The 114,717-nt window shown below is 58.5% G+C and carries 102 protein-coding genes and 9 tRNA genes (2 of these 111 running past the window's edge); 55 read left to right on the forward strand and 56 right to left on the reverse strand.

Going from position 1 to position 114,717, the window contains the following annotated elements; genetic code table 11:
• Both GYM47_RS05810 and GYM47_RS05815 read left to right on the forward strand, forming a co-directional pair.
• On the forward strand, positions 1-298 hold the 3' portion of the coding sequence (locus GYM47_RS05810) for an alpha/beta fold hydrolase (protein ID WP_168444439.1). The gene continues 575 nt to the left of window position 1, outside the view; 298 of the gene's 873 nt are visible here — the last part of the coding sequence; its start codon lies off the left edge, out of view; it ends in the stop codon at positions 296-298.
• Positions 299-358: 60 nt separating this feature from the next.
• A complete protein-coding gene (locus tag GYM47_RS05815) occupies positions 359-1,375 on the forward strand; it encodes a patatin-like phospholipase family protein (RefSeq protein WP_176558202.1) in 1,017 nt (338 codons plus the stop codon).
• Between the two features lie 17 nt (positions 1,376-1,392).
• Here GYM47_RS05815 and GYM47_RS05820 read toward each other — a convergent pair whose 3' ends face one another.
• The gene (locus tag GYM47_RS05820) at positions 1,393-1,956 is read right to left on the reverse strand and encodes a Smr/MutS family protein (RefSeq protein WP_153842392.1); all 564 of its coding nucleotides are present in this window, start codon (positions 1,954-1,956) and stop codon (positions 1,393-1,395) included.
• A gap of 150 nt (positions 1,957-2,106) precedes the next feature.
• Between GYM47_RS05820 and prmB the strand changes: the two genes are divergently transcribed.
• From prmB to phaC, 5 genes are all read left to right on the forward strand, one after another.
• Entirely contained in the window at positions 2,107-3,066 is a 960-nt protein-coding gene (prmB, locus tag GYM47_RS05825; RefSeq protein WP_153842393.1) for a 50S ribosomal protein L3 N(5)-glutamine methyltransferase, read from the forward strand.
• Positions 3,067-3,079: 13 nt separating this feature from the next.
• On the forward strand, positions 3,080-4,171 hold the full coding sequence (aroC, locus tag GYM47_RS05830; RefSeq protein WP_153842394.1) for a chorismate synthase: 1,092 nt from the start codon (positions 3,080-3,082) through the stop codon (positions 4,169-4,171).
• 60 nt (positions 4,172-4,231) lie between these two features.
• A complete protein-coding gene (locus GYM47_RS05835) occupies positions 4,232-4,603 on the forward strand; it encodes a hypothetical protein (RefSeq protein WP_139525534.1) in 372 nt (123 codons plus the stop codon).
• Positions 4,604-4,753: 150 nt separating this feature from the next.
• Positions 4,754-5,164 (forward strand): phasin family protein, encoded by a 411-nt coding sequence (locus GYM47_RS05840; protein ID WP_139525535.1) that lies wholly within the window; start codon positions 4,754-4,756, stop codon positions 5,162-5,164.
• 104 nt (positions 5,165-5,268) lie between these two features.
• Entirely contained in the window at positions 5,269-7,122 is a 1,854-nt protein-coding gene (gene phaC / locus GYM47_RS05845; RefSeq protein WP_153842395.1) for a class I poly(R)-hydroxyalkanoic acid synthase, read from the forward strand.
• Between the two features lie 90 nt (positions 7,123-7,212).
• Here the strand turns inward: phaC and lnt are convergent, their stop codons facing one another.
• The 5 genes from lnt to miaB all read right to left on the reverse strand — a co-directional run bounded on the left by lnt (position 7,213) and on the right by miaB (position 12,693).
• Entirely contained in the window at positions 7,213-8,670 is a 1,458-nt protein-coding gene (lnt, locus tag GYM47_RS05850) for an apolipoprotein N-acyltransferase (RefSeq protein WP_153842396.1), read from the reverse strand.
• Between the two features lie 48 nt (positions 8,671-8,718).
• Positions 8,719-9,603, reverse strand: a complete 885-nt coding sequence (locus GYM47_RS05855) for an HlyC/CorC family transporter (RefSeq protein ID WP_139525538.1) — start codon at positions 9,601-9,603, stop codon at positions 8,719-8,721.
• 110 nt (positions 9,604-9,713) lie between these two features.
• Complete coding sequence (gene ybeY / locus GYM47_RS05860; RefSeq protein WP_139525539.1) at positions 9,714-10,178, reverse strand: rRNA maturation RNase YbeY; 465 nt, start codon at positions 10,176-10,178, stop codon at positions 9,714-9,716.
• The gene (locus GYM47_RS05865; protein WP_139525540.1) at positions 10,175-11,263 is read right to left on the reverse strand and encodes a PhoH family protein; all 1,089 of its coding nucleotides are present in this window, start codon (positions 11,261-11,263) and stop codon (positions 10,175-10,177) included. The genes ybeY and GYM47_RS05865 overlap by 4 nt, the downstream gene beginning before the upstream one ends.
• An 86-nt stretch (positions 11,264-11,349) precedes the next feature.
• Complete coding sequence (gene miaB / locus GYM47_RS05870) at positions 11,350-12,693, reverse strand: tRNA (N6-isopentenyl adenosine(37)-C2)-methylthiotransferase MiaB (protein ID WP_139525541.1); 1,344 nt, start codon at positions 12,691-12,693, stop codon at positions 11,350-11,352.
• 188 nt (positions 12,694-12,881) lie between these two features.
• Here miaB and GYM47_RS05875 point away from each other — a divergent pair.
• From GYM47_RS05875 to GYM47_RS05890, 4 genes are all read left to right on the forward strand, one after another.
• A tRNA-Asn gene (locus GYM47_RS05875) sits at positions 12,882-12,957 on the forward strand.
• A gap of 88 nt (positions 12,958-13,045) precedes the next feature.
• Positions 13,046-13,121: transfer RNA gene (locus GYM47_RS05880), tRNA-Asn, on the forward strand.
• A 38-nt stretch (positions 13,122-13,159) separates the two neighbouring features.
• Positions 13,160-13,235 (forward strand) — tRNA-Asn (locus GYM47_RS05885).
• Positions 13,236-13,378: 143 nt separating this feature from the next.
• Positions 13,379-13,759 carry a metalloregulator ArsR/SmtB family transcription factor gene (locus GYM47_RS05890; protein WP_176558203.1) on the forward strand — a complete coding sequence of 127 codons (381 nt, stop codon included), beginning with the start codon at positions 13,379-13,381 and terminating at the stop codon, positions 13,757-13,759.
• A 74-nt stretch (positions 13,760-13,833) separates the two neighbouring features.
• On the opposite strand, the gene GYM47_RS05895 is transcribed toward GYM47_RS05890, so the two are convergent.
• Complete coding sequence (locus GYM47_RS05895; RefSeq protein ID WP_153842397.1) at positions 13,834-15,927, reverse strand: carboxy terminal-processing peptidase; 2,094 nt, start codon at positions 15,925-15,927, stop codon at positions 13,834-13,836.
• Positions 15,928-16,065: 138 nt separating this feature from the next.
• Between GYM47_RS05895 and GYM47_RS05900 the strand changes: the two genes are divergently transcribed.
• Positions 16,066-17,370: a M18 family aminopeptidase gene (locus GYM47_RS05900; protein WP_153842398.1), complete on the forward strand. Its 1,305-nt coding sequence runs from the start codon at positions 16,066-16,068 to the stop codon at positions 17,368-17,370.
• A gap of 79 nt (positions 17,371-17,449) precedes the next feature.
• On the opposite strand, the gene GYM47_RS05905 is transcribed toward GYM47_RS05900, so the two are convergent.
• The 9 genes from GYM47_RS05905 to GYM47_RS05945 form a co-directional block, all read right to left on the reverse strand.
• Positions 17,450-17,526: transfer RNA gene (locus GYM47_RS05905), tRNA-Met, on the reverse strand.
• Positions 17,527-17,590: 64 nt separating this feature from the next.
• Positions 17,591-18,682: a redox-regulated ATPase YchF gene (gene ychF, locus GYM47_RS05910; protein ID WP_139525544.1), complete on the reverse strand. Its 1,092-nt coding sequence runs from the start codon at positions 18,680-18,682 to the stop codon at positions 17,591-17,593.
• Between the two features lie 104 nt (positions 18,683-18,786).
• On the reverse strand, positions 18,787-19,368 hold the full coding sequence (pth, locus tag GYM47_RS05915) for an aminoacyl-tRNA hydrolase (protein WP_153842399.1): 582 nt from the start codon (positions 19,366-19,368) through the stop codon (positions 18,787-18,789).
• Positions 19,369-19,557: 189 nt separating this feature from the next.
• Entirely contained in the window at positions 19,558-20,199 is a 642-nt protein-coding gene (locus tag GYM47_RS05920; protein ID WP_139525546.1) for a 50S ribosomal protein L25/general stress protein Ctc, read from the reverse strand.
• A 96-nt stretch (positions 20,200-20,295) separates the two neighbouring features.
• A complete protein-coding gene (locus tag GYM47_RS05925) occupies positions 20,296-21,237 on the reverse strand; it encodes a ribose-phosphate pyrophosphokinase (RefSeq protein WP_026001771.1) in 942 nt (313 codons plus the stop codon).
• Between the two features lie 59 nt (positions 21,238-21,296).
• A tRNA-Gln gene (locus GYM47_RS05930) sits at positions 21,297-21,371 on the reverse strand.
• Positions 21,372-21,401: 30 nt separating this feature from the next.
• Entirely contained in the window at positions 21,402-22,262 is an 861-nt protein-coding gene (gene ispE, locus GYM47_RS05935) for a 4-(cytidine 5'-diphospho)-2-C-methyl-D-erythritol kinase (RefSeq protein WP_153842400.1), read from the reverse strand.
• 58 nt (positions 22,263-22,320) lie between these two features.
• Positions 22,321-22,971 carry a lipoprotein insertase outer membrane protein LolB gene (gene lolB / locus GYM47_RS05940; protein WP_153842401.1) on the reverse strand — a complete coding sequence of 217 codons (651 nt, stop codon included), beginning with the start codon at positions 22,969-22,971 and terminating at the stop codon, positions 22,321-22,323.
• An 86-nt stretch (positions 22,972-23,057) separates the two neighbouring features.
• A complete protein-coding gene (locus GYM47_RS05945; protein ID WP_153842402.1) occupies positions 23,058-24,851 on the reverse strand; it encodes a tetratricopeptide repeat protein in 1,794 nt (597 codons plus the stop codon).
• A 228-nt stretch (positions 24,852-25,079) separates the two neighbouring features.
• On the opposite strand from GYM47_RS05945, the gene hemA reads away from it, so the two are divergent.
• Genes hemA through GYM47_RS05970 form a run of 5 tightly spaced genes read left to right on the forward strand, consistent with a single transcriptional unit; the run spans position 25,080 to position 29,614 of the window.
• Positions 25,080-26,390: a glutamyl-tRNA reductase gene (gene hemA / locus GYM47_RS05950; protein ID WP_153842403.1), complete on the forward strand. Its 1,311-nt coding sequence runs from the start codon at positions 25,080-25,082 to the stop codon at positions 26,388-26,390.
• Positions 26,387-27,475: a peptide chain release factor 1 gene (prfA, locus tag GYM47_RS05955; RefSeq protein ID WP_153842404.1), complete on the forward strand. Its 1,089-nt coding sequence runs from the start codon at positions 26,387-26,389 to the stop codon at positions 27,473-27,475. Before hemA ends, prfA begins: the two co-directional genes overlap by 4 nt.
• A complete protein-coding gene (prmC, locus tag GYM47_RS05960; RefSeq protein ID WP_153842405.1) occupies positions 27,475-28,323 on the forward strand; it encodes a peptide chain release factor N(5)-glutamine methyltransferase in 849 nt (282 codons plus the stop codon). Before prfA ends, prmC begins: the two co-directional genes overlap by 1 nt.
• A 30-nt stretch (positions 28,324-28,353) precedes the next feature.
• Positions 28,354-28,854, forward strand: coding sequence for an Lrp/AsnC ligand binding domain-containing protein (locus GYM47_RS05965; protein ID WP_139525553.1), 501 nt, complete (start codon positions 28,354-28,356; stop codon positions 28,852-28,854).
• 4 nt (positions 28,855-28,858) lie between these two features.
• The gene (locus GYM47_RS05970) at positions 28,859-29,614 is read left to right on the forward strand and encodes a HesA/MoeB/ThiF family protein (RefSeq protein WP_153842406.1); all 756 of its coding nucleotides are present in this window, start codon (positions 28,859-28,861) and stop codon (positions 29,612-29,614) included.
• 99 nt (positions 29,615-29,713) lie between these two features.
• On the opposite strand, the gene ahpF is transcribed toward GYM47_RS05970, so the two are convergent.
• Together ahpF and ahpC are read right to left on the reverse strand one after the other, a co-directional pair.
• Positions 29,714-31,270 carry an alkyl hydroperoxide reductase subunit F gene (gene ahpF / locus GYM47_RS05975; RefSeq protein ID WP_139525555.1) on the reverse strand — a complete coding sequence of 519 codons (1,557 nt, stop codon included), beginning with the start codon at positions 31,268-31,270 and terminating at the stop codon, positions 29,714-29,716.
• Between the two features lie 179 nt (positions 31,271-31,449).
• Entirely contained in the window at positions 31,450-32,013 is a 564-nt protein-coding gene (gene ahpC / locus GYM47_RS05980; RefSeq protein WP_139525556.1) for an alkyl hydroperoxide reductase subunit C, read from the reverse strand.
• 353 nt (positions 32,014-32,366) lie between these two features.
• Between ahpC and GYM47_RS05985 the strand changes: the two genes are divergently transcribed.
• The 4 genes from GYM47_RS05985 (at position 32,367) to GYM47_RS06000 (ending at position 36,529) form a co-directional block, all read left to right on the forward strand.
• On the forward strand, positions 32,367-33,470 hold the full coding sequence (locus GYM47_RS05985) for a polyamine ABC transporter substrate-binding protein (protein ID WP_153842407.1): 1,104 nt from the start codon (positions 32,367-32,369) through the stop codon (positions 33,468-33,470).
• Positions 33,471-33,565: 95 nt separating this feature from the next.
• Entirely contained in the window at positions 33,566-34,747 is a 1,182-nt protein-coding gene (locus GYM47_RS05990) for an ABC transporter ATP-binding protein (RefSeq protein WP_139525558.1), read from the forward strand.
• Positions 34,748-34,778: 31 nt separating this feature from the next.
• Positions 34,779-35,690, forward strand: a complete 912-nt coding sequence (locus tag GYM47_RS05995; protein ID WP_139525559.1) for an ABC transporter permease subunit — start codon at positions 34,779-34,781, stop codon at positions 35,688-35,690.
• Positions 35,687-36,529 carry an ABC transporter permease subunit gene (locus GYM47_RS06000; RefSeq protein ID WP_139525560.1) on the forward strand — a complete coding sequence of 281 codons (843 nt, stop codon included), beginning with the start codon at positions 35,687-35,689 and terminating at the stop codon, positions 36,527-36,529. Before GYM47_RS05995 ends, GYM47_RS06000 begins: the two co-directional genes overlap by 4 nt.
• 17 nt (positions 36,530-36,546) lie before the next feature.
• On the opposite strand, the gene GYM47_RS06005 is transcribed toward GYM47_RS06000, so the two are convergent.
• Positions 36,547-36,756: a zinc ribbon domain-containing protein gene (locus GYM47_RS06005; RefSeq protein WP_153842408.1), complete on the reverse strand. Its 210-nt coding sequence runs from the start codon at positions 36,754-36,756 to the stop codon at positions 36,547-36,549.
• Between the two features lie 160 nt (positions 36,757-36,916).
• Between GYM47_RS06005 and GYM47_RS06010 the strand changes: the two genes are divergently transcribed.
• Positions 36,917-37,330: a DUF3617 domain-containing protein gene (locus GYM47_RS06010; protein ID WP_139525562.1), complete on the forward strand. Its 414-nt coding sequence runs from the start codon at positions 36,917-36,919 to the stop codon at positions 37,328-37,330.
• Between the two features lie 74 nt (positions 37,331-37,404).
• Here the strand turns inward: GYM47_RS06010 and GYM47_RS06015 are convergent, their stop codons facing one another.
• Together GYM47_RS06015 and GYM47_RS06020 are read right to left on the reverse strand one after the other, a co-directional pair.
• The gene (locus GYM47_RS06015) at positions 37,405-40,545 is read right to left on the reverse strand and encodes an efflux RND transporter permease subunit (protein WP_153842409.1); all 3,141 of its coding nucleotides are present in this window, start codon (positions 40,543-40,545) and stop codon (positions 37,405-37,407) included.
• On the reverse strand, positions 40,545-41,609 hold the full coding sequence (locus GYM47_RS06020; RefSeq protein ID WP_153842410.1) for an efflux RND transporter periplasmic adaptor subunit: 1,065 nt from the start codon (positions 41,607-41,609) through the stop codon (positions 40,545-40,547). Before GYM47_RS06020 ends, GYM47_RS06015 begins: the two co-directional genes overlap by 1 nt.
• A gap of 196 nt (positions 41,610-41,805) precedes the next feature.
• Between GYM47_RS06020 and GYM47_RS06025 the strand changes: the two genes are divergently transcribed.
• A complete protein-coding gene (locus tag GYM47_RS06025; RefSeq protein ID WP_153842411.1) occupies positions 41,806-42,990 on the forward strand; it encodes a BaiN/RdsA family NAD(P)/FAD-dependent oxidoreductase in 1,185 nt (394 codons plus the stop codon).
• A gap of 95 nt (positions 42,991-43,085) precedes the next feature.
• On the opposite strand, the gene GYM47_RS06030 is transcribed toward GYM47_RS06025, so the two are convergent.
• The 4 genes from GYM47_RS06030 to GYM47_RS06045 form a co-directional block, all read right to left on the reverse strand.
• The gene (locus tag GYM47_RS06030) at positions 43,086-43,385 is read right to left on the reverse strand and encodes a YqjK family protein (RefSeq protein ID WP_137093870.1); all 300 of its coding nucleotides are present in this window, start codon (positions 43,383-43,385) and stop codon (positions 43,086-43,088) included.
• Positions 43,369-43,764, reverse strand: a complete 396-nt coding sequence (locus GYM47_RS06035; protein WP_153842412.1) for a phage holin family protein — start codon at positions 43,762-43,764, stop codon at positions 43,369-43,371. Before GYM47_RS06035 ends, GYM47_RS06030 begins: the two co-directional genes overlap by 17 nt.
• A complete protein-coding gene (locus GYM47_RS06040) occupies positions 43,764-44,096 on the reverse strand; it encodes an ElaB/YgaM/YqjD family protein (RefSeq protein WP_139525567.1) in 333 nt (110 codons plus the stop codon). Before GYM47_RS06040 ends, GYM47_RS06035 begins: the two co-directional genes overlap by 1 nt.
• Positions 44,097-44,184: 88 nt before the next feature.
• Positions 44,185-45,216 (reverse strand): phospholipase A, encoded by a 1,032-nt coding sequence (locus GYM47_RS06045; protein ID WP_139525568.1) that lies wholly within the window; start codon positions 45,214-45,216, stop codon positions 44,185-44,187.
• Between the two features lie 177 nt (positions 45,217-45,393).
• On the opposite strand from GYM47_RS06045, the gene mscK reads away from it, so the two are divergent.
• Entirely contained in the window at positions 45,394-48,729 is a 3,336-nt protein-coding gene (mscK, locus tag GYM47_RS06050; protein ID WP_153842413.1) for a mechanosensitive channel MscK, read from the forward strand.
• Between the two features lie 3 nt (positions 48,730-48,732).
• On the opposite strand, the gene GYM47_RS06055 is transcribed toward mscK, so the two are convergent.
• Genes GYM47_RS06055 through GYM47_RS06065 form a run of 3 tightly spaced genes read right to left on the reverse strand, consistent with a single transcriptional unit; the run spans position 48,733 to position 52,797 of the window.
• Complete coding sequence (locus GYM47_RS06055) at positions 48,733-49,485, reverse strand: TlyA family RNA methyltransferase (protein WP_139525570.1); 753 nt, start codon at positions 49,483-49,485, stop codon at positions 48,733-48,735.
• Positions 49,486-49,518: 33 nt separating this feature from the next.
• Complete coding sequence (locus GYM47_RS06060) at positions 49,519-51,543, reverse strand: hypothetical protein (protein ID WP_139525571.1); 2,025 nt, start codon at positions 51,541-51,543, stop codon at positions 49,519-49,521.
• A gap of 30 nt (positions 51,544-51,573) precedes the next feature.
• Positions 51,574-52,797, reverse strand: a complete 1,224-nt coding sequence (locus GYM47_RS06065; protein ID WP_139525572.1) for an ATP-grasp domain-containing protein — start codon at positions 52,795-52,797, stop codon at positions 51,574-51,576.
• Between the two features lie 208 nt (positions 52,798-53,005).
• Here GYM47_RS06065 and GYM47_RS06070 point away from each other — a divergent pair, with 208 nt between their 5' ends.
• The 3 genes from GYM47_RS06070 to GYM47_RS06080 all read left to right on the forward strand — a co-directional run bounded on the left by GYM47_RS06070 (position 53,006) and on the right by GYM47_RS06080 (position 54,720).
• A complete protein-coding gene (locus tag GYM47_RS06070) occupies positions 53,006-53,335 on the forward strand; it encodes a DUF1820 family protein (RefSeq protein ID WP_009100748.1) in 330 nt (109 codons plus the stop codon).
• A gap of 85 nt (positions 53,336-53,420) precedes the next feature.
• On the forward strand, positions 53,421-54,056 hold the full coding sequence (locus GYM47_RS06075) for a TIGR04211 family SH3 domain-containing protein (RefSeq protein ID WP_139525573.1): 636 nt from the start codon (positions 53,421-53,423) through the stop codon (positions 54,054-54,056).
• 31 nt (positions 54,057-54,087) lie between these two features.
• Positions 54,088-54,720 (forward strand): thiopurine S-methyltransferase, encoded by a 633-nt coding sequence (locus GYM47_RS06080; RefSeq protein ID WP_153842414.1) that lies wholly within the window; start codon positions 54,088-54,090, stop codon positions 54,718-54,720.
• 8 nt (positions 54,721-54,728) lie between these two features.
• On the opposite strand, the gene GYM47_RS06085 is transcribed toward GYM47_RS06080, so the two are convergent.
• From GYM47_RS06085 to cysP, 5 genes are all read right to left on the reverse strand, one after another.
• Entirely contained in the window at positions 54,729-55,322 is a 594-nt protein-coding gene (locus tag GYM47_RS06085) for a YajG family lipoprotein (protein WP_139525575.1), read from the reverse strand.
• An 80-nt stretch (positions 55,323-55,402) separates the two neighbouring features.
• Positions 55,403-56,497, reverse strand: a complete 1,095-nt coding sequence (locus GYM47_RS06090) for a sulfate/molybdate ABC transporter ATP-binding protein (RefSeq protein ID WP_153842415.1) — start codon at positions 56,495-56,497, stop codon at positions 55,403-55,405.
• On the reverse strand, positions 56,494-57,321 hold the full coding sequence (gene cysW, locus GYM47_RS06095) for a sulfate ABC transporter permease subunit CysW (RefSeq protein WP_139525577.1): 828 nt from the start codon (positions 57,319-57,321) through the stop codon (positions 56,494-56,496). The genes GYM47_RS06090 and cysW overlap by 4 nt, the downstream gene beginning before the upstream one ends.
• The gene (cysT, locus tag GYM47_RS06100) at positions 57,321-58,175 is read right to left on the reverse strand and encodes a sulfate ABC transporter permease subunit CysT (RefSeq protein ID WP_139525578.1); all 855 of its coding nucleotides are present in this window, start codon (positions 58,173-58,175) and stop codon (positions 57,321-57,323) included. Before cysT ends, cysW begins: the two co-directional genes overlap by 1 nt.
• A gap of 9 nt (positions 58,176-58,184) precedes the next feature.
• Positions 58,185-59,222, reverse strand: coding sequence for a thiosulfate ABC transporter substrate-binding protein CysP (gene cysP, locus GYM47_RS06105; protein WP_153842416.1), 1,038 nt, complete (start codon positions 59,220-59,222; stop codon positions 58,185-58,187).
• A gap of 253 nt (positions 59,223-59,475) precedes the next feature.
• Between cysP and rpe the strand changes: the two genes are divergently transcribed.
• On the forward strand, positions 59,476-60,174 hold the full coding sequence (gene rpe, locus GYM47_RS06110; RefSeq protein ID WP_139525580.1) for a ribulose-phosphate 3-epimerase: 699 nt from the start codon (positions 59,476-59,478) through the stop codon (positions 60,172-60,174).
• A gap of 57 nt (positions 60,175-60,231) precedes the next feature.
• On the opposite strand, the gene GYM47_RS06115 is transcribed toward rpe, so the two are convergent.
• Positions 60,232-61,530 carry an NAD(P)/FAD-dependent oxidoreductase gene (locus GYM47_RS06115; RefSeq protein ID WP_139525581.1) on the reverse strand — a complete coding sequence of 433 codons (1,299 nt, stop codon included), beginning with the start codon at positions 61,528-61,530 and terminating at the stop codon, positions 60,232-60,234.
• A 135-nt stretch (positions 61,531-61,665) separates the two neighbouring features.
• On the opposite strand from GYM47_RS06115, the gene GYM47_RS06120 reads away from it, so the two are divergent.
• On the forward strand, positions 61,666-62,334 hold the full coding sequence (locus GYM47_RS06120) for a phosphoglycolate phosphatase (protein WP_139525582.1): 669 nt from the start codon (positions 61,666-61,668) through the stop codon (positions 62,332-62,334).
• Between the two features lie 12 nt (positions 62,335-62,346).
• On the opposite strand, the gene GYM47_RS06125 is transcribed toward GYM47_RS06120, so the two are convergent.
• Positions 62,347-63,264: a metal ABC transporter solute-binding protein, Zn/Mn family gene (locus GYM47_RS06125; RefSeq protein WP_153842417.1), complete on the reverse strand. Its 918-nt coding sequence runs from the start codon at positions 63,262-63,264 to the stop codon at positions 62,347-62,349.
• Positions 63,265-63,552: 288 nt separating this feature from the next.
• Here GYM47_RS06125 and GYM47_RS06130 point away from each other — a divergent pair, with 288 nt between their 5' ends.
• From GYM47_RS06130 to trpC, 5 genes are all read left to right on the forward strand, one after another.
• Positions 63,553-65,292, forward strand: a complete 1,740-nt coding sequence (locus GYM47_RS06130) for an NADH-ubiquinone oxidoreductase-F iron-sulfur binding region domain-containing protein (RefSeq protein ID WP_153842418.1) — start codon at positions 63,553-63,555, stop codon at positions 65,290-65,292.
• Positions 65,289-68,105 carry a formate dehydrogenase subunit alpha gene (gene fdhF / locus GYM47_RS06135; protein WP_153842419.1) on the forward strand — a complete coding sequence of 939 codons (2,817 nt, stop codon included), beginning with the start codon at positions 65,289-65,291 and terminating at the stop codon, positions 68,103-68,105. Before GYM47_RS06130 ends, fdhF begins: the two co-directional genes overlap by 4 nt.
• Before the next feature lie 85 nt (positions 68,106-68,190).
• Positions 68,191-68,796 carry an anthranilate synthase component II gene (locus GYM47_RS06140; RefSeq protein ID WP_153842420.1) on the forward strand — a complete coding sequence of 202 codons (606 nt, stop codon included), beginning with the start codon at positions 68,191-68,193 and terminating at the stop codon, positions 68,794-68,796.
• A gap of 36 nt (positions 68,797-68,832) precedes the next feature.
• Positions 68,833-69,852, forward strand: coding sequence for an anthranilate phosphoribosyltransferase (gene trpD, locus GYM47_RS06145; RefSeq protein WP_153842421.1), 1,020 nt, complete (start codon positions 68,833-68,835; stop codon positions 69,850-69,852).
• Positions 69,853-69,860: 8 nt separating this feature from the next.
• Positions 69,861-70,664 carry an indole-3-glycerol phosphate synthase TrpC gene (trpC, locus tag GYM47_RS06150; RefSeq protein ID WP_153842422.1) on the forward strand — a complete coding sequence of 268 codons (804 nt, stop codon included), beginning with the start codon at positions 69,861-69,863 and terminating at the stop codon, positions 70,662-70,664.
• 43 nt (positions 70,665-70,707) lie between these two features.
• On the opposite strand, the gene ydiJ is transcribed toward trpC, so the two are convergent.
• The 3 genes from ydiJ to GYM47_RS06165 all read right to left on the reverse strand — a co-directional run bounded on the left by ydiJ (position 70,708) and on the right by GYM47_RS06165 (position 75,854).
• A complete protein-coding gene (gene ydiJ / locus GYM47_RS06155) occupies positions 70,708-73,809 on the reverse strand; it encodes a D-2-hydroxyglutarate dehydrogenase YdiJ (RefSeq protein WP_153842423.1) in 3,102 nt (1,033 codons plus the stop codon).
• 89 nt (positions 73,810-73,898) lie between these two features.
• Positions 73,899-74,489, reverse strand: a complete 591-nt coding sequence (locus GYM47_RS06160) for a DUF4202 domain-containing protein (protein WP_153842424.1) — start codon at positions 74,487-74,489, stop codon at positions 73,899-73,901.
• A gap of 111 nt (positions 74,490-74,600) precedes the next feature.
• Complete coding sequence (locus tag GYM47_RS06165) at positions 74,601-75,854, reverse strand: dicarboxylate/amino acid:cation symporter (protein ID WP_153842425.1); 1,254 nt, start codon at positions 75,852-75,854, stop codon at positions 74,601-74,603.
• 243 nt (positions 75,855-76,097) lie between these two features.
• Here GYM47_RS06165 and serS point away from each other — a divergent pair, with 243 nt between their 5' ends.
• Entirely contained in the window at positions 76,098-77,375 is a 1,278-nt protein-coding gene (gene serS / locus GYM47_RS06170) for a serine--tRNA ligase (protein WP_153842426.1), read from the forward strand.
• Here serS and GYM47_RS06175 read toward each other — a convergent pair.
• Positions 77,317-78,147 (reverse strand): SIMPL domain-containing protein, encoded by an 831-nt coding sequence (locus GYM47_RS06175; protein ID WP_139525593.1) that lies wholly within the window; start codon positions 78,145-78,147, stop codon positions 77,317-77,319. The genes serS and GYM47_RS06175 overlap by 59 nt on opposite strands.
• A 194-nt stretch (positions 78,148-78,341) precedes the next feature.
• Between GYM47_RS06175 and GYM47_RS06180 the strand changes: the two genes are divergently transcribed.
• On the forward strand, positions 78,342-79,463 hold the full coding sequence (locus GYM47_RS06180) for an AI-2E family transporter (RefSeq protein ID WP_139525594.1): 1,122 nt from the start codon (positions 78,342-78,344) through the stop codon (positions 79,461-79,463).
• Positions 79,464-79,525: 62 nt separating this feature from the next.
• Here GYM47_RS06180 and trxA read toward each other — a convergent pair whose 3' ends face one another.
• Entirely contained in the window at positions 79,526-79,909 is a 384-nt protein-coding gene (gene trxA / locus GYM47_RS06185) for a thioredoxin (RefSeq protein WP_009722702.1), read from the reverse strand.
• Positions 79,910-80,185: 276 nt separating this feature from the next.
• Here trxA and cysB point away from each other — a divergent pair, with 276 nt between their 5' ends.
• Complete coding sequence (cysB, locus tag GYM47_RS06190; RefSeq protein ID WP_139525595.1) at positions 80,186-81,160, forward strand: HTH-type transcriptional regulator CysB; 975 nt, start codon at positions 80,186-80,188, stop codon at positions 81,158-81,160.
• Between the two features lie 93 nt (positions 81,161-81,253).
• Here cysB and GYM47_RS06195 read toward each other — a convergent pair whose 3' ends face one another.
• Positions 81,254-81,874, reverse strand: a complete 621-nt coding sequence (locus GYM47_RS06195; protein WP_139525596.1) for a phosphoadenosine phosphosulfate reductase domain-containing protein — start codon at positions 81,872-81,874, stop codon at positions 81,254-81,256.
• A 118-nt stretch (positions 81,875-81,992) separates the two neighbouring features.
• Positions 81,993-83,351, reverse strand: a complete 1,359-nt coding sequence (gene pabB, locus GYM47_RS06200; RefSeq protein WP_139525597.1) for an aminodeoxychorismate synthase component I — start codon at positions 83,349-83,351, stop codon at positions 81,993-81,995.
• Positions 83,352-83,603: 252 nt separating this feature from the next.
• On the opposite strand from pabB, the gene GYM47_RS06205 reads away from it, so the two are divergent.
• The 5 genes from GYM47_RS06205 to prpF all read left to right on the forward strand — a co-directional run bounded on the left by GYM47_RS06205 (position 83,604) and on the right by prpF (position 90,413).
• A complete protein-coding gene (locus tag GYM47_RS06205; protein ID WP_153842427.1) occupies positions 83,604-84,389 on the forward strand; it encodes a GntR family transcriptional regulator in 786 nt (261 codons plus the stop codon).
• A gap of 12 nt (positions 84,390-84,401) precedes the next feature.
• Positions 84,402-85,301: a methylisocitrate lyase gene (gene prpB, locus GYM47_RS06210; RefSeq protein ID WP_153842428.1), complete on the forward strand. Its 900-nt coding sequence runs from the start codon at positions 84,402-84,404 to the stop codon at positions 85,299-85,301.
• Between the two features lie 55 nt (positions 85,302-85,356).
• Positions 85,357-86,484 carry a bifunctional 2-methylcitrate synthase/citrate synthase gene (prpC, locus tag GYM47_RS06215; protein ID WP_153842429.1) on the forward strand — a complete coding sequence of 376 codons (1,128 nt, stop codon included), beginning with the start codon at positions 85,357-85,359 and terminating at the stop codon, positions 86,482-86,484.
• 31 nt (positions 86,485-86,515) lie between these two features.
• Complete coding sequence (gene acnD / locus GYM47_RS06220; protein WP_153842430.1) at positions 86,516-89,155, forward strand: Fe/S-dependent 2-methylisocitrate dehydratase AcnD; 2,640 nt, start codon at positions 86,516-86,518, stop codon at positions 89,153-89,155.
• A gap of 79 nt (positions 89,156-89,234) precedes the next feature.
• A complete protein-coding gene (prpF, locus tag GYM47_RS06225) occupies positions 89,235-90,413 on the forward strand; it encodes a 2-methylaconitate cis-trans isomerase PrpF (RefSeq protein ID WP_139525602.1) in 1,179 nt (392 codons plus the stop codon).
• Positions 90,414-90,479: 66 nt separating this feature from the next.
• On the opposite strand, the gene GYM47_RS06230 is transcribed toward prpF, so the two are convergent.
• Entirely contained in the window at positions 90,480-90,764 is a 285-nt protein-coding gene (locus tag GYM47_RS06230; RefSeq protein WP_139525603.1) for a ComEA family DNA-binding protein, read from the reverse strand.
• 274 nt (positions 90,765-91,038) lie between these two features.
• Between GYM47_RS06230 and pyrF the strand changes: the two genes are divergently transcribed.
• Entirely contained in the window at positions 91,039-91,740 is a 702-nt protein-coding gene (pyrF, locus tag GYM47_RS06235; RefSeq protein WP_139525604.1) for an orotidine-5'-phosphate decarboxylase, read from the forward strand.
• On the opposite strand, the gene lapB is transcribed toward pyrF, so the two are convergent.
• The 3 genes from lapB to GYM47_RS06250 all read right to left on the reverse strand — a co-directional run bounded on the left by lapB (position 91,741) and on the right by GYM47_RS06250 (position 93,632).
• Entirely contained in the window at positions 91,741-92,934 is a 1,194-nt protein-coding gene (lapB, locus tag GYM47_RS06240) for a lipopolysaccharide assembly protein LapB (RefSeq protein WP_139525605.1), read from the reverse strand. It abuts the gene before it with no gap.
• Entirely contained in the window at positions 92,935-93,240 is a 306-nt protein-coding gene (locus tag GYM47_RS06245; RefSeq protein ID WP_139525606.1) for a lipopolysaccharide assembly protein LapA domain-containing protein, read from the reverse strand.
• Positions 93,241-93,335: 95 nt separating this feature from the next.
• Positions 93,336-93,632, reverse strand: a complete 297-nt coding sequence (locus GYM47_RS06250; protein WP_139525607.1) for an integration host factor subunit beta — start codon at positions 93,630-93,632, stop codon at positions 93,336-93,338.
• 218 nt (positions 93,633-93,850) lie between these two features.
• On the opposite strand from GYM47_RS06250, the gene GYM47_RS06255 reads away from it, so the two are divergent.
• Positions 93,851-94,144, forward strand: coding sequence for an FAD assembly factor SdhE (locus GYM47_RS06255; protein ID WP_139525608.1), 294 nt, complete (start codon positions 93,851-93,853; stop codon positions 94,142-94,144).
• Positions 94,104-94,502, forward strand: coding sequence for a hypothetical protein (locus GYM47_RS06260; RefSeq protein ID WP_231125524.1), 399 nt, complete (start codon positions 94,104-94,106; stop codon positions 94,500-94,502). Before GYM47_RS06255 ends, GYM47_RS06260 begins: the two co-directional genes overlap by 41 nt.
• Positions 94,503-94,506: 4 nt before the next feature.
• Here GYM47_RS06260 and nadB read toward each other — a convergent pair whose 3' ends face one another.
• The 7 genes from nadB to uvrY form a co-directional block, all read right to left on the reverse strand.
• Positions 94,507-96,093: an L-aspartate oxidase gene (gene nadB / locus GYM47_RS06265; protein WP_139525609.1), complete on the reverse strand. Its 1,587-nt coding sequence runs from the start codon at positions 96,091-96,093 to the stop codon at positions 94,507-94,509.
• 183 nt (positions 96,094-96,276) lie between these two features.
• Positions 96,277-96,363: transfer RNA gene (locus tag GYM47_RS06270), tRNA-Leu, on the reverse strand.
• 39 nt (positions 96,364-96,402) lie between these two features.
• Positions 96,403-96,476 (reverse strand) — tRNA-Cys (locus GYM47_RS06275).
• A 31-nt stretch (positions 96,477-96,507) separates the two neighbouring features.
• Positions 96,508-96,582, reverse strand: a tRNA-Gly gene (locus tag GYM47_RS06280).
• Between the two features lie 98 nt (positions 96,583-96,680).
• The gene (gene pgsA, locus GYM47_RS06285; RefSeq protein WP_139525610.1) at positions 96,681-97,229 is read right to left on the reverse strand and encodes a CDP-diacylglycerol--glycerol-3-phosphate 3-phosphatidyltransferase; all 549 of its coding nucleotides are present in this window, start codon (positions 97,227-97,229) and stop codon (positions 96,681-96,683) included.
• 98 nt (positions 97,230-97,327) lie between these two features.
• Complete coding sequence (gene uvrC, locus GYM47_RS06290; RefSeq protein ID WP_153842431.1) at positions 97,328-99,142, reverse strand: excinuclease ABC subunit UvrC; 1,815 nt, start codon at positions 99,140-99,142, stop codon at positions 97,328-97,330.
• A gap of 46 nt (positions 99,143-99,188) precedes the next feature.
• On the reverse strand, positions 99,189-99,839 hold the full coding sequence (gene uvrY, locus GYM47_RS06295) for a UvrY/SirA/GacA family response regulator transcription factor (protein WP_139525612.1): 651 nt from the start codon (positions 99,837-99,839) through the stop codon (positions 99,189-99,191).
• Positions 99,840-100,013: 174 nt separating this feature from the next.
• On the opposite strand from uvrY, the gene GYM47_RS06300 reads away from it, so the two are divergent.
• Positions 100,014-100,089, forward strand: a tRNA-Ala gene (locus GYM47_RS06300).
• Positions 100,090-100,224: 135 nt separating this feature from the next.
• Here GYM47_RS06300 and argF read toward each other — a convergent pair.
• A complete protein-coding gene (argF, locus tag GYM47_RS06305) occupies positions 100,225-101,145 on the reverse strand; it encodes an ornithine carbamoyltransferase (protein WP_153842432.1) in 921 nt (306 codons plus the stop codon).
• A gap of 218 nt (positions 101,146-101,363) precedes the next feature.
• On the opposite strand from argF, the gene grxD reads away from it, so the two are divergent.
• The 8 genes from grxD to GYM47_RS06345 all read left to right on the forward strand — a co-directional run bounded on the left by grxD (position 101,364) and on the right by GYM47_RS06345 (position 107,415).
• A complete protein-coding gene (grxD, locus tag GYM47_RS06310) occupies positions 101,364-101,714 on the forward strand; it encodes a Grx4 family monothiol glutaredoxin (protein WP_139525614.1) in 351 nt (116 codons plus the stop codon).
• A 160-nt stretch (positions 101,715-101,874) separates the two neighbouring features.
• Positions 101,875-103,860 (forward strand): DNA polymerase III subunit gamma/tau, encoded by a 1,986-nt coding sequence (gene dnaX / locus GYM47_RS06315; RefSeq protein WP_168444441.1) that lies wholly within the window; start codon positions 101,875-101,877, stop codon positions 103,858-103,860.
• Positions 103,861-103,908: 48 nt separating this feature from the next.
• Positions 103,909-104,235 carry a YbaB/EbfC family nucleoid-associated protein gene (locus GYM47_RS06320; RefSeq protein ID WP_139525616.1) on the forward strand — a complete coding sequence of 109 codons (327 nt, stop codon included), beginning with the start codon at positions 103,909-103,911 and terminating at the stop codon, positions 104,233-104,235.
• A gap of 3 nt (positions 104,236-104,238) precedes the next feature.
• Positions 104,239-104,850: a recombination mediator RecR gene (gene recR / locus GYM47_RS06325; RefSeq protein WP_139525617.1), complete on the forward strand. Its 612-nt coding sequence runs from the start codon at positions 104,239-104,241 to the stop codon at positions 104,848-104,850.
• A 47-nt stretch (positions 104,851-104,897) separates the two neighbouring features.
• Entirely contained in the window at positions 104,898-106,031 is a 1,134-nt protein-coding gene (gene rnd / locus GYM47_RS06330) for a ribonuclease D (protein WP_153842434.1), read from the forward strand.
• A complete protein-coding gene (locus GYM47_RS06335; protein ID WP_153842435.1) occupies positions 106,028-106,321 on the forward strand; it encodes a YcgL domain-containing protein in 294 nt (97 codons plus the stop codon). Before rnd ends, GYM47_RS06335 begins: the two co-directional genes overlap by 4 nt.
• A gap of 25 nt (positions 106,322-106,346) precedes the next feature.
• A complete protein-coding gene (locus GYM47_RS06340) occupies positions 106,347-106,925 on the forward strand; it encodes an acyl carrier protein phosphodiesterase (RefSeq protein ID WP_153842436.1) in 579 nt (192 codons plus the stop codon).
• Between the two features lie 31 nt (positions 106,926-106,956).
• Positions 106,957-107,415, forward strand: a complete 459-nt coding sequence (locus GYM47_RS06345; protein ID WP_153842437.1) for a YcgN family cysteine cluster protein — start codon at positions 106,957-106,959, stop codon at positions 107,413-107,415.
• 60 nt (positions 107,416-107,475) lie between these two features.
• Here GYM47_RS06345 and GYM47_RS06350 read toward each other — a convergent pair whose 3' ends face one another.
• Positions 107,476-107,646, reverse strand: coding sequence for a hypothetical protein (locus tag GYM47_RS06350; protein WP_168444442.1), 171 nt, complete (start codon positions 107,644-107,646; stop codon positions 107,476-107,478).
• Between the two features lie 173 nt (positions 107,647-107,819).
• On the reverse strand, positions 107,820-111,794 hold the full coding sequence (locus GYM47_RS06355) for a putative bifunctional diguanylate cyclase/phosphodiesterase (protein ID WP_153842438.1): 3,975 nt from the start codon (positions 111,792-111,794) through the stop codon (positions 107,820-107,822).
• 243 nt (positions 111,795-112,037) lie between these two features.
• Between GYM47_RS06355 and GYM47_RS06360 the strand changes: the two genes are divergently transcribed.
• Positions 112,038-114,717 carry the 5' portion of an EAL domain-containing protein gene (locus GYM47_RS06360; RefSeq protein WP_153842439.1) on the forward strand. It continues 1,877 nt past the right edge of the window, so the window shows 2,680 of its 4,557 coding nt (coding positions 1-2,680); it begins with the start codon at positions 112,038-112,040; its stop codon lies off the right edge, out of view.

Raw genomic sequence — 114,717 nt, forward strand, 5'->3', positions numbered from 1 at the left:
AATCACCGCCGATGGTAAGGTGCAGATGCGTACCGATAGCCGCCTGCTCAAACCCTCGCTGGTACGCTTTACGCCCCAGCAGGTGCTGGCCGTACTGAGCGAGATTCGCGCACCGGTGCTATTGATAGAAGGAGAACGAGGTATTTTGGGCGAGCGGGCATGGGCCGTTCAGGCGCGGCAGGCAGTGCCGAAGCTCACCCGGCACGTGCTATCAGGCGGTCATCATCTGCATTTGGAGCCGCAGGCCGTCGAACGCGTGGCCGACGTGATCTCTCGTGAACACTGCTTGGCCAGTTGATGGTGCATGAAAAGCCAACGCACACCCATGGGTCGCTAGGCCAACAAGGAGGGTCGGAACGTGGTTAGCCAATTGACGCAGAGAGCACTGGGGGGCGGCAATAAAGTCGCTCTGGTGTTAGGTAGCGGTGGCGCAAGGGGGTATGCACACATCGGCGTGATCGAGGCGCTAGAAGCCCGAGGTTTCGAGATCATTTCGATAGCCGGATGCTCCATGGGCGCGCTGATCGGCGGCATTTACGCGTCGGGTAAGCTGCCGGAGTATCGCGACTGGGTGTGTAACCTCGATTACCTAGACGTGCTCAAGCTGGTCGACGTGACTTGGAGCCCCATGGGCGCGATGCGCGCCAACAAAGTGATGAGCAAGCTCGAAGAGCTGGTGGGCGATCGGCTGATCGAAGACCTGCCCATTCCGGTGACCACCGTGGCGACGGACTTGGTGCGTCAGCGAGAAGTCTGGTTTCAAAACGGCCCGCTACTGCGCGCCATCCGCGCTTCGATTGCCGTGCCGGGAGTGATCACGCCGGTACACGTTGGTGAGCAGGTGCTGGTGGATGGCGGGCTGCTCAATCCGCTCCCCATGATGCCGATTCTGGCGGCCCATGAGGCGGATTTCGTGGTGGCGGTGAACGTTACCGCCCACAGCCCGCAGCCCGTCACGCTGGATGAGCTGCTACCCAAAGAGGCACACGATGACGAACGCACCGCCCTAGTGCGTGATCGGGACGCCAATATTGGTGGCTGGATAGAAGAGGTGCGCGCCACCACCCGGCGGCTGTGGGGCGGTTTGGGCGGTGGTGTCGACGAGAGCGACGATGACGAAACCGTGGACCTGCGTGGCAAGCGTGAGTGGGGCAAGCTGGATATGATTCTGGAGTCGTTCGATATTACTCAGGCGGCACTAGCGAAGTACAAAGTGGCGGGCTATCCGCCCGACGTACTGATCGAGATTCCCAAAACGGTTTGCAGCACTTATGAATTCCACCGTGCCAACGAGTTGATTCGGTTAGGCCGTCACTTGGCCGATGAGGCATTGGAGCGACGCATGCCGAGCATCGCCTCGGATGCGGCGGAGTAAACACGTTAGAAATAACCCTACTGGCCACGCTTACGCAGCAAGATATACACCGCCCCGGTGCCGCCATCGATATCGGTGGCAGAGCAGAACGCCAGCACGCCGGGCCACTCTCTCAGCCAGGCGTTGGTGTGGCTTTTCAGCACAGGGAAGTCGGACGTGGTGCCCCACGCCTTGCCATGCACCACCAGCACGCAGCGCAGCCCCTGAGCGGCGGCGTCGCGCAAGAAACTCTCCAGCTCCAAACGCGCCTCTTCCAAGGTGTAGCCGTGCAGATCCAACCCCGCCTGCCATGCCGTTTGGCCCCGTTTGAGCTGGCTAAAGGTACGCCAGGGGAGGTCGGGGACGCTGAACTCAAGATACTCCGAGGGCCGCACGGCCTCTACCCGGCCATCGGAAGTGCGCCCACTGGTTTGCAACGTGTTGCTCTCCACCGCCGCGCGGCGGCGCGCTTCGCTGGCCTCTGACGGGCGCTTGGGCTTGCCGGGATCGGCTTGGTTAGTGGCAATACGGCGCACCCCTGCCGCCTGCAGCGCTTGGCGAAAGGCACTGATATCGTCATCGTTGGGCAGGTGTCGCGTCATGGTCGGCTCGAATCAACAAGGTAGTGGTGAAAAACACGGCGATGAATAAAAACGCTAAGGCGAGACAGTATAGCGAGCCTAGCGCTGCTGTGAACCGGGCGGCGTCAAAGGTACAATCCCCCTAACGAATTTTTGACGCCAGGAGCCCTTGTGACCACGCATCTCACCGATGAGTCCTTCCCCTCGACGTTAGCGCAGCCGGAATCTGCGTTGATCAGCGAGCTTTTCACGCTGAGAGACTATTTGCGCTGGGTTTCCAGTGAGTTCTATTTGGCGGGGTTGCACTATGGCCACGGTACGCAGTCGCCATGGGACGAGGCGGTAGCGCTCTGCCTGGGTGCGCTGCATCTGCCCTGGAACGTCGACCCCGCCGTGCTGGATGCGCGGCTGCTGCCCGTCGAGCGCGAGCGGATCATTCGCCTCGCTCGTGAGCGCGTCACCACGCGCCGCCCGCTGCCGTATCTGCTGGGCGAAGCCTTCTTTGCTGGCTATCCCTTCAACGTCGATGAGCGCGTGTTGATCCCCCGCTCGCCGATGGCTGAACTGATCGAAGATGGCTTTGCCGCCTGGTTCCCCGAAGAGCCGCCCGCCCGGGTGCTGGATTTATGCACCGGCTCTGGCTGTATCGGCATTGCCACGGCGCTGGTGCTGCCCACCTGTGAAGTGGCGCTGGCGGATATCAGCCAGGATGCCTTGGCCGTGGCGCGGCAAAATATTACCCGTCACGATGTCGGCGACCGCGTGCGCGCCGTGGCATCGGACGTGTTCGACGGCCTGGAAGGCCAGCGCTTCGACCTGATCGTCTCCAACCCGCCCTACGTCGATGAGCGCGATCTGGCCACCATGCCCGCCGAGTTCCGCCACGAGCCGTCGCTGGCGCTGGGCGCCGGCAGCGACGGCCTGGATATCGTGCGGCGCATTCTGCGCGAGGCGCGGCAACACTTAACGGAAGAGGGCTGGCTGATCGTCGAAGTCGGCAACTCTGACCGCCACGTGGAGGCCGCCTTCCCCGAGGTGCCGTTCATCTGGCTTGAATTCGAGCGTGGCGGCCAGGGCGTGTTCGCCCTGAGCGCCGCTGAACTCGACGCCCATGCGGCGTCTTTTGCGTGAGGAATTAACGCCCATGTCTGGCAATACGTTTGGCAAACTGTTTACCGTCACTACTTTTGGCGAAAGCCACGGTCCCGCGTTGGGAGCCATCATCGATGGCTGCCCTCCCGGTATCGCGATTAGCGAAGAGGATCTGCAAGGCGACCTGGATCGCCGTCGCCCTGGCAGCTCGCGCCACACCACCCAGCGCAAAGAGCCGGATCAGGTGCGCATTCTTTCCGGCGTGTTCGACGGCAAGACCACCGGCACCTCCATTGGCCTGCTGATCGAAAACACCGACCAGCGCTCCAAGGACTACTCCAAGATCAAGGACCAGTTCCGCCCCGCCCACGCGGACTACACTTATCACCACAAGTATGGCCACCGCGACTACCGAGGGGGCGGCCGCTCCAGTGCCCGTGAAACCGCCATGCGCGTGGCGGCCGGTGCCATTGCCAAGAAGGTGCTGGCGGCACAGGGTATTCAGATTCGTGGCTACATGAGCCAGCTCGGACCGATCAAGATCGACTTCAAAACCTGGGACGCCGTCGATCAGAACGCCTTTTTCTGCCCCGACCCCGATAAGGTCCCTGAGCTGGAAACCTACATGGATCAGCTTCGCCGGGATCAGGACTCCGTGGGTGCGGAAATCACCGTGATTGCCGAGGGCGTGCCCGTGGGTCTGGGCGAGCCGGTCTTCGACCGCCTGGATGCTGATCTAGCGCACGGTTTGATGAGTATCAACGCGGTAAAAGGGATCGAAATCGGCGCGGGCTTTGGCTGCGTTGCCCAGCGCGGAAGCGAACACCGCGACGAGATGACGCCGGAAGGCTTTCTCTCCAACCACGCAGGCGGCGTGCTGGGCGGCATTTCCAGCGGCCAGCCCATCGTCGCGCGGCTGGCGCTGAAGCCGACGTCCAGCATTACCACGCCCGGACGCTCCATCGATGTATACGGCGAGCCGGTCGAGGTGATCACCAAAGGGCGTCACGACCCCTGCGTGGGCATTCGGGCAACGCCCATCGCCGAAGCCATGATGGCCATGACGCTGCTCGATCACTGGCTTCGCCATCGTGGCCAAAACGCCGACGTTAGCGTTGATACACCGCGTTTGGGTCAGCGATAACGCCAAGGTACGCCGAGAAGTTCGCTGCTACACTCAAGGAAGACGGTTAAGGAGTTCCCTATGAAAATTAACGTTGAGTTTGACCTGACGCCCGATGAGTTTCGGCAGTCGCTGGGACTCCCCGATGTGGAAGCGTTCCAGCAGAACTTGCTGAACAACATTCAACGGCAGATGGAATCAGGGGTAGAGGGCTATGACCCCATGAGCTTGATGCGCCCCTTTTTGCAGCAACCCATGATGCAGCAGGGGCTTTCACAGGGGCTGGCCAATTTTGGCACCTATCAACAGATGATGCTGGATATGCTGCGCCAGGCCGGTAGCGCCCACAGCGGTAGTGCCAGCCAAACGGATAGCGAACCTTCGTCGGCGGCCAATGAGAAAACGACCAAGGCGAAAGCCACGGCCTCTTCTCGCTCTCGGGCCAAGGGGTAGGCGAGTTAGGCGCTATCGATGGGGAGCACTGCGGCGGGAGTATATTGCAAAGCAGCATGGCGCGTATTACTCTTTTTGCGGTGCAGCAATTTGCGATGTGATGAGCCACTCCCGGCTCATGCCAAGGAACGAGAGATAGGAGCAATCACCATGCAAGACAAAATGATGGACGCCTTCAACGCCCAGACCCGCCAAATGTTCGAGCCGATGCGCAAGATGAACTCGCTGATGCTCAACAACATGGAAAAAATGACCCAGTATCAGCTCGAAGCGATGAAGCGCTATACCCAAATGGGCACCGAGCGCATCCGCAGTGCAACGGAGATCAGCGACGCCGAGAGCCTGCGCGATTTCGGCACCCAACAAGCAGAAATGATGAACGAGCTCTCCCAACAAATGCAGGAAGACGCGCGAGCGATGAGCGAGATGAGCCTGCAGTTCAAATCCGAAATGGAGAAGCTGTTTAGCGAAGCCGGGCAAAAAATGACCGAACAGGCCAGCGCCGCCGCCAAAGGCGAGCAGCCCGCCAAAGCGACGAGCCAGTCGTCTCGCAAAAGCTGATCGTGAACGAGCCGTGCGGCGCCATCGAGGCGCCGCCTTCGTTTGTCGTGTTCTTGAAAGCGTTGCCGGGGCGGATGCCGCCCAGCAGGTGAGGGGGAAGGGGTATGCAGTCAGGGTGGAAAATGCCGTCTCAACACTACTCTCAAGAAGAGATGGAGGCATGGAAGGCGCAGCTCGACGACATTGGTGAGCAGTACAACGCTCTGTTAGGCGACTTACTGACACGCATGGCGCCCAGCGAAGCCGCCGACTCCGTCTACAGCGATATGCGCGAGAGCTTCGAAGCCGCCGCCCGCTCGCTGATGAGCAACCCAAATTTGCTGTGGCAAACCCAGTCGCGGCTGATGCAAGACCAGTGGCTTTTATGGCAGCAGGGAGTGCGCGCCATGGCCGGAGAGCAGGTCACCCCGCTCGTGACCCCGCCCAAACATGACCGGCGCTTCAAGGACGATGCCTGGACCACCGATCCCTACTACATGGCGATCATGCAGCAGTATCTGCTGTTTTCGCAGATGGTCGACGAGCTGATTAACGACCTCGACGGGTTGGACCCCGTTCATAAGCGTAATCTGGCGTTTTACGCCCGCCAGTTGGTGAACGCGATGTCGCCCACCAACTTCGTCTCGACCAACCCAGAAGTGATGCGCCGTACCCTGGAAACCAAAGGCCAGAATTTGGTCGACGGGTTGGCACGGCTGCGTGAAGACCTTGCCAACTCGGCAGAGGGTATCAACGTACGCATGACCGACCGCAGCGCCTTTGGCGTGGGCGAGAACATCGCGGTAACGCCTGGCGCCGTAGTGTATGAAAACGAGCTGATCCAGCTCATTCAATACACGCCGACCACCGAAAAAACGTTCAAGACGCCGCTATTGATCGTGCCGCCCTGGATCAACAAGTATTACATCCTCGACCTGCGTGAAGATAACTCGCTCGTAAAGTGGATGGTCGACCAAGGCCACACGGTGTTTCTGATCTCCTGGCGTAACCCAGGTCCCGAGCAGCGTGACATTACCTGGGCCGATTACATGCAGATGGGCCCGATCAGCGCCATGGAGGCCATCGAAAAGGCGTGCGGAGAGAAGTCGGTCAACCTGCTGAGCTACTGCGTGGGCGGCACGCTGACCGCCTCGACGGTGGCTTACCTCACCAGCACCCGCCGTGGCCGCAAGGTGAAATCGGTCACCTACATGGCCACACTGCAGGATTTTCGAGACCCGGGCGATATCGGCGTGTTCTTGAACGAGCGCGTAGTGCAGGGCATTGAGCAAACCATGCAGGTGCAGGGCTATTTGGATGGCCGATCCATGGCCTATACCTTCAATCTGTTGCGCGAGAACGACCTGTTCTGGTCGTTCTACATCAACAACTATCTGAAGGGTGAGATTCCGGCAGCCTTCGACCTGCTCTACTGGAACACCGACGGCACCAACCTGCCGGCTGGCACTCACGCATGGTATTTGCGTCATATGTACCTGGAGAACCGTTTGGTGGAGCCGGGCGGCATCGAGCTGGACGGCGTCAACATCGACCTGCGCAAAATTTCGGCGCCCAGCTATTTCGTCTCCACCAAAGAGGATCACATCGCCAAGTGGAACAGCACCTACTACGGTGCGCTGCTGCCCAAAGGCCCGACGACCTTCGTGCTGGGCGGTTCCGGGCATATTGCCGGTATCGTGAACCCGCCTCATAAGAACAAGTATGGCTACTGGACCAACGACACGCTGCCCGAGACCCACGACGCCTGGCAGGAGGGCGCGACCTTCCACGAAGGCTCCTGGTGGCCCCATTGGCAAGCGTGGGTGACGGAGAACGGCTACGCCGATGCGGACCCGAAAAAGATGGTGCCCGCCCGCCAGCCGGGTGCGGGCGAGCTGAAGGTGATCGAAGCCGCGCCGGGCCGCTACGTGCGCATGACCATTCCAGAAGTGCTCGGAGAAATTCCTAGCAGCACCTGATCGGCGAGGGCTGTTAGAAGCCCGCCTAAAACGAAGCCCCCTGCCACGAACGTGTCAGGGGGCTTTTTGATGGCCGCTGCGCCGCAACCGTTACCGCCGACGCACGAGGCCCGGTAGCAGCAGTAGCCCCGCCAGCAACCAAACGGGCAGGCTGCCCAGGCGGGTGAACGGCGTCAGCCCCTCCATGGCGTAAAACTCGCCGGTGAGATAGGTGGTCTCGAACTGCGGCGCGCGCTCCACTACGTCGCCACGTGGGTCGATGATGGCGGTGATGCCGTTGCTGGTGGCGCGTACCACGTAACGGCCGTTCTCCAAGGCGCGCAGGCGCGCCATTTGCAGGTGCTGGTGCGGGCCGATGGAGGCGCCGAACCAAGTATCGTTGGAGACGGTCACGATCACGCCGCTATCTGCCGCCCGCTTTGCGACCAGCGCTGGGTAGATGATCTCGTAGCAAATGGCGTTACCGATCGCCACTCCTGCTGCTTGCATCGGCACCTGCTCGGAGGCGCCCTTGGTAAAGCTGGACATGGGCAAGTCGAAGAAGTTGATGGCGCCGCGCAGCAGGCTCTCCAGCGGCAGGTACTCACCAAACGGCACCAGGTGCTCTTTTTGGTAGCTGCCTTCCACGTTGCCAACGCCAATCACGCTGTTGAAGTAGCGGTCGTTCTCATCCAACTGCACGATGCCGGTGATGAGAGCCGTTTCAGGCGGCAGGTTGGACTGCACTCGCTCCAGCACGGGCCGTGCTTGGCTATCGATCATGGGCAACGCCGTTTCCGGCCACACGATCAGATCCGTCTCATCCGCCACTTCGCGCGTCAGCTCGCTGTAGGTATTGGCCGCGGTACGCTGGCCTTCGGGGGTCCACTTCAGCAGCTGCGGCAAGTTTCCCTGTAGCAGCGCCACGCGGGTAGGCTCGCTGACCGGCGTGGTCCACTGGCTGGGCAGTGCCAGCGGGGCCAGCCAGATGGCGGCCAGCGGCAGGGCGACCCACCACTGGCGGCGCAATAGTTCCGCTCCCAGCGTGCCGGTGAGCACCACCAGCAGCGAGAGTAGGTAGACACCTCCTACTGGGGCCCAGTTGGCCAGTGGGGAGTCCACGTAGCTCGCGCCGACCAGCAGCCAAGGGAAGCCGGTGAACAAGTAAGTGCGCAGCACCTCGCCCAGCACCCACGCACCAGCAAAGGTGAGCAGCGCCCAGCGGGGGCCGATGAAGCGGCGGTAGAGCCAGAACGTGCCCGCAAAGAAGAGCGCCAGCACCCCAACGAAGAGCGCCGTCAAAAACACCGCCAGCGGCACCCCGGTATAGCCGTAATCGTGAATCGAGACGTACACCCAAGAGGTGCCGCTGGCAAATAACGCCACGCCATAAAGCCAGCCTTTCAGCGCCGCCTGGCGCGGAGTCAGCGTGTGCAGGCCCACGTACAGCAGGCCCATGGCCACCGGGCCTAGCCACCAGAGTTCGAAGGGGGAGGCGGTCAGCGTGGTAAAGCCGCCCGCCACCAGAGCGGCGAGCAGCTGTAGCATCAACGTGGGTGTGAACCCCATGGCGATATCCTATCTGCAGGGTAGTAAAGACAGTGGGAGGACGGCCATCTAGTCGTCCTGATGCTCGTCGTCAGCGGCGTCGCTGTCGCGGTAGGCTTCGAGCAGGCGAATACGGCGATTATCGGCGTTCAAGATGACGAAGCGCCAGCCGCCTAGCGTCGTGTGTTCGCCGCGGCCGGGAAGGTGACCGAACTGCTGCATGACCAGTCCACCCACCGTGTCGAATTCGTCGTCGGAGAATTCGGTGCCGAAACGCTCGTTGAAGTCTTCGATGGGCGTGAGGGCGCGAATGGCGAAGTGGCCGTTCTCCAGCGTACGGATATCGTCCTCTTCATCGGTATCATGCTCGTCTTCGATATCCCCGACGATCTGTTCGAGAATGTCTTCGATGGTGATGATCCCCGCCGTGCCACCGTACTCGTCCACCACGATCGCCATATGGTTATGGGTCTCGCGAAACTCCTTGAGCAGCGTATTCAGACGTTTGGATTCGGGAATGAACATCGCTGGGCGCAGCACGTCTTCCAGCTTGAAGGCGTCGCGGCTCTCTTGCGATTGTGACAGCAGGGGCAGTAGATCCTTGACAAGCAGGATACCTTTCACGTCGTCCAGATTTTCGCCCACCACGGGGTAGCGGGAGTGGCCGGTTTCTTGGATTAGCGGCAGGTAATCTTCCCGCGTTTGATCGAGGGTAATGGCCGTGACCTGAGAGCGTGGGATCAAGATTTCACGCACCTGCTGATCGCTGATATCGAGCGCCCCCTCAATAATCATGATGGCGTCTTGATCGAGCTTCAGTTTGCCAGCGGTGTGGCGTAAAAACGTCATCAGCTCGTCTCGTGAGCTGGGTTCGTCGTTGTCTCCGGAAAGGGCGCCAAAGAGTTTCTCGAGCCATGATTTTTGATTGGGGTTGCTCGATCGGTCTTCGCTCATTGCGTCAAATCTCTCAGTTACCAAAAAAGGTGTTGCTAGGGTGATCGTACATACACGCCATCGTTGTATCACTGAGTGGCCGTTGACACCACTCTAAACGTTCGCTGGATTTAGGACGCGTGATAAGGATCAGCAATATCGAGGGAAGCCAACAGCTCACGCTCTAATTGCTCCATCTCTTCGGCTTCCTGGTCGTCGATATGATCGTAGCCCATCAAGTGAAGGGTGCCGTGTACGACCATGTGTGCATAGTGGTGGGCCAGCGGCTTCTGCTGTTCGTCGGCTTCGCGGGCGACCACGGCGTGACAAATGATTAGGTCACCCAGCAGCGGAAGAGTGATGCCAGGTGGGTTCTCGAACGGAAACGAGAGCACGTTGGTGGGCTTGTCTTTACCGCGATAGTCGCGGTTGAGCGCCTGGCTCTCCTCTTCGTCGACGAAACGAATGGTCAACTCTTGACGCTCGTCGTCCGGATGACGAGAAAAGACACAGCCCACCCAGTGGGTGAGCTGTTCGAGCGAAGGGAGCAGCGGCTCATCGATGGCCGCCTGCCGGTCGATCACGATAGTGCTCATCGGTCGTTCTCTCTCGGACTGCTGTTGCGCTCCATGGCCTGCATACGCGCTTCGCGCTCCTGCTGGCGGGCTTCACGCCGGGCACGCTCGGCCACTTCCTGCTGAGACTCGAACTCGTCGTAGGCTTCGATGATGCGCTGCACCAGCGGGTGACGCACTACGTCCTTCGCGGCAAAGTGGGTCACGCCGATGCCGGGGGTATCCTTGAGCACGTCCAGCACCTGCGACAGCCCCGAGCGCTGCCCCCGGGGCAGGTCGACCTGGGTAATGTCGCCGGTGATGACCGCCGTGGAGCCAAAGCCGATCCGCGTCAGAAACATCTTCATCTGCTCCGGCGTGGTGTTCTGGCTCTCGTCCAAAATGATGTACGAGTTGTTGAGTGTGCGGCCACGCATGTAAGCCAGCGGGGCAATCTCGATCACCTGACGCTCGATCAGTTTCGCCACCTGCTCAAAGCCGATCATTTCGTACAGCGCGTCGTATAGCGGGCGCAGGTACGGGTCGATCTTTTGCGCCAAGTCCCCCGGTAGGAAGCCGAGCTTTTCGCCCGCTTCCACCGCTGGGCGGACCAGAAGGATGCGGCGCACCTCTTGCTGGTTGAGCGCTTCCACGGCAGCCGCTACGGCAAGGTACGTTTTGCCGGTACCCGCTGGTCCGATGCCGAAGTTGATGTCGTGCTCGCGGATGCTCTGCACGTAGCGCTGCTGGTTCAGGCCGCGGGGTTTGATCATGGCACGCGGGGTGCGCATGATCACTTCATCGCTACCGCCTTCGCCGTCCTCTTCCTCCTCCAGTGCTTCCAGGCCTGACTCCTGCAGGAATAGATGCACGGTATCCGCCGAGAGCTCGTCGGCAGCGGTTTCACGGTAGAGGTGTTCCAGCACGTTGGCAGCCGCTTTGATACGATTCGCGGCACCGGCCAGCTGAAAAACGTTGCCACGGTTGCGCAACGTCACGTCCAGGCGGCTCTCGATCAGCTTTAGGTGCTCGTCCTGCTGGCCGCAGAGGCTGGCAAGGCGCTGCGGGTCATTGGGTTCAAGGCTTAGGGTAATGATGCGATTGGCCTGAGGTGATGGCTGGCTCAAGAGTAAGAAACCCGTTAGTTGATGTGTGTGAGTCTCAGCTTACTGCCCCGGCGGGGCCGGGGCAATTACATAGGATAGGCGAGCGATCAATAACGCTCGCCCGAAGCAAGCTCGCCACGCAGCGAGTTGGGCAGCGCTTCGGTGATCTCGACATCGACGAAGTAGCCGATCAGTTCGGTGGGGTTGGCGGCACGGAAATTGACGACTCGGTTGTTCTCGGTGCGCCCGGAGAGCTGGCCGGGGTCCTTGGGCGAGAACCCGGTGACCAGGATGCGCTGGGTAGAGCCCACCATACGGCGGCTGATTTGCGCCGCCTGCTGCAGGATGCGCTCCTGCAGAATGGCCAGGCGCTGCTTCTTGACGCTTTCTGGCGTGTCGTCGGCCAAGCCCGATGCCGGCGTGCCGGGGCGCGCCGAGTAGACGAAGCTGAACGAGTGGTCGAAGCCGATGCGATGAATCAGATCCATCGTCGCTTCGAAATCTTCTTCCGTTTCACCGGGGAAGCCGATGATGAAGTCGGAGGAGAAGCTAATATCCGGGCGGTTCGCGCGGATGCGCTCCATCTTCTCGATGTACTCTTCTGCCGTGTGCCCGCGCTTCATGGCGCTGAGAATTCGGTCGGAGCCGGACTGCACCGGTAGGTGCAGGTGGCTGACCAGCTCGGGAATCTCGGCAAAGGCGTCGACCAGGCTGTCAGTGAATTCCACTGGGTGCGAGGTAGTGAAGCGAATGCGGTCGATACCGTCGACGGCGGCCACGCAGGCAATCAGCTCGGCCAGGTCGATCTCGTCGCCATCGTCATTCTCCCCCCGGTAGGCGTTGACGTTCTGGCCCAGCAGGTTGATCTCGCGCACGCCCTGGTCCGCCAGGTGGATCACTTCGTCCATCACCGCCTCGAAGGGTCGCGAGACCTCTTCGCCACGGGTGTAGGGCACCACGCAGAACGTACAGTACTTGGAGCAGCCTTCCATGACCGACACGAACGCCGTCGCGCCATCGGACTTGGGCTGGGGCAAGTGGTCGAACTTCTCGATTTCCGGGAAAGTGACGTCCACCGCCGCAATCTGATTATTGTTGCGGGCGTCGAGCATCTTCGGCACGCGGTGTAGCGTTTGCGGGCCAAAGATCATGTCCACGTAAGGGGCGCGTTTGCGCAGCGCTTCACCCTCTTGGCTGGCTACGCAGCCGCCCACACCAATGACCAGGTCTGGATTGGCGTCTTTGAGCTTTTTCCAGCGGCCTAGCTGGTGGTACACCTTGTCCTGCGCCTTTTCACGAATGGAGCAGGTGTTGAGAAGAATGACGTCTGCTTCCTTCTCGTTATCGGTGAGTTCTAGCTGGTGAGATTCGCCGAGTAGGTCCGCCATACGCGAGGAGTCGTACTCGTTCATTTGGCAGCCGTGCGTTTTGATGAAGAGCTTCTTCGCCATCGGTACCTGTCATCTATGGGTCGTCGAAGGGGACGAGGGATGAATGAAATAACGGTGAGACAGCGTGCAGCGCTGCCGTCGAATGGCTGCATTATACGGACACAGCCAACCAGGGGCTAGCACTCCCCCATAATCGATACTTGACCCGCGCGATTCAATCAGTATACTACGCACCGTGTTTGAGCAGTTCCTCGATAGCTCAGTTGGTAGAGCAAATGACTGTTAATCATTGGGTCGCAGGTTCGAGTCCTGCTCGAGGAGCCAAAACACTTATCAGCACAGTGGCTTAGGTCAATCTACGCAAACACTGATAAGTCGTCGGTTCCAGCTCAGACGCAACAGCAAACGATGTTCCTCGATAGCTCAGTTGGTAGAGCAAATGACTGTTAATCATTGGGTCGCAGGTTCGAGTCCTGCTCGAGGAGCCACATCGCTGTTCTGCTATTATTACCGATAAGGTAAACGTTCCCCGATAGCTCAGTTGGTAGAGCAAATGACTGTTAATCATTGGGTCGCAGGTTCGAGTCCTGCTCGGGGAGCCATTTAGCGTATCACCTTTCCTATCTGAATGATTCTATCGCCCGTTGCCAACTGGCATCTTGGGTGTTTTTACATGTGTATTTGTTAGCTGTCCGTCCCTTCTTAACGCCTGCCTATCGTATGGCGTACACTATGTTTCCAATTCATGGCGTGGGAAGGTGTCGTGGGAGAAGCGGCTAGCCTGCAGGCGCTGCAGGTGTTCAAGTGTTTGAGCGATGAGACGCGGCTGATGCTGGTGCTGCTGATTGCCCGCGAGCAGTCGCTGTGTGTGTGTGAGATGACCTATGCGCTTGAGGAGTCTCAGCCCAAGGTGTCGCGCCATTTGGCACAGCTGCGACAGTGTGGCTTGCTGGTCGACCAGCGGGAGGGGCAGTGGGTCTACTACCGTTTGGCGCCGCAGCTGCCGGCCTGGGCGCAGTCGATCATCGCATCGGGTGCGCAGGGGAGTGCAGTGCCGTTGGAAGCGCTGACGCAACGCTTGGCGCGCATGGGAGATCGCCCGGCGCGGCGTGCGGCGCTCTGTTAACAGCCATCGATGACATGCAAAAAAACGCCAGCCCGAAGGCTGGCGTTGTCGCTTCCAGTGTAGGGTAAGCGTGGTTAACGCTTGGCCATGCGCTGGCTCTCTTGCAGATGAACGTAGTCGAGGAGCACTTCGGCGGCTTCGAGCACGTGGGCGCGGTCCACGGGCATCTCTTCGTCGTCGCTGTCGTTCTCGGTCTCGGCGTCTTCGGTGGCGGCGGTGCCGTCGCTACGCGCGTCCATCCACTCTTCCAGTTCCGGCAGGCCCAGGGCGCGGCGGCGCTGGTTCTCCAGAGAGAGTTGCTCGGCTTCTTGGGCCTCTAGCTCTCTCTGACGCTGCTCGCGGTTTAGGCTCACGCTGGTGTGCTGTTCACGCAGCTGGCGAGCCAGCGTGGACTGGCGTTCCAGATAGCGGAAGTTGGGATTCTCTTTGGCGCGCTCTTCGTGGCGAGCAATCAGCGTAGGCAGTACGCGCTCCGGCTCGCCGTAGCGGCGATACTGAACGTTTTGCACGGTGTCCCAAGCCAATGCGTTATCCAGGCTGCTTTCACCAATGCGCTCGGGGTCGATCAAGCTGGGAAACGTGATGTCTGGCTCCACGCCGCGGTTCTGGGTGCTGTCGCCAGAGATACGGTAGAACTTGGCGCGGGTCAGTTTGATTTGGCCATGGCTCAGCTCGTTGAGGGTTTGCACGGTGCCTTTGCCAAAGGTGGAGGCGCCCACTACAACGCCACGGCCGTAGTCCTGAATGGCGCCGGCAAAGATTTCCGAGGCCGAAGCTGAAAGGCGGTTCACCAGTACGGTGAGTGGACCGTCGTACACGGTGCCCGCTTCGGTGTCGCCGTAGAGCTGAATGCGGCCCTGGGCGTCGCGTACCTGCACGGTGGGGCCGCGGTCGATGAATAGGCCGATCAGCGAATTGGCTTCCTGTAGCGCGCCACCGCCGTTATTGCGCAGGTCCAGCACGATGCCTTCCACACCCTCTTTTTTGAGAGTCTCGATTTCTCGGGCGACGTCGCGGGTGGTGCTGCGGTACTCCTCTTCACCGGCTTGCCAGGCGTCGAAGTCCACGTAGAAGGTGGGCACATTGATGACGCCGATGCGGTGTGGCTCGCCGTCACGCATCACTTCGATCACTTCGCTGTGGGCGGCTTGATCTTCAAGGCTCACCGTATCGCGGGTGATTTCGACGATTTGCGAGCGGGTCATATCCACCGCCTGGGCCGGCACCACGTCCAGGCGGACCACGGAGCCTTTCGGGCCGCGAATCAGGTCGACGACGTTATCCAGGCGCATGCCCACCACGTTGACCATTTCTCCCTCTTCCTGGCCCACGGCGATGATGCGGTCGGCGGGTTCTAATACACCTGCGCGCTCCGCGGGGCCGCCGGGTACGAGGCTAGAGACCTTGACGTACTCGCCGTCGGATTGCAGTAGCGCGCCTATGCCCTCCAGCGAGAGGCTCATTTGAATGTCAAAAGATTCGCCTTGGCGAGGAGATAGGTAGCCGGTATGCGGGTCGATGGTGCCGGAGACAGCGGCCATCAGCAGCCCAAAGACATCTTCCGATTCCGTTTGGCGTAACCGCGAAAGCTGGCCTTCATAACGTTGGCGCAGGTTGTCTTCGATCTGCTCTGCGTCTTGGTCGGTGAGGGCGAGGGTCAGGGCGTCGTTTTTCAGCCGTTTGCGCCATAGCTCATCCAGCTCGCTTTCGCGGCTGGCCCAGGGAGCGTCTTCGCGGTCGACTTCCAAGCGTTCGTTGCTATCGAACTCCAACGATAAACCGTCGTCCAATTCGGCGAGCAGCCATTCCAAGCGGTTTGTGTGCCGCTCGCTGAGACGGTTGTAAAGCGCAAACGCATCGTCTAGGTCGCCGTCGAACAGCGCGTCGGCCATGTCGTCTTCGAGGTGGCGATAGGGTTCGATGTCACGGTTCAGTAAGTAGCTGCGCTGACCATCAAGAATGTCCAGATAGCGCTGGAAAGCTTCCTGTGACCACTGTTCGTCGAAATCAATATCGGCATAATGGCCATAGCGGAGGGCTTCCGCAATTTCCACCGCCGCTTGGCGTTGTTCGTCGGTCGGCGCAAGTTGCGCCAGCGCTGCCGGGCTGGTGATCACCAGCATGACGGCAAGGGCGACCGAGCGCGAAAGCGTTGCAAACAAGCTCATCAGTCAAGCTCTCCCGGATTTGTGTACACTCATTCTTCCCTAGACCCGCAGTCAGCCTATGAGTTGCGTAGGCCGAGGGAGCATTGTAGCAGGTCATTTCCCCTGTGAGACTCAATCATTACTGTTATGAGGAATTCCATGTCCGAGGCTTTCAACGCGGAACGTTTAACGCGGCTGTGCGATTTTCTGCAGCAGTCGCCCACGCCATGGCATGCGACCCAACGCATGGTCGAGCGTTTGGAGCAGGCGGGCTTTGCGCGCCTGGAAGAGACCGCGAACTGGCAGTTGTCGCCAGGAAAGCGCTACTACGTGACGCGCAACGACTCGTCGGTGATCGCGTTTCAGCTGCCCGCTGGTAAGCTGACCAGCCTGCGCATGCTGGGTGCTCACACCGATAGCCCAGGGCTGCGCTTGAAGCCCAACGCCACCCAATATTCAGCGGGTTGGCTGCAGTTGGGCGTGCAGGTGTACGGCGGCGTGCTATTGGCCCCCTGGTTTGACCGCGATTTGGGCTTGGCGGGCCGCGTTCACGTGCGCCATGCCGATGGCCGCTTGGAGAGCGTGCTGCTCAACGTGGCGCGTCCGATTGCAATGATTCCGAGCTTGGCGATCCATATGGACCGCGATGTAAATGCGGGGCGCTCGATCAATCCGCAAACACAGATGGCGCCGGTGCTGATGCAGAGCGATACCGCCAAGCTGCACGAACTGCTGGGGCAGTGGTTGGAAGAGCAGCACGGCCTACGCGCGGTCGAGGTGGTGGATTTCGAGTTGGGTTTTTACGACGTTCAGCCGCCATCACTGGTCGGGTTGCGCAAGGAGCTGCTGGCCAGCGCGCGGCTGGATAACCTGCTTTCGTGCTTCGTGGGCCTGGAAGCGCTGCTGGAAAGCGATGGTAGTCAGGGCGCGCTGCTAGTGGCGAATGACCATGAGGAGGTGGGCAGTGCCAGCGCGTGCGGTGCCCAGGGGCCGTTCTTGAGCGACGTGCTGAAACGCTTGAATGCCCAGGTGGGCGGTGGCAGCGAGGAGTCGTTGATTCAGCTGATTCAATCGTCGCTGATGATTTCCTGCGATAACGCCCACGCGCTGCATCCAAACTTCCGCGACAAACACGATGAACGTCACGGTCCGGCCATTAACGGCGGCCCGGTGATCAAGGTGAACGCCAGCCAACGCTACGCCACCAATAGCGTCACCGGCGCGCTGTTCCGGGACGTGTGTCGCGAAGCAGATGTGCCCGTACAGTCGTTCGTCACACGGGCGGATATGGGCTGTGGTAGCACCATAGGGCCGATTACCGCCACGGAAGTGGGCGTGCCGACCATCGACGTCGGGTTGCCCCAGTGGGCGATGCACTCGATTCGTGAAACGTCCGGTACGCGAGACGTGGATTACCTGACCCGTGCGCTGACGGTCTTCTTGAACCGCCCGGCGCTTGCGTAATATTGATCAGCATTTTAAAAACGAAAAAGGCCCGCTGACTGAGTCAGCGGGCCTGGCTATTGCTAGCGGTATTCGGTGTTGGTGGCTACGCCCTGATTTGAACAGGGGACCCCATCATTATGAGTGATGTGCTCTAACCAGCTGAGCTACGTAGCCGTTCAACGGGGGCGAATATTACCCAGAGGCACGCCGCCCGTCAAGCATTTGTTTCTTTTCTCGCTTATACATTGAAGCGGAAGTGGATCACGTCGCCATCTTTGACGATGTACTCTTTGCCTTCCAAGCGCCATTTGCCGTTGTCTTTGGCACCTTGTTCGCCGCCTAGCGCGACGTAGTCGTCATAGGCGATGACCTCGGCGCGAATGAAGCCTTTCTGAAAATCGGTGTGAATCACACCGGCGGCTTCCGGCGCGCTAGCGCCCTGTTTCACGGTCCAGGCGCGCACTTCTTTCACACCGGCGGTGAAGTAGGTTTGCAGGCCCAGCAGGGCGTAGCCCGCGCGAATCACGCGGTCGAGTCCCGGCTCTTCCATGCCCATGTCGGCCAGGAACATGCTGCGCTCTTCGTCATCCAGCTCGGCAATTTCGGCTTCTAACTGGTTGCACACCGGCACGACGACTGCACCTTCTTCGGCGGCGATCTCTTTGACGATGTCCAGGTAGGGGTTGTTCTCGAAGCCGTCTTCATTGACGTTGGCAATGTACATGGTGGGCTTGAGGGTCAAGAAGCCGAAACTTTTTACCTGACGCTTCTCGTCCTCGTCCAGCCCAAAACTGCGCAGCGGCTGGCCTTCGGCCAGATGCGGCTGAATCTTGTCCAGCACGGCTTTGGTGGCAATGGCGTCTTTGTCACCACCTTTCACCACGCGCACCAAGCGCTGACTGGCTTTCTCGACGGTGTCCAGGTCGGCCAGGGCGAGCTCGAGGTTGATGGTCTCGATGTCGGCGCGGGGATCGACCTGATTGGCGACGTGGATGACGTTGTCGTTATCGAAACAGCGCACCACGTGGGCAATCGCTTGGGTTTCGCGAATGTTGGCGAGGAACTTGTTGCCCAGGCCCTCTCCCTTGGAGGCGCCTGCGACAAGACCCGCGATGTCCACGAACTCCATAGTGGTGGGCAGCACTTTTTCAGGCTTCACAATGGCCGCCAGCTTGTCCAGACGTGGGTCGGGCATCGGCACGATACCGACGTTGGGTTCGATGGTGCAGAACGGAAAGTTCTCGGCATCAATGCCCGACTTGGTCAACGCATTGAAGAGCGTGGATTTGCCTACGTTGGGTAGGCCGACGATACCGCAGTTAAAGCCCATAAAATAACTTCCTGACCGCTAGGGCGGCGCAACCGTTGCTGCGTCTGCCCGGTGTGAAAAGAGTGCGTTCGTAACGCGGGGTGATAGAGTCCGACAACGTGCCGCTATTTTACGCTATGCAGGCGGTTCATGGCTTTAGCCCAGTCGCCGGAAAGCGCGAGGGGCAGCGTGGCCAGACACTCGTCCAGCGAGCGCTCGATGGCTTCTTGTTCGGCCTTGCCCGGGCGGCCCAGCACGTAATTGACCACCTGCTTCGCTTCGCCCGGGTGGCCAATCCCAATGCGCAGGCGGTGAAACTGCTTCTGGTTGCCCAGGGCGCTGATGATATCGCGCAGCCCGTTGTGGCCGCCGTGTCCGCCGCCGGTTTTATAACGTGACTGCCCCGGGGGAAGGTCGAGTTCGTCGTGGGCGACCAGCAGGTTCTCCGGGGTCAATTTGAAGAATTGGGTAAGCGCGGCGACCGCCGCACCGCTACGGTTCATGAACGTGGTGGGGTTGAGCAAATGCAGCTCATGGTCACCCACACGGGCTTTGGCGTAGAGCCCTAAAAACTTTTTTTCAGGACGCAATTCGGTGTGGGCGCTGCGTGCAATGGCGTCGACGAGCCAAAAGCCCGCGTTGTGTCGGGTGGCGTCGTATTCAGCCCCTGGGTTGCCCAGTCCTATAATGGCCGTTATCTGGCTCATTTTCCCACCTCCAACGGTTCTGGAAGATATGACGACGTGTGACGGAGCTGCCTTGGCAGGCGGCTGCCTGAGGCTATCGAGCCTCATGCCGCAAAAAAAAAATCAAGCGCCGAAGCGCTTGATTTTAACATCCCTGGGCCATGCGAGCGTGGCCCAGGCAGCGCTGGCTGGCAGCACTTTTAACCAGGCTTACTCGGCGCTGTCTTCTGCGTCGCCTTCACCTTCGCCTTCTTCTTCGTCATCGCCGCGTACTTTCACTTTGGTGATGCTCAGAATGGCGTTGTCGTGCTCTTCACCATGGGACAGGTCAACGGAGGTGACGCCGGCCGGCAGGGTCAGGTCAGACAGGTGCAGAGTCGTGCCCAGCTCGACCTTGCTGATGTCCACTTCCAGGAAGTCCGGAAGATCTTTCGGCAAGCAGCTAATGGCCACTTCGTTGGCCAGTACGTGCAGTTCGCCGCCTTGGTCTTTGATGCCGACACACTTCTCTTCGTTCACCACGTGCAGCGGCACGTTAATGGTGATTTCGTGAGTAGCGTCAACACGCAGGAAGTCAGCGTGGGTCAGCAGCGGCTTGAACGGGTGACGCTGCAGGTCACGAACGACCACTTGCTCTTCTTTACCGTCGATCACCAGCTTGATGACAGAGGAGAAGAAGGATTCGTCTTCGATCGCTTTGTAGAACGCCGTTTTTTCTACGGAGATCGACTGAGCGCCTTTCTCACCGCCGTATACAACGGCCGGTACTTGTTGGTTCGCACGACGCAGGCGGCGGCTCGCACCTTTCCCCAGGTCGTTACGAACGCTGGCTTGCAGGATAAAATCAGACATGGAATTTGCCTCTTGGTTTAAGTAAGGAAACGCCGCCGCCCGCGACCAGACGACGACGTTTCCAGGGCCCCAAGTGGGGGCTCATAACGTCAGGCGTTAGTGAAACATCGCGCTGACGGATTCTTCGTTGCTGACGCGGCGAATGGCTTCCGCAATCAGGCCAGCAACGCTCAACTGGCGAATTTTTCCGCTGCGACGCGCGTGGTCGGCGAGCGGAATGGTGTCGGTCACGACAACCTCGTCCAGTACAGAGTTGGTAATGTTGTCGACCGCAGGGCCGGACAAGATCGGATGCGTGGCGTACGCGACAACGCGCGCAGCGCCGTGGTCTTTCAGGGCTTCACCGGCTTTACACAGCGTGCCGGCGGTGTCGATCATGTCATCGACGACCACGCAGGTGCGGCCTTCGATTTCACCAATGATGTGCATCACCTGGGCTTGGTTAGCCTGGGGGCGACGCTTGTCGATGATCGCCAGATCGGCGTTGAGCTGCTTGGCAATGGCACGGGCGCGTACCACGCCGCCAACGTCAGGAGAGACGACCACGAGATCGTCGTAGTTCTGACGCTCAATGTCGTCCAGCAGGATCGGTGAGCCGTATACGTTATCGACCGGAACGTCGAAGAAACCTTGGATTTGGTCAGCGTGCAGGTCCATGGTCATAACGCGGTCGACGCCTGCTTTCACCATCATGTCCGCCACGACTTTGGCGGAGATGGGAACACGGGCGGAGCGTACACGACGGTCCTGGCGGGCATAGCCAAAATAGGGAACCACTGCCGTAATACGGGTCGCTGAGGCGCGACGCAGAGCGTCGACCATCAGGATCAGTTCCATCAGGTTGTCGTTCGTCGGGGCACAGGTGGATTGCAGGATGAAGACATCCTTACCACGCACGTTCTCATTGATCTCGACCGCGATTTCGCCGTCGCTAAATTGACCCACCGTGGCGTTACCCATCCGGCTGTCTAAGCTCTCGGCAATCTTTTGAGCGAGTTCGGGATTGGCGTTCCCGGTGAAAACCATCAATTTTGACACGCGCAGCCACCTTTGCAGTGTTGGGGATCAGGGGAGAAAACGCAGATCAACATTAGCGTTGGCTGGGGTACCAGGATTCGAACCTGGGAATGCCGATACCAAAAACCGGTGCCTTACCACTTGGCGATACCCCAGCAATAACCTAATGCGATGACCGGGCGCTTTCAGCAGCCCAGAGCATCTTGTAGGGGAGAGGTGTTGAGTCCGCGCGCTACCCACGCTTGCCAGCGCCGATTAGCCAATTCAGCCACCGTTTGCGCTGCCTCTTTCGACTCGAAAGCGGCAAACAAACAGGCGCCTGTGCCCGTCAGTCGACTAGGTGCATGCTGCGCGAGCCAGTCAAGTGCTTCCGCGATGTGCGGGTAGCGTTTTTTGACGGTCGCCTCGCAGTCATTACGCCACTCGGCTACTCCCCCCTGCAGTGCGCGCGCCATAGTAATGGGGAGGCTGTCGCGTGTCAATTCCGAGTCTTGGAAGATCGCCGGGGTCGAGACGCTAATGCCGGGGTGAATGACCACGAACCATGGGGTGTCGAGAGTCACGGGCGTCAACTTTTCGCCGACGCCTTCTGCCCAGGCGCTGCGGCCCCGAACGAAAACCGGCACGTCGGCACCCAGCGCCAAACCGAGCTCGGCCAGGTGCGTATCGCCCAGTCCAAGCTGCCAGAGCCGGTCGAGCCCTTTGAGTGCGGTGGCGGCGTTGGAGCTGCCCCCACCCAAGCCGCCGCCCATTGGTAGGCGCTTCTCGATGGAAATCGTCGCGCCTAAGTGGGTGCCGCTGGCCTGCTGCAGTAAGGTGGCTGCCCGTACGATCAGGTTGTCATCGTGGGCCACTCCCGCTATCGGTGTGGTCAGTTCGATGATGCCATCTTGGCGCAGCGTGAAACTCAGGTAGTCGCATAGGTCGATGAATTGAAACAGCGTCTGCAGTTCGTGGTAGCCATCTGGGCGGCGCCCTACGATGTGCAGCATACGGTTCAGCTTGGCGGGAGCGGGTAGGGTAAGCGTTTGGGGTGTTGCGGACATGCCGTCTCTCTACTGCTAAGCGTATGAAAAGGGCTGGCGCTAGGCCAGCCCGAGAAGACTACTGTGACGCCTGCCACTGATTGACGACCAGGGTAATACGCACGTCGCCATAGTTCATCACTAGACGGCGCGGCAGCCACATGCCTTCTGCCTGCTCCCAGTCGCGGTAATCGATCTCCCAGCCATCCTGCTGCAAGAAGCTCGGAAAACCCAGCTCGTCGGTTTCTAGCTGGTAGCTGGCGTGATCGCCGGGCAGGCCGCGCACCCAGTCGGGCATGGCGCGCACCGGCAGCGACCAGCCAAGCTGCTCTTCCATCAAGGCTTCTGGCGTTTCGGCTTCGAAACGGCCTTCGCTGGTGGTCAGCGAGAAGCGGCCTTCACGGCCTTCCAGTACGCTACGGCCACCGCCGAAGGGACCGCTGATCAGCATGCGGAAATAGTAGGGTGTTTGGTTCCAGTCCAGGTTGGCGCTGGTGTTCTCCTGGGGGGTACGCAGTCCCGCTTTACCTACCAGGGTCCAGGTGTCGAACGCTTCGACCTCGGCCTGCTGGCGTTCCCATTGCCCTGCTTGGCGGCCGCTCTCATCGACCGGCGATTGGCTGGCACAGCCTGCCAGGGTGGCGATGGCCAGAGCCGCTACCCATAAGCGTGCAGCGCGGTAGCAAGAGGGCGTGCTAGAGGGGGCGCGGTGCAAAAAAGAGGTCAACATAACTGGCTCCATGTCATTGCTATTTACAAAGGTGGCTGTCGATTAAGAGAGCGCGCGGGCGCTAGTGCGCCCGCCAAGCGTAAGCCTTAGGGCGCGCGTACGGGCCTAAGTTCAGGATGGCGTTCTAGCAAATCATCGATTTGCGGGTGATACGCCGCGCGCTGAAGAATTCGCTCGATGAGCTCTCGCGCTTCATCGCTACGTCCCAGCGAGTGCAGAACCTCGGCGAGGTGCGCGGCAATTTCTTGGTCGGGCATTTGGGCGTAGGCACTCTCCAGCCACGCGAGTGCGTCATTGGGCTGGCCAAGTCGGAAGTATACCCACCCCATACTATCGAGTACTGCGGGGTTATTAGGGTCGGCCTCGTAGGCGCGCTCGATCAGGTCGCGGGCCTCCTCTAGCCTGCCAGCAATATTGAGATCGGCCAGAGTGTAGCCCAGCGCGTTCAGCGCATCGGCATTGTTGGGCTCGGTGCGCAGGATCTGACGTAAATCCTGCTCCATGCCGGCCAAATCACCTCTCTCCCAGGCGCGCATGGCACGCATGTAAAGAAGGCTGGTGTCATCCGGCGTGCGGGTGAGTTCACGATTCAGTAACGCCGTGGCGTCCTCTTGACGTGAGAGCTCGTCGAGCAGCTGTACTTCTAGCCGTACCAAGTCGCCAAAGTAAGCATCGTGGCGCATACGCTCGATGCGCAGAAAGGCGCGGGCGTCCAGCAGGCGGTCGTCGTCGATCAGCATGTTGGCCGCTGCGGCTCTGGCGGGAAGAAACTCGTTGCCCTCCTGCACTTGTCGATAGTAAAGAAGGGCATTGTCGACTTCATCTTGAGACTGCGCAATGGCACCCATCAGGAAGTAGACGAGGTTTGGGACGTTCTCTTGACCAATCAATGGTTGCAGCAGCCGATAGGCGGGCTCGCTGTGTCCCTCTTCTAAATAAAGCTGTGCGAGAGCAATACGTAGTTCCTGGTTGCCGCCATGACTATCGAGAAGCGCGTTGGTTTGCTCCTCGGCGGCGGTAATGTTGTTGAGCCGGATTTCTGCCTGAGCCAGCATGAGGATGAATCGCACGTCGTCCGGGGCAAGGTTCAAGCCCTGCTGGGCGGCTCGCTGTGCGCCACGGTGGTCGCCGGTTTCAAGTGCTAGACGGGCTTTGGCAAGCCATAGCGCGGATGACTCGGGGGCTTGTTGCTCCACCTCGTTCAAGTAGCGCTGCGCCGTTTGCGTTTCTCCTAGGGCGGCTTCGATCAAGGCGGTACCTAGCAGCACATCGCTATGAAACTCGCGCTGGGCGGCGTCGGGCTCGCCGAGGTAGCGTCGTAACTGCTGGGCTAGCAGGCGTAGCGGTGCCTCTTCCGCTACAGCGATTTCGGCAAAGGTGGCGATCTCACCGTTACCGCCAGCCCTGGCGATGGCGAGTCGTTGCTCAAGGCTGTCGAGCCAATCGCCACGCTGAAGCGACAGCGACGCTAACAGGCGGTTGGGCGTCTCTGCTTGTGGATCGAGCTCACGCCAGCGAAGCGCGGCGCTTTCCATCAACGCCGCGTCGTTACCAAACCGAGCAGCAAACGTGGCGCGTTCGGCAAGCCCCGGCGAGGTATAGCGCTGCGCGGCGTCGAGATAGCCTTGCCCAGCATAGCGGTAGTCGCCTCGCTGCCCGGCCAGCTCGGCGGCCAGCAGGGTGCTCAAGCCTGCGGCATCCAAGCCGCGTGTGATGGGGGGCGCCGATGCCATGGGATCATCGACACGAGATGGCGCGTCGTTACCCAGCAGCGAGGGCGAGAGCTGACAGCCGCTCAACATCAGCATGGCGGCCAGGGGGTACAGTGGAAAACCCGAAAACGAAAGGGGAATACCCAGAAGTGTTGCGCGATGGGGCATGCGTATCTCGATCAAGTGGCCGAGTGTTCAGCATAGCGGCTTGGCTGCCTGCGGCAAAGTGGTGTGCGCCAGAAGATGCTCGGCTGTGATAGAATGACTCTCCTTGAAAAAGAGCCGAGTCAGCGCAATTCACTTACAAAGCTGCTCTCTTAGACTTGTATCAGCAAGCCAAGAAACAATGACCGACAGTGACGTGACGACCGATCCACTAGCGAAGACGCATAACCCATGACGCTTCTTGCCCTGGGAATCAATCATCGTACTGCTACCGTCGCGGTGCGCGAGCAGGTGGCTTTTACGCCAACGCAGCTAGAAAGCGCGCTGGCCGAGCTGCGCAGCCTGCCTCACATCAGCGAAGCAGCGGTACTTTCGACGTGTAATCGCACGGAGCTTTACTGTGTGACGGATGCCGCCGGTGAGCAAACCGTATTGGACTGGCTGGGCCGTTTTCATAATTTGCGTGTGGAAGAGCTTACCCGCTGTGCCTACCACTACCACGATAACGATGCCGCGCGTCACTTGATGCGCGTGGCCGTTGGGCTGGACTCCATGGTGTTGGGCGAGCCACAGATTCTGGGTCAGTTGAAAGAGGCTTACCAGCAGGCGCGCCAGGCCAAGGGGCTGGGTGGCGAGCTGGAGCGGCTTTTTCAGCACACCTTTGCCGTGGCCAAACAGGTACGCACCGAAACCGGAATCGGCAAGAACCCGGTGTCGGTGGCCTATGCCGCCGTTAGCATGGCCAGCCGCATTTTCGATGATTTCAGTCGCGCCAATGCGCTATTGATAGGTGCGGGGGAGACCATCGAACTAGTGGCTCGCCACCTGCACGAGGCGGGGGTACGTCAGCTCACCGTTGCCAACCGTACCCGTGAACGTGCCGAACGGGTCTCCTCTTCGCTCGGAGGCACGGCGATTACCCTGCCGGAAATTCCCGACGCCTTGGAGCGTGCCGATATCGTCATCTCGTCCACCGCCTCGCCGCTGCCGATTCTGGGTAAGGGCATGGTCGAGCGGGCGCTGAAGAAGCGCCGCCATCGCCCGGTCTTCATGGTAGACATCGCCGTGCCCCGGGATATCGAGCCGGAAGTGGGGGAGCTGGCGGACGTGTTCCTGTATACCGTCGATGACCTGGAAGAGGTGATCGAGGAGAACCGGCGTCATCGCCAGGTTGCGGCCGACCAAGCCGAGTCGCTGATCGAACACGGCGTGGGGAGCTGGCAGCAGGAGCGGCGGGTACGCAATGGGGGCGAAGTGATTCGCGATTTTCGGCGTCACGGTGAATCGCTGCGCGACCAAGCCCGCGACCAGGCGTTGGAGCGTCTGGCCAAAGGCGAAGACCCCGCCAAAGTGGTCGAGCGTTTGGCGCACCAGCTCGCTAACCGGTTCATGCATCAGCCGACGCTGACCATTCGCGAAGCGGCTGCCCAGGAAAACCACGATTTGCTCAGCGCCGCGCCGCGCCTGCTGCTACCACCGAAGCCCGCCTTCGAGCAGCCTGCGCCCTCGGCAAAACGCCAGAAGGATGATACGCCCGCATGAAAGAGACTTTGCGCCAACGTTTAGACAGCTTTTCCGACCGGTTCGAAGAGCTGGCCATGCTGCTGTCGGATCCTGAGGTGATCAACAATCAACAGCGCTTTCGCGACTACTCCCGTGAGTACGCCGAACTCGAAGAGCTGGTCGCCGCGTGGAAGCGTTATCTCGACGTGGAACAGAGCATTGCCGACGCCGAGCAGCTCAGCCGCGACAGCGACCCCGACATGCGCGAGCTGGCCGAGATGGAGATCATCGAAGGCCGCGAGCAGTTGGAAACGCTCGACGTGGAGCTCAAGCGCCTGCTGATCCCGAAAGATCCCGACGATGGGCGCGGCGTCTTTTTGGAAGTGCGTGCAGGTACTGGCGGGGACGAAGCCGCTATTTTTGCGGGCGATCTGTTTCGCATGTACTCCCGCTATGCGGAAAAGCGTGGCTGGCGTGTCGAAGTCGTCAGTGCCAGCCACGGCGAGCAGGGCGGTTATAAAGAAGTCATCTCCCGGGTGAAGGGTGAAGGCGTCTACGCGCGGCTCAAGTTCGAGTCGGGCGCTCACCGGGTGCAGCGCGTACCGGCAACCGAATCGCAGGGGCGTATCCACACGTCAGCGTGCACCGTCGCGGTGATGCCCGAGGTGGACGAGGTGGGGGATATCGATATCAATCCGGCCGATTTGCGGGTTGATACCTACCGCTCCAGCGGTGCCGGTGGTCAGCACGTCAATACCACCGACTCCGCGATCCGTATTACCCACCTGCCCACCGGCGTGGTGGTGGAGTGCCAGGAAGAGCGTAGCCAGCACAAGAACCGTGCCAAAGCGATGTCGCTGCTGGCCGCCAAGCTCAAACGCAACGCCGTGGATTCACAGCGCCAGGAGCAGGCCGATGCTCGCCGCTCGTTGGTAGGGTCGGGGGATCGCAGCGAGCGAATCCGGACGTACAACTTCCCCCAAGGGCGCATTACCGACCACCGGATCAACCTGACGCTCTACAAGCTGACCGAAGTAGTGAGCGGCGAGCAATTGGACGACGTCATCGAGCCTCTGATTCACGAGTACCAAGCAGAACAGCTCTCGGCGCTGCAGGACGCTTGATGACGTTCGACGCCCTTCTGAAGAGCGCTGCCCAGCGGTTGCAGCGCGCCGGTTCGCCATCGCCACGGATCGATGCTGAGGTGTTGATGGCATTCGCTGCAAGCCGCAGCCGCACGTGGCTATACACTTGGGGCGATAGCGAATGCCCCACCTGGGAGCATGCTCGCTTTGACGCCTTGGTCGCCGCGCGTGCTCAGGGACAGCCGGTGGCTTACTTGACCGGAGAGCGCGAGTTTTGGGGCCTGCCGCTAGCCACCTCGCCCTCTACGCTGATCCCCCGTCCCGATACCGAAACGCTAGTGGACGTCGTGCTGGCGCGTGCCAAAGCGCCCAGCGGCAGGCTGCTCGATTTGGGGACGGGCACCGGGGCTATCGCGCTGGCCTTTGCCAGTGAGCGGCCGATGTGGCAAGTCATTGGGGTCGATGTTCGGCCGGAGGCAGTGTCGCTTGCCACTCACAATGCTCAGACACTGCACATCGCTAACGCAACTTTTTTGCTGAGCGACTGGTTTGCTTCGCTGGGAGTGCCGCCTGACGGCGATGCATTCGATATCATCGTGAGTAACCCGCCTTACATCGCCGCCGACGACCCGCATTTGTCCGAGGGTGACGTGCGCTTCGAGCCCCGTTCGGCGCTGGTGGCCGAGGGGGATGGCATGGCGGACTTGATGCATCTGATCATCGCTGCCCAAGCGTTTCTTTCTCCCAGCGGCTGGCTGGCGCTAGAGCACGGTTACCAGCAGGCTGCCTGCGTTCGCCAAGCATTGATGCAGGCGGGCTATCAAAACGTTGAAAGCGTACAAGACATCGGCGGCCATGAACGGGTTACCCTGGGGCATCTCGAATAACTGCCTGATTCATCAGTATTGGATCCTGCCATGAAACCAAAAAATAGAACGCTGGACCGTATCGACCTGAAGATTCTGCGCTGTCTGCAGGAAAACGCACGTATCTCCTATGTAGACCTTGCTTCGGAAGTTGGGTTATCCACAACCCCTTGTTTGGAGCGTGTCAAACGCCTGGAGCGAGCGGGCATCATCCGCGGCTACCAAGCCATTCTCGATCCCCGGGCGCTCAAGGCGAATTTGCTGGTGTTCGTCGAAATTAGTCTGGAAACCCAATCGCCGACGGTGTTCGACGAGTTCCGCCGAGCGGTCGAGAAGCTGCCGCAGATTCAGGAGTGTCACTTGGTCTCTGGGCAGTTCGACTATATTTTGAAGTGCCGCATTCCCGAAATGGCCGCGTATCGTCAGCTATTGGGCGATGTAGTGCTGACCCTTCCCGGCGTGAAAGAGTCGAAAAGCTACGTGGTGATGGAAGAGGTAAAGGAGAGCTTTAGCCTGCACATCCCCGATATCGAGGAGTTTGAGGATAAGTAACGCGATGATGGACGATCAGGCGCTGCTGCGCTATAGCCGCCAAATCATGCTGCCCGAGGTCGATATTGGCGGCCAGGAGCGCCTGAGTGCTGCTCATGCCCTGATCATTGGTGCCGGCGGGCTCGGCTCGCCGGTAGCGCTCTATCTGGCGGCGGCGGGCGTTGGCAGGATCACCATCGTCGATGCGGATCAGGTGGAGTTGACAAATTTACAGCGTCAAATTGCCCACCAGCAAGCCAGTCTGGGGGTCAACAAAGCGCGCTCAGCGAAGGAGCGTATGCAGGCGCTCAACCCGGAGTGCCATGTCGTGGCGATCGAGCAACATGCCGAAGGCGAGGCGCTCATGGACTTGGTGGCCTCGGCCGACGTAGTGCTGGACTGCACCGATCGATTCTCCAGTCGCTATGCCATCAATGCCGCCTCTCAGCGGGCGGGCGTGCCGCTGATTTCCGGTGCAGCGATTCGCTTTTCGGGCCAGTTGGCGGTGTTTGATCCCCGTGATGATGCCTGCCCCTGCTATGCCTGCCTCTACCCGCCAGGCGATAGTGACGACGAAACGTTGAGCTGTGCGGAGAGCGGGGTCATGGCCCCGCTGGTGGGGCTGATCGGCTGTTTCCAGGCGGTCGAAGCGTTCAAACTGATCAGTGGCGCGGGCAGGTCACATCAGGGCTTGTCCACCTTCGATGGCTTGAGCGGCCAGTGGCGCCATTTCCAAGTGCCGAGAGATCCTGCCTGCCCAGTGTGTAGCGCCCGCGCATAAAAGAACGCCCGCAGGGAGGCGGGCGTGACGTCACGGTCTTCACGTCAAAGGAACGAACTCAGTAGGGCGGTACGGCCGCCCTCTTAGCCAGTCATTCGCTTAATGACGAATCAGGTAGTCGAAGGCACCCAAGGACGCTTTGGCGCCTTCACCCATGGCAATGATGATCTGCTTGTAAGGCACAGTGGTCACATCGCCTGCGGCGAACACGCCGGGCACCGAGGTCATGCCGTGGGCATCGACGATGATCTCGCCACGCGGGGACATTTCGATGGGCGAGCCTTTCAACCACTCGGTGTTGGGCACCAAGCCGATTTGTACGAAAATGCCTTCCAGTGCGATGCTCTTCACTTCATCGGTATTGCGGTCTTTGTAAGTCAGGCCGTTGACACGGCTGCCGTCGCCAGTGACCTCGGTGGTCTGAGCGTTCAGCACGATGTCGACGTTGGGCAGGCTCTTCAGCTTCTTCTGCAAGACGGCATCGGCGCGCATTTCGCCCATGAACTCCACCAGCGTCACGTGACCGACGATGCCGGCCAGGTCGATCGCGGCTTCGACGCCCGAGTTACCGCCCCCGATGACCGCCACTCGCTTTCCTTTGAACAGCGGGCCGTCACAGTGGGGGCAGTAGGCAACGCCTTTGTTGCGGTACTCCTGTTCGCCAGGCACGTTCATTTCGCGCCAGCGGGCGCCGGTCGCCAGTACCAGGGTCTTGCTCTTCAGCTTCGCGCCAGATTCGAAGGTGACCTCGTGCAGGCCGCCATCGGCCTCCGCTGCTTTGAACGATGTAGCGCGCTGCAGATTCATGACGTCGACGTCGTACTCTTTGACGTGCTCTTCGAGCGCGCTGACCAGCTTGGGACCTTCGGTATGGGTGACGGAGATGAAGTTCTCGATGCCCATGGTATCGGCGACTTGACCGCCGAAGCGCTCAGCGGCAACGCCGGTGTTGATGCCTTTACGGGCGGAGTAGATCGCTGCCGACGCACCTGCTGGGCCGCCGCCGATGACGAGCGTATCGAACGCAGCTTTTTCGCTCAGCTTCTTCGCTTCGCGTTCTGCAGCGCCGGTATCGACCTTGGCGAGAATCTGTTCGAGGGTCATGCGTCCCTGGTCAAACGGCTTGCCGTTCAAGTAGATGCTGGGCACGGACATGATTTCGCGCGATTCGACTTCATCCTGGAACAGCGCACCGTCGATGGCGACGTGGCGCACCTTCGGATTAAAGATTGCCATCAGGTTCAGTGCCTGGACCACATCTGGGCAGTTCTGGCAGGAGAGCGAGTAGTAGGTCTCGAACAGCATTTCGCCGTCGAGATCCTTGATTTGGTCCAGCAGCGCTTGAGAGGTCTTCGGTGGGTGGCCACCCACTTGCAACAGCGCCAGTACCAGCGAAGTGAACTCGTGGCCCATGGGGATGCCAGCAAAGACCACGCCGGTCTCTTCTCCGGGGCGGTTGATGGCAAACGACGGGGTACGGCTGTCTTGCCCGTCGGTGTGCAGAGTAATCTTATCGGTGAGGCTGCTGATATCTTCCAGCAGACCCAGTAATTCACGTGACTTGGCACCGTCATCGAGGGACGCAACGATCTCGAACGGTTGAGTCACTTTTTCCAGGTAAGCTTTCAACTGATTTTTTAAATTGGCGTCCAGCATGACAGTGGCTTCCTCGCAGTCAGCAGTAAGTCGTTCTCGACCTAAAACGCTCGCTGCCGAGTCAGTCGGGCAGCCAATGGCGCTAGGGAAAACAGGGATGCGGTGATACGGGTGCTTAAACGGAACACCCGGGCCAAGTGCCCGGGTGTCATGCTGCCGGTAGGGCAGCGGTAGGCGAGTTAGATTTTGCCTACGAGATCCAGAGACGGGGCAAGTGTCTCTTCGCCTTCTTTCCATTTGGCCGGGCACACTTCGTTCGGGTTTTCACGAACGTATTGAGCTGCCTTCACTTTACGCAGCAGCTCTTCGGCGTTACGGCCAATGTTGCCAGCGTTGATTTCGACGATCTGGATTTTGCCATCGGGGTCAACGACGAAGGTGCCGCGCTCAGCCAGACCCGCTTCTTCGATGAGTACTTCGAAGTTGCGAGAAATTTGCAGGGTCGGGTCAGCGATCATCGGGTACTGAAGCTTGCCGATGGTTTCAGAGCTGTCGTGCCATGCTTTGTGGGTAAAGTGGGTGTCGGTAGATACGCTGTAGATTTCGACGCCCAGCTTCTTGAAGGCTTCGTAGTTGTCGGCCAGATCGCCAAGCTCGGTCGGGCAGACGAAGGTGAAGTCAGCCGGATAGAAGAAGAAAATGGACCACTGACCTTTCAGGTCCGCTTCAGTAACATCGATAAATTCGCCGTTCAGGTAGGCGGTGGCTTTAAACGGTTTTACTTCAGTGTTGATCAAAGACATTTAGAACGTCTCCATAAAGGGTGAATGGCAGTAAAAAAAGTTGTTGCTAATGGTAGCGGGCTACGACTAATAGCTAAAATTGGAAAAATGAATCTTTCCAATAGAAGTGGGCTATTGAACGATTTGGCTACCCTTCGCGACACTTGTTGTGGGGGCAGTGGGCGCTTAATACAAGAATTTTTCGGTGGCTCTTGCGGTAGGCGGCACTGCACCGCAAAATTCGCACGGTTGCGAGAATCGCCTAAGCTGTTTTCAACTGCGTTGAGTCGGCGTACAGCGCCTTCATTCAAAGAGCAGTCGGTTGCCGACCGTGGGCTGTGGTGACGTGAATTTTACATTTTAGGAGCAGGTAGATGGGGAACATCCAAAAACTTTCAGCGGCCGTTACGGCCATCTCTTTTGCCGTAGCGGCTGCCGCTGCCCACGCTGAGGAAGTGCGGGTATATAACTGGTCTGACTATATCGCCCCGGAAACGCTGGAGAAGTTCACCGAGCGTACCGGTATCGAAGTGACGTACGATGTGTACGACAGTAACGAAATTCTCGACGCAGCGCTCTTGTCGGGCCGTTCTGGCTACGACGTGGTGGTGCCGTCAACGTACTACTTTACCCGCCAACTCAAAGCGGGCGTTTTCCAGCCGCTGAACCATGAGCTGCTGCCGAACCTGGACAACCTCGACCCGGAGCTGATGGCCAATCTCGAAACCATCGACCCAGACAGCGAATACTCCGTTCCTTACATGTGGGGCACCAACGGCATCGGTTATAACGTCGAGCGAGTGACCGACATTCTCGGTGACGACGCTCCGTTGGATAGCTGGGCACTGCTGTTCGATCCAGAGATTACCACTAAGCTGAGCGAAGCGGGCTGTGGCCTATCGATGATGGATTCGGGCGATGAAATGCTATCGCCTGCCATGGTGTACCTTGGCTTGGATCCGCTGAACGAGACCGTCGAAGATATCGAAGCGGCTGGTGAGCTGATTGCCAACGTTCGCGACAACATCACTTACTTCCACTCCTCGCGCTACGTCTCTGACCTCGCTAATGGCGACATTTGTGTGGCGGCGGGTTACTCCGGCGATATCTTCCAGGCCGCTGCGCGTGCCGAAGAGGCGGGTCGTGATTTCACCATTGGCTATAGCATCCCGAAAGAGGGCGCTGCGCTTTGGTTCGACATGATGGCGGTGCCGGCCGATGCGCCGAATCCTGAGAATGCCCACGCGTTCATCAATTTCATTCTCGACCCGGAAATCGCTGCCGAGATCAGCGAGTACGTGCGTTACGCCAACCCCAACTTGGCTGCTAACGAGTATCTCTCTGATGAGCTGATCAACGACCCGGCCATTTACCCTGAGACCGACGTAATGAAGAACCTTTACGTCCAAGTCGAAAAACCCCAGGAGCTGCTGCGTGCTCGAACGCGCACCTGGAACCGCGTCAAATCTGGACGTTAATGCCAATCATCGTCTGACGGCGAGCCGGGCAGCTGCCCGGCTCGCTGTTTGTCTTTTATCGCCCGGTCTTTCGGGCCTTTTGATGGGAGTGGCGAATGGTCACTACGCCCCTGTCGAACGACGTTCCCTCTGCTTCGTCTGCCGTACCTCCTCAGGCTCGCGCCCAGGGTAAGACGCCTCGTTTTGCCGAGGATATCGTTTTAGAGGTCAAGCGTTTGAGCAAGCGGTTCGATGATGCGCTTGCCGTAGATGACGTGAATTTGCAGGTTAAGCGCGGCGAAATTTTTGCCTTGCTCGGCGGTTCTGGCTCGGGTAAGTCGACGCTACTGCGCATGCTGGCGGGGTTCGAGACGCCCAGCGAGGGGCGCATTTTGCTGAGTGGCGAGAACATCACCGAGATGCCACCACATAAACGGCCCATCAACATGATGTTCCAGTCGTATGCGCTGTTTCCGCACATGACTGTGGCCCAAAACATTGCTTTTGGTTTGAAGCAGGACAAGTTGCCGAAAGCCGACATCGAGACGCGCGTGGCTCAGATGCTCAAACTGGTGCACATGGAGCGTTTCGCCAAGCGCAAGCCCCATCAGCTCTCAGGCGGTCAGCGTCAGCGGGTGGCCTTGGCACGCTCGCTCGCCAAGCGACCCAAGCTTCTGCTGCTCGATGAGCCCATGGGCGCGTTGGACAAAAAGCTGCGCACCGAAATGCAGCTGGAGGTGGTCGAGATCATCGAGCAGGTCGGCGTCACCTGCATCATGGTGACCCACGACCAGGAAGAAGCCATGACCATGGCCGACCGCGTGGCGATCATGGCCGACGGCTGGATCGAGCAGGTGGGCTCACCGGTGGATATCTACGAAAGCCCCGCGAGCAGAATGGTGGCTGAATTCGTTGGCACGGTGAATCTGTTCGAAGGGGAGATCATCGAAGACGCCGCCGATCACTGCCGCATCGAATCACCCGCGCTTTCTCGGCCAATCTATATCGACCACGGTATTACGACCCAAGCGGTCGATCGCCGGGTGTGGGCGGCGCTGCGCCCTGAGAAAATCTGGCTCACCCGCGAACAGCCAACGTGTGAGTACAACTGGGAAGCGGGCAAAGTGGACGATATCGCTTATTTGGGTGGTTACTCGCTCTACTACGTGCGCACCACCTCCGGGCAGATGATCAAGGTCAGCATGGCCAATACCGAGCGTCGCGGCGACCGCCCTACCTGGGAGGATAGCGTGTACGTTTACTGGGAAGACCACAGCGCTATCGTGCTGAACCGCTAATGCCCAGGTGGATGAGAGGAGATTGCCTATTATGACGCCATCTCGCGTTTCAGGCGTGATCAAGCGGATGCAGCTAGGCCGTCGCGCCGTGATTGCACTTCCGCTGGTGTGGCTGACGCTGTTTTTCCTGCTCCCGTTCGCGCTGGTGCTGAAAATCAGCTTATCCGAATCGGCCATCGCCATTCCGCCCTATGGGCCGCTGGTGGAGTATGCCGACCAAACGCTCAACATTTTTCTGAATTTAGGCAACTATCTGTTTCTGTTGTCCGATTCGCTCTATGTGGCCGCCTACTGGGGGTCGATCAAAACCGCGTTCATTGCCACGGCGGTGTGTTTGCTGATTGGCTACCCGATGGCGTATGCCATGGCGCGTGCGCCAGGGCGCTGGCAGCTGGTTCTGCTGCTGTTGGTGATGCTGCCGTCGTGGACGTCGTTTCTGATTCGGGTTTACGCTTGGATGGGCATTCTCAGCAATAGCGGGTTGATCAATAACCTGCTGATGGGGCTTGGTCTCATCGATGCCCCGCTGCGGATGATGAACACGCAATTCTCGGTGATCGTAGGCATCGTCTACGCTTACCTGCCGTTCATGGTGCTGCCGCTGTACGCCCACCTGACGCGTTTGGATAATTCGCTGCTGGAAGCGGCATCGGACCTTGGGTCACGTAAATTCAACACCTTCTTGAAGGTCACGCTGCCGCTCTCGATGGGGGGCATCATTGCGGGCTCGATGCTGGTGTTCATCCCAGCGGTCGGTGAATTCGTGATTCCCGAACTGCTGGGCGGCCCCGATACGTTGATGATTGGTAAGGTGTTGTGGGAAGAGTTCTTCCTCAATCGGGATTGGCCCGTGGCCTCGGCGCTCGCCATGGTCATGCTGCTGCTATTGCTCGTCCCTATCGTGTGGTTCCACCGCTACCAGTCACGGGAGCTTGAAGAATGATCAGATCGCATCGGCGCCCAAGTTTTACCACCGTGATGCTGGTGCTGGGGCTGCTGTTTTTGTACCTACCCATGGTCGTTCTGGTGGTGTATTCGTTCAACGAATCACGCCTGGTGACGGTGTGGGCCGGGTTCTCCACCCAGTGGTACGGTGAGCTATTCCGCGACCAGCAGATTTTGTCGGCGGTGTGGACCAGTTTGAAAATTGCCTTCTTTGCCGCCAGCATGGCGGTGTGCCTGGGAACGGTAGCGGCCTTCGTCATGACCCGCTACGGACATTTTCGAGGTAAAACGGCACTCTCGAGCATGGTGACTGCGCCGCTGGTGATGCCGGAAGTCATCACCGGTCTGTCGCTGCTGCTGCTGTTCGTGCAAATGGCGCAGCTAATAGGTTGGCCTGCTGACCGTGGCATGGCGACCATTTGGATCGCCCACACTACGTTTTGTAGTGCCTACGTGGCGGTGGTGGTCGCCGCTCGCCTGCGGGAAGTGGACCGCTCCATCGAGGAAGCGGCGATGGATTTGGGCTCGCCCCCGGTCAAGACGTTCTTCTTCGTGACGCTCCCGGTGATCTCCCCGGCGCTTGCCGCTGGCTGGTTGCTGGCGTTTACCCTCTCGCTGGATGACTTGGTCATTGCCAGCTTTGTGTCGGGCCCGGGTGCGAACACGCTGCCGATGGTGGTGTTCTCATCGGTACGGATGGGCGTGTCGCCGAAGATCAACGCGTTGGCGACGTTGATCATTTTGACGGTGTCGTTGGCGACGCTGCTGGCGTGGTATTTCATGCGCCGCAGCGAGGCCAAGCGTCAGGCGGCCATGCAGCAGGCCGAAGGGGCTTGAATAGAGTTCGAGCGCCGCTAGAGCACGTCGTCATCACGGCCGGTGATGACGGCTTCTAGCTCGCCGGTCATCGGCGAAACGATGGCTTGAAGTTGGATGGGCGCACAGCACTGATGACAATCTTCCCAGGTATCATGGCTGCCCTGTGAGATGTCGATCACGAAGGTGAGCGGGGTGTCACAATAAGGGCAGTGAAAATCGTGATGGATCAACGCGTCGTCTTGCATGGTGTTTGCCCTTTTTAACGTTACACTGGCTGAAGCATGGACATGATGACTCAGTGTAGCAGTGCGCTTTACAGGCAGGCGCCTGCTGCGCGAATCAGGTAGGATATCAGCGGGTTTTCCCGAATCACCTAGCGAGATGAGAGCGATGATGAAACGATACATGGCAGTTGCGGCCCTAGCGGCCTTCCCAATGGTCGCCCAGGCAGATACACCGAATTTGACGCCCGGCGAGTGGGAGTTCGTCAGCGTAACTAGCGTCAGTGGCGATATGCAGATTCCCGATCAAACCGAAACCGAGCGTCAGTGCATTACCCAGGCAGAACTGGAAGGCGCTGAGTTCGGTTTCATCGAAGAGGAAGAGGGCTGCGAGCTGCTGGACCAAGAGATGAATGCCGATGGCCTCTCCTACAGCATGGTATGCCGCGCAGAGGGTGGCGAAGCCACCATCGATGGCGAAATGCGCTTCATGGGTGAGCAGATCGAAGGCACCGTGGATATTCTGACGCAGTCGCCCATGGGCGAACTGACCATGAACACGACGATCGAAGGCGAGCGTATCGGTAACTGCGAATAAGCACTCCCGTTACGATAGCCTAAACCACCAAGGGCGCCCACTGGGCGCCCTTGGTGTCTCTACTGCCCGTCGATTCATCGCTCTGGCGTTTCCAGCGGCGTGTGTGGCGCCGTCGGGGCATTGGCGATCTCCTCTTCGAGCTGACGCTTGACCGCCCCAGGCGAGCCGGAGTAGCGGGCCAGCAGGTCGTAGGCCACCGGCACGACGAACAGCGTAAAGAGGGTGGCAGCCCCGACGCCTGCCATGATGACCGTGCCGATCACTAGGCGTGACTCGGCCCCCGGGCCGCTGGAGATGATCAGCGGAATGGCACCGGCCATGGTGGTGACGGCGGTCATCAATATGGGCCGCAAACGCGTCACCGAGGCTTCGATCAGCGCCGAGCGAAACCCCTGGCCCTCATCGCGCAGTTGGTTGGCGAACTCGACGATCAAGATACCGTTCTTGGCCGCCAAACCGATCAGCAGTACTAGGCCGACTTGGCTATAAATATTCAGCGACTGGCCGCTGAGTAGCAGCGCGAGCAGCGCACCGCTCATGGCGAGTGGCACCGTCAGCATGATGACGAAGGGGTGAATCAGGCTCTCGAATTGAGCCGCCAGCACCAGGAAGACCACCACCGCGCCGAGGATCAGCAGAAACGTCGTTGCGCCGCTGGCCTGCTGGAAATCCCGGGAAGGCCCGGCCACGTTGGTTTGTACCTCTTCCGGTAGAAGCGTATCCGCGGCGTCTTGGAGGTAGGCCAGCGCTTCGCCAAGGGGATAGCCGTCAGCGAGGTTTGCTTCGATCGTGATGGCGCGTACCCGGTCAAATCGGTTCAGCGTGCTAGCCCCGGCAAAATCGGACAGTGTCACGAGACTGGCCAGCGGGATCAGTTCGCCCGTGCGCGCCGAGCGCACCTGAATGTTATCCAGCGCTCGCGGGCTGTTTTGGCGGCTGCGGTCGCCTTCCACGATGACGTCGTACTCTTCACCGTCATCTACATAGCGCGTCACGTTACGCCCACCTAGCAGGACTTCTAGTGTGCGGCCTATTTCGGTCACCGTAACGCCCAACGATGCGGCGCGTTCGTAATTGATATCCACCCTTAGCTGGGGCTGGGTTTCGTCGTAGTTGCTCTCGATGGCGGTCAGGCGCGGGTTGTTTTCCCGTACGTGGTTGATCAACCGATCACGCCAGCGGGCAAGATCTTCATAGGTGCCGCCGCCCAAGACGAACTGAACGGGCTTTTGTGTACGCTGGCCAAAGCCTTGGCGCATCACCGGAAAGGCTTGGACGCCAGGCAGCGAGCCAAGCTGTTGGCGCACGTCAGCCATGATCTCCCAGGCACTGCGGCGGCTGCCCCAGTCAGCCATATTGACGATGATGAACCCACTGTTAAAGTTTTCGATATTGCCGAATCCACGCGGGGCGCGCACGACCACGCGTTCCAGCTCGCCGCTCTCTACGAAGGGGGTTAGCCGCGCCTCGATTTCGTCCATGTAGTCCATCATGTAGTCGAATGTGGCGCCTTCGGGCCCATTCACCAGCACGATGAAGTTACCGCGATCCTCCTGGGGGGTGTACTCGTTGGGCAGCGCCGATGCGAGCCACGCCGTACCCGTGATCAGTAAAGCAAACAGCGCCACCACCAGCCATTTGGCTGCCAATACGGTTTCAAGAGCGCATTGATAGCGGCGCTTAGTGCCGTCCAGCAACCACTGTACGCCTTGGCCAATACGACTGTCGTGCATGCCGGGCTTGAGAATCTTGGAGGCCATCATCGGCGTTAGCGTCAGCGCGAGTAGGGTAGAGACGATCACCGCCGCCGCCATGGTCAGGGCAAATTCCGAGAACAGTCGGCCGATGTCGCCTTGCAGCATGCTCAGTGGTACAAAGACGGCGACCAGCACCAGGGTGGTGGCGATCACTGCAAAGGCGATTTGTCGCGTGCCACGAAAAGCGGCCACTAGCGGGGTTTCGCCATAGTCATGCATGCGTCGATTGATGTTCTCGAGTACCACGATGGCGTCGTCCACGATCAGCCCGATGGCCAGCACCAGGGCAAGCAGGGTGAGCAGGTTGATGGAGAAGTTCATTGCCGCCAGCGCCGTGAACGCGCCAATCACGGCAATCGGTACCGTGACGGCGGGGACCAGGGTCGTACGTAGATTGCCTAGGAACAGAAAAATCACGATGACGACAAGGCCCATGGCAATAAAGAGCGTCATGACGACCTGCTCGATGGCACCAGAGACAAACACTGAGGCATCGTAATTGAGGGCAAGCGACATGCCCGCGGGCAGCGTGCCCTGCAGCCGCTCCAGCTCCTGTTGCACCGCCTCAGACAGCTCGATCACGTTGGCGGTGGACTGCATGATCATCCCCAGCCCCACCATGGGCACACCGTTGGCTCGGAACACCGAGCGATCTTCTACTGACCCGACTTCCACGCGGGCGACATCGGCAAGACGTACCAAATAACCGTTGTTGCTTTGAGTGAGCGCTAGGCGCTGAAAATCATCGGCGGTGGCGAAGCTGCGCGGCAGACGGACGATGAACTGACGGTCATCGGACTCGATCGAGCCAGCGGGTAGCTCGACGTTCTCGGCGCGTAATGCGTCTTCTACATCGCCCACGGTTAGGCCGCGAGCCGCCAGTGCGTTACGGTCGAGCCACACGCGCATGGCGTAATCTTGGCCGCCGCCGACACGCACGCGGGCAACGCCGGGTTGCACCGACAGGCTATCAACGAGAAAGCGGTTGGCGTAGTCGGTGAGTTCGGCAATCGAGTAGTCCGCCCCCGACAGGCTCAGCCATACGACGATCTCTTCGCTGCTATCGGCTTTGGTGACTTCTGGGTTGTCGGCGTCGTCTGGGAGGTTGCGCAGCGCGCCGGAGATGCGGTCGCGTATATCGTTTGCCGCGGCGTTGATATCCATGGTGATGGCGAACTCGATTTCGATACGCGAGCGGCCATCTTCACTTTGAGAGGTGATCAGTTCGATACCTTCGACCCCGGCAATACGGTCTTCCAGCACTTGGGTAATACGTGTTTCTACCACACTTGCTGAGGCGCCGGGGTAGCGTGTATCGATACTAACGATGGGCGGGTCGACCGTGGGATACTCTTGAAGCGGTAAGCGATTGAGCGCCAGCAGTCCAAAGGCGATGATTAGCGCCGCAATCACCATGGCGAGCACGGGCCGCTGGACGGAAATATCGGATAAACGCATTAGCGATCAGCCTCCAGCAGCGAGCGAATATCCGTCGTTTCGTCGGCAATGCCCAGTAGCCTGACCTCTTGGCCTTCTCGGGCGAGCTGTAGGCCGTGGATCACGACCAAGTCGCCTTCACGAAGGCCTTCGAGGATTTCGACCTCGCCACTGCGTCGCTCGCCAATAGCGACCTCACGGCGTTCTAAGCGCGGGGCCTCCTGCTGTTGAATTACCATGACGAAATGGCGGTTGCCACTGGGCTGAAGGGCGGCTTCAGGGAGCACGAGCGTCTCGCGCACGCGCTGTTGCACGATGACCTCCATCAGCATGCCGGGGCGCAATTTCAAGTCGGGGTTGGCAAGCTCGGCGCGAACGTTCACGCTGCGGGAGGTGGGATCGATGCGCGTGCCGATACTAGCAATTTCCCCGCGAAACACCTCGTCTGGATACGCTGCGGTGGTGGCCGTTAGGCTCAGCCCGGCAGAGAGTCGGCCCAAAAACACCTCAGGCAAGGTGAAGTCGAGCTTCATGACGTCGAGCTTGTCGAGGGTCACCAGCGCCATACCTGGGGTGACGAGCGTGCCGACACTGACATCACGAAAGCCGACCCTGCCGCTAAACGGTGCAAGGATACGATAATTCTCGAGTCGCGCTTCTAGCGCTTGGGCATCGGCTTGCGCTTGGCGGAGCTGGGATTGCGTATCTTCGACGTCGGCTCTGGCCGCTAAGTTACGCTGCTGCAGCTGCGAGGCGCGGCCGGATGCATTGCGCCGCTCATCGGTGAGCGCTTGCGCTGCTCTCAATAGTGCCTGCTCTTCGGCATCTTCCAGACGAATGAGTAAGCGGCCACGCTCGACCTGTTCACCATCGTCAAAGTTGATCTCCGCGATGGTGTCGGTGACAGTAGCGGATAATGTCACGCTCTCGTCGGCGCTCAAAGTGCCCAGCGCTTCCAGCGGGTCCGACCAGGTGTCGGACGCTACTTGATACCCAATGACGGGTGGGGGTGTTTGCGCGCTGGCAAGAGTGGCCCAACCAAGCAGTAGTAAGAGGCCACAAAAGGTGCGTTTCGATGCAGGCATAAGTGTCTCGATATCATTCACGGACTGGGTGCTTTACGCTCCACCGTCCAGGCCGGTGTCAGCCCCTAGGCGCAGCGGTGCCGTACCGCCAAGCGAAATATTGTGCTCTTCTTGTACTTTAAGGATGATAATGTACAGCAATGTAGTGCTTTTTACCTGTTAAAATACCCGCTTATTCTTTTTGGGAGCCTTTGTAATGGTCTTCGACGTCGTGGTCATTGGCGCGGGCGCCGCTGGTTTGATGTGCGCGGCGCAGGCAGGCTATGCCGGGCGACGTGTCTTAGTGCTCGACCATGCCAACAAAGCGGGTAAAAAAATCCTAATGTCGGGGGGAGGCCGCTGTAACTTTACCAATCTTGATACGGCGCCTGGGCATTTTTACTCTGAAAATCCTTATTTTTGTATCTCCGCATTAAAACGTTACCGTCCAGAACACTTCGTATCGCTCGTGGAAACCCATGGCGTCGAGTATGTAGAAAAAGCGCCTGGACAATTATTTTGCGCCGATTCCGCTAAAGAGATCGTTCGGGTGCTGATGACCGAGTGTGAGTGGGCTGGGGCAGAGGTGGCACTGAAAACCTCCATCTCGCGCGTGGAGCGCCAAGGGGAGGGCATGCGCCTGACCACCTCCATGGGGACCATCGATGCAGGCGTGGTCGTGGTGGCTACAGGGGGGCTCTCCATTCCCACCATGGGGGCGACGGGATTTGGCTACGACATTGCGCGCCAGTTCGGCCTGGAGGTGCTGCCCACTCGCCCCGGCTTGGTGCCGTTTACCCTGAGCGATAGCTGGAAAGAGCGGGTCGCAGCGCTTTCTGGCGTCAGCCTGCCCTCGGCGGTGAGTTGCAAGGAGACGCGCTTTGTCGAGCCGATGCTGTTTACCCACCGAGGGCTGTCTGGCCCCTCCATGCTGCAGATCTCCAGCGTGTGGGAGTCTGGTAGCGCGATTACCATTGACCTCATGCCGGGTGAAAGCGTCGCGGAGGCCTTGCGTCATGCACGGCAGGAAACCCCTAAGCGCCTATTGTCTACCTGGCTTGGCGAGCGTTTTCCCAAGCGCTTTGCCCAAGCATTGCAAGAGTGGTACCCCAACGCAGAGCTGGCTATTCCGCTGGCCCAGTACAGCAATGAAGCGCTTGATGTGTGGGCTCAGCGGCTCAACCAATGGCAGCTAAAACCGGCGGGTACGGAAGGGTGGCGCACGGCGGAGGTGACGATGGGCGGGGTAAGTACCCATGCTATCTCATCGAAAACTTTCGAAGTCAAAGACCTACCGCAGTTGCGCTTCATTGGTGAGGTGCTGGATGTGACGGGGCAACTAGGCGGCTATAACTTTCAGTGGGCATGGGCTAGCGGTGTTGCCTGTGGACAAGCGTGTTAAGTGTCATCGACACGCATTAAACAAGCCGCTGCGGTAAGTGAGCCGCAGCGGCTTGTCGGATCATCCTTATCGCAGGCGTAGCGGTCAACGGACGATTATGTCGCCACTTTGGCAAGGAGCTTCAACTTTCGAAAGAGCATGTAACCTGCCAGTGCCTTACGACCTAGCACCATGGCACCGCCTGGATGACGTGCAATGCGTAACGCAGCAATGCCGCCAATGGCGTAAAGCGGCAGTTTGACGCTTTTCCAATGACGTTCCAGCGGGGAAGAGGCATGTAGCAACGTGTCGCTATCGACCAATATGTCGATACGCTGCTGCTCCAGTTCGGCGAGCAGCGCCGCCTTGCGCTCTGCTCGGCTGAGTGGTTTAACGACGCTATCGTGACGGGTCATCCTCATTCACCTCTAGCAAGGCCCGGTCCGCCGCAAGCTGCTTTAACGTTTCTTTGAGCAGCGTATGACGCTTGGCTTGACGAAGTGCTATTACGGCGAGTAGTACGCTGAGTGCAATCAGTACACCAGCACTCACGCTGATGGCCGTGAGACGATACGTGTCCCAAAAAAGCACAATGACAAGAGCCGTTAGCGTAGCAATGCCAAGAAGCAGTAATAGCAGGCTGGCACCAGCAAGCAGCAGTAAGACTAATAAGCGGGCGCGCTCTTCCTCTAGTTCCAAAACCGCCAAACGCAGGCGGGTCTCACTGTTGGCAACCAGTGTTTTTAGCAGGCGTTTGGCGGCGGAAAAGACACGTTGGGTAGGACCCAAAGCCATTAGCGACGTCCGAGGAGCATACCAACGACAAGGCCCGCTGCGGCACCAAGGCCGATGCTGGTCCAGGGGTTCTCACGGACGTAACGATCACAGCAATCGACCTGCTCTGAAAGCGTCTCGCGGGTATCTTCGTAAAAACGTTCACCGCGGGCTTCTAGGCGGGCACGGGTATCTTTCAAACGTCGTTCGGCACGCTCACGCAGGTCGCGCATTTCGCCGCTAGCATCCTTGGAGGTGGCGTTCATCAGCTCTTCGACGGTTTCGCTGAGGTGACGCAGATCCTCTTTGAGCTGGTCAGCACGGGCAGAGGTGTCTGTATTACGTTTTGCCATGATGTCTTCCTTTGACGAGTGAATGAGTTACGACTTCGAGTGACGACTTCAGCATAGCAGTCATCATCATATAGACAACCTTACTGGCTTAACGGTTCAGCCCAGTGGCGCTGAACAGTGGGTTGAGGCTAAAACCAAGGCTCAGGCGATGCACGCGGTGGTTGTAATCGATCATGCTCTCGCCGTAACCGTAGTAATACTGCACATGGGTGCGCACGCCGTTGAACGCGGGCCAGCTGTAATCGATCTGCGTGCCGTAGTTGCCGGCGCTAGGGTTGCCACGCAGTTGACCGGCAAATTCATGGTTGTTTTGCAGGCGCTTGGCGAGGCGAATGTCGCCATAGCCGACGAAGCGCTCGATATCGGGGTTGTCATCATCGCTATCCGACTCGGGCACGCGCCAGTGGGGCGCCAGGGTGAGCGCCCAATCGCCGCTTTGGAAGGTGCTTTCCAAGTACACTCGGTTCCAACTGCGCGAGAGCGGATCGGAGCGGCCGTTTGATTGATGGATGAACGACACGCGGTTGCGGGTGTTCACCCATCCCAAGGCACTCCAGGCGTTGTCGAAGTCGATAAACACTTCGGGCTCATAGTTGGTTTCGCGAAACGGCGAGGAGGCATCGGTGTTGTACGCCTGCCACCAGCTTCGCTGGGTATACGCAAAGTAAACGTCGCCTATGTCACCGAAGACATTTTCGGCCAAATTGAACTTGGCACTGAATTGAAATTTGACCTCACCACTATCCGGTTGAACGTCGTCTGTGATGCTGCGGAAATTTTCGACGTTTTGATTCGTGTTGTAGCTAATGGGGAACAGATAGTTGGTGCGATGCGTCGTGATGGCGAAGGGGTTACGTGACGACTCTTGTTCCAACTGTCGCCGTTCGCTCAGGTCTTCTAGCGCTACTTCGACTGGCAGCGGCGCTGGTTCGATACCCTGGGCGGCATCTTCGGGTGCTTCGATTTGCTGAAGCTGCTGGCGCAACTGGTAGAGTTCGGTATTGAGCGCTTGAATGCGCGCTTCAATGTCTTCTCGGGAATCGGCTATGGCGCTTTGACTGAGCACGGTCGCGCTCACAAATGTCGCCAAACCGGTGAACAGCAGTTTTCGGGTAACCATCAACGTGGCTCGCAAATTAAGAGTAGAGAGATGCCAGCATTGTTTCTATACATGCCGCTTGTGTAAGTCAACTCCGTATGGCGACGTGCTGACAATATTGCGTCGAGCTGTCTTACCCATGACAATGGCCATCTCGCCCGACATCGCGGGCCGATATGTCTATGAGGCATCCGTCACGTGTTTAGAAATGCCCTGAAAGCCGCCATCGGCTGCCTGTTTGTGGTAGTGCTGTTGGCGGAAACCGCCATCGCTCAAAGCACCTCGATCGAGGGCGTTCCTCCTCAAGCTAAGCTCTCCGAACGCTTGGCAGTCATTGAATCTCTTGAAACTGAGCCTACCGCTGAGCAGCAGCGTGACCAAGCGGCGTTGACCGCTGCATTGCAGGCATATGAGCGGCTCCAAGCGATCGAAGAGCGTCAGCAGGCACTCGAGCAGCGGGTCAGTCAGGCGCCTGAGCAGTTGCTACGCCTGGAGCGTGAGCTCAACGCTGCGCAAGAGGAGAGTCTGCAGCTGTCGGTCGACAACCTTAGCGATATGCCTTTAGAGGCTTTGGAAGCCGAACAAGCGGATGCCGTGATCGAACTGCAGCAGCTCCAGAGCCAAATGGCCGAGGTGAATTCCCAACTCCTTGCGGCGCAAACGCTGCCCGAGCGGGCGCAACAGGCCATTTCCGAGGCGCTGCAGCGGGCTGAAACACTGCGTCGTGAGCACGATACCCGAGCCGCGCTGCTCGCCGACCGCCAGCTTTCGGCCCGTGAGGATGCCCAGCTCATTCAGTGGCGCTTAGAGCGAGCGGTGGCCGAGCAAGAGGTCACCCTGAACCAGCGGGAGTTGAGCGCTAACAGTCGCCTGCGCGAGCTGGCTCAGCAGCGTCGTGACCTGATTGCCTTGCAAATCGACCAGCAAGAGCAGCAGCTCAACCTGCTCCAGGGCGTGATCGACCGCCAGCGACGTCTTCAGTCTGAACAGGCCATTGCCGACGCCGCCAAGAACGATCCATTGATCGCCGAGGGGCACCCTGTCGTGCTGAATGCACAGCAGATCAACCAAACGCTTAGCCTGGAGCTATTGCGGGCGACGGACCGTGCCAATGGCATCGTGCGCGAAAACATCGAGGCGCAGCGCCAGTTGGAGCATGTTCGCCAGCTCCAGCGCAGCCTCAACGAGCAGATGGAGGCGATTCGCGGCAGCCAACTGTTGTCGCGTATTCTTCGCGAACAGCGTCAATCGCTACCCGTTGTGGTGCCGCGCCGGGATTTGCAAGATGAGATCGCCGATCTGCGTTTGAAGCAGTTCGATCTCATCCGCCAGCGCGATCAACTCCGGCAGGGCGAGCGGCTGGCAGCTCAGCGCCTGGAAGAGGCTGGCGTCGATGTCACGCCAGGGCTGGTGGATTCTCTGACCCGCTTGTATCAATCCCGACGCGAGCTGGTCGAGCAGCTCGAACAAGCATACGGCAACCTATTAAGCTCGGCTATCGAGCTACAGCTCAATCAGCAGCAGCTGCTCAGCACGACACAAGATTTACGCACTACCATCGATGAGCAGCTGTTTTGGGTGGCCAACAGTCGTCCTCTAGATGTGAACTGGCTGCGCCAACTGCCCCAGCATCTTCAGCAGGAGTGGCGGGAAGGGGAGTGGCGCGCGGTGTTGCCTACTCGTTGGAAAGGGCTCTCATGGGACATGTTGGTGGGCGCGCCACTGCTGCTGTTGAGCGTGGTTTTAATCGCTTTGCGAGGGCATATCAAAGCGCGTTTGGCGCTGATTCATTCACAAATTGGCCGTTTGAAGAGCGATACCCAGCTGCATACCCCCAAGGCCGTTTTGCTCAATGCACTGCTGGCGGTACCAGGCCCGCTGGCGTTGGCTGGCACGGGCGTAGCCCTACGTACGGCGGAAGGCGGTCTGGCCCTTGGACTGGCACCGGCGCTGCTGCAGCTTGGTTTGAGCTGGTTCGTGGTAGCCCTTGGGCGGCGACTGCTGGTGCCCGACGGCGTCGCCGAGCGTCACTTTACCTGGTCACCGGCGTACAACGCGCGGCTGCGTCGCTTGTTGATTGGGCTGGGCATGGCGCTGGTACCGGTCGTGGCCATTGCGGCCATGTCTGAACAGATGGAGACCCCCTTGGCCCAGCGCCCTGTCGCCATGGCACTGTTCATGGGGGGGCTGCTTGCCATGGCGTGGTCGCTGACGCAGCTCATCCTGGCCCATGTCCCAATCTTTGGTGTGCGGCTTTTCAGGCTGATCTTGGGGCTCGCCATGGCCGCCGTTCCACTGGTGCTGATGGGCCTGGTTGCCTGGGGCTACGAGTACACGGCGCTCAGGCTGGTAGCGCGTTTTGCCATTACGCTCTACCTATTAGGGCTTTGGGTGGTAGTGGAGGCGACGGTGGTGCGTAGTTTGGCCGTTGCCGCCCGCCGCTTGGCCTACCGCCGAGCGCTGGCCAGACGGCGCGCCCAGGTGCAAGAGGGTGCCGAAGGCGGGCTCGAGGTAGTCGAAGAGCCGCCGCTGGATATGGAAAAGATCAACGCTCAGTCGCTGCGGCTCTCCAAGCTGATTCTACTGATTGGTTTCAGTGCGCTGCTCTATTTGGTGTGGTCGGACCTGCTCTCGGTGTTGGGTTACTTGGACCAGGTATCGCTTTGGGACGCGGGCGAAGGCGATCTGGTCGATGATGCTCTCTCCATTTCGGATTTTTTTACGGCGCTGCTGGTGGTGGCTGTCACGTTCATCATGGCGAGTAACCTGCCAGGACTGCTCGAAGTCATGGTGCTCTCTCGCTTGGCGCTCAAGCAGGGCAGCGCTTATGCGATTAGCTCACTGCTCTCTTACACCATCGTAGGCACCGGGATCGTCATGTCGCTGGCGACCTTGGGGGTCTCTTGGGACAAGCTGCAGTGGCTGGTGGCGGCGCTGAGTGTGGGTTTGGGGTTTGGCTTGCAAGAGATCTTTGCCAACTTCATTTCGGGATTGATCATTCTGTTCGAGCGCCCCATTCGTATCGGCGACACCATTACGCTAGGGAACCTTCACGGCACGGTCAGCCGGATTCGCATTCGGGCGACCACGGTGACCGACTTCGACCGCAAAGAGATCATCATTCCCAACAAAACGTTCGTGACCGACCAACTGATCAACTGGTCGCTCTCCGACAACGTGACCCGCGTGGTGCTCACCTACGGCGTCTCCCACGGTTCGGATTTACCACTCGTGCATAGACTGTTACGTCAAGCTGCCGATGAGAACGCACGCGTATTGGATGACCCGGAGCCGCAGGTGTTCTGCTTGAGCTATGGGCCACACAGCCTGAATTTCGAACTGCGTATTTTTGTCAATGACCTACTGGACCGCTTGTTTGCTGCCGACGAGGTGAACTGCCGGGTGGACGAGCTGTTCAAGGAGGCTGGAGTGAAAATCGCCTTCGAGCAGTTGGACGTATGGCTACATCGTGAGCAGGGAGAGCCGGTGAACGTGCAGTCGGATTCGACTCTCCCGCCCGCTACCTTGAGCTGATCGCTACCGCTTGCTGGCAAATAGTAGAAACTCCCGATTGCCGTCGCTGCCGGTAATCGGGCTCTCTTGCCAGTGACTGATGACGAGGCCGCACTGCTCGCAGGCGTCGCGTATGTGGTGTTCTACCTCTTGATAGCGCTGCGGGTCGCGCACGATGCCGCGCTTATCCAGCGCGCCTGGGTCGAGTTCGAACTGCGGCTTGACCAGGGAGAGGAGCTGCCCGCTGGGTGGCAGCAGTGCGGCAACCTCAGGCAAGATCAGGGTCTGGGAAATAAACGAAACATCCATGACCGCAAGATCAATGGGCCGTTCGGCGAGGGTGTTCAATAGCGCCGCTGCACCGCTCATATAGCGGGCGTTGAGTCCTTCTAGGCACGTCACACGAGGGTCGCTGCGCAGGTGGCTGGCGAGTTGGTCGTGGCCCACTTCCACACCAATGACGTGGCGCGCGCCGAACTGCAGGGCGCAGTCGGTAAAGCCCCCCGTCGATTGACCAATATCCAGCACGCCTCGCTCGTCGAGGCGCATATTTAACGTCAGTAGCACGCTCTCCAGCTTGAGCCCCGCCCGAGAGGCGTAGCGCTCCTCTGGGTCTGCGTCGATGCGTAGCGGCGTATCGGAGGGCCATTTCTCCGATGGTTTGCTCAGCGGCTTACCGTTGCTCAAAAAAACGCGCCCGTTTTTGATCAGTCGTTGGGCACGGGTACGAGAACTGGCCAGCCCTTGGCTGACCAACAGTTGGTCGAGTCGTATCATGGTGGTCATGTCTGTGATGGTAAAGCGCCCGGGTTATTGGGGCCCCTGGTCAGCCTGTAGCGCGGCGGAAGGGAGACGAGTCGCTCCCCAACTACGATGCAGATATCCCTTCACGCGGTCGAGCTCCTCGGTGGATACCGTCGCCAGTTCGCCGCGCTCTAAGGGGTCGTAGTGGTAAATATAGAGTCGCGAGGTGAACTGCTCGAAGGGCAGGGATGCCTCGCCAAAGCGCTCGCCGTTGCCGGACGTGCTGACCTTGACCCCGTCGCCCCAATCTTGGCCACTGTCGTTGTTGGGGTTGTAGAAGTAGACCCGCATGATGTCGTTGGGGTCTAGCGAGGCGCGCAAAATCGTAATGGCGTGCCAGCCAATAAACCGTGCGGCGCTGTCGGTCACGGCAATACCCGCAGGCTGGGGATGAATCAACGGCTGGTTGCCGTTGTAGTACGGATGATAGCTGGCATAAAAATGGCGGACGAAACTATCGACTTCGGCCAACTGGCCGGTCGCGACATCGACATTGATGCTGAAGCCACGGCCAGACCACCAGCCATGAAATTCAGGGTTGACCCAACGGTGTGGATCGCCCTCGCGACCTAAGCAGCGACGTCCCATCTCGGCATAAATTCGGTCCAGATGGGGCACTACGATCAGTGACACCGGATCGAGATCCATCGGCAGCTCGGTAGCCACGCCCGAGATACTCTCGTTGGAGGAAATCGGCTGGCCTTCGAAGTGCATGATGATTTCATCGTCCCGCGCCGCCCAAGTCACCATCTGCAGCAGATAGTCCGGGTCGTTATAGGCCCACATGGAGAGTGCCCGCGCCGATTGGCAGGTAGGGTTGTTACCCTGACCGACACCCAGCGGTAGCCCTAGCATGCACAATACACCCTCGATGAGCCGTGCACGGGGTGAGGCTACCTCGCCATACGCTAGGGTCAAACGCGCCTCGGCCCACTCGGAGAGTTGAAGGTTGAGCTGACGCCACATGGCGGGTGCGACAGGCGGTTGATAGAGGATGCCGCGTTCTAGTAAAAGTGCCAGACCGTACACCGCCTGCGCGGTGGCCGGGTAAACACCGCTGCGAATCAGTGCATGCACCAGCTCTCGGTAGCAGAGCAAACAGTCGCGGCCGGTGGAGGAGAGCCCAAGGGCTTCGGAGAGCAGGTGGTCGCCCTCTTCTAGCAGGTAGCGTAATAGCACCGCATGGTAAGGAGATACCAGGCCGGTATCGTGCATGGCGCGGGCAAAACCAATGGATTCTGCCTGAAGCGTGGCGTTATCCATTCGCTCCAGACGCCCTCGGTAGATATCGATGCCGGGATCTTCCCGGCAGGCTTGTGTCGGGCCATATAGCGAGCTGACGAGTCGATCCGCGCCATGGCCGCTGGCCCCTAGATCGATGTCTGGATTGGCTTGGCAGAGTGCAATCTGGGTGATCATCTGTTTAATGGCATCGACCTGAATCGGGCGCTGCTTGAGAATGCGCCAGATCTCATCGATCAACTGATCGATGACGTACTCATAGCCGATACGCTCGGCCAGATGGTGAAACAGCTGACGAGAAATGTTGGCTAAGCGCCCTTGGGTCTCTCGCTCGGCTTCGCTGGGTGCGTTGAAGAGCAGCCACAGATTGATCGCCATGACCTGGGTAAGGTAGTGATGGGCATGCTCTTGAGAAACGAGCGGGTGGGCATAATCGCCCTTGGCGACGGCGAGAAGCCGTAATTCGCTGAGCGCTTCGATGACGACCACGTTGGCATCGGCGCTTTTCAGCGAGAAGGTCGTCAAAGTAGGTACCAAAAACTGAGGAGTTGCCCAATCGGAACCTTCAAAGACCCCGGCAGACTCGATATCCATCGAGCGATGCTCCAGAGCGGCACATCCGCCTGCTTGAAGGAGCACGCGGCGTGCAGTGTCGAGCACGCGGGGGAGCTTTGACGGTTTAGAAAAGGTTGGCGCCTGCGAAAGCAGGCGCAATGCATCATCGAATTTGCTCAGTAGTCCAGCAAGCTTGCCATCTTGTGTGGCAGTAGCCTCGTGCTTGGTCGTCACGGTGACTCCTTATCCCAGCGTAAGCGGGGATTATACATAGAAGTCGAGATCTTCTTGGCGTTTGAGGAGATCGCGAATCGTATGTGCATCGTCACCCTTAAAGTAGATCAACCCCCAGTGAGTGCCAAAGGCGGTGCGTTTCGTGACGGTCTCTTCCAGCGGTGGGGTCAGCTCGTGAGACTCGAAGTAGGGGTGATCTTCCGTCTCTTCTGGAATCTCTAGGCGGCTCACGACGCGGCGGCGTGGATAGACGCCGAAGCAGCCTGCAAAGCCGTCGGCATCGACGATCTCTTTCGGGAAGAACTCAGCCACTTCTTCTTTGGTGCTTTTCGGGTCGAAGACCAGCATGGACGCCTGATAGGCGTTAAAGCCGTAAACCCGCTCCAACAGTTCGAAGACTTTGAAGCCCGGCGGACGGTAGGCGACCTCACCAAAGTACATCTCACCGTCGCTGGTGACGAAGTATTCGGGGTGAATCAGACCGAATTCGATATCGAAGGCTTTGATCAGTTTTTCGATCTGCGCGGTGATTTGCGCGCGATACTTCTCCAATTCTGGGGAAGCAGGCACGAAGACCGAGTAGCCCAGCGTGACGTACTCGGAAATGTTCAAAAAGGCGATTTTGCCATCGTGAATCCACGCCTCTACCGCGAACTCCCAGCCATCCAGGTGTGACTCCATCAGGACTGGAAACTCCTCCTCGGGGATCGTATCGACTTCGTCAGGGGTACGAATGACCCGGTGGCCCAAACAACCCGCTTTGTCGAAGGCCTTGAGGTGGATGGGGTCGTTGGGGTCGCCATCGAGCTTCAACAGCGTCTGGTTGACGCGCTTGAGAAAGCGGATGACATCCTCTTTGTCGTGGGCTTCTTCGAAAATGCCCACCCGAATGCCACCAAGCTGTGCGCGGCGTTTCATGAGTGCCTTATCACGCAGTAGCAGCGACTGGCCGTAAAGACGCGGATTGTCGAGCAGCACCGAGTTGATGGCCCCCGCCCACTCCACGGTCTCTTCGAATAGGGGGATCGCCACGTCGACGCCTTTTTCCTTGAGCGTTTCGGCGATCTCCATGGAGCGGTCATTGAGGCGCTCGAAGTTCCAAGGGACGTAGGGAATGTCGTGCTTTTGGCAGTACTCCTCCGCCCAGTCGGGTGCCACCACGATATATCGGCGGTCAAAGTTTTCCGCCGCTTCGATCGCATTGAGGCTCCAGCCTAAGAGGGCGATATAGCCCTTATTGGGATCCTTTTGCATGGTGTTGACTCCTCTGGGGTGATGAATGGTCTTGCCAACTGCTCTCTTCACCATACACGACCCGAACCATTCTGGGCTAATTAGCAGCTTCTGAAGCGAAAATAGCGGGAATTCGCCCACGTTAGCGATGTCTGCTAAAGAGCCCAGCGCGAATATGGTAGGCTTGCCCAGTAACGATACGTTCAAGTGGCAAGAGGATTAGGCCAAGATGGCGGCCAAGCCGATCTACCGTGTAGTGGTTCACCAGCAGGGTGAAATTTGGGATTTATACGTCAGAGAGATCTTTCAAAGCGAACTCTGGGGCTTTATTGAAGTCGAGGAGTTTGTCTTTGACGATGCGTCGCGGGTGGTGGTGGATCCAGGAGCGGAAAAACTGCAGCGAACCTTCGAGGGAGTGAAGCGTAGCTACCTGCCGTTGAATGCCATTGTGCGGATCGATGAGGTAGAGCGTGAAGGCCCGTTGAAAGCCGTGAAAAGTGATGCTCGCGTCGCAGAGTTTCCTCGTCCCTTCCCGTTACCGCCCCGCGGGGAAGGGTAAGCGCCTAAGACATGCGCAACGCTTTGAGCGACACGCGCGGCGGCTTCGTCGGCCACGCGCGTTTTTTTGACCAGGACATGACGTCATGCAAGTAGAAAAAATTCGCAGTAACTGTTATGCCGCCGCTGTGGGCGTGCTGTTAACCGTGAGCAGCCAAGCAGCGCTAGCTCAATCCGATAGCCAAGCTTGGGTGAGCGATGAACTGAGCACCTATGTGCGTAGCGGGCCGACAGATGGTTATCGCATTGTGGGAACGCTGAACGCCGGCGAGCAGGTCGAGGTGCTGGAAACCAGCGGCGATTACACACGGGTACGCAGTAACAGCGGCGACACCGTTTGGGTGCTCAGCAATGAGCTGCAGCAAACGCCCAGCGCGCGTCAGCAGCTTCCCGAGCTGCAAGCCCAAGTTGAAGAGCTGACGCAAGAGCTAGACGGAATCAACGATACCTGGGAGCAGCGGGTTTCCTCCATGACGGAAACTCTGGATATTCGCGAGCAGCGTATCGCCGACCTGGAAGCCCGAAACGCCGAGTTGGACAATCAAGCGGAGCAGTCTCGCCAGCAGGTGCGCGCCCTGCAGGCCCGCTTGGATACCCAGGAGGAGGACTTGCTGATGCGCTACTTCATGTACGGTGGCGGTGTGGCAGGGGCCGGTCTGTTGGTAGGCTTGATCGTGCCGCATTTACCGCGCCGTCGTAAAAAGCGCGATCGCTGGTTCTAAACGTGCTTTCCAAGCAATAACGAGGTAGCTCATGGAGAATCCCTGGCGGCAGCGCTGGCAAGAGGGGCGCATCGGCTTTCATCTCGAGGAGACTCATCCTGCGCTGGTCAAGCACTGGCCGGAATTAGGCGTGGCCGATGGGACCAAAGTGCTGGTGCCACTATGTGGGAAGAGCCTAGACATGCGCTGGCTGGCGGATCGCGGGCACCCAGTGCTCGGCATCGAGCTTGCACCGGAGGCCATCGAGCAGTTTTTGGCTCAGCGACGCAGCGGTGTTTCGCGCTATACCCAAGCGGGGTTCGAGGTGTCTCGGCAGGGCAGTATCGAGCTGTGGTGCGGTGACTTTTTTCATCTGCATATTCAGCAAGCGGCAGAAGTGGGCGCGTTCTACGACCGGGCCTCTTTGATTGCATTGCCACCGGCAACGCGAGAGCGTTATGCCTTTCATTTGGCGCAATTGACCCCGCCGGGAGCAAAAGGGCTGTTGGTGGGGCTTACCCATGGCGATGGCGAAGCGGGGCCGCCTTTTAGCGTGCCGGATGACGAAATCGAGCGCTTGATGACGCCCAACTTCCATGTCGAGCTGCTGGCTCGTCTAGAGGCTGATGCTCGTGGCCGCAGCGAGAGCCTATGGGCGTTAGAACGTCGCGGGCCACGGGTATAAACGAGCGCTTATCGGGCTAGCAGCCTGCCCAGCTCTGGGTCACTGAACGCCCGATTCAGTCCATCGCTAAGCAGATCGTTGAGCATACGTGTATTGGCATCCTCGCCGGGCTTGATGGCGTAGCCTTGGGTACGGCGTGACGTATACGTGCCGGTATAAGTCGTGCCCTGGTTGTGTGCGATCGCACGGAACACCCCTTCGATGCGCGCTTCATCGATCAGCGGCTGGCCACTGTCGCCACGTCCGTAATCCAAGCTGGCAAGCTCTAGCGTCAAACTGGGACGACCCTGCGCGGTTTCGCGGGTGGGAGTGAACCCCATATCGCTGGCGGCGCGTTCGGCTTCGGCCTGCAGGCGCGGGATCAATTCGTGACTGCTGACGGTAATCTGCGCGGTGGACATGTTGCCGCCCGTCCGCGTACCAATGACTTCACTCGGCCGGGCGTCGACGGCCACGACGGTAACTTGTTGACCCGAGCCGGTTTGTGGCACGTTGGCGCTACGGGTGGGGTTGAGCTGTAGATACTGAGGGCTTGCGCAGCCTGCTACCAGTAAGGTGGCCAGCAGCGCACCCGACGCGCGTAAAAAGTGACGCCGACGCATATTACTCTCCGCAATCATCCTGGTTGAACGAGACAAAGGCCGCAGTATAGACCTGAGTTTACGCGAGACGCCAGCCATGGCTAGGCCACGCGGGTCTGTTGCTCGGGTATTTTGGCCTCTTCTTTGAAACGGTGCCACTGGCGCGGATGGGCAAACAACCGCTGGCCGCGGCGCATATGCAGGCGCTCGAAATCGGCATGGCGAACGGTGGCTTGCCACGGAGTGGCTAGCCAGTCGGCCTCTAGCTCTACGCGCACTTCGGCACCGACCGGGGAGATGGCGGTAACGGTCACCGGTAGGTGGCACTCCGCACTGGGCTCCTCTGCAAGGCGCACCTCATGGGGGCGGAGCAACAGCTCTTCATCGCCGTCGGACAAGTCCACGTTCAGGTGGGCATCGCCGCAGGTCAGTACGCCATTGCGAACGCGCCCTTCTAGGTGGTTCACATCCCCCAAGAACTCGAACACGAAGCGGTTCTTCGGCGCGCGGTAGAGCGTATCCGGCGTGTCGATCTGCTCGATGCGGCCGTTGCTCATGACGACCACACGGTCTGAGAGCTCCAGTGCTTCTTCCTGATCGTGGGTGACGAACACGCTGGTGAAGTTCAGCTCGTCGTGCAGGCGACGCAGCCAGCGGCGCAGATCTTGACGCACTTTAGCATCCAATGCCCCAAACGGCTCATCGAGCAACAGTACGTCTGGCTCTACGGCGAGTGCGCGCGCCAACGATACGCGCTGCTGCTGGCCACCGGAAAGCTGTGCAGGGAGCCGATTTGCCAAGTGCTGAAGCTGAACCATTTCCAGGAGTCTAAACACCCGTGCACGAATGTCGCCGCTGGAAGGACGACGCTTTTTCGGCATCACCGTGAGACCAAACGCCACGTTGTCATAGACGCTCATATGGCGAAACAGGGCGTAGTGCTGGAAGACGAAGCCGATACGACGATCGCGAACGTGCACGTGGGTAACGTCACGGTCGCCGAACAGTATTTTACCCGGCTGCGGCGAGCGGTCGGCGCTTTCCAGGCCGGCTATGATGCGTAGCAGAGTGGTTTTGCCCGAGCCGGAGGGGCCTAGCAAGCCCACCAGTTCACCTTCGTGAATATCCAAATTGATCGGTTCGAGCGCCTGGGTGTTGGCAAAGTGTTTGGCGATATTCTGTAAGCGAATACTCATGAGAATGCCTCCCGGCGCGATGCGCGCCATTCAAGGCCTGCCTTGGCCGCAAGCGTGAACAGGGCAATCAGCGCCAACAGCGCAGCGCTGGCAAACGCCCCGACGGCGTTGTAGTCCTGATAAAGCTGCTCTAGGTGTAGCGGTAGCGTATTGGTTTGCCCGCGAATGGCTCCTGAGACAACCGACACCGCGCCAAATTCACCCACCGCACGGGCATTGGTCAGGATGATGCCGTACAGTAGTGCCCAGCGGATGTTGGGCAGTGTGACCCGCCAAAACGTCGTCCAACCAGAAGCACCTAACGTCACGGCGGCTTCTTCCTCGCGTGACCCTTGCGCCTGCATGAGCGGAATCAATTCCCGCGCCACGAATGGGCAGGTGACGAAGACGGTCACCATCAAAATGCCCGGCCAGGCGAACATCAGCTGAATGTCGTGGCTATCGAGCCAGCCTCCGATCCAGCCGTTGCGGCCGTACAGTAGGAGATAGATCAAGCCAGCGACGACAGGAGAGACGGCAAACGGAATGTCGATCAGCGTTTGCAGAATGCGCCGTCCCGGAAAGCTAAAGCGCGTCACCAGCCACGCCAAGGCGACACCGAAGACCAAGCAGATGGGGATGGTCATCAGCGCGATGATCAGCGTGAGACCAATGGCGTGCAGAGTGAACGTATTGCTCACGTTCCCCCAAAACACTGCCACACCTTGAGAGAACGCTTGAGCAAAAATAGCCACCAGCGGCAGCAGCAGAAATAGCGCGGACAGCAGCAAGGCTGCGCCAATCAACAAGCGCCGCACGGTGGGCGCGTCACCAATCCGGCGCATTATCCTTTTCCTCCATGCAGGCGGCGCACGAAACGCCCCTGCCAGATGTTGATGGCGAGCAGCAGTGCTAGCGAGACGAACAGCACCACCGAGGCAATGGCGGATGCCCCCGCATAGTCATACTCCTGCAGCTTGACGAAGATCATCAGCGCGGTAATTTCGGTTTCGTAGGGCATGTTACCCGCAATGAAGATGATCGCGCCGAACTCGCCCAGTGAGCGCACGAAGGCAAGCCCGGTGCCGGTGACGAGCGCGGGCCATAGATGCGGCATGATGACGCGGCGAAATGCCACGCCATCGGTGGCACCCAGGGACATCGCGGCTTCGTCCACTTCGGCGGGTAAATCTTCCAGCACCGGCTGAACCGTGCGCACCACGAAAGGGATACTGGTGAAGGCCATCGCTAGGGCAATTCCCACCCAAGTATAAGCGACCTGAAACCCCATCGGCTCGATGATACTGCCCACCCAACCGTTGCCCGCATAAAGCGTGGCGAGGGTAATGCCTGCCACTGCGGTGGGCAGGGCAAAAGGGAGATCCATCAGCGCATCGAGCAGGCGTTTGCCGGGGAACTCATAGCGTACCAGTACCCAAGCCAAAAGCAGGCCAAATACCGCATTCACCAGCGCGGCGACCGCTGCCGCGCCGATGGTGACCATGTAGCTGGCCACCACGCGGCCCTCGGTGATGATCGCAACATACTCGGCCAAGCTCAGTTCGGAAAGCTGACCGAACAGCCCCGTCATCGGCAGAAGCAGTACCAGCGAGATGAACAGCACGCTGATGCCCATGGATAGACCAAAACCCGGCAGCACGCGCGTGCTGCCGGATCGCCAAAATGCTAACTGGCTCATGAGATACCGTTAACGACGCTGCAGTTGATCGAGAAGAGCACCGCCTTCGAAGTGGGTCTCCATCGCTTCTTCCCAGCTGCCGAACACGTTCTCGACTTCGAATAGCTCGGTGTCGGGGAACTGGTCGGCAAACTCGTCGACCACCGTCTCGTTATGAACGCGGTAGTTGAAACCTGCTAGCTGGCGCTGCGCTTCTTCGGTGTAGAGGTACTCCAGGTAGCCCTGGGCGAGGTCGCTGTTCCCGTTACGCTCGGCGTTCTCACCCACGACTGCCACCGGGAATTCGGCCAGAATGCTGACTGGCGGAACGACCACTTCGTAGTCATCGCTGCCGTACTCGCTGCGGATATTGTTCACTTCTGACTCGAAGCTGATCAATACATCACCAATGCCGCGCTCGATGAAGCTGGTCGTGGCACCACGGCCGCCGGTGTCGAAGACGGCAACGTTACGCAGGAAAGTGCGCATGAAGTCCTGTATCTGCTCTTCGTCACCGTCGAATTCGTTTTCGGCGAAGCCCCAAGCGGCTAAGTAGGTGTAGCGGCCGTTACCCGAGGTTTTCGGGTTAGGGAAAACGATCTGAACGTCTTCCTGGGCTAAGTCATCCCAGCTTTCGATGCCCTTAGGGTTGCCTTTACGCACCAAAAACGCCGTGGTGGAGTAGTAGGGCGAGGCGTTGTTCGGGAACGCATCCTGCCAATCTTCTGCTACCAGACCCGCATCGGCCAGTACCTGAACATCGGTCACTTGGTTGAACGTCACGACGTCGGCACGTAGCCCCTGCATGATGGCACGCGCCTGAGCAGAGGAGCCGCCGTGCGACTGACTGATGGCGACTTCTTCGTCATGCGCCTCTTCCCACCATGCCTGGAACTCTGGGTTGATGGCGGCAAACAGCTCACGGGCGATGTCGTAGGAAGAGTTCAGTAGCTCGCGTTCCTGAGCAACGGCAGCGCTGGAGAAGGTCATGCCAGAAACGGCAGTACCTAGGGCGACGGCCAGCAGGCTGCGGCGAAGGGTAGTACGGAATGCAGTGGATGACGTCATTGCAAACTCCTAGAAACGATGGGCGATGATGCTCGCAATGCTGTTAAGGTTAAACCTTGGATTGTGGAATTACAATCGTGTTTTATATTCTATTTGGAAATATGTGTTGACGTATCGAGCGAGCATGGCCCGTCTTTCAGGCTGGTTGGTCGTGCGTTCTGGGCATAGGGCTTCGTGAGCAGCTCTGGTAAGATATGCGCTTGAATGTCTTTCTTATCTCATCATCACGTACTGTTTATCCGAGGACCCCGCCATGAGCGCTGCCCAGGAATTTTTGATTGCCCCGTCGATACTCTCCGCCAATTTTGCGCGGTTGGGCGAGGAGGTCGATAACGTTCTGGCGGCTGGCGCCGATGTGGTGCATTTTGATGTGATGGATAACCATTACGTGCCAAACCTGACCATTGGGCCGATGGTATGCAAGGCCCTTCGCGACCATGGTGTGACCGCACCCATCGATGTTCATCTGATGGTGAAGCCAGTGGATCGTATGATCAGCGATTTCATCGAGGCTGGGGCTAGCTACATCACTTTTCACCCCGAAGCCTCCGAACATATCGATCGCTCTTTGCAGCTCATTCGTGATGGCGGCTGCAAAGCAGGGTTGGTGTTCAACCCGGCCACACCGTTGTCATACCTCGATTATGTGATGGATAAAGTGGATATGGTGCTGCTGATGAGCGTCAATCCTGGGTTTGGCGGCCAGTCATTCATTCCCGGTACGTTGGACAAACTGCGCGAGGCACGGGCGCGTATCGATGCGGCGGACTTGCCGATTCGCCTTGAAATCGATGGCGGCGTGAAAGTCGACAATATTGCAGACATCGCCGCCGCTGGTGCCGATACCTTTGTTGCTGGTTCGGCGATTTTTAACGCCCATCAGGCAAGCGACCCGCATGGCTACGACAGCGTGATTCAGCAGATGCGAACGCAGCTCGCTAAGGTGCGCTGAGACGGAAAGCGCGCTAAAACACAAAAGGGCGGCTGATCTTCCGCCCTTTACATGTCCTTAGTGAAGTTTCATACGTGGTTTGAGGTAGCGGTTCAATTTATCCACTAGCCAAGCAAGCCCGGTTTTCGGCGCGCCGTGAATCGAGAGCTGATGCATGCGATAGAGCGACGCGTAGGCTTGGCGCGCGAGCCATCCCTCCAAAAATAGACCTCGCGAGGCCGAGCTGCGCATCAAGTTCCCGACGGCATCGTAGCGGGCCAGCGATACCAATGAGCCATGGTCGTGATAGGTAAAGTCTTGCAGCGGCTTTTTAGCTAGACAGTGTTCTAAATTCTTCGCTAGTAGCTTTGCCTGCTGATGCGCAGCCTGAGCGCGAGGCGGTACCGTGGCTTCGTCGCCTTGGGGGCAGCAAGCACAGTCGCCCATCGCAAAAATATGCGAGTCGTCCACGCTTTGTAGTGTCTGTTTGACGTTGATCTGATGGCGCTTATTCGTGCTCAAACCCAGCTCGGCCAAAAACGAGGGAGCCTTGATGCCTGCCGCCCACACATTCAGGTCGGTTTCTATTATTTCCCCGTCCCCTGTGACCAACTGATACTCCTGAGCTTCTTGAATTGCCGTGCCGACATGCACGGTGACACCCAGGCTCTCGAGTTCCTGCTGAACGGTCTGGCTGATACGTTCGGATAAGCCGGGCAGCAGACGCGGTGCTGCCTCGATCAAATGCACGCTGATCGTTTGGTGATCCACCGCTGTGACGCCGTAGGCATTGAGCAGCCGAGATGCGTCGAGGAGTTCGGCGGACAGTTCAACGCCCGTCGCTCCGCCCCCGACGATGCCAATGGTGAGCTGAGTGTGTTGGCGCAGACTGGGGTCGGTATAGCGCAGAAACGTGTTGATCATGTCCCGCTGGAAGGCTTTGGCCTGCTGGGGAGAGTCGATGAAGTGGCAGTGCTCTGCAACGCCTTGGGTGCCAAAATCGTTGGATACACTGCCTAGCGCAAGTACCAAGTAATCGTAGGTGAGCTGGCGGGCGGGAAGCACTTCCATGCCATCTTCGTCTTCGATGGGCGCTAGGTGAATGACCTTCTTGTCACGATCCAAGCCATTCAGCGAGCCGCGCTGGTAGCGGTAGTAGTGGGCCGAGGAGTGACCGCGATAATCCACTTCATCCATGCTGGAGTTGAGTACCCCGGTAGCTAGCTCGTGCAACAGCGGTTTCCATACGTGGGTGGCATTGCGGTCGAGTAGGACGATCTCAGCGCGCTTTTTCTTGCCCAGCGTATGCCCAAGGCGTGTGGCAAGGGCTAGCCCGCCTGCACCGCCGCCCACAATCACAATTCGGGGAATGGCCATTACTCTCTCCTTGGCAAATATAGCCACAGCATAGAACTTTCTACGCTGTATGACGAAGGTCTAAACGGGTAAGATGATGGAATTAATCGACATTATCGTGAACCAGTCGCTTAGACGCATCAGTGAGGCCGGCGCGTGCATACCATTTTGCAAGAAAAACGGTTAATTGCCTTTGATCTAGACGGTACGTTGATCGACTCGGTGCCGGATTTGGCCGTTGGCGTGCAGCGGGCGCTGCACGACGTTGGGCTGGCCCAGCCGAGTGAAGCGCAGGTTCGCGACTGGGTGGGCAACGGCGCTCAGGTGCTGGTGGAGCGAGCGCTGACCTGGGCGCTAGGTGAGCGACCCGAGGCGGCGCTGCAGCAGAACGGCCATGAAGCGTTCATGCGCCACTACGGAGCTGCACCCAACGCGTTGACGACGCTTTACCCTGGCGTATCGGAAGCGCTTCACGCACTGCGTGAAGCAGGTTTTGCCCTGGCCCTGATCACCAACAAACCCGAGCGGTTCATTGCGCCTATTTTAGATCACTTCGGTTTGCTAGCACTGTTTACGCTTACCGTGGGGGGCGATTCGCTCAGCGAGAAAAAGCCAAGTCCGGTGCCATTGATTCATGTGGCGCAAGCGTTAGACATTGCTCCGTCAGCCAGCGTGATGGTAGGTGATTCTCGCCACGATATTGCGGCGGGTAAGGCGGCTGGCTTTGCCACCGTGGCGTTGCCGTACGGCTATAACCACGGCGAGCCTATCGCGCAGAGCCAGCCTGATCTGCTCGTCTCCTCCCTCCGCGATCTACTCGGCTAACTCAGCTAACGGCTACTCCTCGGCTCTTGCGCCCCCCAGGGCTTCATGCAAAAGCTCGGTAGTGTGGTGTAGCAAAGCGGGGTAGTTATAAGCGGGCCCGTCGGCCTCACTCAACGTATCAACGTAGAGCGGGCCTGCCAGCGTCAAACCGGTCTCCCGGGCTAGGGCGTCCATGTGAATGTCGGGTGTCGTGCTCTCAAAAAATAGCGCTGGCGGGCGCTTGTCAACCAGACGCTCACTCATGCTGGCCATGTCGTGAGCGCTGCCCATCGTTTCGCTATTCAGCCCCCAAATGGCCGCGAACTCGAATCCGTAAGCGTGGGCAAAGTAGCTTAGTGCGGCTTCACTCATGGTGATCAGTCGATTGGTGTGGGGGATGCCCTCCAAGCGTTCGATGACCTGCTGGTCGAGTAATGAAAGCGCGTCCTTGGCCTCTTCAGCGCGCGTTCGAAATGCGTCGGCACGCTCGGGGAAGCGGGCGCTGAGGGTGTGCGTGATGACATCGATATAGGCCGCTGCACCTTGCGGAGCCATCCACATATGTGGGTCAGGGCTTCCCTCGTACTGCCCCTGCTGTAGTGTCAGGGTCGGATAGTCGGCCATCTCGGCGAGTGCGACTAGCGTCAGCCTATCGCTGGCCATCGCTTTTAAATGACGAATCCACGGCTCTAATCCATGGCCGTTGTAAAACACGATATCGGCCTCTTCGACGGCGAGTACGTTAGGCGGGGTGAGTTCCCAGCGATGCACATCTTCACCGATCGGTACGATCGTCGTAATGGAAATGTCGTCACCGGCAACGCGTTTGACCAAATCCTCGATCACCGAAAACGAGGCGATGATCTTGGCAGACGATGCGGCGAATGACGGCGAAGAGATGAATGTTGCTACTAACAAGAGCGTGATGATCCAAGATATTCGCTTATCCATGCCACGCTCCTAACCCATTAAAATGACGGGAGATAATAAAGAGAGTCGCGCCCCGTTGCCAGTCTTGCTTGGTGTAGAGAGCGGCCATAGTGAGCTGCACCACCAACAGACGCGATGGTTTCCCCGCTGACGCTTACCCTCTATGCTATGAAAAGCCCTCAACGCTGGCATCGCTCTTGGCGGGCTGCCCATCGAGTCGCTGTCGCAACGTTTGTACGCTTCACTGAGCATAGCGGCTTTGACGGCGGTGTTTGTAACGTTCTTTGGCCTAGCTCTGGATGGCGCGTCATGACTTCTCAATCTGTTACGTCTTCTCGCCGCCGTCGGGGCTACCCCAATGGGCGCGATATCGCCCCCGTGGCGCTGGCGGCACTTCGCGATTTATTGGGCGATGAGCGCCAAACGCCCAGCTTGAAACGCCGCGACCTGCTGATAGAGCACCTGCACACCCTTCAGGACGCCCACGGCCATCTATCGCTCGTGGAACTGCGCGCCCTGGCAGCCTATATGAACCTGCCTATGGCGGCGGTGTACGAGACGGCGACGTTCTACGCCCACTTCGATGTCGTGAATGACCAACAAGCGCCTCCCCCGGATACGACGATTCGCGTCTGTGATTCTCTCTCGTGCCAATTAGCAGGGGCCAGTGCGCTACACAAAGCGTTGGAAGCCCGCGTTGACCCTGACTGCGTGCGGGTGATCCGTGCGCCCTGTATGGGTCGCTGCGATACCGCGCCGGTGGCTGAAGTTGGCCACCACCATGTGCTGTATGCCACCGCAGACGGTGTAGAAGCTGTCGTGGACACGGGGCACTTTCATCCTGAAGCGATCCTATGGCAGCGGCTTGGCGACTATCAGCAGATGGGCGGTTACCAGTTACTGGCCAATGCCCGAAGCGGTAAGGTCAACATTGATGAGGTGCTGCAGACGCTTGAAACCTCGGGCCTGAGAGGCTTGGGAGGCGCGGGCTTCCCTACCTTCAAAAAGTGGCAGGCCGTGCGTCAAGCCGCCGGGCCACGCTACTGCGTCATCAACGCTGACGAAGGCGAGCCGGGGACGTTCAAAGACCGCTACTATTTAGAGCGCGCGCCGCATCAGTTTCTGGAGGGCGCACTGGTGAGCGCTTGGGCAATCGATGCCGAGGCGCTCTATATCTATCTGCGCGACGAGTACCCCGGCCTACACCGCGTGCTCCATGAGGCGATTGCAGAGCTTGAGCAGGCGGGCATCGTCGCGCGGGGCTTCATCATCATGCGCCGGGGAGCGGGCGCCTATATTTGTGGCGAGGAGTCGGCGCTGATCGAATCCCTGGAGGGCAAGCCCGGCAAGCCGCGCCACCGACCGCCTTACGTGGCCCAAGAGGGGCTATTTGATCGTCCCACGCTGGTCAATAACGTCGAAACCGTTTACTGGATTCCCGCCATTTGGCACAAAGGGGCGGAATGGTTTACCGGACATGGGCGCCACGGACGGCGGGGCCTACGCAGTTTTTCTATCTCTGGTCGAGTGAACAAGCCCGGTGTGTACTTGGCACCAGCAGGCATCACGCTGCGCGAGTTGGTTGAAGAGTATGCGGGCGGCATGGCAGAAGGACATACGCTGGCCGCTTACCTGCCCGGCGGGGCCTCGGGTGGCATTCTGCCGGCCAGCAAAGCCGATGTGCCGCTGGATTTTGATACGCTTCAGGCGCACGGCAGTTTTATTGGGTCAGCGGCGATAATCGTGCTGTCTGATCAGGATAACCTTCAGGCGGTGGCCACCAATCTGCTGGCTTTTTTTGCCGATGAATCCTGCGGGCAGTGCACGCCTTGCCGGGTAGGCAGCGAGAAAATGCTCAGCCTGCTGGAGCAACCCACATGGGATGTGCAAGCGCTCACTCGGCTGGCGCAAGTGATGCAGGACGCCTCGATTTGCGGCCTGGGGCAAGCGGCACCGAATCCTGTCTTAGGACTACTCAAGGATTTCCGCCCTGCGCTCGCCCAGCAGCAGATTATCGTCAGTGATGCCGCTGAAGGGAGTGCACCATGAGCGCTTCGTTCACTATTGTATTGGATGATCAAGACGTCACTGCCTACCACGGAGAAACTCTTTGGCAGGTGGCCAAGCGCGCTGGCGAGACCATTCCTCACCTCTGTTTCAAAGACGCCCCCGGCTACCGTGCCGATGGCAATTGCCGTGCCTGTATGGTGGAAGTGGAAGGCGAGCGCGTGCTGGCGGCAAGCTGTATCCGCGAGGCCAAACCCGGCATGGTGGTGCGCAGCGCCCACTCGCCCCGTGCCACACAAGCGCGTGAAACGGTATTGGAACTGCTGATGGCCGACCAGCCCAGCCGCGCCCAAAGCCCAGACCGCTCCAGCCACTTCTGGGAAGTAGCCGACCAACTGGCGGTCGACGAAGCGGCCGTTAAGTCGTGGCTGCCAGCACGCCGCTCAGTCGCCGTCAGCCATGCGGCGGCGGCACCGAAGGTGAGCCAGCCGGATACCAGTCACCCGGCGATGCACGTCAACTTGGACGCTTGCATTACCTGCAACCTGTGCGTGCGCGCCTGCCGCGAGGTGCAGAGTAACGATGTCATCGGCATGGCGCAGCGAGGCGCAGCCGCCACCGTGGTATTTGATTTTGCCGACCCGATGGGCCAGAGCACCTGTGTGGGCTGCGGCGAGTGCGTGCAAGCGTGCCCCACCGGCGCGCTGATGCCTGCCACCGTGGTCAATGCCCAAGGTCAGGGCGATTCTCAAAGCCAGCGGCAGGTAGATTCCGTGTGCCCCTATTGCGGGGTGGGCTGCCAGCTGACGTACCATATTAACGACGATGCCCTGGCTTATGTGGAAGGGCGCAACGGCCCCGCTAACCAGAACCGCCTGTGCGTGAAAGGCCGGTTTGGGTTTGATTACGTGAGCCACCCGGCACGCCTGACCAAGCCACTGATACGCTTGCCTGGGATTCCCAAAGCGCTCGACCCTACCTTTGATCCTGCCAATCCTTTCAGCCATTTCCGTGAGGCCAATTGGGACGAAGCGCTGGGAATCGCGGCGGGCGGCCTAATGACGATTAAACAGGCGCAAGGCCCCAAAGCGTTGGCGGGCTTTGGCAGCGCCAAATGCTCTAACGAAGAGGCGTGGCTGTTCCAGAAGTTGGTGCGTACCGGCTTTGGCAGTAATAACGTGGACCACTGCACGCGGCTTTGCCATGCCAGCTCCGTCGCGGCGCTGATGGAGTGCTTAGGCTCTGGCGCGGTGACCGCTTCGTTTATGCAGGCGCTGGAGGCTGATGTGGTGATCCTTACCGGCTGCAATCCGGCAGTGAATCACCCCGTGGCGGCGACATTCTTCAAGCAGGCAGCCAAGCAGGGCACCGAGATCATTATTCTCGACCCTCGCGGGCAGGCGCTGGACGCATACGCCAGCATGAGCGTGCGTTTTACACCAGGGGCGGATGTATCGCTGTTCAACGCGCTGCTCCATGTGATCATTGCGGAAGGCCTGTATGACCAAGCCTACATCGACGCCCACACTGAGGGCTTTGGCGCGCTCAAGCTGAGCGTCGCTCACAGTACACCGGAAGCCATGAGCGCACTATGCGGCGTCTCCCCCGACACCATTCGTGAAGTGGCGCGGCGCTACGCCAACGCCGAAAAAGCGATGATTTTCTGGGGCATGGGTATTTCCCAGCATACCCATGGCACCGACAACGCCCGCTGCCTGATTTCGCTGGCACTGGCCTGCGGCCATACCGGTCGCCCCGGCACGGGCCTGCACCCGCTGCGGGGTCAAAATAACGTGCAGGGGGCGTCGGATGCGGGGCTGATTCCCATGGTGCTGCCGGACTACCAGCCAGTAGGCGATAGCCAGCTACGCGCCGCGTTTGAAGCGCTATGGAACACGCCGCTGAGCAATGAGCCTGGACTGACGGTGGTGGAAGTGATGAATGCGATTCATGCAGGCGAGGTGCGTGGCATGTACATCTTGGGTGAAAATCCGGCGATGTCTGACCCGGACCTTACCCATGCCCGCGCCGCGCTGGGTAAGCTCGAGCATTTGGTGGTGCAGGATCTGTTCGTCACTGAAACCGCCCAGTTTGCCGATGTCATTTTGCCTGCCTCTGCATGGCCCGAAAAAGAGGGCACCGTGACCAACACCAACCGCCAAGTACAGCTTGGGCGTGCTGCCTTACCGTTGCCAGGAGACGCCAAGCCAGACTGGTGGATCATCCAGGAGATCGCTAACCGCTTTGGGCTGAACTGGCGCTATCAGCACCCGCAAGACGTGTTTGCTGAAATGCAGCAGGGGATGCACTCATTCAACCATATTAGCTGGGAGCGGCTAGCGCGGGAGAGCTCTGTCACATACCCCTGCCCAGCCGAGGATGAACCGGGTCAGGATGTGGTGTTTAGCGACGCCTTTCCGCGCGCTGGCGGGCTGGCCAAATTCGCCCCTGCGCGTCCGCTTCCCCCGGATGAGCCGGTGGATCACGAGTACCCCACGGTATTGACCACGGGTCGTCAGTTAGAGCATTGGCATACGGGCTCCATGACGCGGCGCGCCCAGGTGCTCGACGCGCTAGAACCAGAAGCGGTCGCCTGTCTTTCAGCGGGTGAACTCCATCGCTTGGGGGTGTCGCCGGGCGAGAAGCTCACCATCATTACGCGGAGGGGCGCGATCACGCTGACCGCCAGAGTGGACGACAAAATCCCCAATGGTATGGTTTTCGTGCCATTTGCCTACGCCGAGGCCGCCGCCAATCTGCTCACCAACCCGGCCTTGGATCCTTACGGCAAAATACCCGAGTTCAAGTACGCCGCCTGTCGGCTGGAGCGCGCAGCAGTGCCGCCGCCACACTAAGCGAGCTCTGCCCCTGCAAGGAGCGTCTGGGTTGGGGTATCATCCTGCCAGTGAGTGTTAATTATGTGATGGAGTAAGCGGGGCGATGTCGCAAGCACAGGCAGTGCAACGGGTGTTGATGCTAGACAACTACGATAGCTTTACGTTTAACATCGTCCAGTATCTGGGTGAGCTGAATGCCGAGGTGATGACCTACCGCAACGATGAAATTACCTTAGCCCAGATGTGCGCCTTGGCACCGACCCATCTGGTAATTTCGCCCGGCCCTTGCACGCCCAACGAGGCAGGCATTTCGTTGGCAGCCATCGAGCACTTTGCGGGCAAACTGCCTATATTGGGCGTTTGCCTGGGGCACCAGGCCATTGGCCAGGTCTATGGCGGCAAGGTCGTGCGGGCGCCCCAGGTGATGCACGGCAAAACCTCGGCCGTTGTACACCGTGGGCAGGGCGTGTTCAGCGGGCTGGAAAACCCGCTGGAAGTGACGCGCTATCACTCATTGGTGGTTGAGCATGAGAGCCTGCCCGACTGCCTAGAAGTGACCGCCTGGACCGCCGAAGATGACGTGACGCCTGGGCTGATCATGGGGTTTCGTCATCGTACCCTTGATGTGGAAGGCGTACAGTTTCATCCTGAGTCGATACTCACGCGCCAGGGCCATGCGTTATTGGCCAATTTTTTACAACGCGGCTGATCGCCACATTCATACGCTTTAGGGGCTTTCCTGCTCATGCAAATGCGAGACGCAATTAACGCGGTGATGCGCCGCGAAGACCTCTCTTTCGATGCGATGCACGCGCTGATGCGCCAGATCATGACTGGCGAAGCCTCCGACGCGCAAATTGGCGGTCTACTGGTGGGGTTGGCCATGAAAGGGGAAAGCGCTGAAGAGATCAGAGCCGCTGCCCAGGTGATGCGTGAGCTCATGAAGCGCGTCGAGCTGCACACCGAGAACGTGGTGGATATCGTCGGTACCGGCGGCGATGGTGCCAACCTGTTCAATGTATCGACCGCGTCCAGTTTCGTGGCGGCGGCGGCGGGGGCTCACGTTGCTAAACATGGCAATCGCAGCGTTTCCTCTTCCTCGGGTAGCGCGGATCTGTTCGATATCGCAGGCATCTATCTTGACCTGAAGCCCGACCAAGTAGCCCGCTGCATTGAGCAGGTGGGCGTTGGCTTCATGTTCGCACCTAACCACCACCCGGCCATGCGTTACGCCATTGGACCGCGGCGCGAAATGGGCGTACGTACGTTGTTCAATATTCTGGGCCCGCTCACCAATCCGGCCGGGGCGCCCAACCAGGTGTTAGGCGTCTACTCGGCCGAGCTGGTGCCGCTGATGGCCGAAGTATTGCGCAAGCTGGGTAGCCGCCATGTCATGGTGGTGCATTCTGAGGATGGCCTGGATGAGATCTCCCTCGCGGCACCCTCGCTGGTGGCGGAGCTAAAAGAGGGCGAAATTACCCAGTACACCATTACGCCGGAATCCCTGGGCGTCGAGCGCCAAAGCCTGGCCAACCTCAAAGCGTCCAGCGCGGAAGATAGCCTGCGTTTGGTGAAAGCCGCGCTTAGCGGTGAAGGCGCAGCGGCAGATATGGTGGCGCTCAACGCCGGGGCGGCGCTTTACTGCGCGGGCGTGGCCGATAGCTTGAAAGAGGGCGTGATGGTGGCCCAGGATGCCCAGGCCTCCAAACTACCGCTTGAGAAGCTCAGAGAGCTTTCGCACTTCACTAGCGTCTTTAAAGGGTAAAACTTCCAATGAGTGACCAGGCAACGCCGACTATTTTAACGCGCATTTTGGCCCGTAAAGACCAGGAAGTCGCTGAGCGTCAGCAGGCGGTATCTAAAGCGGATCTGCTTGCGCTGGCGGAAAAGCAGAGCGCGCCCCGTGGCTTTATTGAGGCATTGAATCAGCGTATTGCGGCAGGCGATGCGGCCGTGATTGCCGAGGTGAAAAAAGCCTCGCCCTCTAAAGGCGTGATGCGGGAAGCGTTTCACCCAGCGGATATCGCCAAAAGCTACGCCCAGGGCGGGGCGGCGTGTCTTTCGGTGCTCACCGATGCCGACTTCTTCCAGGGCCATGAGGATTACCTCATCGCCGCTCGCGATGCCTGTGACCTGCCGGTGATCCGTAAAGACTTCATTACCCACGGCTATCAGGTCACAGAAGCGCGCGCCATCGGTGCGGACTGCATCCTATTGATTGTGGCGGCGCTCAATGACGCTCAGCTGCGCGACCTGCACCAGCAGGCCAACGCATTGGGCATGGACGTGTTGGTGGAAGTTCACGATGCAGAGGAGCTAGAGCGGGCGCTCGCCTTGGACCTAAAGCTAGTGGGTATCAATAACCGTAATCTGCACACGTTCGAGACCAGTTTGAATACCACCCTGGACCTGCTGCCGCGTATTCCTGATGGCGTCACCGTGATCACCGAATCAGGTATTCACACGCGTGATGACGTAGAGCTGATGCGTGACCACGAAGTCAATGGTTTCCTGGTAGGGGAGGCGTTCATGCGCGAAGAGGACCCTGGTTTGGCCCTCAAGCGGCTGTTTTTCTAAACGCTTCACACGGATACAAGCAAGCCCCAGCAGGCCAGTCGCGTTAGCGGCTGGCCTGTTTGATGCAGGAGAGCAGGGCTTGCAGCGGGTGGGGCAGGGTTTGCGCCGAGTAGCGCTTTACTTGGCTGCGGCAGGAGTAGCCGGTGGCCAGTAGCTTGCCGCTTTTCTCTTCGGCTTCGACCTGGGGCTGCCACGACTGAGCGTAGATCGTTTTGGAGGTGGCGACGTTACGGGTCTCATGGCCGTAGGTGCCGGACATACCGCAGCAGCCCGTGGTGGCCAGCTCCAACTGCAATCCAAAGGCGGCAAACACCTGCTGCCACGCTTTCGGGCTGCCCGGTGCATTGGTTTTTTCGGTGCAGTGGGAGAGTAGCTTAAAGCCTGGGTCTTCGAGCGTGAGCTTGTTGGTGGCGAGGGTGTTGACGCGGGTCGCCAGCCACTCCTGAAGCATCAGTACGTTCGGCACTTGCTCAGGGCCCAACGCTTTGACGTACTCCTGGCGGTAGGTGAGCGTCATGGCAGGGTCGATGCCCACCATGGGCACCTCGAACTCGCTGAGTGCGCGAAGGCGTTTGGCTTGCTTTTCTGCCGTGCGCTCGAAGGCACCTAAAAAGCCCTGTACGTGCAGCGGCTTGCCGTTGGCGGAAAACGGCATCACAAACACGCGCAGGTTCAGCCGCGATAGCAGCTCTACCACGTCCATCACCAGCTTGGCTTCGAAATAAGTGGTGAAAGCGTCTTGCACGATCACGACGCTGTTGGCTCGCTGCTGCTCGGTGAGGAGCGCAAGCGATGTGGGCGTGGCTTCCGCCACGCCCCAGGCACGCAGCTGTTTTTTCACGCTGGCGCGAGAGAGCGCGGGGGAGTCGCTAATACCGAGCCCTTTTTGCATCAGCTGCTCGACCCAACGCTGGCCAAGGGCGGCGTTATAGAGCGGAGCGATCTTGGTCAACGCAGGCAACATGAATTCGGTGCCGCCAATCACGTAGTCGCGCAGCGGGCGCAGGTAGCGGCCGTGATACACCTCTAAAAACTGCGAGCGGAACTGCGGCACGTTGACTTTGATCGGGCACTGGCCCGCGCAGGATTTGCACGCCAAGCAGCCCGCCATGGCGTCGTACACCTCATGGGAGTAGTCGTGTTGCTGCTGGCGGCTAAGGGTGTTCATCACCCGCTTGGGGAAGCTTTTGATGAAGCCCCAGGTGCGCTCCTGCTTTTTCTTACGCGACTCTTCCACCACGTCGATGCCCGCTTGCGACTGCAGGCGTAACCACTCACGCATCAAGCTGGCGCGGCCTTTGGGTGAGTGGCGGCGGTCGCGGGTGGCCTTCCACGAGGGGCACATGGGGTCGTCCACATCGTAGTTGTAGCAAGCGCCGTTGCCGTTGCAGTACACCGCCGCGTCGTAGGCCTGCCAGGCCCGCTCGTCGATGGTGCGGTCGAGTTGGCCGCGCATGGGCACGCCGTCGATGGTGAGCAGTTCCGGGTCGCTCTCTTTCGCAATCAGCGTGGCGCTTTCGGAAGGTGACGCGATCTTGCCGGGGTTGAGCTGGTTGTGCGGATCGAAGGCTGCCTTGACCTGCTGCAGGTAGGGGTAAAGTTCGCCGAAGAACTTAGGGCCGTATTCGGAGCGCACCCCTTTGCCGTGTTCGCCCCACAGTAGCCCCCCGTACTTCTGGGTGAGGGCGGCGACTTCATCGGAGATCTCGCGAATCAGCGCTTCCTGGGCCGGGTCTTTCATGTCCAGCGCCGGGCGTACGTGCAGCACCCCCGCATCCACATGGCCGAACATGCCGTAGGAGAGCTTGCGTGCATCCAGCGCGGCGCGGAACTCGGTAATGAAATCCGCCAGGTGCTCCGGCGGGACGGCGGTGTCCTCCACGAACGGCAGCGGGCGTTTCTCTCCCTGAACGTTACCCAGCAGGCCCACCGAGCGTTTGCGCATGGCGTAGACTTTTTGGATCTGCGGACGGCCTTCCGCCAGGGTGTAGCCCAGCCGCTCCACGGTGGCATCCTGGCTCAGGTGCTGGGTAAAGGCCGCTACACGCGCCGCGAGCTGTTCGGGGTCATCATCGTTGAGCTCGATCAGGTTGATGCCTTGAATGGGCGTGCTGCCTGCAGGAAAAAATTCCGCCACGCTGTCCCAAACGAAGTCGTCCATCGCCAGCTGTAGAACGGTATCGTCTACCGTTTCTATGGAGGTGGGCTTGGCGCTGCTGGCCATCAGCGCCTTGGCATCCCGCAGGGCATCCATGAAGCTTGGATAGCGCACGTTGACGAGCGTAGAGTGCTTGGGGATTGGCAGTACGTTGAGCACGGCTTCGTTCAAGAAGCCCAGCGAGCCCTCCGAACCGCACAGCAGGCTGTTCAGGTTGAGCCGCCCATCTTCGCGCAGATGCGCCAAGTCGTAGCCGGTGAGGCAGCGGTTGAGCGGTGGGAAGGTCGCCTCGATCAATTCACGCTGCTGGTCGATGATCGTCGCGGCGGTGCGGTGTACCTTGCCGAGCACACCCTCTTGGGCCAGCGCCTGCTGCTCCTCATCGGCGCTCAGCGGGCGGCTGTGTAAATGCTGCCCGCCGAGCAGAACCGTATCCAGCTCCAGCACGTGGTGGCGGGTTTTGCCGTACTGGCAGCTCCCTTGGCCGCTGGCATCGGTGGAAATCATGCCGCCAATGGTGGCGCGATTCGAGGTCGAGAGCTCCGGGGCGAAAAACAGCCCGTGGGGTTTCAGCGCGGCGTTGAGCTGGTCTTTGACCACGCCCGCCTGTACCCGCACCCGGCGGGCTTCCACATCGATTTCAAGAATTTGGTTCATGTGGCGGGAGACATCCACCACGATCCCGTCAGTCAGCGACTGGCCGTTGGTGCCGGTGCCGCCACCCCGGGGCGTCAGCACGATATCCCGGTGGGGCAGCTCGCAGGCCAGCTTGGCGAGACGCTCCAGGTCCTCGGCATGCTTGGGAAACACCGCCGCTTGGGGCAGGCGCTGATAAATCGAGTTATCCGTCGCCAGCACGGTGCGGTGGGCGTAATCCGGCGCTATTTCACCTTCGAAACCGCGGGCACGCAGAGCGTCGAGAAAACGCACGTAGTGGCTGCCAAGGCGTTCGAAAGGGGCCGTGCGAGAGTCCAGGGATGCAATCATAGGAGGTTGAGCCGTCACTGCTGGAAGCGGATAAGGGATAAGCGCTACTTTACCGCAGCTACCGTAGCGGTGCATCTCGATAGCCGGACTCAGTCGCTGCCGAGAGCCTCTTTGACGAGTGCTGAACAGGTATCGTTCATGGGCAGCGTCAGGGCCAGTGCGTGCGCCTGCGGCGACATCTTACCCCAGGTCTTTTGCACGATGCGCACCATGTGATCGTGCTCTACCTTGCGGGAGAAGTCCGCAAAGTAGTTTTCCAAGAACACCAAACAGGCACAGTCTTCCAGGGCTTGCACATCGCTATCGCGCCCCAGGCCCTGCTTGCGGATCATGCTGGCGACGCGCTTGGCCTCCTCTTGGGAGTAGCCCGCTTCTTCCATGATCGCTGCCGTGGTATCGCCTGCTCGAGCGCTCTGGTCGCGTCGCCAAGTCAAATAGCCAATACGGCCTTCCGGATAATCGCTACGCTGCAGCTTCCAACGCTGCAGATGCTGCGCGCGCACGGCAATGCCCAATAGGTCGCTGGGCGTCTCCTGGAGTCGCTCTAGCCACCGGCTCATACGCTGGGCATAGGCCAGCTCTTGGGGCTGGGCAGTGCCATCCGAGAGGGTGGTCGTCTGGGGATCTTGGGCGTGCAGCGCGTCGAGGGCGGCAAGGGTCTTGTCAAAAGCGGACGACATGGCGGGCTCGCTTGGAGGGAGTGGAATGGAGGTATCCTAGCAGCTTGTCGGCCACGATAAAAAACGCCCGCTGCCAGGGGCAGCGGGCGCGCTAGGGTCAGAAAGCCGATGTCAAGAACGGCTGGTATTGTAAATCTCTTCGTTGAGCTCACCTTCGCTTTTACCCACCAGCGTGGTGACCATCAAATCACCGGCCACGTTCACGCTGGTGCGTGCCATGTCTAGAATGCGGTCGATCCCCGCTACCACGGCAATGGCTTCCAGAGGCAGGCCAATTTGCGCCATGACGATGGAGAGCATGATCAGCCCCGCACCGGGCACGCCCGCCGTGCCAATCGAAGCCAGTGTGCCGGTAGCAACGATCATGGCGTAATCCATCATGCTCAGGTCGGTGCCGGTCATCTGGGCAATGAACAGCACCACCACACCTTGGTAGAGCGCAGTGCCGTCCATGTTGATGGTGGCGCCCACGGGCAGGACGAAGCCCGATACCCCTTCCGATACGCCCAGGTTTTTCTGCGCACAGCGAATCGATACGGGCAGGGTGCCCGCAGAGGAAGCAGAGGAGAAAGCGACGACAATGGCGTCCAGGCTGCCTTTCAGGTAGCGCACGGGATTCAAACGACCCAGCAGGGAGATAAAACCTGAGTAAATCACCAGAACATGCAGAATGCTGGCTACATAGACCACGCCAATTAGCTTGGCGAGCGGCAGCAGGATCTCCAGGCCGTACTGACCCGAGACGTGGGCAATCAAGCCAAAGACCCCGAACGGGGCGAACGCCATCACCAAGCCGGTGAGTTTGTACATGGCCTCTGCGAAGCTATCGAAAACCTTCATGACCGGTTCGCCTTTCTCGCCGATCAGCGTCAGCGAGATTCCCAGCCCAATGGCAAACACGATGATCTGCATGATGTTGCCGTTCGCCAAGGCATCCAGCGGGTTGCGCGGCACGAGGTTGACCAGGATGGAGACCAGAGAGGGCGCTTCGTTGGCCGATACCTCGGCATCGAAGCTCAGCCCCACGCCTACCCCAGGCTGCAAAAGCGTCGAGAGCACGAGGCCAATGGTGATCGCGAAGGCGGTGGTCACCAAATAAAGCGTTATCGTACGAGCGCCGATTCGGCCCATCTTTTGCGGGTCGCGCATTGAAGTAATGCCGACCACCAGGGTAGAAAAGACCAGCGGTACGATCAGCATCATGATGGCGTTGATGAAGATATCGCCCAGCGGTTTGAAGATGCTGGCGGTTTCACCGAGCAGCGCTCCTGCCACTACCCCGAGGGCCAAGCCCGCCAGTATTTTTTTCCACAGGGCAATGCGACGCCACCATCCCCATGCTCCTTTCGGTGCGGTTTCCTGCACGTTGTTTCTCCTTTTTTAGATCCGTTGTTAGTGGTTCTTGCTGACGAAGGGCGGGCACTCTATCACTTTTGCCTAATGATCGGGGATGGGTATGTAAATTGTTCATAGCGCATACCGGCGCTTTACCTAGTGGTTGTGGTGGCCATGCCCCATAGCCCCTTGTCTCGCTTTTGCCTACAATAGGCCCCTTTGCCACGGCGTCGATGTGCCGTGTTCCACTGAATTCAGGCCAAGGGATAATCCATGCTCGATCCGAAACTGCTGCGCGGTGATCTTGATGCGACTGCGCAACGACTGGCCCGCCGGGGCTTTGAACTCGATACTGCAGCGCTTAAGGCGCTAGAGTCGCGTCGTCGTGAACTGCAAACTCAGACCGAGCAACTGCAGAACGAGCGCAATATGCGCTCTAAGGCGATTGGTAAGGCCAAGGCCAGCGGTGAAGATATTCAACCGCTGCTGGATGAAGTCAGCGATTTAGGCGACCGCCTGGATAAAGCCAAAAAAGAATTGGCTGACGTGCAGGAGGAGTGGGACGAGGCCATCAGCGGTATCCCCAACCTGCCCCATGAAAGCGTGCCGGAAGGCAAGAGCGAAGACGATAACGTCGAGCTGCACCGCTGGGGGACGCCGCGAGAGTTCGATTTCGACGTGCTGGATCACGTGGATTTGGGCAAGAAGTCTGGTTATCTCGATTTCGAGCTGGCGGCCAAGCTGACCGGCGCGCGCTTTGCAGTGATGCGCGGGCCCGTTGCGCGACTGCATCGTGCGTTGGCGCAGTTTATGCTCGATACGCAAACCCAGCAGCACGGCTATGAAGAGTGCTATGTGCCTTACATGGTCAACCGCGATTCGCTGATGGGCACGGGTCAGCTGCCCAAGTTTGGCGAGGATCTCTTCAAGCTGAACGATGAGCGGGAGTACCACTTAATTCCCACCTCTGAAGTGCCGCTGACCAACTTCGTGCGTGATGAGATCGTCGAGCTGGCCGCACTGCCGATGAAGCTCACGGCGCATACACCATGTTTCCGTTCGGAAGCTGGCGCTTATGGACGCGATACGCGCGGCATGATTCGTCAACACCAGTTCGACAAAGTCGAAATGGTACAGATCGTGGAGCCGGAGAAGAGCTACGACGCGTTGGAAGAGATGCGTGGGCATGCAGAAGCCATTCTGCAGGCACTCGAGTTGCCGTATCGCGTAGTGACGTTATGTACCGGCGACATGGGATTCGGCGCAGCGAAAACCTACGATCTGGAAGTGTGGCTGCCAAGCCAAAACACCTACCGGGAAATCTCGTCTGTCTCTAACTGCGAGGACTTCCAGGCGCGCCGGATGCAAGCGCGTTACCGTCATCCAGATGTCAAAAAGCCGCAGTTACTGCATACGCTCAACGGCTCTGGCCTTGCGGTAGGGCGCTGCCTGCTGGCGGTGCTCGAAAACCACCAGCAGGCAGATGGATCGATTACTGTTCCGGCTCCCCTGCAACCCTACCTGGGCGGCCTCGAGCGTCTTGTCCTCTAAGCGCCCACTCGACGTTTACCCCGGCATCGATGCGAATGGTGCCGGGGCGGTAGTCGCTGGCGGCACCGCCGCCGACTGTGTCACTTTCGGCGCGCATGGCCATCATCCGGGGCTGGAAAATGGGCGATTGCGTCTCTTCGATACGCTGAACGGGGCCAAGCGTGACGTTGAGGGTGCTCGCCATGAGGTCGGCTTTATGGCGGGCTTTTTCCAGCGCCTTGGTCAATGCCTCGTCGGTAGCTGCTTCCCGGTCTTGTAGATCGAACTGCACGCCATCCAACGCATTGACGCCAGCGCCAATCAGCGCGTCCAGCACATCGCCTAATTGGTCTATATTAGTTAGCTCGACGCTGAAGGGACGCTCCAAACGGGTGCGCATCAGCGGTTCCTGCTCGCCATTTTCGTTGTGCGGTCCTGCAACGTGCTCAGGGTAAACGTTCAATGAGCCGGCGTGGATCGCACGCTGCTCGATGCCCAGTGATTCCATGGCGGTGATGAGTTCACTGGCACGCTCTTCGAGGCGTTCACGAGCGCTGCCAAGCGCGGCGCTGTCCGTCTCTTCGAGGGTGGACACTGCCGGCGTGTTTTCCCAAAGGCGAGCAGAGAGCGTGGCCTTGTCGGGTTCGACCTCTACCCACGACTGTGCCTGGACGCTGAGGCTGGGGGGCGCGGGTGGTGCCGCTTGTGCACTAGGGGCTGCCAAAAGGGCTAGTAACGCGCCGGCCAGCACGCCATGACGAAGCCGTTTCAACGAGTGTGTTGCTGTTTTCATCGGTCACTTCCTTGCTGAGAGAGCCAATACGTTGTGTGCGCTAAATAGCGTGAGATGTCGCTGCTTTGAAGGGGGCGTGGACATAAAGTTCACAGGCTAAGCGAAAACGAAAAGCGGTTGCTGAATGTTTGCATGGTTTGTGCAACGTCATCTAAACGACCATCATGTATGGATAACATGCTAAGGAAAGGGCTATGTCGAAGTTGTCGGATGAGGATTATCGAAGTATTCCCCTCAACGCCACCCTGGCGATTGCTGCGCTAGTCGTGATCATCGCGGGTATGAAAATAGGTGCCGATTTATTGGTGCCGCTGCTGCTGGCGGTATTCATCGCCGTGGTGTGTACCTCTCCCGTTCAGTGGCTGCATCACTGCGGCCTGAGTCGACGAATGTCGGCGCTGATTACGCTACTGGTGTTGATGGGCTTTCTTTCCCTGATCGGTTTACTGGTCGTGAACAGTTTCAGTACGTTCATCGAGGCGCTGCCGGATATCGAGTCAAGGCTTTACGAGCACTATTGGGATCTTCTCAATACGCTGGCCTCCCACGGGCTGGCCATCGATCCTGATCAGCTCAGTTCGATGTTCGCCATGGAAGATGACGGTTCTTGGGTCGCTACGCTTCTGGGCGAGCTGGGTTCGCTGTTCATGCAGGGCAGTATCGTTGCACTGCTGGTGATCTTCATGCTGTTCGAAACACTGCACTTCCGCGATAAAGTGTCGCGCGCGCTAGAGAATCCGGCGCCGAGCCTCAAACGGTTCAGCGAGTTCAGTGTGACGTTAAAGCGCTATTTGGCGGTGAAGACCGTGATTAGTTTGGCGACCGGCGTGCTGGTGTGGCTCTCATGCCTCATGGTGGGCGTGGAATTTCCGCTGCTCTGGGGAGTGCTGGCCTTTGCGCTCAACTTCATTCCCAATATCGGTTCCGCGCTCGCGGCCATTCCGCCGGTGCTGTTGCTCTTGGTCTCTCAGGATGGCGGTTTACTTCAGGCATTCTTATTGGCTTCAGCGTATCTTGTCATCAACTTCATTTTGGGAAACTTGATCGAGCCACGAGTGATGGGCCAAGCGCTGGGATTATCCACGTTCGTGGCGTTTCTCTCGCTAGTGGTGTGGGGTTGGATCTTTGGTGCGGCGGGTATGTTGCTGTCGGTGGTGCTCACTATGACGCTGAAAATCGCGTTGGATAGCCATCCACAAACGCGCTGGATCGCTCACTTGTTAGGACCTGGCAGGCAACGGAACGTGCAGGTAAGGCGACCTGGCGATGCGCGTCGTCCACCCTGGCGACGAGGTGTATGGTCGAAGCGTGAATAAGGCGGAGAAGGAGAAGAGGAAGCGTCGTTACCGCTGGCCATGCCAGCGGTAACGTGAACGGCTTAAGCGTTCTGGTCGATGAACTGCGTCAACTGAGACTTGGACTGCGCACCTACTAGAGAAGCGACCTTGGTGCCCGACTTGAACAACATGACGGTGGGGACGCCGCGAACACCTTGCTCGGCAGCGATTTCCGGGGCATCGTCAACGTTCACGCTGACGACTTTCAAGTTGTCGCCACGCTCGGCGGCCACTTCATCGACAACAGGCGCCATGACTTTACATGGGCCGCACCAGGGGGCCCAGAATTTCAGCAGGACAGGCTGTTCGGCGTTGAGGACTTCTTGCTCGAAATTGGCGTTGGTGACATCAACATTATTAGCCATTTGCTTCTCCCGTTTGCGTTGCTCTTGCTGTTTCGTTGCCTCAAATGGAGCAACGGTCATTACGCGATATATTAGCGCACTTTCACCGCGCCAAGTTGCCAGATGTTAGCGGGCGAGAAGGGTGCTGGCAAATTCCTGATACGATTCAGCCTTAAATAGAAAAAATTAATAGATGTTCATAGGCGCTATTTTTTATACTATAAGGGAATTATGAGGCGTTTTTTTATTCAAAAATGTGCTCATTGAAGCACGGTTATCGGGTGCTTGGCCAAGCACGGAGTCGCAGCACGAGGATGCGCTATGACGTGCTTACGGCATAGACAATAAGGTGAGGATATGAAGCTACAGCAACTTCGCTATATTTGGGAAGTCAATCGACACAACCTCAATGTCTCGGCGACAGCTCAAAGTTTATTTACTTCCCAGCCGGGCATTTCCAAACAGATTCGCCTGCTGGAAGATGAGCTCGGTGTCGAGATTTTTGCTCGGAGCGGAAAACACCTCACCCGTGTCACGCCTGCCGGACAGTCGATCATCGAATTGGCGGGGCAGGTACTCAAACTCACCGAAAACATCAAGCAAGTAGCGCAAGAGCACAGCGATGAGCGTCGCGGTAGCCTTGCGATTGCCACCACACATACACAAGCGCGCTATGCGCTGCCACCGATCATCAGCGAATTCACGCTGAAGTATCCTGAAGTGGCGCTGCACATGCAGCAGGGCACGCCCAAACAAATTGCTCAAATGGTCAGCGAAGGGCAGGCGGACTTTGCCATTGCCACGGAGTCATTGGAGTTATTCACCGACCTAGTGTTGCTGCCCTGCTATCGTTGGAATCGCTGTGTGCTGGTGCCTAAGGAGCACCCGCTGGCCACCCTCGACGGACCCTTGACCCTGGACGCATTGGCCGAACACCCGCTAGTGACGTACGTGTTTGGTTTTACCGGACGCTCTCAGCTCGACGATGCGTTCAAAGCCAAGGGCTTGACGCCCAATGTCGTCCTAACGGCGGCCGACGCGGACGTGATCAAAACCTACGTGCGCTTGGGAATGGGCGTGGGTATCGTCGCGCACATGGCGGTCGACCCGGCACTGGATAGTGATTTGGTCGCCCTGGATGCCCGCCATCTGTTTGCCAGTTCGACGACGAAAATCGGTATTCGGCGCGGGACCTTCATGCGTGGCTACATGTACGATTTTCTAGCGCGTTTTGCACCGCATTTGACCCGTGACCGAGTGGATGAGGCGCTAATGGCCGGGCCGCGCTTCGAACAGACGCTGTTCGAAGGCGTCGAGCTGCCAGAGTATTGATCCCAAAAAAACCTGCTTCGGAAGTTAGGCCGAAGCAGGTGAAGGGAGGCATGACGAACTTTATGTTACGTGGCGCTTTGATCCGTGCTGATCTTAGTGCTGAAGATGTAGGCCGCACTCGCGCTTCTCTTCCACCTTGGTGGGGTCGAAGTAGTCGAAGTTGTTGGGTAGATCATGTGCTTCCAGGTAGTAGTACATATCTTTGGCCGTCCACTGAAGCAGCGGCGCCACTTTCAGTAAGCCGTCGCTATTACGGCTGACGACCTGCATTTTCGCTCGCTCTGGCGTGTCTTCGGCGCGCAGGGCTGTGAACCATACGTCAGGCTTCATCTCGCGAAGCGCCCGTTCGAAAGGCTCTAGCTTCACTTCTTGCGTAAAGGCGTTGTGCCGCGGGTCATCGATGCCAGGCATTGGCCCATCCAAGGCTTCACGATGGGCGCGGGTGCGTTGGGGTAGGAAGCTGACGATGTTCAAATTCAAACGCTGAATGAGTGCGTCTGCGAACTGATAGGTCGCCTCGGTGTTATAGCCGCTATCCATCCATACGATGGGAATATCCGGACGCACCTGCGTCACCATGTGCAAAATGACGGCTTCGAAGGGGCGAAAATTGGTAGTGCAAATAGGGCGCTCACCCTGGCTGAACGCCCACTCGATAAGCCCTTGCGGGTCGTTGGCGAAATCGCGATTGATCTGTTCGAGCGTTGAGGACATGCGGCCTCCTATGTGAAAAAGCGTGCAATGTCTCTAGGCTACCAAAAGCGAAGGACTTCTCCCCAATACCGTTTGGTTAGGCTTTTATATTTCTTTTGGATTTAAAAAAGTAGTTTGTTTATTCCAAGGCGCCAATCAAATGACGAATCTTGTCCAATGTCTCGGTGTACTCTTCCTCGGCTTGTGAATCTGCCACCAACCCGCCGCCGCCCCACACGTGGAGAGCGCCATCGTCAGCCACCATTGTGCGTATGGCAATCGACGTATCCATGCTGCCGCGCACGTCGATATAGCCCAAGCTGCCGCAATAGACGCTGCGCTGGCAGGGCTCCAGTTCATCGATTATTTGCATTGCCCGTATTTTGGGTGCGCCGGTAATCGAGCCGCCGGGAAACGCTGCCGTGAGCAATGAAAGCGGTGAGTGTTGGGACGCCAGTTGGCCTTGCACCACGCTGACTAAGTGATGGACGTTGGGATAGCTCTCTAACTGGCATAGCTGCGGCACGCGAATGGAGCCGGGGACACAAACGCGACCCAAATCATTGCGCAGCAAATCCACGATCATCACGTTCTCTGCACGGTCTTTGGTGCTGCTGAGCAAATCATTCGCCAGGGCACGGTCCTGGTCGGGCGTTTTGCCTCGTGGCCGTGTGCCTTTGATGGGGCGTGTTTCCACTAAGCCGTCACGGCTTTGAATGAAGCGCTCGGGAGAGAGCGATAGCACAGCCTGATGACCCCAGGCCATAAAACCAGAAAATGGCGTGGGGGTTGCTTTACGCAACTGAAGATACGCTTGCCACTCATCGCCTTCGTAATGCGCTGTAAAACGTTGGGCGAGGTTAATTTGATAACAGTCCCCAGCACGAATGTAGCGCTGAACGGCATCGAAACGCTCGGTGTAGGCCGCCTGAGTCAACTCCGGGGAAAATCGCTGAGTGAGCTTGAAAGGCGTTGTTGGCGTGTCGGGCGCCGCCAGCCATGCCGCTACTTGTTCACGTCGCGCCGGGCTGCCAACGAACCACGCTTGCTCTTTGACATGATCTAGTGTGATGCACCAATCAAATAGCCCCACACGTAATAACGGGAGACGAGTGGCAGCAGGGTGTTGACTGGCGATATCGGCGCGATTGCGGCCCAGGTCATAGCTCCAGTAGCCCATCAGCCCGCCCAGAAAAGGCAATTCGCTCTTTACGTTGACCGCGGGTAGCTGTTCGATCAACCACTGCTGTTGCGCGGTTACGTCCTCGGCAAGTGAGGCGGGAAGAGTGAGCATGTCAGACGACAGTCGAGTGTCGCCCTCTGGGGTCATTGTCAGCGTTGCCAGCGGATCGCTGCTGACGATGTCGAAACGGCCGGTCGTCGCTTTTGGGCGGCCGCTATCAAGCAGCACTGCGCCGGGGCGGTGCCGCAATTTGGCGAAGAGCGCCAAAGGGTCAGTAGAGTAGGGCAGGGCTGAAATCGTCAACGCCGTTGTCATGAAGCAAACGCCAAGCCAGTGGGGGGCGACGTATTTTAGAGGCCGTAACCTCATGACACCAGTATGGCCGTCGACGCCTTTCTCACGCAGCAAACTCCATTCAGGATATGGCATCGCTGATTGTTGACATTGGTTGGGCGGTGAAGAAAGGACTTGCAACGAAAGGTGAACAAAAACGGCCTTTTTGCATGGTTGACGAGGGAAATGCGGCGGGCTAAAGTTCTTTTATTCCCTAATTGTCGACAATTCCCCATGACGTTACTTGCAACTACTTCCTCGACCTCCCATGACGGCTCTGCTGAACCGGTGTCGCCAGAGGTGCGTACGCTCGCGGAGCGCGTGTTTCATCAGTTACAGAGCGATATCGTACGTGGCGAATTGGCACCGGGCAGCAAAATTACCGAGCCTGGGCTCTCTAAAACTTACGGTATCTCACGTGGGCCGCTGCGAGAAGCCATGCGTCGTTTGGAGGCGCACCGCTTGATCGAGCGAGTGCCCCATGTGGGCGCACGGGTGGTCAAACTCTCCATGAAAGAGCTGCTGGAGCTTTTCGACGTGCGTGAAGCTCTGGAGAGCATGGCGGCTCGGTTGGCGGCGGAGCACATGTCGGCCGAGGAGATTCAAGGACTGCGCGACGTGTTGGCGCTCCATGAAAGGCAGGGTGACCTGAAGCGTGGTGAAGCTTACTACCAGCGTGAAGGCGACCTGGATTTCCACTATCGCATCGTTCAGGGCAGTCACAACAAAATGCTCATGAACTTGCTGTGCGACGACCTTTATTACCTCGTGCGTCTTTATCGCACGCAGTTTAGTGCCAGCGGCACACGGCCTCAGCGGGCATTCGTCGAGCACCATCGTATCGTCGACGCCATTGAGGCGGGCGATGCCGAGCTGGCCGAACTGCTAATGCGCCGTCATGTCAGCGCCTCCCGCGCCAATGTCGCCGACCGCTACGCCGCGATTCTTGAGCAATCGCCTGCAGCAAGCGTACCGGCGTTTACAAAGAACGAACAACAAGCCACAACAACGTCTGATTAGGAGCTTACGCCCATGCCGTCATCATCACCCTCGTCAACCCCTGGAGCACGCTTTCGTGCCGCGCTGAATGCCAACCAGCCGCTACCCATTCTAGGTACCATCAACGCCTATACGGCCATGATGGCCGAACGAGTGGGGCATCACGCTATTTATCTGTCCGGTGGCGGCGTGGCGAACGCCTCGTTTGGTTTGCCAGATTTGGGCATGACGACCATGAACGATGTGGTGGAAGACGCTCACCGGATTTGCGGCGCGACGGACTTACCACTGCTAGTGGATATCGATACCGGCTGGGGCGGTGCGTTCAACATTGCCCGCACGGTCAAAGAGATGCAGCGTGCGGGCGTGGCCGCCGTTCACCTGGAAGATCAGGTAGCGCAAAAACGCTGTGGCCATCGCCCCAACAAAGCCATCGTGTCGCAGCAAGAGATGGTCGACCGCATCAAAGCCGCTGCGGATGCCAAGTTGGACTCTGATTTTTATCTCATTGCTCGCACCGACGCATTCCAAAAAGAGGGCCTGGACGCCGCCATCGAGCGGGCAAATGCCTGCGTAGAAGCAGGTGCAGACGCTATTTTTGCCGAGGCAGTGCATACGCTGGACGACTACAAGGCATTCTGCCAGCGAGTGAACGCCCCCATTCTGGCCAACATTACCGAATTCGGCGCGACGCCGCTGTTTAGTCAGCAGGAGCTGGGCGATGTGGGCTGCCGCATGGTGCTCTACCCGCTCTCGGCTTTCCGCGCCATGAACGCCGCTGCCTTGAAGGTGTACCAGAGCATCATGACGCATGGCCATCAGCGTGAGGTCATCGACACCATGCAAACCCGCGATGAGCTGTATGACTTTTTGAATTATCACGATTTCGAGCAGAAGCTCGACGCGCTGTTTGCCGAGCAAAAAGACGCCTAAACGTTACCCCTATTGACCAACAATTCTTATAAATACGTACGTCAGGAGACAACACATGAGCGATAAACCGTTAGCAGGTGCAGGGTTACGAGGACAAAGTGCGGGGACGACGGCCCTGTGTACGGTGGGTAAAACCGGATCAGGCCTAACCTACCGCGGCTTCGATATCAAAGAACTGGCAGAAAAAGCCAAGTTCGAGGAGGTCGCTTACCTGTTGTTGAAAGGCAAGCTGCCCAACCAAGCCGAACTCGATCACTACATTGCCAAACTGAAAGGCCTTCGTAGTCTCCCCGATGCGCTGAAAACCGTGCTGGAGCAGATTCCCAAAGACGCCCACCCGATGGACGTGATGCGCACGGGTGCCTCCATGCTGGGCAACCTGGAAACCGAGGAGAGCTTCGACGAGCAGCAGGATGTCGCGGATCGCCTGTTGGCCGTGCTGCCCTCGATCATTTGCTACTGGTACCGCTTCAGTCATGATGGCGTGCGTATCGACACCGACACCGATGACGCCTCGGTAGGCGGCCATTTTCTGCATATGCTACGCGGCGAGCCCGCCTCCGAACTGCATGCCCGGGTGATGAACGTCTCGCTGATTCTGTATGCCGAGCACGAGTTCAACGCCTCTACCTTCACTGCCCGAGTGTGCGCGTCGACGCTGTCCGACATGCACTCCTGCGTGACCGGTGCGATCGGTTCGCTGCGCGGCCCGTTGCACGGCGGAGCCAACGAAGCGGCCATGGCGATGATCGAGCACTGGACGTCTCCCGAAGAAGCCGAGCGGGAAATGCTGGGTATGCTGGAGCGTAAAGAGAAGATCATGGGTTTTGGCCATGCGATCTATCGGGAGTCGGATCCGCGTAATGCCATTATCAAAGAGTGGTCGAAGAAGCTGGCCGACGACGTTGGCGACACCGTGCTCTATCCGGTGTCCGTTCGCTGTGAGGAGGTGATGTGGCGGGAGAAGAAACTGTTCTGCAACGCCGATTTCTTCCATGCCAGCGCCTACCACTTCATGGATATTCCCACCAAGCTGTTCACGCCGATTTTCGTCATGTCACGGGTGACCGGCTGGGCTGCGCACGTGTTCGAGCAGCGCGCCAATAACCGCATTATTCGCCCCAGCGCAGACTATATCGGCCCTGAGAAGAGCGAATGGGTACCCATCGAAGCGCGTGATTGATCGGTCGCGTGGTGACTAAGTGAGAGGCGTTATGAACACGAATTATCGCAAGCCGCTACCGGGCGTTCTGGTAGAGGGCGAGCCGGTAGAGTTCTTCGATGCACGTCAGGCGGTCGAGGACATACAGCCCGGCGCCTATGCCACGCTGCCCTATACCTCACGGGTATTGGCCGAACAGTTGGTGCGTCGCTGCGACCCTGAGCTGCTTAGCGATGCGCTAAAACAGCTCATCGAGCGCAAGCAGGAGCTGGACTTTCCCTGGTATCCGGCGCGGGTGGTGTGCCACGACATTCTCGGCCAGACGGCGCTGGTGGATCTGGCGGGGCTGCGTGACGCCATTGCCGAAAAAGGTGGCGACCCCGCCAAAGTGAATCCCGTGGTGCCTACCCAGCTCATCGTCGATCACTCCTTGGCGGTGGAGCACGCGGGGTTCGAGAAGGATGCCTTCGAGAAAAACCGTCAAGTGGAAGATCGTCGCAACGATGATCGCTTCCATTTCATCAACTGGACCAAGCTGGCGTTCGAGAACGTCGACGTGATTCCTCCCGGCAACGGCATCATGCACCAGATCAATCTGGAGAAGATGTCGCCGGTGGTGCAGTGCCGCCCAGATGAACAAGGGTTGCGTATTGCTTATCCCGATACCTGCGTGGGCACCGATAGCCATACGCCCATGGTCGACGCGTTAGGCGTGATCTCCGTGGGTGTGGGTGGCTTAGAAGCCGAAAGCGTCATGCTGGGGCGCGCCTCCATGATGCGCCTGCCGGACATCGTCGGTGTCGAGCTCACCGGTAAGCTACAGCCGGGCGTCACCGGCACCGACATGGTGCTGGCGATTACCGAGTTTCTGCGTAAAGAGCGGGTCGTGGGCGCTTATCTGGAGTTTTATGGCGAAGGGGCCGATGCGCTGACCGTGGGCGACCGTGCCACCATCTCCAATATGACACCGGAGTACGGTGCCACGGCGGCGATGTTCTACATCGATGATCAAACCATCGAGTACCTCAAGCTCACCGGGCGGGAAGACGAACAGGTGGCGCTGGTCGAAGCGTACGCCAAGCAGACCGGCCTATGGGCCGATAGTTTGACGACGGCCGAGTACGAGCGGGTACTCCGCTTCGATCTCTCCCGCGTGGCACGCACGTTGGCGGGCCCCTCGAACCCCCACGCCCATTTGCCGACCTCGGAGCTCGCCAAGCGCGGCATTGCCATCGATTTGGATAAAGCCCGAGCCGATGAACAGGCCGGGAAAATGCCGGATGGCGCCGTCATCATTGCCGCCATCACCAGCTGCACCAACACTTCCAATCCGCGCAATATGGTCGCGGCAGGGTTGATTGCCCGCAATGCCAACCGATTGGGGCTGACGCGCAAGCCGTGGGTGAAATCGTCCCTGGCGCCCGGCTCGAAAACCGTCAAGATGTACCTGGAAGAGGCGCACTTGATGGACGAGCTGGAAAACCTCGGCTTTGGCGTCGTGGCCTATGCCTGTACGACGTGTAACGGCATGTCGGGGGCGCTGGAGCCCAGCATTCAGCAGGAGATCATCGACCGCGACTTGTACGCCACGGCGGTGCTGTCCGGTAACCGTAACTTCGATGGACGTATCCACCCCTACGCCAAACAGGCGTTCTTGGCCTCGCCGCCGCTGGTGGTGGCGTATGCCATTGCGGGCACGATCCGCTTCGATATCGAAAAAGACGTGTTGGGGTACGATCCTCAGGGGAATCCGGTCACGCTCAAAGACATCTGGCCCGACGATAGCGAAATCGACGCCATCGTAAAGTCGGCGGTGAAGCCCGAGCAATTCCGCCAAACCTATATCCCGATGTTCGACCTGGACAAGAGCGCGCGTACCAAGGTAAGCCCGCTGTACGAATGGCGGCCCCAAAGCACTTACATCCGCCGCCCGCCCTATTGGGAAGGCAACATGGCAAAAGAGCGTGGACTAAAAGGCATGCGTCCGCTAGCGATTTTGCCGGACAACATCACCACCGATCACCTGTCTCCCTCCAATGCCATCATGCTCGATAGTGCGGCGGGGGAGTATCTGCACAAGATGGGCCTGCCGGAGGAGGACTTCAACTCCTACGCCACCCACCGTGGCGACCACCTGACCGCCCAGCGGGCCACCCTGGCGAATCCAAAACTGTTCAACGAAATGGTCCACGATGAGCAGGGTAAGGTGCTGCAGGGGTCGCTGGCGCGGATCGAGCCGGAAGGCAAGGTGACTCGCATGTGGGAAGCCATCGAAACCTATATGGCACGTAAGCAGCCGCTCATCATCATTGCCGGGGCGGATTACGGGCAGGGCTCATCCCGTGACTGGGCGGCAAAAGGCGTTGCCCTTGCGGGGGTAGAGGCCATCGTCGCCGAGGGCTTTGAGCGTATTCACCGCACGAACTTGATCGGTATGGGTGTTATGCCGCTGCAGTTCGAGGAAGGGACCACGCGGAAAACCCTAGAGTTGGACGGCACGGAAGTCTTCGATGTGGAAGGCACGCCCGAACCGCGCGCCATGCTCACCCTAGTCATTCACCGTACGAGTGGCAGCACCGAGCGCGTGCCAGTGGTTTGCCGATTGGATACGGCCGAAGAAGTGACCATCTATTCTGCCGGTGGCGTGCTGCAGCGTTTTGCTCAGGACTTTTTGGAATCCTCCGTTGCCTAGTCGTCTCAGCGCGATGGTAAGGGGGTGATGAATAGCGAATAGCCTGGCCGTAGCCAGGCTATTGTTTAAGAGGTGCATCATGGCTCATCAAGCACAAATGCGTATTCCCGCCACCTATATGCGGGGCGGCACCAGTAAAGGGGTGTTTTTCACTTTGAGTGACCTGCCCACCGCCGCTCAGGTGCCGGGTGAAGCGCGCGATAAGCTGCTACTGCGCGTGATCGGTAGCCCCGATCCTTATGAAAAACAGATTGATGGCATGGGAGGAGCTACGTCCAGCACCAGCAAAACGGTGATTCTCTCGAAGAGTGACTCGCCCGATCACGATGTGGATTACCTATTCGGCCAAGTCTCGATCGATAAACCCTTCGTGGACTGGAGCGGTAACTGCGGAAATCTATCCGCGGCGGTAGGGCCTTACTCTATCGCCAACGGCTTGGTCGATCCCGCCAAGGTGCCTCGAAACGGCATCGCGGAAGTGCGTATTTGGCAGGTCAATATTCAGAAAACCATCGTTGCCCAAGTACCCATGGCGGAGGGTGAGGTGCAAGAGACCGGTGATTTCGAGCTGGATGGCGTCACCTTTCCTGCCGCAGAAATTCCCGTCGCGTTTATGGACCCGGCGGACGGAGAGGGAGCGATTTTCCCCACCGGCAGCGTGGTCGATGACCTAGAGGTGCCGGGCCTTGGTGTCCTGAAGGCGACGCTGATTAACGCGGGGATCCCGACCGTGTTCGTCAATGCCGAGGCGTTGGGTTACACCGGATGCGAACTGCAAGACGCGATCAACGGGGACGCCAAGGCGCTGGCGATGTTCGAGACGATTCGTGCCCACGCGGCGGTTAAAATGGGGCTCATTCAGCGTGTGGAGGAGGCGGCTAGCCGCCAGCACACCCCGAAAGTCGCCTTTGTCGCGCCGGCCTCGAGCTATACCGCGTCAAGCGGTAAAGCCGTTCGTGTGGAGGATGTCGACCTGGTCGTACGAGCCCTATCGATGGGTAAACTGCACCATGCCATGATGGGCACAGCGGCGGTGGCGATTGGCGCAGCCGCGGCCATTCAAGGCACGTTAGTGAACCTGGCCGCAGGAGGCATCGAGCGCGAGGCGGTCACGTTTGGGCATCCGTCAGGTACCCTTCGAGTGGGAGCAAAAGCCAGCTTGGTTGATGGCCGTTGGCAAATCGATCAGGCGTTGATGAGCCGCAGTGCCAGGGTATTGATGGAGGGTGAGGTCCGTATCCCCAGCGATACGTTCTGATCGGTAGAGGTAGTCTGCCGCCGCTGGCTATCGTCAAGCGGCGGCAGAGCGCGGTGATGGCTCACGTTACTCTTCGAACGTGACCTGGTCGCGCATACGGTCTACCGTGGCAGGGCCAATGCCGCTCACCCGAGTGAGGTCATCGGCATTCGTAAAGGCGCCGTTGGTTTCGCGCTCTTCGATGATGGCGGCGGCGCGGCTTGGGCCGATGCCTGGTAATTCAGCTAACAGTTCTTCATCGGCGCTGTTGACGTTGATGGGAGCCACGGTTTGGGCAAATGCTGCACTGGAAAGTCCTAGGCTCAGACTGATGAGAAGTGCAACGACAAAGCGTTTGACGGCTGTGTGCATGGTTCATGTCCCTTATTTGGTGCTTAGGTGCCAGCCACGTGCTCAACGTGATGGCGAGTAGTCGCGGTCACCTTCATGGTCGCCGCCTTAATGAACTTAAACTTTTCAAAACGTAAGTGCTGTAAGCGATCAACGATAACTTTTGTAAGTCTTTCGCTACAGGGTAATGGCGAATCGCTTACACAGCTTATATGGCGAGGCTGGTACACTAGGCGCTTGCCCCTGCGTCCAAGACGTGATTTTTCAACAGCGTTCACGAACACGGAGTAAGCGCGTGTCCACCGATTCCCCACTGATTATTGCCCTCGATTACCCCTCGCTCGATGCGGCGCTCTGCATGGCCGACCAGCTCGACCCGGCTCGCTGTCGTGTCAAAGTCGGTAAAGAACTCTTTACGCGCAGTGGCCCTGCGGTGCTGGAAGCGCTTCACGGCCGTGGCTTCCAGGTATTTCTGGATCTTAAATTCCATGATATTCCCAACACGGTGGCCAGTGCCGTTCAGGCGGCAGCGGAACAGGGGGTTTGGATGGTGAACGTACACGCATCGGGCGGGCGTAAAATGATGGAAACAGCCGCCAAACGGTTATCCGATCATCGACTCGCGACTCACTTGATCGCCGTCACAGTGTTAACCAGTATGGGCAAAGAGGATTTGGCGGAGGTGGGCTTAACGGCAAGCCCTGCTGAGCATGTCATGCACTTGGCGGCTTTGACGCAGCAAAGTGGTTTGAACGGCGTCGTCTGTTCGGCCCAGGAGGCGGCCCAAATTCGTGCGAAGTGTGGCGAGGCGTTTTTGAAAGTCACCCCAGGCATACGGCCAAGCTTTGCTGCAGCGAACGATCAACAGCGCATCATGACACCCGCTGATGCGATGCGCGCGGGCAGTACGCATTTGGTGATTGGTCGTCCGGTGACCCAGGCCGAGGATCCCATGGCAGCGTTGGCAGCCATCGAGGCCGAGCTTTCGGGCGTGTGATCACTCGCCCTCTACGCCGGTAATCGGTTTGATCGTTCCCCAGCGGCGACAGCTTGGGCACTGCCATGCCAAACTGTCGCTGCTAAAGCCGCAGCGGCGACAGCGTTGGCGGGGCCTCCCGCCCATCAGGGCCTTGGTGTGATGTTTGAGCAGCATCAAGCGTGTATCGGGCGTCTCTTTACCCATGAGGCGCTCGCTTTCCAAGTAAAGGTCTACCAGATAATCCAGTCCCCCCAAGCTAGGGGCTTCTGCTAGCCATTCGCCGGTGCGCTCGATAGCGCTGTCGACGCCATCTCGTTGATGTACCAGTGCGCCTAGTGCCACGATGACGCTAGTGTAGGGGGCTTCGCCTAATAGTTGGTAGAGGTGGGTTTCCAATCCAGCTAGGTCGTCGTGGCGTGCATAGGCGCGTTGCAAGGCTGGTAACATGGTCGGGATGTGAGCGATATCCTGTTGGGGAATATGGCTGAGACGTTCGATGGCTTTGGCGTATTGGCCATTGTCCATGTCCAGATCGGCAAGCATCAGCGTCGCACGTACACAACGCTCGTCTAGCTGTAGCGCTTTTTTGAGATGTTTACGTGCCAAAGCACGGCTGGATTGGTCGATCTCTTGCTGAGCAAGCTCGCATAGCCAGTGAGAGGCAGGTCGGCGCATGGCAGGCTGCTGTTTCATGAGCGGTTGAACGATTTCTAAGGCATCCTGCCACTCTTTTTCACGCTCGAGCAGGTCGATCAATAGTCGTTTAGCCTCCAGGCGCAGGTCCTCTTGGCTGGAGTGCTCCAGCAGTGCCCGCAGCAAACGCTGCGCTCTATCATGCACGCCCAGGGCGATGAAATCCCGTGCGAGTTCGAGCTGAACGATTTCATTGGTCGTGGTAGAGAGGGCGGGGCGGGCGAGCAGGTTTTGGTGGATGCCGACGGCTTTGTCCGCTTCACCCCGCGAGCGAAACAGCTTCCCCAAGGCAATGTGTGTCTCAACGGTTTCGCTGTTGACATCTAGTGCATGGATGAACGTTTTGATGGCTTCGTCAGGCTGCTCGTTCAATAAGTAGTTCAGCCCGACGAAGTATTCTCTGGAGAGGCCCGGAGCGCGGGAGGGTCGCTGGGCGCGGCGGTGGGCGTAGCGAAAACCCAGGCCAAAGCCAATGGCTATGGCTGCCAAGAGAACGCCTAGCAGCACCGCATCCTGCATTTAGGCAAGTTCCTTAAACCCCTGCGTACGTAAACGGTCTAGCTCTTTACGCTGCTGTTTGTTGTGGCGCTCGCTACGGGCGAGCTGCGCTTTTAGGCGGACGTACACACCGAGCATGGCCAGCATGCCGACGATGACGCCAACCGCCAACGTGGCCAGCAACCACACCGATAGCGAGACCGGAGGCAGTTCGGCCCAGATCAGGTTCAAGGGGATGGCCTGCTGATTATTGACGGCGAACAAAATGCCGACCAGCAGCACTACCAATAAAATGACGGCCAGAATCAGCCCTTTGATCCAACGCATGAGAGTTTCCTAGTCAGTGACATTCATGGTGCTATTGTGTCTGAGTCTCGGCACGGCGTCATCCCGCAGAAGGTCGGATACCGCTACTTTCGCGGTCAGTAGCCGAGCGCACGACTGGCGTCGACTTGCTCGCGCAACTCCTTGCCCGGTTTGAAATGCGGGACGTACTTGCCATCCAGGTCCACCGGGTCACCGGTTTTAGGATTGCGCCCTGTGCGCGGCTCGCGATAGTGAAGCGAGAAACTGCCAAAACCACGTATCTCCACTCGCCCTCCGTTGGCAAGCGCATCGGTCATATCGTCCAAGATAATACGCACCGCCGTCTCGACTTCTTTGGCGGATAGCTCCGGTTGACGCATCGCAATTTGTTCGATTAATTCAGATTTGGTCATCGGTTGGCTCCCTGCGAACTTTAAAGGCCGTGACGCACATGCGACCTCGATAACATCGAAATCAGCATACTGCGCATAAACGCATAAAACAATTCAGATAAAACAAGGTACTAGGTAAGTACAAAGCTGATTAACAGCATAGGCGATGCTCGGCGCTGGCGCGACCCTGCAGCTTCGGTATACTGGCCTTTCATTTCACTGACTCGGAGAAGCGACCGTTGAGCGACGACACTTCCCCTGCTGCCGTTCTACGAAAGCGGCTTTACTGGCACTCCCGACGCGGTATGTGGGAGCTGGATCTGCTGTTGATTCCCTTTTTGGAGCAGCGATTCGACGCGCTAAGCGAACAGGAACAGCGCACCTACCAGCGCTTGATCGAAGAAGAGGATCAAGATCTGTTCGTGTGGTTGATGCATCGAGAATGGCCCGAAGACCCTGAGCTTCGCCATCTCGTCCAGATGATCGTCGAGCATGCTGAAACCACCGATAACGCTGCCTATCGTACGCTCTAAATTAGCCGTTGGTGTTCAAGTTGCTTTGGTGCTGGGTTTGGCACTACTCACCGCTCGGGCATTAAGCGTCTGGGTGTCGTCAGGTATGCTCGTGATCAGCGTGTGGCTGATCGTTAGGGCTTATCGTACACAACGGTGTGGTGAGCTTCATCTGGTGCAAAACGGCAGTCAGTGGGAAGGTTACTGGCTGCAGAGCACGGGTGAGCCGGGCGTGAGATTAGGTGTAAGCTGTGACTACCTTGGGCCTTGGCTGGTCGGTCTGCGTATCGGTGCCCGGCGAATGTGGGTGTGGCCCGACTCATTGCCGAATGCCAGTCAGCGCGCATTGCGTCGCTGCTTTCATCGGCCGGGCCGCTGATCCTTTAGACCAGGTCATCTAGCTTTATCCACGATGGCTGAGTATCCAGTGCGGGGCGCGGCCAATCCTTTGAGTAGTGCAACCCCCGTGATTCGTGGCGCTTTGCGGCGGCCATCACCGTCATTTTGGCCAATGCCAGGGCCTGCTGGAAGCGAATGCTCTCTGGATGTGCCTTGGCGGATTCGTTCGACTCCCATTCATCGCTCAGAGCGGCTAACGCTCTGCGGGCAGCTTCTAGGCCTTGATCGCTCCGAACGATGGAAACATGTTGGCTCATGATGCTACGCATCGTGTGGCGATACCGGTCGAGCTGCTTAGCGTCAAAAGGGGCGTCTGGGGTTAAGGGAGGGGGGCTTACGGTTTCTTGCGTGACCGTCTCGCGTGCGTGCTTAGGGGACGCAAGGATGTGCTGCGCACAGCTTCTAGCATACACCAAGCACTCTAGGAGTGAGTTACTGGCCATACGGTTGGCTCCGTGAAGGCCGGTGTAGGCGGTTTCTCCGATCGCGTAGAGGTTGGCGACCTGTGTGGCGCCCACGTGATCCGTTGCGACACCGCCGCAGCTATAGTGGGCGGCGGGAACAACGGGGATCGGCTGGCGCGTAATGTCGATTCCCCGTGAGGCGCAATGCGTCAAAATCGTGGGGAAGTGATGGCGTATGGCTGCCTGCCCGAGGTGACGAATGTCTAGCCAAACGTGCCCCAGTGTGCCTTGCTGAATGTGCGCGTCGATGGCGCGCGCCACCACGTCTCGCGGGGCAAGTTCGGCGCGCGGGTCCAGGTCGGGCATGAAACGGTGGCCCGTCTCGTCGAGCAAATGTCCCCCTTCACCTCGTACTGCTTCGCTAATGAGGAAAGCCGGGCCGTGCGGGTCGTAAAGGCAGGTGGGGTGAAACTGCTGAAACTCGAGGTTGCAGAGCGAGGCGCCCAGCTCGGCTGCCATTATCATCCCTTCGCCGCTGCTGGGCGAAGGGGTGGTGGTGTGGCGATAGAGCCCACTCGCTCCGCCGGTCGCCAGTACCGTGTGTTGGGCGAAAAGCAATTGTCGCCGCTGGCTACTGTCGACGCCCTGGGCGCCAATGCAACGGCCCTTGGCATCTTGCAACAGGTTGACGATGGTGAGATCGCTGCGTTGGGTAATGCGTGGGTGCGCGGTGACGCTGCTGACCAGGGTATCGACGACGGCGCGGCCTGTTGCATCGTCGGCGTGAATGATGCGCCGCGCATTGTGCCCGCCTTCTCGGGTGAGGTGGTAGGGGTAGCGAGCCTGAGGGTCGGGGTCGAGGGTGAAAGGCACGCCCCTGTCGATGAGCCACTGAATGGCCTCAGGTCCGTGAGATACGGTAAAGCGAACGGCTTCTTCGTCGCACAGACCGTCGCCTGCAATCAGCGTGTCCCGTACATGATCATCCAGGCAATCATCTGGGGAAAGCACCGCTGCGATGCCGCCTTGAGCCCAGCGACTGGCCCCTTGATCATCCTGTTTAGGACGAACCAGGGTAACGGACAAATGATCAGCAACTTCCAACGCCAAGGTTAGACCAGCGACACCGCCGCCAATAATCAATATGTCAGATGCTGGCGTGCTCATTTGGCCCGCTTCCTCTCTTTACGACAATAGTCAGGAGGGCATGATAGCGTGACGTTTCGGACTAGGCGATGTGTTTGGTCAAAAAAACAGGGAGTTGGAGGGGAGGGGCAGATACAAAAAAAAGCCGCGTAGATAGCCTCTATCTCGCAGCGTTACTTTCAATCTAAATTAATGGTTTATCAATGGTGCCCGGAGCCGGACTTGAACCGGCACGGAGTTACCTCCGAGAGATTTTAAGTCTCTTGCGTCTACCAATTTCGCCATCCGGGCAGTGTATCGATGCTATGAAAGCCATCGTTACACTGAAAATGGAGGCTGGAGTCGGAATCGAACCGGCGTACACGGAGTTGCAGTCCGCTGCATAACCACTCTGCCATCCAGCCAAGCAAGTCATTTCATTGGGGTCAACCAAATTGGAGCGGGAAAGGAGATTCGAACTCCCGACCCTCGCCTTGGCAAGGCGATGCTCTACCACTGAGCTATTCCCGCTCGACTCGAGGGCGAATTATACGCATCGCCACGCGCTTGTCAAACAATCAATTTACCAATGGGTTCAAAGAGCTATTGTAAAACTGAGGCAATGCCCTTTACATGGAGCGGCTAAGGTGAGGCCAAGCAGCTTTGAGGTATTGGACCATGGAGAGCAGTGTCAGGGCGGCGGCGATGTAAAGCACCACCACTCCTAAAAGGGCAATAAAATGTCCTGGGGGGAAGGCCAGAAGTACCAGAATGGCCATCATTTGCAGCGTGGTTTTGAGTTTGCCAATCCAGGACACAGCGACCATGCCGCGTTTGCCCATCTCTGCCATCCACTCTCGAAGCGCCGAAATGACGATTTCACGCCCAATGATGACCAAAGCTGGGAGCGTCAAGACCAGCGTGTCGAAGCGTTCGATCAGCAGGGCGAGTGCCACGGCGACCATGAGCTTATCTGCAACAGGGTCTAGGAAAGCGCCAAAGGGAGTGGATTGATTCCAGCGACGGGCGAGGTAGCCGTCTAACCAATCCGTCACGGAAGCAAGGGCAAACAAGCCCGCAGCGACTGGCATGCTCCAGCTAAAGGGTAGATAGAACAGTACGACCAGTAGCGGAATGAAAACGATTCTTGCCAGTGTGAGTATGTTGGGTATATTCATCGCAGGGCGCGATCCTTGCCGGAGAATCATGAAAGTCGGAGTGAAGCGTGGGGTCATTCTATCCCCCTTAGCGCATTGCATCCATGTTAAGAACGCGTTTATCCGTTCAATGACGTATAAATCGTCTCAGCCAGCGCGGCGTTGATGCCAGGCACTCTGGCCAGCTCATCGCGGCTTGCCTTTTGTACGCCCTGTAGCCCCCCGAAGAAGCGCAATAGTTCGCGCCGCCGTTTTGGCCCAATGCCGGGGATGTCTTGCAGAGTAGAGGTGCGCCGCGCTTTGTCTCTGGCGGCGCGGTGCCCGGCAATGGCAAAGCGGTGCGACTCGTCGCGAATGTGCTGTATCAGGTGCAGCGCTGGGGAAGCAGGGTCCATCGGTAACGGGTTATCGCTGGTCTCTAAGAATAGCGTTTCTAGACCCGCTTTACGGGTAGTGCCCTTGGCGACGCCCAGCAGCACGATGTTGGTAACGGCTAAGTCGTTCAATACGCCACGCGCCATATTGAGCTGCCCTTTGCCGCCATCCACAATCAAGATGTCTGGAGCCACCGCTTCACCGCTTTTTACTCGCTTCAGCCGCCGAGTGAGCGCTTGCTGCATGGCAGCGTAATCATCCCCGGCGGCAACGCCTTCGATGCGAAAATGGCGATAGTCGCTCTTACGCGGGCCTTGATGATCAAAAACGACGCATGACGCTACCGTCGCCTCGCCTTGGCTATGACTGATGTCAAAGCACTCCAGCCGTTCTGGCAGGCTGTCAAGGCCCAGCGCTCTTTGTAGGGCCTCGAAACGCTGGGTCAGTTGAGACTTGTTGGCAAGCTGTGAGGCGAGCTGCTGCTCGGCGTTGGTCATGGCCAAGTGCTGCCACTGGGCGCGATGTCCGCGTACCTGGCTGGCGACCCTGATTTTTTTGCCCGCCAGTTGCGAGAGCGCATCGGCAATCAGCGCACTATCCTCTAGGGGGTGGCTCGTAATCACTTCCCCAGGAACATTATGGGGCTGTCCAAAGTAGTACTGGCTGACGACTTCGGTCAACAGCATCTCCGGCGGTAGGTCGAGATCGTTTTTTGGCGTGTGATGGCGCGCGCCTAGTAAGCGTCCATCTCTCACGCTTAGGATAGAGATGCCGAGTGCACCCGGTCGCTGGGCCAGCGCAAACACATCGGCATCGCCACTCTCGTTATCGACGAATTGGCGCTGCTGAAGCTGACGCAGCTGCTGAATTTGATCGCGCAGACGAGCGGCTTCTTCGAAGTCGAGCGCCTGGCTGGCGATTTCCATCTCTTGGGTCAATAGCTGCGTGACGTGCTCACTCTTGCCTTCCAAGCACATGACGGCGTGCTCCACATCTCGCCGGTACTCTTCCTCGGAAATATAGTCCACGCATGGGGCGCTGCAGCGCTGGATTTGATACTGCAAGCAAGGACGAGAACGGTGGGCAAAGACGCTGTCTTCGCAGTTGCGGATGCGGAATATTTTCTGCATCAGCGTGAGGCTCTCCTTGACCGCGCCGCTGCTGGGGTAAGGGCCTAAGTAGCGGCCGTCATCGCGACGCTGGCGTGCACGCTTGTACTCCAGAGCCGGGTAGGGGTGGCGATCAGTGACGAAGACGAAAGGATACGACTTATCGTCGCGCAGCAGAATGTTATAGGGCGGGCGAAGTTCCTTGATCAGCGTTTGTTCGAGTAACAGGGCCTCGGTTTCACTGCGGGTCACAGTGATTTGAATGTCGGCAATGCGCGCCACCATCGCCTGAGTTTTCGCATTGAGCTGGCCACGGAAATAGCTTGCCAGCCGAGCTTTCAGGCGTTTTGCTTTCCCTACATAGAGCGTATTTTGCTCCTCGTCGAGCATGCGGTAAACGCCCGGCGACGAGCTGACGGAGCTTAGAAACTGCTTGGCATCAAAAGTCATGGCTGGGCATCGGCGCTCTCAAACGTCAGAAGAGGCGATGGTAGGTCTATCCCAGGATCGCGTCAAAGCCCTCGACGAGCCCGTGGCGTAAGGCAAGGTGAGTGAGTTCGACGTCCGTGGCGACTTGCAGCTTGTCAAACAGGCGGTAACGGTACGTGTTGACGGTCTTTGGGCTCAGGTGCAGGCGATCGGAAATGTCTTGTACACGCTGGCAGTTGACGATCATCAGCGCTATTTGTAGTTCACGGTGGGAGAGGTGGCTAAAGGGGTTATCCTCGTCAGTGAAGTGCGCCAAGGCAAGCCGCTGGGCAATCTCTTGGCTGACATAACGGCGTCCGTGGAAGACCTGCCGAATGGCTTCGGTCATTTCAACGGCGTCTGCCCCTTTGCTAAGAAAGCCTGATGCGCCGGCCTCGAGCATCCGTCGCAGCACGCTATCCTCCAAATGCGCGGTAAGAATAATCACTTTGACATCGGCCAAGGTGCGGTGGATACGGCGTGTGGCTTCGAGCCCGCCGATTCCCGGCATGCGGATATCCATGAGCACGATATCAGGCTTTAACTGGCGACACTGAGTCACGGCGCTTTCGCCATCGTCAACCTCACCCACGATCTTGATATCGCACTCTTCGTTGAGCAGGTGGGCGATACTGGTTCTCACCAGGTGGTGATCATCGGCAATTAAAACGTTGATCAAGGGTCTGGCTCCTGCAGGTAGTCATCGTTGGCTCGGGCGATACGCGTGCTGCGAAACTATAGAGTGCCACAGCTCTTGGCAAAGGAGAATTAGTTGATGCTTGTTTACTTTAAACCTTGACCTTGCACTGCTTGTCGCTTAGTATTCGCTCCGCTGCAGGTTGCTGCAGTGATTGGGGCCTTAGCTCAGCTGGGAGAGCGCAACACTGGCAGTGTTGAGGTCAGCGGTTCGATCCCGCTAGGCTCCACCAAATTTGAAACGCCGCGTTATTTATAACGCGGCGTTTTCGTATGCCTGCTCTCGAGCTTTGCTCCTCTGCTTTCCACCCGAGTGTGGGTGGAAAGCACCAGAGCTTAGGCTTCGAGGAGCTTGGGTTACGAAGAACTTAGCCTTCGATTTGCCCGAGCAGCAGGAATTCGATCAGTGCCTTCTGGGCGTGCAGACGGTTGCCTGCCTCTTGCCAAACCACGGCGCGCGGGTCGTCCAACAGTGTATGGCTAATCTCTTCGCCGCGGTGAGCTGGTAGACAGTGCAGGAAGAGGGCGTCGGGCTTGGCGGTATCGAGCATGGCTTCGGTGACTTGAAAGTCGGCGAAATCTGCCTCGCGCTTTGCTTGCTCTGCATCCTGGCCCATCGATGCCCACACGTCGGTGGTGATCAAGTCAGCGTCTTTGGCCGCTTCTTTGGGGTCGTGGAGTAGCGTGACGCAGTTGCCAGCCGCTTCCATGATGTCAGCGCGAGGCTCGTATCCTCTCGGACAACATACCCTCAAATGGAAGCCGAACTGGCGAGCGGCATTGATCCAGGAGTGACACATATTGTTGCCATCGCCCACCCATACGGCGGTACGGCCTTTCACGCTGCCGCGAAGCTCGGTCCAGGTCATGACGTCTGCCAGCAGTTGGCAGGGGTGATAGTCGTCGCTGAGCGCATTGATCACCGGCACGCTGCTGGCACTGGCGTAGGTTTCCAATCCTTCGTGGGAGAAGGTGCGAATCATCACGGCGTCGACCATTTCAGAGAGCACGCGAGCGGTATCTTCGATGGGCTCGCCGCGGCCCAGCTGGGTATCGCGGGGAGAGAGGAAGAGCGCGTGGCCACCAAACTGCGCCATACCCGTCTCGAAAGAGACACGAGTACGCGTGGAGGATTTTTCGAAAATCATTGCCAGCGTGCGGTTGGGCAGCGGTGTATAAACCGGACCGTTGGCTTTCAAATCCGTTTTGATCTTGATGGCACGCTGGATCAAATACGCCAGCTCGTCTGGGGATAAATCCAGTAAAGTAAGGAAATGGCGTGTCGCCATGATGACTGCTCTCCACACAAAAACACCATCCTAGCGATGCGGCAGGGGATGCGCAACGCGAGCAGCATGCGTAGAATGGCGGCCACGCGTTAAGACCGAGTCGTTTGCTCGGGTATTGGCGGCAGCCGCGCCTACCTTACTCTGCCGGTCATGGGGTTAAAGCCAGTGAGCGGATGGCGTAGACTGGCGCGGAACACAACACTCGTTAGGAGCACATCATGAGCACGACTGCCGAAAACATTCAGCGTCAAATCAGCGAAAACCCGATTCTGATCTACATGAAAGGCACACCTCAGTTGCCCCAGTGTGGTTTCTCCGCGCAGACCGTTCAGGCGCTGATGAGCTGCGGTGAGCGCTTTGCCTTCGTCAACGTTCTGGACAATCCGGATATCCGTGCAGAACTTCCCAAAATTGCCAACTGGCCGACATTTCCGCAACTGTGGGTAGAGGGCGAACTGGTTGGCGGTTGCGATATCGTGGTCGAAATGCATCAAAACGGCGAGCTGGAAAAACTCGTCAAAGAAGCCGCCCAGCGCGCTGCAGCCGCCGAAGGTGGTGAAAACGCTTGAGCGTGATGCCACAAGCCGTTTGAAGACCGCCCGGCGGTTGGCGGGCTGCGGTGCAGCCGCTAGAATGGTGCGCAATCACTAAGCGCTTACTCTTAGCAAACGCGGTTCACGATGGGCCGCGTCGCACCGATTGTCAGCCCGCCAAAGGAAGTGTTGCTCAATGAGCTATCAGGTTCTGGCCCGCAAGTGGCGGCCACGTACATTCCACGAGCTCGTGGGCCAGGCCCATGTTCAACGCGCCCTGGTCAATGCTCTTGACCAGGGCCGTTTGCATCATGCCTACCTCTTTACCGGCACGCGAGGCGTCGGCAAAACCACCCTGGCGCGCATCTTGGCAAAGTGCCTCAACTGCACGGCGAATGGGCGCGGCGACGAAGGCATTACCTCGACCCCCTGTGGTCAGTGTGATAGCTGCCAAGCCATCGACGAGGGGCGCTTCGTCGACCTGATCGAAGTCGATGCTGCCTCGCGTACCAAAGTGGAAGACACCCGCGAGCTGCTCGATAATGTCCAGTACGCGCCTACACAAGGGCGCTATAAAGTGTATCTCATCGACGAGGTACATATGCTGTCCACCAGCAGTTTCAACGCGCTGCTGAAAACGCTGGAAGAACCCCCGCCCCACGTCAAGTTTCTGCTGGCGACGACCGACCCGCAGAAACTCCCGGCCACCGTTTTGTCACGTTGTCTGCAGTTTACGCTCAAGCACATGCCGCCTGAGCGTGTCGTCGAGCATTTGACCTACGTGCTGGGGCAAGAGGGCGTCGATTACGACGAGAGCGCGCTGTGGCTGCTGGGCAAAGCCGCCGAAGGCTCCATGCGTGACGCTATGAGTCTGACCGATCAAGCGATTGCGTTCGGCCAAGGCGCCGTTCGGCACGCCGATGTGGCGGCCATGCTGGGTACGCTGGATCATCGCCATGTGCTCGCGCTCGTCGATGCCTTGGCAGATGTGGACGTGCAGAAGCTGTTGGCGGAAGTGGCGCAGTTGGCCGAACAGGGGCCGGATTTTGCCGCCGTGCTAGACGAGCTGACGGCCACTCTTCATCGCTTGGCCGTGGCGCAGATGGTGCCCGATGCTGTGGATAACAGTCACGGTGATCGTGCGCAGATCCAGCAGTTGGCCAGCCGTTTTACCGCCGAAGACATTCAGCTCTACTACCAGATTGGTATTCAGGGACGTGGCGACATGGTGCATGCCCCGGATTTGCGCAGCGCCTTGGAAATGACCTTGTTGCGTATGCTGGCCTTCCGCCCCCAGGGCGTGCCGAAACCGCCGGTAACGCCGTTACCGCTACGCCGCGAGCCCGCCTCCGATACGAGCGCACCCGCCGAGGCATCAACCGAGACCGCTACTTCTGTCGACGGATCTAGCACAAAAAAGCCTGAGCCTGCATCCGTAGTCGCCGGGGACTCGCCCCAAGCGCCTGCTGAGGTGCAGGCTTCAGCGGCTCATGAGGATGATGCGGGCTCGGCCTTGTCTTTGCCGACTGGCGCCGAACGAGACGAGTCGGAGCCCCCGCCCTGGTCGCTTGAAGAAGTGGAACATACGGCTACGCTCGCGCCAGAGCCAGAGCCAGAGCCAGAGCCAGAGCCAGAGCCAGAGCCAGAGCCAGAGCCAGAGCCAGAGCCAGAGCCAGAGCCAGAGCCAGAGCCAGAGCCAGAGCCAGAGCCAGAGCCACATGACGCCTCTTTGGTTGCTGCGACGTCTGAAGTCACACCCGAACCCGTGACCGAGCTTGGTCGTTGGGACCATAAGACGTGGTTAGCCCATTTTGACGCGTTGGGTTTGGGAGGCTTGACGCGCAATTTGGCGGCACATTGCCAGTTGGAGAGCGATGATGGGCAGACCGTGATACTGCGGCTCGACCCCAGTCAGTCGGCCATGCAAGCCGATGTGCACAATGGACGAATCGAGCGTGCGCTCAAGGCGTTGGGGTTGACAAGAAAGCTTCAGTTCAGCGTCGCCGAGCTAGACACGGCGCTGGAAACGCCTCGCCAGCAAGAAGAACGCCTGCTGCAGGAGCGCCACGCACAGGCAGTTGATCTATTGCATCACGACCCCAATATCCAGAAGCTACAGCAGGCGTTTGGGGCTACGCTCATTGAGTCGTCCGTCAAACCGACGCCAGCGGCACGCTCTTAATGGCCACCGGCTATCTTTATCCGTTTCAATGATTGAGGAGAACACCGCATGTTCAAAGGCGGAATGGGCAACATCATGAAGCAAGCCCAAGAAATGCAGGAAAAAATGCAGCGTGTACAGGAAGAAGTCGCTCAGGCGGAGGTACATGGTGAGGCAGGCGCTGGGATGGTCAAAATCACCATGAACGGCCGTCACGATGTCATCGATGTGACGATTGACCCTAGCGTGCTGGAAGAAGACAAGGAGCTTCTGGAAGATTTACTGGCCGCCGCAGTGAACGATGCCGTTCGCAAAGTAGAAGCCAACTCTAAAGCGAAGATGGAAGAAGCAACGGCCGGCCTGAATTTACCGCCTGGCTTTAAGATGCCCTTCTAAACCATGCGTTTTTCTCCGCTTGTCGAGCAATTGATGGACGCCTTTCGCGTGCTGCCCGGCGTTGGGCCGAAAACGGCTCAACGTATGGCCATGCATCTCTTGGAGCGTGAGCGCCCGGGGGGTAAGCGTTTGGCCGCCGTGATCCAGCAAGCGATCGATGAGGTCGGTTATTGCCAGCGCTGTCGAACGCTGACTGAAGCCGAGATATGTGCGCTGTGTGAGAGTCCGCGCAGAGACGATGCGCTACTTTGTGTTGTCGAGTCCCCTGCTGATCAGCTAGCGATCGAAGAGGCCGGTGGCTTTCAAGGGCGCTATTTCGTGCTACATGGCCATCTCTCGCCGCTCGACGGTATTGGGCCAGACGCTATTGGGCTCGATGTGCTCGAGAGTATCGTGGCCGAGGGCAGCGTTCGTGAAGTGGTGTTGGCTACCAACCCCACGGTAGAAGGTGAAGCGACCGCCCACTTCATTGCGTCTCAGTTAGCACATTACGGCGTCGCTTTCTCGCGTCTTGCTTACGGGGTGCCCATGGGCGGTGAGCTGGAGTATGTCGATGGTGGCACACTGAGTCGCGCCTTTAACGGTCGCCAGCCTTTCGCTAGCGACGAATACTGACAAGAAACGCAAGCGCTGATGCGGTTGTGCCAACCCGGAAAACTGCTTTGTCCTCTTCAAGCTCTTTTTTATATCAATGGATTGATAATGCCGAGGCATTGGATGCCGCCTGTGAAGCGGTGGCCGGTGCTAGTGTCATTGCCCTCGATACCGAGTTTTTCCGCGAGAACACCTTCTTCCCCGTCCCAGCGTTGATTCAGTTTGCAAGTGATGACGTCGCTTATTTGGTCGATCCGCTCTGTACGCCCTGCACGGCCTCGTTCAAAGCGCTGCTGCAAAACGATGCGGTGAAACTGCTGCATGCTTGCAGCGAAGATCTGGAGGTTTTCCAGCATTGGGCGGGCGTTCTCCCTACACCGCTGGTGGATACCCAAGTCGCGCAGGCCTTTTTGGGGGAAAACCCCGGCATGGGCTATCAAAAGCTGGTCGAGCATTGGGTAGGTGAGACGCTGCCAAAAGAAGAAACGCGCTCCAACTGGTTGGAGCGGCCGTTGACGCCGTCTCAGTGTGAATATGCGGCGCTGGACGTCATCTATCTACTCCAGGTATGGCAACTTCAATCTGAGAAACTGGACGGTCTAGGACGACGGGAGTGGCTAGACAGCGAGTGCACCCATTTGATTGAGCAGGCAGGGCGCAGCGAGGAGAACGATGGTCAGTGGTATACTCGCCAGCGTCAGTTGTGGCGGCTTTCACCACGCCAACTCGAGGCGTATCGGCTGATGACCATCTGGCGTGAGGGTGAAACGCGTCGCCGCGATCTGCCGCGTAACTGGCTGGTGAGCGATAAGCTGCTGTTTGCCATCGCCGAGAAGATGCCGAAAAACCGCTATGAGCTCGCCGAGATAGACGGCGTCAAACCGTCGCTGGTCAAAAAAGAGGGCGATGCCCTGTTGGCGCTCGTCAAACAGGCGCTTCACTGTCCCGATAACGCGTTGCCAATACCCTGGCCTGACCCGATGCAACCTGCTTTCAAACGCCGATTCAAAATCATCAAAGGCGTGGTGACGGAAACGGCGTCTGAGCTGAACATCGCGCCTGAAATGTTACTGCGCCGACGGGATATCGAGGCGCTGGTCATGCAGCGGCTCGCGCACCAGCCGCTGACTGAGCTTAGCGGCTGGCGGGCCCGCTGCCTTACCCAGGCGATTCACCAATCGCTCGAGGAGTCATCTTTATGAGTGAAAAGTTACTTTGCGAGATCTTTAAAAGTTCGCGCAAAGACGAAATGTATCTTTATGTGGACAAGCGTCAAGGTCTGGAGAGTGTGCCTGACGCGCTGATGGCTACGTTTGGTAAGCCATTGCCCGTGCTGACCATGATCCTGACGGCGGACAAGACGCTTGCCCGCGTCAAAGCAGCCGACGTAATGACGGCCATCGATGAACAGGGGTTTTATTTGCAAATGCCGCCTGCCAAAGAGCCTTACTTACTCGACATTCATCGAGCACAGTCAGCTGACCGCTCGTGAACGAACGAAGGCAGCGTAGGGCACTATGAACTTTCTGGCCCACGCCTGGCTGGCACAGCCAGGCGACGATGGCTTTTTGTACGGCAATTTGATTGCCGATGGCGTAAAAGGCAGCGATCTCTCTGGGTGGTCGCCGAGTGTTGCAGGCGGTATTCGTCATCATCGACGGGTGGATGCCTGGGTAGATCAGCACCCGAGTGTTTTGTTGGCCAAACGGCGTGCCCCGAGGACGCAGCGACGCTACGCGGGCATTGCGCTGGATATCGTCTGGGATCACTTCATTGCCCGCCAGCATGCAGGGGCCGAGCAATCCGCGTTGGTCGAGCGCTGCTATCGTTTACTGAGTGCTTGGCCTGCACCCCAGCGGCTGTCGACGATGATGCCGGTCCTGGTCGAGCAAGACTGGCTTCGCCGCTATGCGGATTTCGACTTTACCTGCCGTGCGGTATCGGGCATTGGGCAGCGGCTGTCAGGCGCTAACCGCTTGGCCGAGCTCGTTCCCTGGCTGCGTGAAGATTACGCTGCACTGGAACGCGATTTCAGTCGACTGTGGAGCGAGTGCCGCGCAGAGCTAACCAGCGATGGCGCTGAGAGTATTCACTAATAGACGTAACGGTTTGCTGAGGTGATAAGAGATGAATACCGCGCTACGCGAGCGCTTCTGGGAACGCTACCCCCTGGAAGAACTCACCCAGCCCGAATGGGAGGCGCTGTGTGATGGTTGCGGCCAGTGCTGTTTGCTCAAGCTGCACGATGACGAGACGAAAGAGCTGGCCATTCTGAACGTAGCTTGTAGGCTGCTGGATACCCATAGCTGTCAGTGCAGTGATTATGAGAACCGCTTTGACAGCGTGCCGGATTGTACGCAGCTAACGCCTGCGCTGGTCAAAGAGTTTACTTGGTTGCCGCAAACCTGTGGTTATCGGCGCGTAGCGGAAGGGCGAAAGCTGGCGGGTTGGCACCCATTGTTGAGTAACGATGCCGAGCGGGTGCACCGCAAAGGAGTGAGTGTGCGTGGGTTTGCCGTGTCGCAGGATGACGTGCCAGAGAAAAATCTCGAAGAGCACATTATTGCCGTGATCCCGATGACATGATGTGATGCTCGTTGTGGTGTTTGCCTTCCTTGGCAATTCGGCCGCTAGCTGCCCTCTGGGTTAGCTGGCGGTTTTGCTTTTCGTGCTGTCCCAAATCGTTAGGAACGCTTCTTTCAGCGCCGAAGATTGAGGCCTGTTGGCACGCTGCTGAACGCTTTGCTTGGCTTTTTCTTGCGCCGCTGATGTGACCGGTGCGTCCCAGATGGTCAGAAACTTATCTTGATAATTCATGGTGTGCCTCGTCATGTTGGTTAGACGTTGGTATATGAAACTTATGGCTAGTATGACGTAAAAAAAGCGCCCTGTGAAGTTTTATGGAAAATGTTTTCATAAATAAACTCGACGCCAACACGTACTCATAAAAAAGCAGCGCCTCGGCGCTGCTGGTTTGCTGGTGTCAAGACTCACCCTTGGGGAGTCCTATGCTTGGCTAGCCAACCAATGAGGGTATTGAATGGCATGGGTTTGGCGAACAAATACCCCTGTAGCACGTCGCACTCCAGCGACAGTAAATATCGCTCCTGTTGGTGGGTTTCGACACCCTCGGCAACCACGGTGAGCTCTAAATGATGAGCGAGTGCAATGATTCCCTGCACGACGGCGGCATCTTTGCTGTTGTCACCAATATTGATAATGAAGCTGCGATCGATCTTGATTTTATCGATGGGTAAGTGGCGTAGGTAGCTAAGACTCGAAAACCCCGTGCCAAAGTCATCGATCGCAATACTGATCCCCATGTTTCGTAGCGCGTGCAGCGTATCGATGGCGGCGTCGGTGTCGTTCATTAAAATACCTTCGGTCAGTTCCAGCTCCAGTGCGGTGGGCGGGAGACCTGCGGCGTCGAGGGTGTTGCGTAGCGAGCTCAAAAAGCTAGGGCGATGAAATTGCATGGGAGATAGGTTGATCGCCATGCGGCAGTCGCTCGGTAGATCTGGTGGCAGTTTCATGAAGTCTTGGGCGGCACGCTCCATGACCCACTGACTCAAGCCGATGATTTGTCCCGTCTCCTCGGCGATGGGAATGAATAGCGCAGGTGAAATGGGGCCTTTGACAGGATGATTCCAACGAAGAAGCGCCTCGAAACCGCGTACATCGCCCTCTCGACCCAGCAGTGGTTGATAATGCAGTTCGAATTGCTCTTGGCTGATGGCTTCTTGAAGGTCGTTTCTCAACGTGACGCGCTGTGTCAACTTCTGATTGATATCGTGTGTAAAGATTTGCTGGGTATTTCGCCCTTGCTGTTTGGCTTTGTACATCGCCATGTCTGCCTGTTGAAGCAGAGCCGCCGGATTATCGAGGCCCTCATCGCCGAGCGCGATACCGATACTCGCCGAGAGATAGAGTTCGTGCCGGTCGATGCGATAGGGCTGGGCGAGTTCTAAGAGCAAGCGTTCGGCCACCTCTTGTGCTTGATGGGGAGCGTCCAAATCAGGCAGCAGAAGCACGAATTCGTCGCCGCCAAAGCGACAAAGCGTATCCGAAGGGCGAATCACGTCCTCCAAACGACGTGCCACGTGGATCAATACTTGATCGCCGATGGCATGGCCCAACGTGTCATTGATCGGCTTGAATTCGTCCAAATCGATGAACAGCACGGCGAGCTGCTGATGGTGTCGCTTGGCTAAGTCGACGTCATGGCGTAAACGATCTTCGAACAGCGCCCGGTTGCCAAGTCCAGTAAGCGCATCGTGCGTTGCATGAAATGCCAGCTCGTTTTCGTGATCTTTTCGTTCTGAAATATCGTTGATAATGCCCACAAAGTGGGTCGCTTTGCCATCTTGCGCACGCACGGGGGATATGAACACGTTGTTCCAGAATGCGCGTCCATCTTTACGATTGTGACGAATCGTCAAGCTGATGTCTTGCTGACGGGTGAGCGCGTCTTGGATCTCTTGTACCTGTTTGGGGTCAGTATCTGGTCCCTTTAAAAAGTCATAATTTTGTTGCTGGGCATCGTCGAGTTCATAGCCGGTGATCGCAACGAAGGCGGGGTTGACGTAAATGATTGGGAAGTCGTCGCCGCGAGCCTCACAAATCAACACGCCATTACTGCTCGCCTCCAGGCTGCGCTGAAAGATACGCAATTGCGCCTCGTTGAAACGCAGGGCGGTCATCTCTTTTACCACGCCGTACACGCCTACCACCGTTTCCATGACCACTGTCGGTAGAAACGAGATATCGACGAAGTGCAGTTGCCCCGTTTGGCTAGGAAGCTCGATTTCTATACGCTGTGCCACGCCGGTGAGCGCCTGGCCAAAGACTTCGTCGATCGATTCGCGCTGCTCGGTGGGCACGAAACTGTCAAGGTGTTGACCGATGATATCGGCTTCGCTCATGCCCATCAGCGTCAGAAGTGATTGGTTCACGCTGAGGAAGTGGCCGTCGATATCGAGCGAAAACACGCCGTCTGGATTTTGAGTAAACAGTGAGCGAAAGCGCTGTTCGCTGTCTTGTAGGGTTTGCTGGTGGTGATAACGCTCGATAGCCAAACGCATTAATCGCAGAGCGCTAGGTAGCAGCGTTGGTTCGGTATCGGCGGTGTGGTTGGCTGCCGATGCGGGCATCTGCTGCGACAGCAGTACCACCACGCCCAAAGGCAGTTCCTCTGAGCCGCTTATGATATGTACGTCGGCGCAAACATAGCCATTCTCGGCCGCCATTTGGGTAAACGTCAGCGACATGTTGGTATCTGGGGTAAGACGCGTCGTCGATTGCCCTTGCTGATGTAGTTCTCTGGCCAGCGTGACGAGGCTCTCGCTGAAGGATAGCGAGTCTTGGAGGGCAAACGGTAGACTGCTGGAGAGTACTTCCACTCGGTAGGTCGCTGTGTTGTCTAGCCGCCATATGGCCGCGTGGCAGTGTGGGCTTTGTTGTTCCAAGAGCCGGCAAATTTGCAGAAGGGTGGCGCTGCAGGGCTCGTCGCGAGCAATCATGGCTTGAATGCGGTGCTGATCCTCCAGTGCCTCTTTGGCTTTGGCAAGCTCCCGTGTCCGCTGAGCTCTTGCCGCGATCAAGGCGAAGCTAAGCACCAGTTGATAGGTGAGTAGCAAACCCGCTATGCCGATACTGGCAGCAAGGAATTGAGCGACATCGAACGTAGGTGAAGGGCGCGGCCAAAGGCTCAAGTTTAGCGCCGCATCACCTGGCAGCCCAAGGCGCTTCTCGCTAAGGGGGGCGTCCTGTGGTCGTGCTTCTTGCTCATCTGTCGCGGTGTCGGCTGAGAGGATGGAACCGCCTGCATGGCTGATCGAAAGCGAGAAAGCTTGATCCGCAATTTGGGTCTCTTGAGTAATGAGATAGGCTATATCGATGACGGCCACGAGCTGAGCCCGTTCCTCGACCGAGGGGGTCACTGCCAAAAGAGCCATATCAGGGCGCTGTGGATCAGGAAAGAGCCACTGAACGGTTCGTGGCTGATTCAGCCAGCGTAATACCGGCTGACTGACGAGCTGGTCATCCAGCCATAAAAGTTCGTTTTCCTGCTGAGCATGTCGCCAGACGTCTCGCGCTGAGGGGAGGAAGTAGGCCAGGGCGCGGATGCTGGGATAATCACGCCAGTAGCGAGCCACTTCCTGTTGGCGAAAGATCTCCTCTTCGGGCAGGTTTTGCCAGCGTTCAGCGAGACGTTCAAGGATGACGGCACGAGAGTTCAGTGTACGTTCGACACTGGTGGTGACACTGGCGAGCGTGTTCTCTGCTTCTGTGCGGATGGTGGCATGCTGACTCCAACTCAATAAAAACCAAGCGCTCATGCTCAGCGCTACACCCACGATGCCTGCAGCAACAGCGGCTTTGCTCAACGAGGCCGCCAAGTGTGGGACGTGCCGACTCACCATGATCATGGCCAAGCCAAACGAGAAACACAAAAAAGCGGGTAACGGAGCACTGGCGCGAGGCAGCCAGTTAGGCAGTGCGACACCTAAATTGTGGAGGAGCGTTATTGCACCGATCCCCCACAGCACCATCCCCCCGCTCTGCCATATGCGACGTTGCCAGGCACCTTTGGGTCCGACCCATAAACAGAACGCCGCGAGCAGGGAAATAGGCGCGGCTTGGCTGGGTAGCCTGGGCTGCCCGGTGAGCCAAGAGACGCCCGAGCTGCCAGCAAAGGTGTTATGGATAGCCGTATAAAGCGCCAACAACAACAGGGTAATGCCCGCGATACGTCGCCAGCGAGGGGCGTTTGCCATGACGGCGCTCAAGCCCAATCCCGAGAGTAGGATGACGAGCGAACTATCGGGAAGTATCGCCAGTGCTTGCGGCTGGGGCAGGCGAGGCACAGTACCAAATATCAAGCTGGCACCACCGATAATGACCGTGGTGGTTAACAGCATGAGTAGGCCCGTCTGTAACGCTAACTCACGGTTATTGACATCCATTAGGCAGCGGCCACCTAAAACAGGGTGGGAATCGATATCGATATAGCGATTGCACAGTACAGGCCAATACTCTCAGCGATCCCCTAGGCTGGCAAGGCGCCATCCGTCGAAAGTCGGCTCTACAAGGTGCGCCTATCAACGCTAAATAGCGACTGCGTTTATAGTTTATCGGTTGGGGACATATAGCTTTACCATAGAGCTGTGTAGACTGGGGAAAGACCTCTCGATTTGCAAGGACACCTCATGACCGCTGCAACTTCTGCGCCTGTACCGCCCATTGTGGTAGGGGTCGGAGCCTCGGCTGGCGGGCTCGAAGCCATTTCCAACCTGATCCGACCGCTCGACCCTGCGTTGCCTATGGCGTTTGTTGTGCTGCAGCATGTGTCTCCTAATCACAAGAGTATGCTGGTGGAAATCCTCAGCCGAGAAACACGGCTGCAGGTGGTGAGGCTCGAACATCTACAGCGCCCTGAGCCAGGGGTCATCTATGTCGTGCCCGCCAACACCAACGCGACGATCAAAGAAGGTGCGTTTCACACGACGCCCGCGTTGCCCCATATCGTGCCTAAGCCCTCAATCAACGATTTTTTCTCATCATTAGCCAGTGATGCACATGAATCTGCCGTCGGCATCGTGCTATCTTGGACGGGATCGGACGGCACTGCCGGGTTGCGGGCGATCTTAGCCGCCGGTGGCATCACCATGGTGCAAACGCCAAGTAGCGCCAAGTACGATGGGATGCCCCAATCGGCGATTGATGCCGGGGTCATCGACTATATTCTCGACGTCGACGAGATGGCTGCTCGGCTGTCTGAGTTGGCGCGCCTAGAGTGCGCGAGCCTCGAAGGAAACCAAATAGCGGTGCCTCCGCGGGTGCTTTCGTTGTTAAAAGAGCGTCGCCATCTGGATTTTTCCGGCTACAAACTGGGCACGTTGAGTCGCCGGATCCGCCGTCGTATGGTGGCCACTCACGTCGCGGACATTCAGCAGTACGTTGCATTGTTGGAGCGCGACCCCTCTGAGCTTGAACAGCTTGGACGCGATATATTGATCTCCGTAACGGCTTTTTTTCGAGATACCACGGCGTTTGACGCGCTCAAACGAGTGATTCATTCCATGGTAGAAGAGGCCGATGCGGGCCCGCTGCGTATCTGGGTAGCGGGCTGTGCGACCGGCGAGGAGGCATATTCCCTTGCGCTGTTGATCGCTGAAGCGAAGCGCATGCTCGATAGCAGCGTGGTGGTGCAGATTTTTGCCACGGACATTGACGAATATGCATTAGAGATAGCCCGGCGTGGTCGTTACCTAAGCGCTGCATTAGAGGCGCTATCGCCCGACCTATTGGCCCGCTATTTCACTCGCCTCGAACACTTTTATGAAGTGAACAAAACCTTGCGGGATATGATTGTGTTTGCAAAGCACAATTTGGTCGACGACCCACCCTTTTTGCGCTTGAGTCTGATTACCTGCCGGAACGTCTTGATCTACTTCGATAGTGAGCTTCAGTCTAAAGTCCTGCAGCGCTTCCATTTTGGTCTTAGGGTAAAAGGCACTCTGTTTTTAGGGCGTTCCGAGAGCATTGGACACTGTGAGCCACTGTTTACTCCAGTCGACCGTCGCGAACGACTATTTGCCAAACAGGGCGAAAGTCACGAGATCATGAATAACGCGCCGACGTCCAGAAGCGTCATGTCTCCCGTGAAGCGCCAAGATCGAGACCTGCAGCAGCTTTTGGATGCCCTAGTTGCGCACATGGGGATCACCGTGGCCTTATGCGATGCTCAGGGTAACGTTCAGCATACCGCCGGGGAGGTAAAACGTTTCTTACGCTTTCCTGCCGGACGCACGCAGGTGGGCATTCAGGATGTCATGATCGACCCTTTTTGCGGTGAACTGATGTCCTTGTTACACCAGTTCAACAAACAGCGAACGCCACAGCTAGGGCGACGTCGGCGGCTTGACGATGAGTGGTGGCAGCTCAGCGTTCGTGGGCTCACCGACCAAGGAGACGAGCGGCGTATCTTGATCGTTTTGGCACCGCTGGCGGATATCGAAAAGCCAGCTCGAATGCCGCTCGACCAGCTCATGGAGCCACCTTTACTCGATGGCGCCGATAGTTTAGAGGATGAGCTAGAGGCCACTCGCGAACATTTACAGTCGCTCATTGAAGAGCTAGCGACCGCCAATGAGGAGATGCAGTCGCTCAACGAAGAGGCCCAAGCGTCTAATGAAGAGCTTCAGGCCACGAACGAAGAGTTGGAAGCGTCCAACGAAGAGCTGCAAGCGACGAACGAAGAACTGATCAGCTTGAATGAAGAGCTCAACGTGAAAACCGGCGAGCTGACGAAGCTCAACGAAGAATATACCTATCTGTACGATGCGCTCGATTTTCCGCTACTAGTATTCGATGGTGCACTTTGTCTCAAACGCTACAATGCGCCTGCTGCACGCTCGTTCAATGTTCGTCCAACCGCGCTGATGCGCCATGTGGCGGGGCTTCGCTTACCGCAGGTGTTCGATGATCTAGAGGACGCCATGGCAGACGTTGCCCGGCAGGCTGCACCGGTGGAGAGCGTTATCGAACTCGAAGGGCGACTACTACAGCGGCTGATCACCCCCGGCATCAATCAGCAAGGGACGGTGGAGCTACTGGTCGTTACGTTGATGGACGTGACCGACCTGAGCCAAGTGCAAGCGAAGCTCAGACAATCTCAAGCGCAAATGCAAGCGCTAATGGAAAACAGCACGATCATGGTCGCGTTGAAAGATCTCAACGGACGCTACACGTTTGCCAATCCGCAGTTTCTCAAAACGTTTGGTCTCACGAAAGAGCAATTGATTGGGCGAAGTGTCTTCGAGCTTTTCCCAGACGCATACGCAGGCTCGGTATGGGCGCGGGACATGGATGCGGTGCGCTTTCAAA

The sequence above is a fragment of the Vreelandella piezotolerans genome, assembly GCF_012427705.1.
GTDB classification, from domain to species: Bacteria; Pseudomonadota; Gammaproteobacteria; order Pseudomonadales; family Halomonadaceae; genus Vreelandella; species Vreelandella piezotolerans.

Bases quoted from the DNA above. Each gene is read 5' to 3' on its own strand.
- ahpF (WP_139525555.1), bottom strand. From the start codon at position 31,270: ATGCTGGACGCCAATTTAAAAAATCAGTTGAAAGCTTACCTGGAAAAA.
- GYM47_RS06005 (WP_153842408.1), bottom strand. From the start codon at position 36,756: ATGCAAGACGACGCGTTGATCCATCACGATTTTCACTGCCCTTATTGT.
- GYM47_RS06230 (WP_139525603.1), bottom strand. From the start codon at position 90,764: ATGCACACAGCCGTCAAACGCTTTGTCGTTGCACTTCTCATCAGTCTG.
- GYM47_RS05965 (WP_139525553.1), top strand. From the start codon at position 28,354: ATGAAACCAAAAAATAGAACGCTGGACCGTATCGACCTGAAGATTCTG.
- cysT (WP_139525578.1), bottom strand. From the start codon at position 58,175: ATGAGCCAGTTAGCATTTTGGCGATCCGGCAGCACGCGCGTGCTGCCG.
- ychF (WP_139525544.1), bottom strand. From the start codon at position 18,682: ATGGGCTTTAACTGCGGTATCGTCGGCCTACCCAACGTAGGCAAATCC.
- pgsA (WP_139525610.1), bottom strand. From the start codon at position 97,229: ATGAATATACCCAACATACTCACACTGGCAAGAATCGTTTTCATTCCG.
- trxA (WP_009722702.1), bottom strand. From the start codon at position 79,909: ATGACCGTTGCTCCATTTGAGGCAACGAAACAGCAAGAGCAACGCAAA.
- GYM47_RS05835 (WP_139525534.1), top strand. From the start codon at position 4,232: ATGAAAATTAACGTTGAGTTTGACCTGACGCCCGATGAGTTTCGGCAG.
- trpC (WP_153842422.1), top strand. From the start codon at position 69,861: ATGAGTGACCAGGCAACGCCGACTATTTTAACGCGCATTTTGGCCCGT.
- nadB (WP_139525609.1), bottom strand. From the start codon at position 96,093: ATGAGCACGCCAGCATCTGACATATTGATTATTGGCGGCGGTGTCGCT.
- rpe (WP_139525580.1), top strand. From the start codon at position 59,476: ATGAGCGCTGCCCAGGAATTTTTGATTGCCCCGTCGATACTCTCCGCC.
- dnaX (WP_168444441.1), top strand. From the start codon at position 101,875: ATGAGCTATCAGGTTCTGGCCCGCAAGTGGCGGCCACGTACATTCCAC.
- GYM47_RS05995 (WP_139525559.1), top strand. From the start codon at position 34,779: ATGACGCCATCTCGCGTTTCAGGCGTGATCAAGCGGATGCAGCTAGGC.
- argF (WP_153842432.1), bottom strand. From the start codon at position 101,145: ATGGCGACACGCCATTTCCTTACTTTACTGGATTTATCCCCAGACGAG.
- GYM47_RS06130 (WP_153842418.1), top strand. From the start codon at position 63,553: ATGACTTCTCAATCTGTTACGTCTTCTCGCCGCCGTCGGGGCTACCCC.
- uvrC (WP_153842431.1), bottom strand. From the start codon at position 99,142: ATGACTTTTGATGCCAAGCAGTTTCTAAGCTCCGTCAGCTCGTCGCCG.
- GYM47_RS06045 (WP_139525568.1), bottom strand. From the start codon at position 45,216: ATGGTTACCCGAAAACTGCTGTTCACCGGTTTGGCGACATTTGTGAGC.
- serS (WP_153842426.1), top strand. From the start codon at position 76,098: ATGCTCGATCCGAAACTGCTGCGCGGTGATCTTGATGCGACTGCGCAA.
- GYM47_RS06340 (WP_153842436.1), top strand. From the start codon at position 106,347: ATGAACTTTCTGGCCCACGCCTGGCTGGCACAGCCAGGCGACGATGGC.
- cysW (WP_139525577.1), bottom strand. From the start codon at position 57,321: ATGCGCCGGATTGGTGACGCGCCCACCGTGCGGCGCTTGTTGATTGGC.
- GYM47_RS05855 (WP_139525538.1), bottom strand. From the start codon at position 9,603: ATGAGCGAAGACCGATCGAGCAACCCCAATCAAAAATCATGGCTCGAG.
- cysP (WP_153842416.1), bottom strand. From the start codon at position 59,222: ATGACGTCATCCACTGCATTCCGTACTACCCTTCGCCGCAGCCTGCTG.
- prpB (WP_153842428.1), top strand. From the start codon at position 84,402: ATGCCGTCATCATCACCCTCGTCAACCCCTGGAGCACGCTTTCGTGCC.
- GYM47_RS06025 (WP_153842411.1), top strand. From the start codon at position 41,806: ATGGTCTTCGACGTCGTGGTCATTGGCGCGGGCGCCGCTGGTTTGATG.
- pabB (WP_139525597.1), bottom strand. From the start codon at position 83,351: ATGACAACGGCGTTGACGATTTCAGCCCTGCCCTACTCTACTGACCCT.
- GYM47_RS05840 (WP_139525535.1), top strand. From the start codon at position 4,754: ATGCAAGACAAAATGATGGACGCCTTCAACGCCCAGACCCGCCAAATG.
- aroC (WP_153842394.1), top strand. From the start codon at position 3,080: ATGTCTGGCAATACGTTTGGCAAACTGTTTACCGTCACTACTTTTGGC.
- GYM47_RS06065 (WP_139525572.1), bottom strand. From the start codon at position 52,797: ATGCAAAAGGATCCCAATAAGGGCTATATCGCCCTCTTAGGCTGGAGC.
- GYM47_RS06350 (WP_168444442.1), bottom strand. From the start codon at position 107,646: ATGAATTATCAAGATAAGTTTCTGACCATCTGGGACGCACCGGTCACA.
- ispE (WP_153842400.1), bottom strand. From the start codon at position 22,262: ATGTCCGCAACACCCCAAACGCTTACCCTACCCGCTCCCGCCAAGCTG.
- GYM47_RS05945 (WP_153842402.1), bottom strand. From the start codon at position 24,851: ATGCCCCATCGCGCAACACTTCTGGGTATTCCCCTTTCGTTTTCGGGT.
- GYM47_RS06160 (WP_153842424.1), bottom strand. From the start codon at position 74,489: ATGTCGTCCGCTTTTGACAAGACCCTTGCCGCCCTCGACGCGCTGCAC.
- GYM47_RS06070 (WP_009100748.1), top strand. From the start codon at position 53,006: ATGGCGGCCAAGCCGATCTACCGTGTAGTGGTTCACCAGCAGGGTGAA.
- GYM47_RS06140 (WP_153842420.1), top strand. From the start codon at position 68,191: ATGTCGCAAGCACAGGCAGTGCAACGGGTGTTGATGCTAGACAACTAC.
- pth (WP_153842399.1), bottom strand. From the start codon at position 19,368: ATGAGCCAGATAACGGCCATTATAGGACTGGGCAACCCAGGGGCTGAA.
- GYM47_RS06260 (WP_231125524.1), top strand. From the start codon at position 94,104: ATGCTGAAACCACCGATAACGCTGCCTATCGTACGCTCTAAATTAGCC.
- GYM47_RS06205 (WP_153842427.1), top strand. From the start codon at position 83,604: ATGACGTTACTTGCAACTACTTCCTCGACCTCCCATGACGGCTCTGCT.
- grxD (WP_139525614.1), top strand. From the start codon at position 101,364: ATGAGCACGACTGCCGAAAACATTCAGCGTCAAATCAGCGAAAACCCG.
- GYM47_RS06030 (WP_137093870.1), bottom strand. From the start codon at position 43,385: ATGACCCGTCACGATAGCGTCGTTAAACCACTCAGCCGAGCAGAGCGC.
- lolB (WP_153842401.1), bottom strand. From the start codon at position 22,971: ATGTTGACCTCTTTTTTGCACCGCGCCCCCTCTAGCACGCCCTCTTGC.
- acnD (WP_153842430.1), top strand. From the start codon at position 86,516: ATGAACACGAATTATCGCAAGCCGCTACCGGGCGTTCTGGTAGAGGGC.
- GYM47_RS06090 (WP_153842415.1), bottom strand. From the start codon at position 56,497: ATGAGTATTCGCTTACAGAATATCGCCAAACACTTTGCCAACACCCAG.
- ydiJ (WP_153842423.1), bottom strand. From the start codon at position 73,809: ATGATTGCATCCCTGGACTCTCGCACGGCCCCTTTCGAACGCCTTGGC.
- GYM47_RS05895 (WP_153842397.1), bottom strand. From the start codon at position 15,927: ATGAGCTTGTTTGCAACGCTTTCGCGCTCGGTCGCCCTTGCCGTCATG.
- lnt (WP_153842396.1), bottom strand. From the start codon at position 8,670: ATGGGGTTCACACCCACGTTGATGCTACAGCTGCTCGCCGCTCTGGTG.
- GYM47_RS06055 (WP_139525570.1), bottom strand. From the start codon at position 49,485: ATGATACGACTCGACCAACTGTTGGTCAGCCAAGGGCTGGCCAGTTCT.
- GYM47_RS06245 (WP_139525606.1), bottom strand. From the start codon at position 93,240: ATGCGTTGGATCAAAGGGCTGATTCTGGCCGTCATTTTATTGGTAGTG.
- GYM47_RS06075 (WP_139525573.1), top strand. From the start codon at position 53,421: ATGCAAGTAGAAAAAATTCGCAGTAACTGTTATGCCGCCGCTGTGGGC.
- GYM47_RS06335 (WP_153842435.1), top strand. From the start codon at position 106,028: ATGAGTGAAAAGTTACTTTGCGAGATCTTTAAAAGTTCGCGCAAAGAC.
- GYM47_RS05920 (WP_139525546.1), bottom strand. From the start codon at position 20,199: ATGTCTGATTTTATCCTGCAAGCCAGCGTTCGTAACGACCTGGGGAAA.
- GYM47_RS06175 (WP_139525593.1), bottom strand. From the start codon at position 78,147: ATGAAAACAGCAACACACTCGTTGAAACGGCTTCGTCATGGCGTGCTG.
- GYM47_RS06355 (WP_153842438.1), bottom strand. From the start codon at position 111,794: ATGGATGTCAATAACCGTGAGTTAGCGTTACAGACGGGCCTACTCATG.
- recR (WP_139525617.1), top strand. From the start codon at position 104,239: ATGCGTTTTTCTCCGCTTGTCGAGCAATTGATGGACGCCTTTCGCGTG.
- GYM47_RS06180 (WP_139525594.1), top strand. From the start codon at position 78,342: ATGTCGAAGTTGTCGGATGAGGATTATCGAAGTATTCCCCTCAACGCC.
- GYM47_RS06115 (WP_139525581.1), bottom strand. From the start codon at position 61,530: ATGGCCATTCCCCGAATTGTGATTGTGGGCGGCGGTGCAGGCGGGCTA.
- fdhF (WP_153842419.1), top strand. From the start codon at position 65,289: ATGAGCGCTTCGTTCACTATTGTATTGGATGATCAAGACGTCACTGCC.
- GYM47_RS05890 (WP_176558203.1), top strand. From the start codon at position 13,379: ATGGCGTGGGAAGGTGTCGTGGGAGAAGCGGCTAGCCTGCAGGCGCTG.
- hemA (WP_153842403.1), top strand. From the start codon at position 25,080: ATGACGCTTCTTGCCCTGGGAATCAATCATCGTACTGCTACCGTCGCG.
- GYM47_RS06035 (WP_153842412.1), bottom strand. From the start codon at position 43,764: ATGGCTTTGGGTCCTACCCAACGTGTCTTTTCCGCCGCCAAACGCCTG.
- GYM47_RS05970 (WP_153842406.1), top strand. From the start codon at position 28,859: ATGATGGACGATCAGGCGCTGCTGCGCTATAGCCGCCAAATCATGCTG.
- GYM47_RS06085 (WP_139525575.1), bottom strand. From the start codon at position 55,322: ATGCGTCGGCGTCACTTTTTACGCGCGTCGGGTGCGCTGCTGGCCACC.
- GYM47_RS06125 (WP_153842417.1), bottom strand. From the start codon at position 63,264: ATGGATAAGCGAATATCTTGGATCATCACGCTCTTGTTAGTAGCAACA.
- GYM47_RS06020 (WP_153842410.1), bottom strand. From the start codon at position 41,609: ATGCCTGCATCGAAACGCACCTTTTGTGGCCTCTTACTACTGCTTGGT.
- GYM47_RS06010 (WP_139525562.1), top strand. From the start codon at position 36,917: ATGGCAGTTGCGGCCCTAGCGGCCTTCCCAATGGTCGCCCAGGCAGAT.
- GYM47_RS05820 (WP_153842392.1), bottom strand. From the start codon at position 1,956: ATGACGCGACACCTGCCCAACGATGACGATATCAGTGCCTTTCGCCAA.
- GYM47_RS06000 (WP_139525560.1), top strand. From the start codon at position 35,687: ATGATCAGATCGCATCGGCGCCCAAGTTTTACCACCGTGATGCTGGTG.
- miaB (WP_139525541.1), bottom strand. From the start codon at position 12,693: ATGGCGAAGAAGCTCTTCATCAAAACGCACGGCTGCCAAATGAACGAG.
- prpF (WP_139525602.1), top strand. From the start codon at position 89,235: ATGGCTCATCAAGCACAAATGCGTATTCCCGCCACCTATATGCGGGGC.
- GYM47_RS05900 (WP_153842398.1), top strand. From the start codon at position 16,066: ATGTCCGAGGCTTTCAACGCGGAACGTTTAACGCGGCTGTGCGATTTT.
- phaC (WP_153842395.1), top strand. From the start codon at position 5,269: ATGCAGTCAGGGTGGAAAATGCCGTCTCAACACTACTCTCAAGAAGAG.
- cysB (WP_139525595.1), top strand. From the start codon at position 80,186: ATGAAGCTACAGCAACTTCGCTATATTTGGGAAGTCAATCGACACAAC.
- GYM47_RS06015 (WP_153842409.1), bottom strand. From the start codon at position 40,545: ATGCGTTTATCCGATATTTCCGTCCAGCGGCCCGTGCTCGCCATGGTG.
- prpC (WP_153842429.1), top strand. From the start codon at position 85,357: ATGAGCGATAAACCGTTAGCAGGTGCAGGGTTACGAGGACAAAGTGCG.
- GYM47_RS06080 (WP_153842414.1), top strand. From the start codon at position 54,088: ATGGAGAATCCCTGGCGGCAGCGCTGGCAAGAGGGGCGCATCGGCTTT.
- ahpC (WP_139525556.1), bottom strand. From the start codon at position 32,013: ATGTCTTTGATCAACACTGAAGTAAAACCGTTTAAAGCCACCGCCTAC.
- prfA (WP_153842404.1), top strand. From the start codon at position 26,387: ATGAAAGAGACTTTGCGCCAACGTTTAGACAGCTTTTCCGACCGGTTC.
- GYM47_RS06320 (WP_139525616.1), top strand. From the start codon at position 103,909: ATGTTCAAAGGCGGAATGGGCAACATCATGAAGCAAGCCCAAGAAATG.
- GYM47_RS05990 (WP_139525558.1), top strand. From the start codon at position 33,566: ATGGTCACTACGCCCCTGTCGAACGACGTTCCCTCTGCTTCGTCTGCC.
- GYM47_RS06345 (WP_153842437.1), top strand. From the start codon at position 106,957: ATGAATACCGCGCTACGCGAGCGCTTCTGGGAACGCTACCCCCTGGAA.
- trpD (WP_153842421.1), top strand. From the start codon at position 68,833: ATGCAAATGCGAGACGCAATTAACGCGGTGATGCGCCGCGAAGACCTC.
- ybeY (WP_139525539.1), bottom strand. From the start codon at position 10,178: ATGAGCACTATCGTGATCGACCGGCAGGCGGCCATCGATGAGCCGCTG.
- GYM47_RS05985 (WP_153842407.1), top strand. From the start codon at position 32,367: ATGGGGAACATCCAAAAACTTTCAGCGGCCGTTACGGCCATCTCTTTT.
- GYM47_RS06040 (WP_139525567.1), bottom strand. From the start codon at position 44,096: ATGGCAAAACGTAATACAGACACCTCTGCCCGTGCTGACCAGCTCAAA.
- lapB (WP_139525605.1), bottom strand. From the start codon at position 92,934: ATGCAGGATGCGGTGCTGCTAGGCGTTCTCTTGGCAGCCATAGCCATT.
- prmC (WP_153842405.1), top strand. From the start codon at position 27,475: ATGACGTTCGACGCCCTTCTGAAGAGCGCTGCCCAGCGGTTGCAGCGC.
- GYM47_RS06195 (WP_139525596.1), bottom strand. From the start codon at position 81,874: ATGTCCTCAACGCTCGAACAGATCAATCGCGATTTCGCCAACGACCCG.
- GYM47_RS06250 (WP_139525607.1), bottom strand. From the start codon at position 93,632: ATGACCAAATCTGAATTAATCGAACAAATTGCGATGCGTCAACCGGAG.